The organism is Pseudomonas sp. YuFO20 (genome assembly GCF_035064975.1).
Taxonomy (GTDB): domain Bacteria; phylum Pseudomonadota; class Gammaproteobacteria; order Pseudomonadales; family Pseudomonadaceae; genus Aquipseudomonas; species Aquipseudomonas putida_AE.
The window spans coordinates 57,672-169,287 of record NZ_JAXDEO010000003.1; the positions used below are offsets into that span (position 1 = coordinate 57,672).

The following is a 111,616-nucleotide window of genomic DNA, read 5'->3' on the forward strand; positions in this document are numbered from 1 at the left end:
CGGCGCCCGCCAACAAAACGTAGCCATCAACACTAAATCCGAGACGCCCGACCGGGCGCAAAACTGAAAGAGAGAGGTACTACCATGACTTTCAAGACTACTCCTCGTCGTCTCGCCAAGACCTTTGCACTGGTTGCTGGTATGAGTGTGCTTTCGATGCAGGCCTTCGCCGGTGGCGATGCCGCACTGTACGGCCCGACCGCACCGAAAGGCTCGTCCTTCGTGCGGATCTACAACGCCAGCAACGCCGAAGTCAGCGCCACCGTCGGCAGCACCAACCTGAGCGATGTCGCGCCGCTGTCGAGCAGCGACTTCAGCTTCATGCCGGGCGGTGACTACAGCGCCAAGGTCGGCAGCCAGACCCTGCCGGTGAAACTGGCCGGCGACCACTATTACACCCTGGTCAACAACGCCAGCGGCGCACCGCAACTGATCGAAGAGCCGCCGTTCAAGAACAAGCAGAAATCCCTGGTGCGCGTGCAGAACCTCAGCGACAAGGCGCTGACCCTGAAAACCGCCGACGGCAAGACCGACGTGGTCCCGAACGTGGCCGCCAAGGGCCGTGGCGAGCGTGAAATCAACCCGGTCAAAGTCAGCCTGGCGCTATACGATGGCGCAACGAAAGTCGGCGACGTGAAACCGGTCGCCCTGGAACGCGGTGAAGCCGCCGTGCTGTACGTCACCGGCAGCGGCAGCAGCCTGTCGCCGGTCTGGGTAAAACGCCCGGTATCGACGCGCTAAGCGCGAGCTATTAGCTACAAGTCACAAGCTTCAAGCAAGGCGCTTTAACTTGCCGCTTGAAGCTTGCAGCTTTCAACTGAATTTTTAGGAGTAACAACATGATTCCGGTGATCTTGTCAGGTGGTAGCGGCTCACGTCTTTGGCCGCTTTCCCGTAAGCAGTTCCCTAAACAGTTCCTGGCCCTGACCGGCGAGCACACCCTGTTCCAGCAAACCCTGGAGCGCCTGGTGTTCGACGGCATGGACACGCCGATCGTGGTCTGCAACAAGGACCACCGTTTCATCGTCAACGAGCAGTTGGCCGCGCGCAAACTCGAAACCCAACGCATCCTGATGGAACCGTTCGGCCGCAACACCGCGCCGGCCGTGGCCCTGACCGCGATGATGCTGGTCAACGAAGGTCGTGACGAACTGATGCTGGTACTGCCGGCCGACCACGTGCTGGAAGACCAGAAAGCCCTGCAACGCGCCCTGGCCCTGGCCACCGTCGCCGCCGAAAACGGCGAAATGGTGCTGTTCGGCGTCCCGGCCACCAAACCGGAAACCGGCTACGGCTACATCAAGTCGACCAACGATTCACTGCTGCCCGAAGGCGTCAGCCGCGTTTCGCACTTCGTCGAAAAACCGGACGTGAAACGCGCCACCGAGTACGTCCAGTCCGGCGGTTACTTCTGGAACAGCGGCATGTTCCTGTTCCGCGCCAGCCGCTTCCTCGAAGAGCTGAAAAAGCACGATCCGGACATCTACGACACCTGCCTGCTGACCCTCGAGCGCAGCGCCCAGGACGCCGACACCGTGAGCATCGACGAAGCCACTTTCGCCTGCTGCCCGGACAACTCCATCGACTACTCGGTCATGGAAAAAACCCAGCGCGCCTGCGTCGTACCGCTGACTGCGGGCTGGAGCGATGTCGGCTGCTGGTCGTCGTTGTGGGAAGTGAATGCGAAAGATGCCAATGGCAACGTCACCAAAGGCGACGTGGTGATCCAGGACAGCAAGAACTGCATGATCCACGGCAACGGCAAACTGGTGTCGGTGATCGGCCTGGAAAACATCGTGGTGGTCGAAACCAAGGACGCCATGATGATCGCGCACAAGGACAAGGTCCAAGGCGTGAAGCAGATGGTCAACACCCTCAACGAACAGGGCCGCAGCGAAACCCAGAACCACTGCGAAGTCTATCGTCCGTGGGGCTCCTACGACTCGGTCGACATGGGCGGGCGTTTCCAGGTCAAGCACATCTCGGTGAAACCGGGCGCGTGCCTGTCGCTGCAAATGCACCACCACCGCGCCGAGCACTGGATCGTGGTCAGCGGCACGGCTGAAGTGACCTGCGACGAGAACGTGTTCCTGCTGACTGAAAACCAGTCGACCTACATTCCGATTGCTTCGGTTCACCGCCTGCGCAACCCGGGCAAGATTCCACTGGAAATCATCGAAGTGCAATCGGGCAGCTATCTGGGCGAAGACGATATCGAGCGGTTTGAAGATATCTACGGGCGCTCGACCCCGATTGAGCGTGGCGTGTCGGTGAAGACCATCGCGCAGTAAGCATTGTTTACCTTAAGCCCCCGCTCAACCCGCTGCGTCCCCTATCCGCAGCGGGTTGACCGGGGGCTTTTTTTGTCCGGGTTTTGTGTTGCCCAGGCTGGCCTCTTCGCGAGCAAGCCCGAGTTTTTCCAGGAGAAATGCGATCGAATGTGGGAGCGGGCTTGCTCGCGAATAGGCCAGCACATCCGCCACAAAATCTCGCCCATCGCCACCTCCCCTACGCTTAGGTAGGATGGTCTCTCCATCCCCCAAGGTTTTCACGTCATGTTCATCGGTGTCCTGCTGGTCATCACCTGGCTGATCCTGCTCCTGCGCTATCCGACCAAAGCCTTGCCCGTGTCCATGGCCGCCGCCGTAGGCCTGGGCATCGTCGCCACTTGGGTCATCTGGATGGACCACCGCGAACTCAAACAGCTTGAACGCCTGGAACTGCGCATCAGCTACGCACCGCAACATTGCCCTGCCGACCGGCCGCTGCAATTGACCATGAGCAACGGCAACGACGTGCCGCTGACCGAGTTGCGCTGGCGCGTCGCCGCTTATGCGCCGGGCGACACCGTCAACCTGGCCGACAATCAGTACACCGCCCCTCGCTATCGCGGGCCTGGCGAATTGCAGGCTGGGGGTAGCTGGGAAGATTGCCTGCCCATGCCGCCGTTGCGCCCCGGCTATCGCCCGGAAACCCTGGAGTTTCGCGCCGAGCGTTTGCACGGCACTTTCTCCGACTGACCTCTCCCCCACTTTTTTGCACAAGGACCGCGCCATGCCCGTTGCGTTGATTACCGGATGTTCCAGTGGCATCGGCCGCGCCCTGGCCGATGCCTTCAAATCTGCTGGTTATACCGTCTGGGCCAGTGCCCGCAAGACTGAAGATGTCGCAGCGCTGACCACTGCCGGTTTTATTGCCGTGCAATTGGACGTCAACGATGGCCCGGCACTCGAACAATTGAGCGAACGGATCAACCAGCAACACGGCGGCCTCGATGTGCTGATCAATAACGCCGGCTACGGTGCGATGGGGCCTTTGCTCGATGGCGGCGTGCAGGCGATGCAGCGCCAGTTTGAAACCAACGTGTTCGCAGTCGTGGGCGTGACCCGCGCCATGTTTGGTGTGTTGCGTCGAGCGAAAGGGATTGTGGTCAATATCGGTAGCGTTTCCGGGGTTCTGGTCACGCCGTTCGCAGGGGCTTATTGCGCGTCGAAAGCCGCGGTGCATGCCTTGAGCGATGCCTTGCGCATGGAACTGGCGCCGTTTGGCGTGCGGGTGATGGAGGTGCAGCCGGGGGCGATCGCTTCCAGTTTTGCCAGGAATGCCGGGCATGAGGCGGAGCAATTGATCACCGAACAATCGCCGTGGTTTCCGTTGCGCGAAGGTATTCGGGCACGGGCCAAGGCGTCCCAGGACAATCCGACGCCGGCCAGTGAGTTTGCCGCGGGGTTGCTCAAGGCCGTGCAGCAAAGCAAACCGCCGCGGCTGATTCGTCTTGGCAATGGCAGCCGGGCGTTGCCGTTGATGGCAGGGTTGTTGCCCAAGGGCTTGCTGGAGTCGGCGTTGATGAGGCGATTCGGGTTGCGTGGGCAGCTCTGAGCCCCAGTCGACGCCTTCGCGAGCAAGCCCGCTCCCACAGGGGAACGCATTTCAAATGTGGGAGCGGGCTTGCTCGCGATGGACGTCAACGATGATGCGTACATTCTGAATACACGCGGTGTCCTCTCGTTCATCGCGAGCAAGCTCGCTCCTACAGTGCGTTGACCACCACCGTGCAGGTAATCCCCGCCGCCAGTAGCACCCCCTCCGGCACTTCATCGATGTGAATGCGCACCGGTACCCGTTGCGCCAGGCGCACCCAGTTGAAGGTCGGGTTCACGTCGGCGATCAGCTCGCGGCTTTCCGGGTTGTCGCGGTCGTAGATGCCGCGGGAGATGCTTTCCACGTGGCCCTTGAGCACTTCGCCGCTCATCAGTTGCATGTCGGCCTTATCGCCCACGCGCACGTGGGGCAATTTCGTTTCCTCGAAGAAGCCGTAGACCCAGAACGAGTTCATGTCGACCACGGCCAGTTTCGCTTCGCCAATGCGCGCGTAGTCGCCACGATGGACATTCAGGTTGGTCACGTAGCCGTCCACCGCCGCACGGACTTCGGTGCGCTTGAGGTTCAGTTGCGCCGCTTCGAGTTGCGCCTGGGCCTGTTGGTAATCGGCCAGGGCCGAGTCGGCGAGGTTGCTGGCGTCGTCGCGGTTTTCCCGGGAGATCACCAGGTTGTCCATGTCGGCACGGCGATGGGCGTTGACCTTGCGCATCTCCCAGGTCGCCTTGCGTGACGCCACCAGCGACTGCGCCTGTTTCACCGCGAGGCGGTAGTGCTCGGGGTCGATGCGCATCAGCAGGTCGCCCTTCTTCACCAATTGGTTGTCGCGCACCGGCACGTCCACCACTTCGCCGGTGACGTCCGCAGCAACGTTGATGATGTCGGCGCGCACCCGGCCGTCGCGGGTCCACGGGGTCTCCATGTAATGCACCCAGAGTGTGCGGCCGATCCATATCGCCAGGGCCAGAACCAGCAGGGTGGCGAGCAGGCTGAAGAGCTTTTTCATCAGAGCATTCTCAACGATAAACAGTCAGCGCCATGGCGCCGAACAGACAGGTAAACAGGCTCAGGCGCAGCAGCGCCGGGTGCCAGAAGAAGCGGTAGAGGTCGAACCCGGACAGGAAGCGGTCCAGTGCCCAGGCCAGCGCCGCCGCAATGAAAAACATCAGGGTCATGGTCGGCATGTAAACGCCGTGGAAGGCGATTTCACGGGGCATGGTCAAGTCCTTGGGGCTTGGTGTTCGTGTAGGAAGCGAGCGGCGATTGCGGGTCGAGTAGCGAGGTGCGGATAAAGTGCAGGTAGCTCTTCACCCGGCGCAGCGCCGAGGTGTCGAAGTGCGGGGCGAAGGGTTCGTCGGTGGCTTGCACGCGGCTGATCGCATGATCGACGGCGATCAACGCGCGCTCCAGATTGCTCTGGCCCGGTTGCAGGAACAGCCGCACCAGCGCACGCCCCATCACGCGGATGGACTGGCGCCACGGCTGGGACTCGGCATAGGCCGGATGCACCGGCAGGATCGCCTGCTCCTTGCGCAATTCGATGATCGCGTGCCCGACTTCCAGCACAACGAACATCCAGCGCAACAGCTGCCGCTGCACCTGCGGCTGGCCCGTCGCGAAACCGTAGGCCTGATGCACCAGGTCGCGGGTGCGGCTTTCGAAACTCGACGCCAGGCCCTTGAGTTTGCCGCTGATGGCGTAGACCACCTGGCCGCGCAGGTCCTGCTCCAGGCGCTGCCACAACCAGCGGCTGTTCGGCGGCAGAATGATCGCCCCCGCCGCCGCACACACCAGCATGCCGAGCACCATGGCGATGTAGTCGTTGATGAAGCTGTAGGGGTTGTAGACCGTGAGGTTGTCCGGCACCGAACCGGTGCTGAAGAAGATCAGCAAGCCGAGGCCGACGCCGGCGTACTGCGGGCGCGAGGCCAGGAATGAACCGAGCACGATCACCGGCGCGAGCATCACGCACAGCAAGGGGAAACCGTCGATCCAAGGGAAGATGAAAAACATCTCGACGAAGCCGATCAGCGCGCCGAGAAACGTCCCGCAGGCCATCTGGAATGCCATGCGTTTCGGGTTCGGCGTGGCGGCGGACAGGCCCACGGTGGCCGCCGCGATGAGCGTCATGGTCGCCCCGCTCGGCCACGCCGTCGCCACCCAATAGCTGCCCAGCACCACCAGGATGAACGCAGCGCGAATCCCTGAGGCTGCCGACACCAGCCAGTTGGTCTGCGGGGTGAAGGGCTCGTCCCAGCGTTCGCGCTCGTGGCTGTGATCGGCCAATGAAGCGTGGGTCTGTGCATAACTGTGCAAATCGTCAACGAAGCGATAGAGCAATTCGTAGGCGGTGTGGAAATCCAGCAGCTCGGCATCGCTCGGCTCGCTCTCCTGGAACACCGCCCGCAGGCTGCGCACCCGCGCTGGCAAACTGGCCTTGTAGGCGGTCAGCGCCGAGACCAGACGCGCCGCATCGGCACTGGTCAGCGCGCGGCCGCTGAAGCCGTCGAGCAATTCGGCGAGGTCCTGCAAACCGGGCTTGATGGCTGCCACGGCGTGATCGGTGTCACTGCTGCGCAGGCGTTCGAGCAACTGGTGCAAGGCGTTGAATCGCGTGGTGATGCCCATGAACTCGCTGTTCAGGCGACTGAGCCGACCGTTGCGTCGACGCATGTGCGGGTCTTCGAACACGGTGACGCTGCGCAGCCCCTCCAGGCCCACCGCTTCGGCAATGAAGCGCACGTTGCCGGCCTCGAAAGCCTCACGCTGGCTGCGCCCGCGCAAGCCGTCGGTGACAAACAAGGCGAAGACTCCGAAGCGCTGATACAGGGCATTGCGCATCGCGGCACTGGCGGTTTGCGGCAGGATCGCGGCGCTGACCAGGGTCGCGCAGAGAATCCCCAGGGAGATTTCCAGCACCCGCCAGACCGCCGCCATGAACGCGCCGTCCGGATGGGCCAGCGCGGGCAACCCGACCATCGCGGCGGTGTAGCCGGCCAGGACAAAACCGTAGGCGCGGAAGTTGCGGCAACGCGCCGCGCCGGCCGAGCAGATACCAACCCAGATCGCCAGCGCGCCGAGGAACAGTTCGGTGTTCTGCGCAAACAGGGCGATCAACGCCACCATCACTGCCGAGCCGGTCAGGGTGCCCAGAAAGCGGTAGAAACTCTTGGCGAACACCTGGCCGCTTTGCGGCTGCATGACGATGAACACGGTGATCATCGCCGTGCGCGGCTGCGGCAGTTCCAGGCGCATGGCCAGCCACAGGGTCAGGAACGCGGCGAACAGCACCTTGAAAATGTAGACCCAGGTCACGCCATCGCTGCGTGCCCAGTCGAAGAAGCCCCGGCGCCATTCAAGGGAGTACAGCCAGCGCAAGGGTGCGGGCAAGGGGGTCATAAAGCCTGCTCAGTTAACTAAAATTGTGCGGTGAGAACTCGGTCCTTGTGGGAGCGGGCTTGCTCGCGAAGAGGGCGTGTCAGTCGACGGTGATGTTGCCTGACACACCGCTTTCGCGAGCAAGCCCGCTCCCACAGGTGATGTGTTCAACGCAAAAGGCTCGGGGTTTTCGGTGCCTGGGTCTGGTTGTCTTTCGGTACATCGTTGCCGGCACCCAGCCCACCGCCTAGCGCCGTTACCAGTTCGGCATGCGCACTCAATCGCGCCGCCTGCACCTGCTGCTGCACCTGCTGCTGTTTGAACAACAGCGTCTGCGCGTTAAGCACATTGAGGTAATCGGTCAGCCCGCGCTGGTAGGCGATCATCGCGATGTCATAGGTCTTCTGCGCCGTAGCCACCGACTCGGCGGCGAAGGTTTGCTGCTTGTCCATGGACTCGCGGCGGATCAACTGGTCGGAGATGTTTTTCAGCGCGTTGACCAGCGTCTGGTTGTATTTGGCCACGGCGATGTCATAACCGGCCGAGGCTTCGCCCAGCTCCGAGCGCAAACGCCCGCCGTCGAAGATCGGCAGCGAGATGGCCGGGCCGACGCTGTAGTTGAGTTTCTTGCCGGTCAGGAACTCCAGGGCGCCGCCACCGGTGGCCATGTAGCCCAGGCTGCCGACCAGGTCGACGTTGGGGTAGAAACCGGCATGCGCCACGTCAATGCCCCGCGCCTGCGCCGCCACTTGCCAGCGACTGGCAACCACGTCCGGGCGTTGACCGAGCAATTGCGCCGGCAGCGTCGACGGCAGTTTGAGTGCGGCGCCCAGCGCCAGTGTCGGCCGCTGCAACTGCGCACCCTCCCCCGGCCCCTTGCCTGCCAGCGCAGCCAGTTGATTTCGACTGAGGGCGATTTCTTCGTCCAGGGCGTCGATCTGACGGTGGGTTTCCGGCAGCGGCGTCTGGGCCTGGCTGACTTCGAAATGGGTGCCGATGCCGCCGTTCAAGCGCTTCTGCGCCAGCTCGAGGATCTGCTCTTGCTGCTGCAATGTCGCTTCGACGATGTCCCGTTGCGCGTAGTGCAACGAGAGTTCGATGTAGACGCGCACGATGTTGTTCTGCAATTCGAGCTGCGCCTGACGCGCTTCGGCGACCGTCATGTGGGCCATGTCCACGGCGCGCTCGGTGGCATTGCTTTCGCGGCCCCACAGGTCGAGGGCATAACTGAAGCCCAGTGCGGCGTTGTTGTCCCAGGTGGTGCTGTTGGCCAGCTCACCGGGACCATAGAATTGATCGGTGGGCCAGTTGTGGCGCTTGAGGGTGGACTCGCCGTTGATCTGCAACGACTCCGCCGCTTCGGCAACACCGGCCATGGACCTGGCCTGGCGCACCCGCGCCGCCGCCATGGCCATGGTCGGGCTGCCTTGCACGGCGAGGTCGATCCAGCGATTCAGTTGCGGATCGCCATAGGCCTGCCACCATTGAGCGGTGGGCCAGTGCGCGTCCTGGGCGGCGCTCTGGATCGCTTCGTCCGTGGCCAGTGAATTGGCCTCCAGTGCCTTGCCCTGTGGGGCAATACCTCCGGTTCCGATGCAGCCGCTGATTGCCAGGGTTAAAACCAAAACACTGAGCGGCTGAAGCGCTCTGCTGATGCGACGCGGCACTGCTGCGATTTCCTGAATTTGGGAGGAGGCATACGGGTCCCGTGGGACCGGGGCAATTCTATGGGGCGGTCTGGATGGCGATAAGCTGGGATTCCTGTGAATCTTTGTTACCGTTAACGCGATAATCCCTTGGTCGGGGTCTCAGACCCTGAAACTTCGTGTCACAATTTGCCATCGAACCCGAGAGCACCCCATGGACACATTGCAAAACATGCGCGCCTTCAGCTACGTGGCCGAGGCCGGCAGCTTCACTGCCGCCGCCGTGCAACTGGACACCACCACGGCCAACGTCTCGCGCGCGGTATCCAACCTGGAAGCCCACCTGCAAACCCGTCTGCTCAACCGAACCACGCGCCGCATCGCCCTGACCGAAGCCGGCAAGCGCTATTTACTGCGTTGCGAGCAGATCCTGAACTACGTCGAAGAAGCCGAAGCCGAGGCCAGTGACGCCCACGCGCGCCCGGCCGGGCAGCTCAAGGTGCACACCATGACCGGCATCGGTCAGCACTTCGTGATCGACGCCATCGCCCGCTATCGCAAGACCCACCCGGACGTGACCTTCGACCTGACCCTGGCCAACCGCGTGCCGGACCTGCTGGACGAGGGCTACGACGTGTCCATCGTGCTCGCCAGCGAACTGCCGGACTCGGGTTTCGTCTCCCAGCGCCTGGGGATTACCTACAGCATCGTTTGCGCCTCGCCCGCCTATGTCAAAGCCAACGGCTGCGCGCAAAAACCCGGCGACCTGCTCAACCACGCCTGCCTGCGCCTGGTGAGCCCGGTCATCCCCCTGGATAAATGGGCCTTCGACGGGCCTGACGGCCAGGAAATGGTCACCATCAACAGCTCGCCGTTCCTGGTGAACTCGGCCGATGCGATGAAAACCGCGATCACCAGCGGCATGGGCGTCGGTGTCCTGCCGCTATACGCCGCGATCGACGGGCTGCGCAACGGTACGCTGGTGCGGGTGATGCCCAATTACCGCTCCCAGGAACTGAACCTGTACGCGATCTATCCGTCGCGGCAGTACCTGGATGCGAAGATCAAGACCTGGGTGGAATACCTGCGCGGGTCATTGCCGGAGTTGCTGGCGGCGCATCAGGCGGAACTGGCCGCGTATGAATTGAGCGGCAGTCTGGCCGGGGCGCGAATGGCGACCTGACCGATAGATAAAAAAACCCGGATCATGTCCGGGTTTTTTTCATTGCCTGGTGCCGATCAATGCAGGATCTGACTCAGGAACAGCTTGGTGCGGTCGTTCTGCGGGTTGTCGAAGAAGTCGTTCGGCGCGGCCTGTTCGACGATTTCGCCCTTGTCCATGAAGATCACGCGGTTGGCCACGGTACGGGCGAAGCCCATTTCGTGGGTCACGCAGAGCATGGTCATGCCGTCTTCAGCCAGGCCGATCATGGTGTCCAGTACCTCTTTCACCATCTCGGGGTCGAGTGCCGAAGTCGGTTCGTCGAACAACATGATTTTCGGCTTCATGCACAGCGCCCGGGCAATCGCCACACGCTGTTGCTGGCCACCGGACAGTTGCCCCGGGAATTTATGCGCCTGCTCCGGAATGCGTACGCGTTCCAGGTAGTGCATGGCGATTTCCTCGGCCTTGCGCTTGGGCATCTTGCGCACCCACATCGGCGCCAGCGTGCAGTTCTGCAGGATGGTCAGGTGCGGGAACAGGTTGAAGTGCTGGAACACCATGCCGACTTCGCGGCGGATCGCTTCGATCTGCTTGAGGTCGTTGGTCAGCTCCACGCCGTCGACCACGATGCGGCCCTGCTGGTGTTCTTCCAGGCGATTGAGGCAGCGGATGGTGGTGGACTTGCCGGAACCAGACGGGCCGCACAGGACGATACGCTCGCCCTGCTTGACGTTGAGGTTGATGTCTTTGAGTACGTGGAACTGGCCGTACCACTTGTTGACGCCCTGCATCTGAATAATGCCTTCAGGGCTCACAGGCTGTTTGATTGCTTCGCTCATTTGAAGAGAACTCCTAACGCTTGTGGCCAGTGTCGAGCTTGCGTTCCAGATGCATGGAATAGCGCGACATACCAAAACAGAAAATCCAGAACACCAGGGCGGCGAACACATAGCCTTCGGTGGCCATGCCCAGCCATTTCGGGTCGGCGGCGGCTTGCTTGACGCTGTTGAGCAGGTCGAACAGGCCGATGATGATCACCAGGCTGGTGTCCTTGAACAGCGCGATGAAGGTGTTGACGATGCCAGGGATCACCAGCTTCAGGGCTTGCGGCAGAATCACCAGGCCCATGCTGCGCCAGTAGCCGAGGCCCATCGCTGCGGCGGCTTCGTACTGACCCTTGGGAATCGCCTGCAGACCGCCACGTACCACTTCAGCCACGTAGGCCGACTGGAACAGGATCACGCCGATCAGCGCCCGCAGCAGCTTGTCGAAGTTCATGCCTTCGGGCAGGAACAACGGCAGCATCACCGATGACATGAACAGCACCGTGATCAACGGCACGCCGCGCCAGAATTCGATGAAGGTCACGCAGACCACCCGAATCGCCGGCATGTTCGAACGACGCCCCAACGCCAGGACAATCCCCAGCGGCAAGGCACCGGCAATACCGACGGTGGCGATCACCAGGGTCAGCATCAGGCCGCCCCATTGGCTGGTCGCCACTTGGGTCAGGCCGAAGACGCCGCCGTGCAGCAGGCACCAGGCAATGATCGGGTACAGCACCAGGAAGCTCAGGCCATACACCGCTTTATGGTGAAAGCGCGAGATGAACAAAGGTGCCACGCCGATGACCGCCAGCCACACCGTCAGGTCCACGCGCCAGCGCAGTTCCGGCGGGTAGTAGCCGTACATGAACTGGCCGAAGCGCTGCTGGATGAACACCCAGCAGGCGCCCTCCTTGGTGCAGTCGGCCTGGCTGGTGCCCACCCAGTTGGCATCGAGGATCGCCCACTGCAGGATCGGCGGTACCACCAGGTAAATCAGGTAGAACGCGAACAGGGTCAGCAGGGTGTTGAGCCAGCTGGAGAACATGTTCGCGCGCATCCACGCCACTACGCCGATGCTGCGACTCGGTGGCGGCATGTCAGGTTTGAAAGTATGAGTGCTCATGCGCTTTTCCTTACCGCTCGATCAGCGCAATGCGCTTGTTGTACCAGTTCATCAGCAGGGAAATGCTGATACTGATCGCCAGGTACACGCTCATGGTGATCGCAATCACCTCGATCGCCTGGCCGGTCTGGTTCAGCACCGTGCCTGCGAACAGCGATACCATCTCCGGATAACCGATACCGGCCGCCAGCGAGGAGTTCTTCGCCAGGTTCAGGTATTGGCTGGTCAGCGGTGGAATGATCACGCGCAGGGCTTGCGGGATGATCACCTTGCGCAGGGTCGGCCCGTTGCGCAGGCCCAACGAGTGCGCCGCCTCGGTCTGGCCGTGGCTGACCGACTTGATGCCCGAACGCACGATCTCGGCGATGAACGCCGCGGTGTACACCGTCAGCGCCAGGGTCAAGGCCAGCAGTTCCGGGATCAGCACCCAGCCGCCGACGAAGTTGAAGCCCTTGAGCTGCGGCATTTCCCAATGCACGGGCGCGCCAAAAATCAGTGCGCACAGCGCCGGGATGACCAGTAACAAGGCCAGGCCGACCCAGAACTTGTGGAACGGAACGCCGGTGGCTTCGAAGCGTTTGTTGGCCCAGCGGCACATCAGCACGATGGCGACGATGGCCACCACGACACTGATCACGAACGCCCAGAAACCATCGGCCATCAGCGCCGCCGGCATGTTCAGGCCGCGGCTGCTGACAAAGAAGGTGTCGCCGAAGTTGTGGCTGTTGCGCGGTCCCGGCATGGTCAGGAACACCGCGAAGTACCAGAACAGGATCTGCAGCAGCGGCGGAATGTTACGGAAGACTTCCACGTACACCGTCGCCACTTTGGCGATGATCCAGTTCTTCGACAGCCGTGCCACACCGACGATGAAACCGAGGATAGTCGCCAGGATCACGCCGATGAAAGTCACCAGCAAGGTGTTGAGCAGGCCGATGACAAACACCCGGGCGTAGCTGTCCGCTTCGGTGTAGTCGATCAGGTGTTGGGCGATGCCGAAGCCGGCACTGCGCTCGAGAAAGTCGAAACCGGAGGTGATGCCCCGGTGTTGCAGGTTGGTTTGCGTGTTGTCGAACAGAAACCAGCCTAGCGAGACCACACCGATAATGGTGATGATCTGGAATACCCACGCACGCACTCGTGGATCGCTGAGGCTGAGCCTCTGCTTTGGTGCGCCGATTGAATTTTGCATGAAGTGCCCCGCAAAGAATGGAACAGAACATCACCCGGCGGTTGGCCCGCCGGGTGATAGAACCATCAGCGCACTGGTGGTGCGTATTGAATGCCGCCAGCGTTCCACAGGGCGTTCAGCCCGCGGTCGATTTCCAGTGGAGTGCTCTTGCCGAGGTTTTTCTCGAACACTTCGCCGTAGTTACCCACTTGCTTGACGACCTGCACGACCCAGTCTTTCTTCACTTTCAGGTCTTTGCCGTATTCGCCGTCGGTACCCAGCAGACGGGCAACGTCAGGGTTCTTGGTGCCCTTGGCTTCGGCTTCGACGTTCTTCGAAGTGATGCCGGCTTCTTCAGCGTTAAGCATGGCGTAGCCAACCCAGCGCACGATGGCCAGCCACTCGTCGTCGCCATTACGCACGACCGGGCCCAGAGGTTCCTTGGAAATGGTTTCCGGTAGAACCACGTAGTCCTTCGGCGCAGCCAGCTTGCTGCGCTGGGCGAACAGTTGGGACTTGTCGGAGGTCAGTACGTCGCAACGACCGGATTCCAGCGACTTGGCGCTCTCGTCGGAGGTGTCGAAAGTGATCGGGGTGTATTTCAGGCCGTTGCCGCGGAAGTAGTCGGAAACGTTCAGCTCGGTGGTGGTACCGGCCTGGATGCAGATGGTTGCACCGTCCAGTTCCTTGGCGCTCTTGACGCCGAGCTTATTGTTGACCAGGAAGCCGATGCCGTCGTAGTAGGTAATGAAACCCGGGAATTTCAGGCCCATGCCCGCGTCACGGGAGCTGGTCATGGTGGTGTTGCGCGACAGGATGTCGATTTCGCCGGACTGCAGCGCGGTGAAGCGCTCCTTGGCGTTCAACTGACTGAACTTGACCTTGGTCGCGTCGCCGAATACGGCAGCGGCCACGGCACGGCAGAAGTCAGCGTCGATGCCGACGATCTTGCCGGTAGCATCCGGAACCGAGAAGCCAGGCAGGCCATCGCTGACGCCGCACTGTACGAAACCTTTTTTCTGCACTGCATCCAGGGTCGCGCCCGCCTGAGCGAACCCACTGACACCGAGTACCGCGGCTGCAGTCACGACTGCCAGGGTGGATTTCAACATCTTCATTCAAACCTCCAGTTTTGCTCTTGTTGTGTCGGAGCGTGAGTCCAGTCGCACCCTTTTGAGGCGGTGGTGACCCGTGTTGGCTTTTTTTAGGGTCAACCGACGTAGGACCGTAGCCATGAGTCTAGTAGGAGAAAATCCACATAATGGACAACTCACTTCTCACCAATCGGCCGAACGGGCTGTAGCCCTTTCTCGTTCGCGAAGCCCGTAGCGGCCACTGGCGAACATCCATTACCGGATTTTTGCTATCCCGCGGCCAGTCGTACACTGATAGTGTTACCGCCAGGCGCGAGATGAGTTGCACCGCTTCCCCATAGCAAAGCCCGTACCACACCGGCTGCTAAAGCGGTTAAGCGACAGGTCAATAGCAAAACTTGTAACCTTGCGACATCTTCGTAACTGATCAACCAGAGGCGCCCTCAGACCTCGCACTCAATGAGAGCGCCCGCACAAAATTGGAGCAACCATGACCGAGCCCTTGATTCTTGAACCTATCAAGCCCGCAGATGCCTGCGTCATCTGGCTCCACGGCCTTGGCGCCGACCGCTACGACTTCCTGCCGGTGGCCGAAGCGTTGCAGGAAAACCTGCTGACCACGCGCTTCGTTTTCCCTCAGGCACCGACCTGTGCCGTCACCATCAATGGTGGCTACGAGATGCCGAGCTGGTACGACATATTGGCCATGAGCCCGGCGCGCGCGATCAATCGCGAACAGCTGGAAGAGTCCTCGCAGAGGATCGTTAATTTGATCGACGTGCAGCGAGCCATCGGAATAGACGCCTCGCGAATTTTCCTGGCCGGCTTTTCCCAGGGCGGCGCCGTGGTTCTACACACCGCGTTTCTGAACTGGCAGGGCCCCCTGGGTGGCGTACTTGCCCTCTCCACCTATGCACCGACCTTCAGCGATGAGCTGGAACTGTCCGCCAGCCAGCAGCGCATTCCGGTGCTGTCGTTGCATGGCCAGTACGATGACGTGGTGCAGAACTCGATGGGCCGTAGCGCCTACGAGCATCTGAAGCAGCGTGGTGTCACCGTGACATGGCAGGAATACCCAATGGGGCACGAAGTGTTACCCGAGGAGATTCGCGACATCGGCGTGTGGCTGACCGAGCGTTTGCGCTAAACATCGATGTTTAAAAACGCCCTTTGATCCATCCCTCTACGCCGCGCCCGATTCTTGCATTACACTGGCCGGCGTACATTCCTTAACCAATTGATGAGATGACCGTGCTCAAAGCACTCAAGAAAATGTTCGGTAAAAGCGAGACTGAGCAACTCGCGCCAGTCCCCAGCGCTCCGTCTCACACATCCAGCCACCGCACCGACGGTCATCAGTCTGGTCGGGCCGCCCCGGTAGCGGCGCCGAAACACGAGCCAAAGAGCGCAGCGGTCGCCGAGCCCGTTGTGCAAACCGCCGCCGAGCAACCGCGCAGCGAAGCGCCAAAACCCGCCAAACCACGCCGCGAACCCAAGCCCAAGGCGCCGGTGATTCCCTGGAAACTCGAAGACTTCGTCGTCGAACCCCAGGAAGGCAAGACCCGCTTCCACGACTTCAAACTCGCCCCCGAACTGATGCACGCCATCCAGGACCTGGGCTTCCCGTATTGCACGCCGATCCAGGCCCAGGTGCTGGGCTTCACCCTCGCCGGCAAAGACGCCATCGGCCGGGCGCAGACCGGTACCGGCAAGACCGCGGCGTTCCTGATCTCGATCATCACCCAGCTGCTGCAGACCCCGCCGCCGAAAGAGCGCTACATGGGTGAGCCGCGCGCACTGATCATCGCCCCGACTCGCGAACTGGTGGTGCAGATCGCCAAGGACGCCGCTGACCTGACCAAGTACACCGGCCTCAACGTCATGACGTTCGTGGGCGGCATGGACTTCGACAAGCAACTCAAGCACCTCGAAGCCCGCCACTGCGACATCCTCGTGGCCACGCCGGGCCGCCTGCTGGATTTCAACCAGCGCGGCGACGTGCACCTGGACATGGTCGAAGTCATGGTGCTGGACGAAGCCGACCGCATGCTCGACATGGGCTTCATCCCGCAGGTACGCCAGATCATTCGCCAGACGCCGCCGAAGAACGAGCGTCAAACCCTGCTGTTCTCGGCGACCTTCACCGAAGACGTGATGAACCTGGCCAAGCAATGGACCACCGACCCGGCCATCGTCGAGATCGAGTCGCAGAACGTGGCCAGCGAAAACGTCGAACAGCACATCTACGCCGTAGCCGGTGCCGACAAATACAAACTGCTCTACAACCTGGTCAGTGACAATGGCTGGGAGCGGGTCATCGTCTTCGCCAACCGCAAGGATGAAGTGCGGCGCATCGAAGAACGCCTGGTGCGCGATGGCGTCAACGCCGCGCAGCTGTCCGGCGACGTGCCGCAGCACAAGCGGATCAAGACCCTGGAAGGTTTCCGCGAAGGCAAGATCCGCGTACTGGTGGCCACCGACGTGGCCGGTCGCGGCATCCACATCGACGGCATCAGCCACGTGATCAACTTCACGTTGCCGGAAGTCCCGGACGACTACGTGCACCGCATCGGCCGTACCGGTCGCGCTGGCGCCGATGGAGTGTCCATCAGTTTTGCCGGTGAAGACGACTCCTACCAGCTGCCGGCCATCGAAGAAAAACTCGGTCGCAAGATCAGCTGTGAAACCCCACCGACGCATCTATTGCGGGCGGTTGAGCGCAAGCGGCCGTAACGGGCGACTTGCAGGAAAAGGCGCAGCCGGAAACGGACTGCGCTTTTTTTTCGTCTGGTTTTTTCAACAGGCGCTTGCTCGCGATAACTAAAAGTCCATAATGGACAAATTAGTTTACTCGCCACTCACGGAGCCACCATGACCAGCACCCCCTACGTGATCAACCAATCCCAGGCCCGCGAGTTGCTGGCCCAGGTCGACGTGCCGCAGATCCTGCGAAAACTGTTCCGCGACCTGGCTGCCGGGCAAGCCGTGCAACCGGCACAGCAACTGGTGGAATTTCCCCGGGGTGCCGGCGACTTCATCAACTACCTGGGCGTGCTGGCCGAAGAGGGCGTGTACGGGGTCAAGACCTCGCCCTACATCGTGGGCGAGCAAGGGCCGCTGGTGACCGCGTGGACCTTGCTGATGTCGATGCAGACCGGCCAGCCGCTGTTGTTGTGTGATGCTGGCGAACTGACCACTGCCCGTACGGCCGCGACCACGGCGGTGGCGGTCGATGCCCTCGCGCCGCTCACAGCGAGTCGCCTGGCAATCATCGGCAGCGGCAAAGTGGCCCAGGCGCACCTGCATTACGTTAAAGGTCTGCGCGAATGGCAGAACATCAGCCTGTACTCGCCAAGCCTGAGCGAAGATGCTGAAACGGTGAGCCTGCTGAAAAACATCGAGCCACGCCTGAACATCGTCGACAATCGCGAGACTGCCGTTCAGGACGCCGACGTGATCATGCTGTGCACCTCGTCCGCAGGGCCCGTGATCGATCCGTCGAGCTTGCGCAAACCGGCGCTGATCACCTCGATCAGCACCAACGCCCCGCGCGCCCACGAAGTACCGCCGCTGAGCCTCAACGACATGCAGGTATTCTGCGACTACCGTGTGACCACCCCGGGCTCGGCGGGTGAAATGCTGATTGCCGCCGAACAGCATGGCTGGGATAACAAGGCGATTGTCGGCGACTTGCCCGACCTGCTCAGCGAGAAAGTGCAGCGCCCCGGCTACGACCGTCACGTGTTTTTCCGCTCCATCGGCCTGGGCCTGGAAGACATCGCACTGGCCAATGCCATCTACCGCCTGCACCCCTGACACCACACATCCCTGTAGGAGCCGGCTTGCTGGCGATCGCATCACCTCGGTTTTCCTGACAGACCGCGGCGCCTGCATCGCCAGCAAGCCGGCTCCTACAGGGATCATCGAACCTTCGGCATTTGTGTTTCACAGGAGACATTCATGAGCCAGGCAGACTTCATCATCATCGGCGGCGGGATAGCCGGCGCTTCCACCGGTTTCTGGCTGTCGCAGCACGCACGCGTCATCGTGCTCGAACGCGAATCCCATCCGGCCTATCACTCCACCGGCCGTTCGGCCGCGCTGTACACCGCCGCCTACGGCACCCCGCAAGTGCGGGCGCTGACTCAGGCCAGCCGGGATTTCTTCGACGCCCCTCCGACCGGTTTCTGCGAACACCCGCTGCTGACCCCACGCGGCGAAATGACCGTGGACTTGACCGGTGACCCGGCCGAACTGAATAACCAGTACCTGAGTGCCAAAGCCACAGTGCCGCAAATGCAGTTGCTCAGCGCCGACGAAGCCTGCGCGCTCGTGCCGATCCTGCGCCGGGAAAAAGTCCACGGCGCGATCTACGATCCGACCGCCAGCGACATCGACACCGATGCCCTGCATCAGGGTTACCTGCGGGGAATCCGCCGTAACCAGGGCGAAGTCCATACCGACAGCGAAGTCCTGAGCCTGACCCGTGATGGCGCAGGCCTGTGGCAGGTGCAAACCAAGGACCAGACCTTCAGCGCGCCAGTCATCATCAACGCCGCCGGCGCCTGGGCCGACAAGATCGGTGAAATGGCCGGCGCCCGGCCGCTGGGCCTGCAACCCAAGCGCCGCGCGGCCTTCATCTTTGCCGGCCCCGAAGGCGTGGACATCCACCATTGGCCGATGCTGGTCAGCCTCGACGAATCCTTCTACATGAAACCCGACGCCGGCATGTTCCTCGGCTCGCCGGCCAACGCCGACCCGGTGGAACCCCACGACGTGCAGCCCGAAGAACTGGACATCGCCATGGGCATCTACCAGATCGAAGAAGCCACCACCCTGACCATCCGCCGCCCGACCCGAACCTGGGCCGGCCTGCGCAGTTTCGTCAGCGACGGCGACTTGCTGTCCGGTTTCGATCCGCAGGTGCCGGGGCTGTTCTGGGTGGCGGCACAAGGCGGTTACGGCATCCAGACCTCGCCGGCCATGGGCCAGGCCAGTGCTGCGCTCGTGCGCGGTGAAGCCCTGCCCGAAACCCTCAGCCGTTTCGGTCTGAACGCCGGCATGCTGTCCCCTGCCCGCCTGGGCTGACTATTGTCCTCAGGTGACGCGCCGACTCGATTGCGGCACACTTTCAGCGTCCTGAATCACGGGGCGCTGAAGCTGCCCCGGAGCCCCATTGTATGAACGCACCTGAACAAGATCCTGCCCTGAACGACACGTCCCTGGATAACTTCCGGGCGATTGCCGATGCCATCGCCACGCTGTTTTTTCCCCACGCCGAAGTAGTGCTGCACGACCTGCGCACGCAAAAGGTCGACTACATCGCCAACAACCTGTCGAAACGGGAAATCGGTGACGATTCGGCGCTGGATGACATGCTCGGCGACGATGTCGGCGAACGCAACATCGGGCCGTACGAAAAGCTCAATTGGGATGGTCAGAAGATCCGCAGCCTCAGCACCGTGCTGCGCGACCGTGAGGGACACCCGCTGGCGGTGCTGTGCATCAACCTGAATATTTCGCTGTTCGAGAATGCCAAGGCCGCGCTGGATCTGTTCCTGTCGCCGACCAAGCTGATTCCGCAGCCGGACTCACTGTTCCGCGATGACTGGCAGGAACGGATCAACACCTTTCTCCACGCGTGGCTGCGCGAACGCCAGCTGAGCCTGAACCTGTTGACCCGCGATCACAAACGCGAACTGGTGCTGGCCCTGCACGCCGAAGGCGCCTTCAAAGGCAAAAGCGCCTCCAACTATGTGGCCAATGTGCTGAACATGGGGCGGGCGACGGTGTACAAGCATTTGAAGGAACTCAAAGGCTGAAACCATACCTTGCCGGCGATCGCATCACCCGGGTTTTCCTGATAGACCGCGGCGCCCGCATCGCCTGTAGGAGCCGGCTTGCTGGCGATCGCATCACCACGGTTCCTGACAGTCCGCGGTGCCCGCATCGCCTGTAGGAGCCGGCTTGCTGGCGATCGCATCACCACGGTTCCTGACAGTCCGCAGCGCCCGCATCGCCTGTAGGAGCCGGCTTGCTGGCGATCGCATCACCACGGTTCCTGACAGTCCGCGGTGCCTGCATCGCCAGCAAGCCAGCTCCTACAGAGCGATGTTTACTCCAAGGCGGAAGCCGGGCCGAAGAACTCGTAACGGCTCTGCTTCTCTGGCACACCCAACGCCTTGAGGTGACGCTTGACCGCCGCCATGAAGCCCTTCGGCCCGAGGAAGTAAGCGTCCAGGTCGCGCTCTTCGGGCAACCAGGCGGCCAGTTGTTCCTGGCTCAACATCCCGACCTTGTGCGCCGCCGGGCTGACGCCATCATCCTCGGCATAGCAATAGAACCGCTTGAGTTGCGGATGACGCTCGGCCAGCCCGTCGATCCAGTCGCGGAAGGCGTGGACGCTGCCATTGCGCGCGCAGTGGATAAAGTGCACCGGCCGCTCGGTTTGCAATGCTGCTTCCAGCATCGCCAGGGTCGGGGTGATGCCGACACCGCCGCTGATCAACACCAGCGGCTTGTCGCTGGCGCTCAGGGTGAACTCGCCCGATGGCGGGAACAGCTGGATGCTCGCCCCTACCTGCAGTTGATCGTGCAAATGATTGGAGGCCCGACCACCGGTTTCACGCTTGACGCTGATGCGGTACTGGCCCTTGTTCGCCAAGGCCGACAGCGAATAGTTGCGACGGATCTCTTCGCCATCGAGGATCAGTTTCATGCCGATGTACTGGCCTGGCTCGGCGGCCAGAATCGGCCCCTTGTCGGCCGGCTCGAAATAAAACGAGGTGATTTCCGCACTCTCCTCGACCTTGGCCACCACAATGAATTCCCGCGCCCCGCGCCAGCCGCCCGGTGCCTGCTCTTTCTGGTCGTAGATGCTTTTTTCGGCACCGATCAGAATGTCCGCCAGTTGCCCGTAGGCCGCCGCCCATGCCGCAATCACTTCAGGGGTGGCGATTTCTTCACCCAGCACTTCGGCAATGGCACGCAACAGGCACTTGCCGACAATCGGGTAGTGTTCCGGCAGAATCTGCAGGGCCACGTGCTTGTTGATGATCTTGGCCACCAGGTCGCCCAGTTGGTCGAGCTGATCGATGTGGCGGGCGTACATCAACACACCATTGGCCAGGGCGCGCGGCTGGTCGCCGGAAGCCTGGTGGGCCTGGTTGAACAGCGGGCGCACTTCTGGATACTCGGACAGCATCATGCGATAGAAGTGGGTGATCAACGCTTCACCACCGCTTTCCAGCAGCGGCACAGTGGATTTGACGATGGCACGGTCTTGAACGCTGAGCATAGAGTGACTCCTGGGCAACGAGGGTTTCTTAACAGTTGCCCTATGCTTATCAGTTTCCGTGCCAAGAATTAAAACCATATAAATCAATGAGTTAATAACAAAGTAGTCATATCGACACAGCGTGATCTATAGTCACATCGACTACATGGAGTCACTATGACTGCAAAATCCCTGTTAACCGCCCTGCTGCCCCTGGTCTCCGACCTGTCCCGTGAACTCCCCGAAGGCGAGCGCTATCGGCGCCTGCTGGAAGCCATGCGTGCCCTGCTCCCTTGCGACGCGGCCGCCCTGCTGCGCCTCGATGGCGAATGGCTGGTGCCGCTGGCCGTCGACGGGTTGAGCACCGACACCCTCGGTCGGCGCTTCAAGGTCAGCGAGCACCCGCGTTTCCAGGCCCTGCTCGGCAGCACCGGTCCCACCCGGTTCGCCGCTGACAGCGACCTGCCTGACCCCTATGACGGCTTGGTCGATGGTCTCGATGATCACCTGGAAGTCCACGATTGCATGGGCTGCCCGCTGTTCATCGACGAGCGGCCGTGGGGCCTGCTGACCCTCGACGCGCTCAATCCGGAACAGTTCGAACCGGTCGAGCTGGATGCCCTGGAAGCCTTCGCCAGCCTCGCCGCGGCCACCGTCAACGCCGCCGAACGCATCGAGCGGTTGAATAACCGAGTCGAAGACGAACACCAGCGCGCCGAGGTCTACCGCCAGGCCAGCGGCCAGCAACACCGCGAGATGATCGGCCAAAGCAAGGCGCACAAACGCCTGGTGGAAGAGATCGACCTGGTGGGCGGCAGCGATCTGACGGTGCTGATCACCGGGGAAACCGGGGTCGGCAAGGAGCTGGTGGCCCAGGCCATCCATGCCGCCTCGCCTCGCGCCGACAAACCGATCATCAGCCTCAACTGCGCCGCGCTGCCGGATACGCTGGTGGAAAGCGAACTGTTCGGGCATGTCCGCGGCGCCTTTACCGGGGCGCTGAACGATCGCCGTGGCAAGTTTGAACTGGCCAACGGCGGCACGCTGTTTCTCGATGAAGTCGGCGAACTGTCGCTGACGGTGCAGGCCAAACTGCTGCGGGTGCTGCAAAGCGGCCAGCTGCAGCGACTGGGTTCGGACAAGGAGCATCAGGTCGACGTGCGACTGATCGCGGCGACCAACCGCGACCTGGCCGAGGAAGTGCGCAGTGGCCGTTACCGCGCCGACTTCTATCACCGCCTCAGTGTCTATCCCCTGCTGGTCCCGGCGCTGCGGGATCGCGGGCGGGATGTGTTGCTGCTCAGCGGTTTTTTCCTCGAGCAGAACCGCTCGCGCATGGGCCTCAACAGCCTGCGCCTGAGCACCGACGCCCAAGCGGCGTTGCTGGCCTACGACTGGCCCGGCAATGTGCGCGAGCTGGAACACCTGATCGGCCGCAGTGCATTGAAGGCGTTGGGTAACTGCAAGGATCGGCCGAAGATCCTCAGTTTGAGTGCCGCCGACCTCGACCTGCCCCATGCCCGTGTCGAAGCCGGCGTCGAAGTCAGCGCCGAGCAAGCCGCCGTTGTCGACGTCGAATCGGTGACGGGAGATTTGCGCGAAGCCACCGAGCGTTACCAGCGCCAATTGATCGGCGCCTGCCTGGAGCGCCACCATCACAACTGGGCGAGCGCTGCCCGGGAGCTGGGCCTGGACCGGGCCAATCTCGGACGGATGGCCAAGCGCCTGGGGATGAAATAGCACCGTGGCGCATAACTTGCTTCCACAGCAAGCTTCGCGGCGACATTCCGACGCCGCTGACTGTCCTCGGATGCGACTGACTGCTCAATGAATACGACGTTTTCCTGTGTAGGCTGTGGCAAATGCTGCAATGACCACCACGTACCCCTGACCCTGCCCGAAGCCCGGATGTGGGCAGCTGACGGTGGCCAGGTGATAGTGCTGGTGGAAGCCTTCCTGAGCAATGGCCTGGGCCTGCCAGCGCAGCAACGCGAGCATGCCGAAGCGCGCTCGGCGCTGGTGCGCAGCGGCGCCTGCGAGGTTTACGTGGCCATCACTTTTGCCGCCTATAGCACCGGTGCCTGCCGTCATCTGGACCAGGACAACCTGTGCCGCATCTACGAACGCCGGCCGCTGGTGTGCCGCATCTACCCGATGGAGATCAATCCGCACATTCCCCTGAACATCGCCGCAAAGGAATGCCCGCCGCAATCGTGGGAAACAGGGCCGCAGCTGATTGTCGGTGGCCAACTGGTGGATCCGGAACTGGCACAACTTATCCAGCGCTCCCGCCAGGCGGATCGCGACGACATCCGCATCAAGGATGCGATTTGCGCCTTATTGGGGATTCGTACGACGGCCCTCAAGGGCGACGGGTTTACCGCTTACCTGCCGGACATGACCGAGTTCGCCACGATCATCGACGAATTGGCCGGGCAGACGTTACCGGTATGGGAAAGCGAATGGCAGTTTCATGTCTCGGGGGACGATATCGCGGGGCGCGTAATGGCGGCGGGTGCGCAGGTGGTAACCGAGACACCCGCCGACTACGCGTTTATTTCATTGCGGGCGGCTTGATGCCACGATGGCCCGCTGGATAAACCTGAAACCTAACGCTTGCCCATCGAACGGCGTGTACCCGGAGGCGCCATCCCCGGCGTCTTGGTGTGGCCATTCCTGGCGCCATTCTTGTACCACGGCTGGCTGGCGTCCTTGTTGGCCTGCAGCTCACCCGGCTTGAATGGGAACTTGAACGCCGGGATAGCGGGTTTGGTCTCGCTGTCAGCGCTGGAGTCGACGCTGCCTGGCAGCTCTGCCTGTTCGGCGCCCAAGGCGTCGGCTACCGGCGGTTGTTTCGGGGAAGTCATGAAAAGCTCCGGGTGATGCACACTGTGTCGGGCCCGGTCAGCGAGCCGCGAAAGTCGACAGTATAGCGGAATGGCAGCTGCAAGCTCCAAGCTGCAAGCGTCAAGTTAAAAGCGCTGCGGGTAGCTTTTAACTTGCGGCCTGGCGCTTGAAGCTTGTAGCTTTCCACCCATTCTCCTGCGCCCGAAGAGCCCTTTGCCCATGAAAAAGACCGTCCTCGCCTTCAGCCGCGTCACGCCAGAAATGGTTGAACGCCTGCAACAAGACTTCGACGTCATCGTGCCGAACCCGAAAAAGGGCGACATCAACGCCCAGTTCAACGAAGCCCTGCCCCATGCCCACGGTTTGATCGGGGTCGGTCGCAAGCTGGGTCGCGCACAACTGGAAAACGCCGCCCGGCTGGAAGTCGTGTCCAGCGTCTCGGTGGGCTATGACAATTATGACGTGGCCTATTTCAACGAGCGCGGGATCATGCTCACCAACACGCCGGACGTGCTCACCGAAAGCACCGCCGACCTGGCCTTCGCCTTGCTGATGAGCAGTGCGCGCCGCGTCGCCGAACTCGACGCCTGGACCAAGGCAGGTCAATGGCAAGCCAGCGTCGGTACCCCGCTGTTCGGCTGCGACGTCCACGGCAAGACCCTGGGCATCGTCGGCATGGGCAATATCGGCGCGGCCATCGCGCGCCGTGGTCGCCTGGGCTTCAACATGCCGGTCATCTACAGCGGCAACAGCCGCAAGACTTCGCTGGAACAGGAACTCGGCGCGCAGATGCGCAGCCTGGACGAGCTGTTGGCTGAAGCCGACTTCGTCGTCCTGGTGGTCCCGCTCAGCGAGAAAACCAGGCACCTCATCAGCCATCGCGAACTGGCCCTGATGAAGCCGAGCGCGATCCTGGTGAACATTGCCCGTGGTCCGGTGGTAGATGAGCCGGCACTGATCGAGGCGCTGCAAAGCAACCGCATCCGCGGCGCCGGGCTGGATGTGTATGAAAAAGAACCGCTGGCCGAATCACCACTGTTTCAACTGAAAAACGCCGTGACCTTGCCGCATATCGGTTCGGCCACCCATGAAACCCGCGACGCCATGGCCAACCGCGCCCTGGCGAACCTGCGCAGTGCCTTGCTGGGTGAGCGCCCACAAGATCTGGTCAACCCGCAGGTTTGGAAAGGCTGATTGAACGATGGCACGTCTCTGGCTGGACGTGCCACTTTGCGCAACATTAAAAAAACGCTGAATGGCTATTGAAAGACGACATAACTTGCAATGCAGTCTCCGGCCGAACTTGTCTGAACAGTTATAAACTCCGAGCGATTAAAAGAGCACCAAACGTGCACTCGGAGAATACCCCCATGAATAAACTAACCACCATCTGTGTGATAAGGCGGAGCAAAATACTGATTGTCTTGACAGCGGCACTGTTCGGACTGATGACGCTCATTAACAATGTCACCGACTATGCGGCATACGCCGACTATATCGGGCGCATCATCAGCATGAGCAATACCGAAGGCAATGACTCCCGACGCTACAGGGCAATCAGCTCAAATATGTTTCATCATCGCTTTTACTGGGCAATCATTTCGCTCGAGACCCTTTCTACTTTCAGCTGCCTGGTGGGGACCTATCAGCTTTGCCGAAAAGTCGATGCACCACGCCCAGAGTTTCACGAGGCAAAAAAATACGCGATCGCCGGTCTCGTGATAGGCATCATTGTTTATCAACTTCTATACGTCACCATACTCAATGAATGGTTTGACCTGGAGTACTCTGCTCAACGCTACGCCAATGATTGGGCACAAAGAAACATTGAATACATGTTTCTCGCCCTTATCTATCTCACCGCCGTAAAAGACAACTGAACAGCCTGCTGCTCAAGCCAGCTTTCCCGGCACGGGGTGGGCGCTCGCCCTGGGCTTGCGAAACACCAGCACGTTGCCCAGCATGACCATCACCAGGCCCACGAGTGCCGGGGCGGTCCATTGGTAGCCTTCGGCAAACGCCGAGACATTCAGCGCCACCACCGGAAACAGTACCGTGCAATAGGCTGCGCGCTCGGGCCCCATGCGCCCGACCAGGGTCAGGTAAGCGGTGAACCCAATGACCGAACCGGGGATCACCAGGTACAACAGCGAGCCGATGTAGCGTGCGTTCCATTCCATGTCGAAGGCAATGCCCTTGGCCAGGCACCACGCACACAACATCGCCGCGCCGTAGGCCATGCCCCAGGCATTGGTCGTCAGCGGCTTGAGCCCGGCTTTTTGCTGCAGGCTCGACAGCATGTTCCCCGCCGAGAAACACAAGGTGCCGCACAGGGCCAGGCCCAGGCCGAGCAAGGTTTGCGGGCTGGCGGTGTGCCCGACCAGCTCGGGCCAGAACAACAGGCCCAGGCCGAGCAAGCCCAAGGCGCCGCCCATCAGCACATTGCGGGCGATTTTCTGGCCGAAGAACACCCGTGCATTCAGCGCATTCCACAGCGTAGCCGTGGAAAACACCACGGCGACCAGGCCGCTGGGGATCCACTGGCTGGCGGTGAGGAAACACATGAAGTTGACACAGAACAGGCACAACCCCTGCGCCAGGCAAATAAGGTGCCCGCGGCGGTTCATCACTTGCAGGCGGCGGCTGAGCAACAGGATCACGAACAGCACCAGCGCCGCCAAACCAAAGCGATAGACAATGGACACGGGAATTGCCACCACGCCCAGTTGCCATTTCAGGGCAATCCAGGTGGTGCCCCAGATCAACACAGTCAGCAGGTACAACGAAAGGTTCATGACAAAGGCTCCTCGGCTAGGTGCCCAGTGTCCTGCGCCACGATGCGCCGCACTTGCATAATCTTGCGCTTTTGTCCGGCGACGGGCTGGCAGGCGAACGCCTACGGAGTAGGATGCAAGGCGTTGGAGAGAACGATCATGCCCGCACTGGAAAACCTGCAAGTCTTTCAAGCCCTCAACCGCTCGCCCAATGCTCGCCTGGAGCACAGCGCCGAGCTCGGTGACGGCATGGCTGCGGCCCTGTGGAGCAACCATCACGACGCCCAGGACTACGCAGCGCCGAGTCACCACACCTTGTCCTGCTACATCGCCGGCGGCACCGGCACCTTCCGCCGTGACCAGCCCGGCACCAAGGGCGGCCCGGACAAACTGTGCATCCTGCCGGCCGAGCATCAGTCAGGCTGGGTGATCAACGGCGACATTCGCCTGGCACACCTGTATTTCAGCCCCGAGCAATTTGCCCTGGGCTGCGTCACCCTGCTCGATCGCGAGCCCCGGCAAATGCAGTTGCGCGAGCAAACCTTTCTCGATGACCCGCAGCAGGCGGCGCGCTTTCGACGCTTGATCAGCCTCAACTGGGACGAACCGGGTGAACGCCTGCTCACCAGCAGCCTGGCCCACGAGATGCTCGCCCATGCGCTGCTCAGCCAGGTCGGTGCTCGTCAGGATTTGCGCCTCAAGGGCGGATTGGCTGCACACCAGCGCCGGTTGTTGGTGGAGTTCATCGACAGTCAGTTGGCCGAGGCCATCAGCCTGGGACAGTTGGCTGCGCTGTGTGCGCTGTCGGAGTACCACTTTGCGCGGATGTTTCGTGAGAGCTTTGGGTTGCCGCCGCATCAATATGTGCTGGCACGTCGGCTGAGCCGGGCGCGGGAATTGTTGCGCTCAACTTCGCAGCCGTTGGGGGAGATTGCGTTGGCGTGTGGGTTTGCCAGTGCGAGTCATTTTACCAATCGCTTTCGGCAGGCTTCAGGTGGAACTCCGGGGGAGTATCGGCAGGTCTGGTTGCGGTAGATCGAATTTTCACGACAATAATTGGATCACTTATCGCGAACTATTATTCGTTTTCATTGAAAACCCGTCAGATATGACAGTAGCCATGACAGCACTGAGGACCGATTATTATAACTCCCCAACGGAGTTATATATTATGTCCAAAACTGAACAATTCGAAACAAACCTTACAGTATTAGCCAACCTCCCTCCTGCGTCCGGCTCTTTGGATGCAGTATTTGGCGCCCACCACCCAACGTTCAAAAGCCAAAAAGTTTTCTTTCGAACCACCCAATTCGATCAAGTTGAAATTTCAGCCGTAGACAATGACCGACATTGGGTTTTCAACTTCGATAAAAGCATCACACCCAATACCTATCTTATTGGGGATCAGGCGATTAAACGAATCTGGTACGTCCAAGAAAACCCAAATCAGATTTATACACCCGCCCCCATCATTGGGAAAATTCAGATTATCGAAATTGATCTTGCGAAAGGGATACTCAAAGCTCATTTTGATTTTTCCATTTGGCGTGAATCGCAAGGCCAGGATTCAATTGCTGACGCGAAAGGAACGATTGATGTTTGGGACCTGAATCGAACTCAGCTGTAACCCACTGCAAGTAGCGCTCGACACCCTTGTCGCCACTCGACAAGGGTGCTCAGTGGCAGTACAAAAAGACTCAAGGCCCTCATCAAAACTCCAACGTACTCGACAACGTCACCTGCCGCGAATCCCCCATCGACACGAAGAACCGGCTCGCCGCCGAGGTGTAGTAGGTGCGGTCAAACAGGTTCTTCACGTTGAGCTGAAACTTGACCCGCTGCCCATCGAGCTGGGTGTCGTACGTGGCGAACGCATCGGCGACGGTATAGCTCGGCAGGTCGAAATCATTCACGGCATTGCCCGCTCGCTCCCCGACATAACGCGCGCCTGCGCCCACCCGCAGCTGATCGCCACCGATGAGGCTGCCAAAGTCGTACACCGCCGACAGCGAGCCGCTATTCCTGGCCACGTTCTGCAGCTGCTTGCCTTTGTAGACCGGGTCTTCGGTCACTTCGGCATCGGTGTAGGCATAGCTGCCGATCATGCTCCAACGGTCGCTGAGCTGGCCGCTCAAATCCACTTCCAGGCCGCGGGAACGCACTTCGCCCGCCGCGCTGTAGAGGGTCACCGGGCCTTCGGAATTGGCCACCAGGACGTTGCGTTTGTTGATGTCGAACAGCGCGATGTTGCCCGTTACGCGGCCCGGCATTTCCAGCCTGGCCCCGACTTCCCAGGACTTGGCTTCTTCCGGCGCAATGCTGCCATCGAGCACTGTGCTGCTGCCGCTCAACGGCGCGATGGTCGAGTTGGGCTTGAACGATTCGGTGTAGCTGCCATAGAACGACAGCTCATCGGTGTAGCGGTAGACCAGACCGGCGCGCGGCACCCATTTCTGCCCGTTGCTGTCGGTGTTGGCCTTGAACGGCACGCCTTTGCCGGCGTACTGGTCGTACTCCTGGAAGCGTGCGCCCGCCACCAGGATCCATTGGTCGGTGAGGTGGATCGAGTCCTGCATGAACACCGAATCGCTGCGCAGTTTGTCGGTCTGGGCACTGTCGGCCGGGCTGACCGTGGTGCCTGGCACTTCACGGCCGTACACCGGGTCGAGGTAGCTGAAGGTGGTCAGGCTTTTCTGGCGGATCAGGTCGGCGCGGTAGATCTTGCGGTATTCGTCATCGATCCCGAACACCAGGTCGTGTTGCATGCCCGCGACATCGACCTTGCCTTCGAGGCTGGCGGTGGTGAAACGGTCGGTGCTGATTGCATTCTGCGTGCCGTCCATGCTGCGTGTCAGCGTGCCCTTGTTGGTGTCGATGGCGGTCACGCGCACCTGGCTGGCGTCATAGGTTTCGCGGTTCCAGCTGTAGCCGAAATGGGCTGTCCAGTTGTCGTTGAGTTCGTGATCGGCCTGGAAGTGATACAGGTCAGAGCGCCCTTCCATGTTGTTGAAGGGTTCGTCGAGCCGGCGATCCCGGGGGATGTCCAGCGGATGGTTGTCCCGGGGATCGATCACCGTGCCTCGGTCGAACGGGGTCAGGAACTCCCGGTGTTCATAGGCGAACAACAGCTTGGTGCTTTCCCCGAACCAGGCCAGCGACGGCGCCACCAGGGTCTCGCGGTGCACGCCGTAGTTGCGCCAGTACTCTTCGTCTTCGTGGTCCAGCACCATGCGGTAGGCGAAGCCGGAATCGCCCAGGGCGCCCGTGCTGTCAAAGGTGCCACCACTGCCGTTCTTGCCTTCGCCATAGGTCGAGCCCCGCAAGGTCAGGGCGTTGTACGGATCAAGCTGCGGCTGCTTGCTGACCATATTGACCACCCCGCCGGGATCCTGGATGCCGTAGAGCAACGAGGCCGGGCCCTTGAGCACTTCAACCCGGTCCACCGTGGCGTTCATGCCCCGCCCCTGCACCAGCGGCATGCCGTCGCGCATGATCGAGCCGTTGCGGTTATCGCCGAAACCGCGGGTCATCACCGAATCCTGGGTGCTGCCCAGCGTGTTGCCCTGGGTGATGCCGCTGACGTTCGCCAGCGCGTCATCGAGGTTGCGCGGCGCCTGGTCGCGAATGACCTGGGCCGGGACGACGTTGACCGTCTGGGGAATTTCCTGAAGCGGCGTCGAGGTGCGCATCACCGAACTGGTGGGTGGCGGCTGGTAGCTGGTGGACTGATCCATCACCGAGGTAATGGTGGTGGCACCCAGGTTCAGCGCGCCCTCGATCGGTAGCGGCTCCAGGGCCATGGTGTGGCCATCGATGCGGCGGAAGGTCAGGCCAGAACCGCTGAGCAAGCGTTGCAGGGCCTGTTCGGCACTCAACTGGCCGTTGAGCGCCGGGGCATTGAGGGCGTAAGGCGCTTCATCGGTGTAGACCACGCTGATGCCGGTGACTTGGCTGAAGTCGCTCAAGGCCTGGGGCAGTGGTTTGGCGGCCATCGAAAAGCTGAACAGCGAACTTTGCCGGGCGTTGGCCTGCGCGGCCATCACCCCATTCAACGGCAGCAGCGCCAACGCCGCGAAGCTCAACGCAGACACACCCAACCACTGTTTGACCGAACCCGATATTGCCCTGGACTTCATGACTCATGACCTGTGTAGAACCGCAACGGATGCGAATGACTCGCAGTTTCAGTCACTACACGGATGGCACTCGGTTTTACCTCAGCAGAAAGTTGAAATATTTTTTTTGGACGTTGAGGTGTTTGATCTGACGCCTTCGCTGGCAAGCCAGCTCCTACAGGGGACCGCGTTCAACCTGTAGGAGCTGGCTAGCCAGCGAAAGGGCCAGTGGCCTCACCGCAAAATGATCAGACGCCCCAGAACCTGATGCTGCTCAAACCCCAACACCCCCTGCAAGGAACTCAAAACCGCCTGCGGATCCTTGCTCGGAAAACTGCCACTAACCGTTCGCTTGGCCAGCTCATCATTGAGCAACACGATCCGCCCGGGGTAATACCGCTGCAAATCCTCAACCACATCGGCCAGCGTCGCCTTGTAGTAATTGAGCCAACCTTGGCGCCACGCCAACTGAGCCTCGCTGTCCACCGCGTGGAGCTTCTGCGCCGAACCTTCGCCATAGGCCACCTGCTGGCCAGCCGTCAGGATCTGCTGCTCCGCGTTCCTGTCCGCCGTCACGCCAACCCGACCCGACAACACTGTCACCTGCGCCCTCTTGGGTTGCAGGCGCACCTCGAACTCTGTGCCAAGCACCCGCGCCTGGCCCTTCTCGGCGTCGACCACAAAGGGCTCTCCGGTGTGGACCACGCTGAAAAATCCGGCGCCGCGCCGCACCTGCACATGCCGCTCGCCACCGCTGAAATCCACGGCAATCGCACTGTCGGCATCGAGAGTGACTTGCGAATGGTCGGCCAGGGTGACGGTGCGGATTTGCCCCGGTGCCGAGACATAATCGGCGCCCAGGTCATCGATCCAGCGCAACGGCTGCCAACCGCTGCCAAGGCTGATCATCAGCAGCAGGCAAGCCGCCATGGCCAGCGCACCCGACCAACGCCGGACGCTGCTGCGGCGTGAGCGATTCATCGCGTTGAGGTAACCCTGCAAGGCCAGCGCATCCTCATCGGCAAGCGTGCGCGCCGGCACTTCACTCAACTCCCACAGCACTTGGGCACGGGCATACGCCTCGGCATGGGCCGGGTCGGCCTGCAACCACTGGCTGAAGGTGACCTGATCACCACTGCTGGGCTGGTCATGCAACAGACTCAGCCAGGCCAGCGCTTGCTGTTCCTGAGCGGGCGTCGGCATGACGCGTTCGATGCTATTCACGGTGCTTTCCCTGGCGTGCGCGGGTCGGGCTCCCGCAGGCTGGCCTTGCAGGCCTCGAGCGCGCGCATCATATGTTTTTCCACGGCACTTTGGGACAGGCCCATGGCCTTGGCGATCTCGACGTACTTGCGGCCATGGATGCGGTTGAGCAGGAAGATCTGCCGCGTGCGCTCGGGCAACGCGCGTAATGCCGCTTCGACATGGCGCAGATCGTTGCCCGCCTCCAGCGCCGCTTGCGGTTCGCCACCCACGCTGTCCGACGGTTGCGCCATCAAGCCTTCGTTGGCCCGCACCCGCGTGCCTTCACTGCGCAAATGGTCGATGGCGATGTTGCCGGCGCAGCGCAACAGGTAGGTACTGAGCTCTTCAACCTGCACCAGGGGGCGGCGCCAAAAACGGACGAACAGGTCCTGCACCAGGTCCGCCGCCGTTGCCCGGCAACCGACGCGACGATTCACCAGCGCTTCCATTTGCGAACGCTGGGAGAGAAACACCTGGAGAAAATGCGCACGGGCGCAGCGTGGTTCGGCGTGCTCGATCTCAGGGGATTCGGGAGGCGTCATCGATTCAGTACTGCGCCATGGCGGCCATCGGGCTGGCCAACAGGCTCAGTCCGGCCAGCGCCAACGCCAGGCGCGGGCGATACGGCAGCAGCAACACCAGCAGCAAGGCACTGAGCATCAGCACCGCGAACCACTCCACCAGCCCCAACGCCCAGCCTGGGACCGACACCGCGATCCAGAGCGACAGCACAAGCAACAGCCCGCCAGCCAGCTTCAATCCCAGGCATAAGCGCTGCGACGGTTTGCGCCCCAGCAAGTCGGCATGGTGCCGATCCATGGACAAACACAGTGCCGTGAAACCGGCGTAGCAGAGCAACGAGACCAGCAACATTCAGTTCGCCTCTTGCTCAAGATGGGTCGATCGGGCGCGTTGCTGTCCACGGGCTTTTGCCCGCTCTGCGCGCTGCATTTTCCAGGCGGCCCAACCCAGTAGCAGGCCGCTGGCCAGGCACGCCAGATCGAAACCGGCCATGGCCCAATCACCCTCAACAAGCGAGACGCCCAGGTGCCAGGGTGTGGTCAAGGCGTTGAGCAACGGCACCGCGGCAAACAGCGCCGCCGCCAGCGTCAACTGCTCCACCCACGCGGCGCGACCCCGGCGGACCAGGGCATGCAGCAGGCTCAAGCCCCACACGATAAAGAAGCTGTCGACCTCCCAATCCGCTCGCCCGACCATGCCGACCGGCAGCAGCCGGTTGGCCCAGAAGTATACGGCGACGGCGACCAGCAACCCCGACATGCTGGCGATGTTAAGGACCTCCACCAGCTGCAATTCAAATGGCAGCACGCCGCTTTTGGCATGCTTGAGCTGACGCTTGCCGAGCCAGATCACCAGCCCGGTGCCGATCATTGCCGTGCCCGCCAGTCCGCAGATGAAATACAGCCAGCGCAACATCGGGCCGGCGAAATGCCCCATGTGCAAACCATAGAATCCGCCGGCTATCGCCATGGGCAGGGTTCGTGGTGGTGTCGAGTCGAGCAGTTCACCGGTCACGCCATTGAAGGTCACGGCGCTGCCATAGTCGTAGACCACCCGGTCCGCGCTTTCCCGGGCCAGGATCACCGAGGCATTCGCATCGCCAGGATTGCTCACCGTCACGCGTGCGGCCCGACCACCCGACCACTGCCCGCGAGCCTGCTCCAGCAAGGGCGCCAACGCCACCAAAGGCGCAGGTTTGCCAGCGGCTGGCGACGTATTGGCGGCCGGAAAAACTTCGCTGTAAAACGCCTGGGCATCGCCCTTATAGGCGGCAACGATGCTCGCCGGCATCACCATCGCCATAAAAATCACCAGGCTGCTATAGGTGATCATCAGGTGGAACGGCAACACCAGCACACCCACCGCGTTATGCCCGTCGAGCCAGGAACGCTGGCCCTTGCGCGGACGGAAGGTGAAGAAGTCCTTGAAGATTTTCTTGTGGGTGATGATGCCGCTGATCAGCGCGACAAACATCACCATGGCTGCAAGGGTCGACAACCAGCGGCCCCACGGATAAGGCATTTGCAGTTGAAAGTGGAAGCGGTAGAAGAACTCGCCACCCCGAGTCTCGCGGCCCTGCACTTGGTTGCCGGTTTGCGGGTCGAGGAGTTTCTCCGTGAGCTGGCCGCGCTCGCCGGGCTTGGCCGGCGTCTGCTGCCAGCGCACCGACAGGCGGGGATCGCGGGCACTGGGTAAATCGATGATCCAGCGCGCAGCGCCCGGGGCGTGCTGCCCAAGATAGGCCTGGGCCAGCGCCAGGCTGGCCTCGGTGGACACTGGACGGGCGGGGATTTCCGGCTGCATCCAGTGGTTGGTCTCGTCCTTGAAATAAGCGAGGGTGCCGGTCAGGAAAATCGCAAACAGCAGCCAGCCGAAAATCAGGCCGGCCCAGGTGTGCAGCCAGGCCATGGCCTGGCGAAAGCCCTCTTTCATGACCGCTCCATCCAGTACCCCATCCCCGCTGCCGCTGCCAAAACCAGGCCCGTCACGATCAATCCGAACCAGGCCCGCCACGCTGAGCGACAGGCAAAACACCAGATCACCGCCAGCAGATAAACCACGAACGAGCTCATCATCCCGGTCACTACCGCTTCGGTGCGGGCCATGGGGGCCCAAAGCGTCAGGCACACGCTGGCCAACGTGGTCACCAGATAGCCGCCGAACACGGCAGCCAGCACCCGCGAAGTGACCGCCAGGCGATAGGAAACAGGGAGTGTCTTGGCTTTCATGTCGCGACCTTGAAACCGGGTGAGGCCCCATGAACGTCACGGGGCCAGCAAGGCGCAATATTAATGATAAATATTCTCATACGCAAAACTGTCGGATGAGATCAGGTTCCAGCAGGTACAAAAAACAAAACGGGCCTGCAATGCAGGCCCGTTTTCGGTGGGAAGGTAAAAAGTGAATCAGGCGTCAGGCGTTTTGCGCAGCCTGTTCGTTTTCAAGAAACTCTTCTTCCAGGAGCACATCAGCGCGAGCCCTCGGCTCGAACGGCACTACAGCGGCGCGTGGTTTGCCTCGCAATTTGCCGAACAGGTGTTCCAGCGCATGCTCGAGTTTCTCGGCGGCTCCGTCGATCGCCAGTTCCAGGCTGGCGGCTTTATGGGTGACAGAAATCGGTTGGTGGCCTTTTGGCCGCGCTTCCAGCTGGCAGCGCATATCGTGGGGACCAGGCTTGTCGCCGTTCTCGTCCCGCAGGTGGACCTCGACGCGTGTCAGGTCCTCTTCGTAGCGTTCGAGCGTGCTCTCAATGGTAGTACGTACCCACTCCTCCAGTCGTTTACTGCCTTGAATATGGTTATCGCTATTGACTTGGATTTGCATAGTTCATCCCTTATTTCAGCTAGCTCGCGAGAGGCCGGTCAGCTAAGCCCTTGGGCGTCATCACCGTGACCTCTTGGTTACACAATCGGTCTGTACGATGAACATTTCAACCCCTAGAAAAAGATAAATATCTATTCGCAAAAAAAGCCGGACAACCGGTAAATGCGCTGTTAAGGTCGGGAGTTGGGTCGACCCGCTCCTTCGTCACGAATTCTCACATCTGCCCCTCCGACAGCGGGTGCAGGCCGCGAAAAATCCCCGCTTCCTCCACCAGCCAGTCGTGCACCGCCCGCACCCCCGGATGGCTCAGCGCCCCTGGCGCGTAGAGCACCATGTAGCGCTTGTGATTGGGCACCGCCAGGCCGAACGGAACGATCAATGCGCCCCGCTCCAGCTCGTCATTGAGCAGCGTGCGTCGGGCGATGGCCACGCCCATTCCGGCGATGGCCGCTTCGATGGTCAGGTGGTTGCGATTGAAGGTGTGTCCGCGCCGCACATCCGCGCCTTCAAAGCCGATGGCATCCAGATAAAACTCCCATTCCGCGTATTCGTAACTGCCGCGCCAGGCGGTGATGTCATGCAACAACGGAAAATGCAGCAGGTCCGCCGGGCCATGCAACGGCGGACGCCCGCGCAACAGGCTCGGGGCGCAGACCGGGAAAATCTGCTCGTCGAGCAAGGCTGTGGATAACAGGCCCGGATAGCTGCCGTCGTTGAGGTCGATGGCCAAGTCGAAATCGCCTTCGTGCAACGGCACGCTGCTGTCTTCGGCCACCAGGCGCAACTGAATGTCCGGAAAGCGCTGCTGCAAGCGCGGCAGGCGCGGCGTCAGCCATTTGCTCAGGAAGGAAGGGATCGAACGCACCCGCAGCGTGCCGCTGATCATGCCCGCGTCCAGCCGGCGCAATTCCGCATCGATGCTGCCGTAGGCCTCGTTGACGGTTATGGCCAATCGCTGGCCTTCGGCGCTCAGTTCCACGCCCCGGGCACGCCGGTGAAACAGGCGAAAACCCAGGCGCTCCTCCAGTTGCCTGATCTGCTGACTGACCGCCCCCGGCGTTATGTGCAGTTCTTCGGCGCAACGGGTGAACGACAAGTGCCGTGCGGCACAGGAAAACACCTGCAGCCAGACATAAGTCTGGGCGTGTAATTGACGGCTCATCGTTTAGTCCTGCTAAAGGCTCTCTTAGGAAGTTTCGTTGGTCACGTAGGACCTAGGGAGGCAGTATCGCTGAAATTGCGCTTGTCCTACAAAAATGGCAGCGATTCATCTCCCATTGCAGGAATAGGCTTTAGCATGGCTATCAGTGTTTTCGATCTCTTCAAAGTCGGCATCGGCCCGTCCAGTTCCCATACCGTCGGTCCGATGCGCGCCGCGGCGACCTTCGCCCAGGCGCTGGTCGACCAGGCGCTGCTGAACGATGTGCGGCGAGTGGAGATTCGCCTCTACGGCTCCTTGTCGGCCACCGGCGTCGGTCACGCCACCGACCGTGCCTGCGTAATGGGCCTGATGGGCGAATGGCCAGACCGTATCGATCCCACCACCATCGACAGCCGCATCCATACCCTGCGGGAAACCGGCGAGTTGTCCCTGGCCGGCCAGCCGAGCATCGCGTTCGACTGGTCCCGCGATCTGCTGCTGCTCGACGAGAGCCTGCCCTACCATCCCAACGCCATGTCCCTGACCGCGTCTGGCGAGACTGGCGAACTGTTCGAGCAAACGTACTACTCGATCGGCGGCGGTTTCATCATCGAGGCGGCGGAAGCCGAATCCGGTGTGGCGCCTGCCAACGATGTGGTGTTGCCGTACGATTTCTCCAGCGCTGCCGAACTGCTAAAGCTTTGCAACCAGCACGGTCTGCGGGTTGGTGAGCTGATGATGGCCAACGAACGGGCCTGGCGCAGTGACGAAGAAATACGCCAGGGCTTGCTGCACATCTGGTCGGTGATGCGCGAATGTGTCGAGCAGGGGCTGGAGCACGAAGGCATCCTCCCTGGAGGCCTGAATGTGCCGCGACGCGCGGCGAAGTTGCACCGCAGCCTGTTGGAAATCGGCAAGCCGAACGTCATTACTTCGACCCTGTCGGCCATGGAATGGGTGAACCTGTTCGCCCTCGCCGTCAACGAAGAAAACGCCGCCGGCGGGCGCATGGTGACCGCGCCGACCAACGGCGCAGCGGGGATCATTCCGGCGGTGCTGCACTACTACATGAAGTTCAACCCTGATGCGTCGGACGATGACGTCGTGGCGTTCTTCCTGGGCGCGGCCGCCGTCGGCATTCTCTGCAAGAAAAACGCCTCGATCTCCGGCGCCGAAGTCGGCTGCCAGGGCGAGGTCGGCTCAGCCTGCGCCATGGCCGCCGCCGGTCTCGCAGAAGTGCTCGGCGCCACGCCGGAGCAATTGGAAAACGCCGCCGAGATCGGCCTGGAACACAACCTCGGCCTGACCTGCGACCCGGTCGGCGGGCTGGTGCAAGTGCCGTGCATCGAGCGCAACGCGATTGCTGCGGTCAAGGCCATCAACGCCACGCAGATGGCCCTGCGCGGCGATGGCAAACACTTCATTTCCCTGGATCGGGTGATCCGCACCATGCGCGACACCGGTGCCGACATGCACGACAAGTATAAAGAGACATCCCGTGGCGGCCTGGCAGTGAACTGGGTGGAGTGCTGACCGGTTTGGTGGCATGCGGGCAGTCAGTGCCCTGAAACGGGTAGGCAAAAACAAGGCGGACCACAGTGCCCGCCGTGTTTTTGCCCCCGTTTGTTGTCCGACAATCTTTCCGGCATGCCCCTTGCTACATCCCGCTTGGAACAATGATGGCGATTTGACGAGAAATGGCCGATGGTCCGGGTTTGCGAACCAACCCGATCATGGCCGGTCAACAACTGCACGTTCAATCAAGCGGTGACGCATCATGGACAACCCTTTTCAGCTCATTACCGATGCTTTTGCAGCGGATTATCAGATCAACCTGAGCATTCAGGGTCTGGACGGCAGCATCATGCTGACCCTCTCCAACAGTGGCCGCGTAGTAGCCAAACGCATGATCAGTGCCGAGCAACGCAACGATCCCCAACGCCTCAAACGCCTGGTACAAAGCATTCAGTTCGGCATTGCGATCGAACAAGGCCACAGCGCGGTGGCCATCCTCGAAGCCATGACCGATGACGGCACGCGCAGCCTGCCGCCACCCTCTGTAAAAAACCGGCCGCGCCCGTCCATCAGGCTCTAAAGTTCACCCTTCTCCACTTCCGGATGTTCACCCGAGCCCGCACCCGTTTTACGGTGCGGGTGCTCGATCTTCACCGACGGAAATTGCGAGGAGGCATAGCGCACCACCAGGATCGCAAACGCCAGCAGCAGAATCCCGCCGCACAGGTAAATGATCCCCAAGTCCGGTGGACTGTGATGGGACACGTTGGAAATCAGCAGTCGCGTAAGCGCCGTGATCGCCACGTAGATCAGGAAACGCACCGGCATGTGGTTGGTCTTGAAGTAAATCCCGACCATCGCCCCCAGTTCCAGGTAGATGAAGAGGAGCAGGATGTCATCGATCTTGATATCCCCCTTCTCGAGCATCCCGAGAAACTCCATCACCGCGGCCCACGCGGTCACCGCACCAATGGCGAACAGCGCCAGGTAGTGGAAGGTTTCGACGAACAGGTTGCCCAGCGACTCGGCCAGTTCATGCACGTTCTGCCGCAGCTTTTCGGCCCAGTTGATTTTCACGATGATGCTTCCTTAGGTCGACTCGACCGGATAATGCAGGTTGGACGTGACGGTTGTTCTGCATGCAGAAACAAGGCCACGACCATGATGGCGAGTCGCTGTTAACTGCGCTCCGTGGCGTTTGGTCGCAGCTACCCATACCTGAGGCCTGACAAATCCCGAAACCGGCCTACATTGAAAAGCCACTACCCAAACCCAAAGGATTCGCTTATCCTTAGCTGTATATAGATACAGTAGTCGAATCAGACTGACAAATGTGAAGGCATGTGAGGTGGTGAATGGCCGTCGAAGTGGTATACCGCAGCAGCCGAGATCTGGAGCGCTTGTTCATGGATAAAGCCGAAGCTGACCGTCATGACAAAATGCTCGAGCTGGCCGAATTGCTGGCTGAAGTGTTGCAAAAAGCCGTACCGTCCCTGACCGAACAGCAAGTGGAAGAAGCCGGGATCTACATGGCGAAGAACCGCGATGTGTTCGCCAAGGCATTCAAGAGCCAGCCGGACGCCTTGTCCGAACTGCTCACGGCGCCAGCGGAAGCTGCGCCGCAGGTTGAAGTGCCTGAAGTACCTGAAGTGGTTGAAGCTGCCGAACAAATGGCACCGGCCAAGCCTGCCAAGGCTGCAAAAGCAGCGAAGTCAACGTCGTAAAAATCAAAAGATCGCAGCCTTTGTAGGAGCTGCCGCAGGCTGCGATCTTTTGATCTTCTTATCGATACAATACTTTCTCCGCCAGCTCATCCGCCACTCGAGCCGGCGAACGTTTTTCCGCCTGGGCATGAGCGAAGACTTCAGTGAGTCGCGAGCTTATTTTCGACAAATGCGCGGTGATGGTCCCCAACTCTTCACCACGATGCTTGAGCGAAACATAGATCAATCCACCGGCGTTGATCACGTAATCCGGCGCATACAGGATGCCCCGCCGTTCCAGCTGATCGGCGACGTCCAGATGGGTCAGTTGGTTGTTCGCCGAACCGGCCACCGCCGAGCAGCGTAGTTGCGTCACGCTGTGGCTGTTAAGCACCCCACCCAGGCCGCACGGCGCCAGAATGTCGCAAGGCGTGCTAAGCAATGCGTCGTTGGCGATCGGGTGCGCGCCAAGCTGCTCCATCGCCAGTTGGACCTTGCCGTGGTCGATGTCGCTGACCAGCAGCTCGGCACCGGCGGCGTGCAACTGTTCGGCCAGGGCAAAACCGACGTTGCCCAGGCCCTGGATGGCGACGCGCAGGCCTTCGAGATTATCGCTGCCCAGCCGGGCCATCGCCGTCGCGCGAATGCCGGTAAACACGCCCATCGCCGCGTGAGGGGCGGGGTCGCCGGCAGACGTGGTGCTGGTGACGTGTTGGGTCTGTTGGGCGATGCAATCCATGTCCGCCACCGAGGTGCCACTGTCGATGGCGGTGATGTAGCGCCCGTCGAGCTGATTGATACAACGTCCGAAGGCTTCAAAGAGCGCAGCGCGATTGGCCACATGGACGGGGCGAATAATCACCGCCACGCCGCCGCCCTGGGCCAGCCCGGCCAGCGCCGCCTTATAGCTCATGCCTTGGGCAAGGCGCACCGCATCCTCGACCGCAGATTCGTCGCTGGGATAGGCAAGGTATCGACAGCCACCCAGGGCAGGCCCCAGACGGCTGTTATGAATGGCAATGACCGCCTTCAACCCGGTGGCCGGGTCGACGCTCAGATGCAGCGATTCAAGGCGAGTGCTTTGCATGAGAGCGAACATCGTAGGGCTCCCGAATCACTTCTTGTAGACGCCAGTATAGGCTTGCGCCCAAAAATTGCAGAAGCGCACCGGAATAAGCGAGGGCGCCAGACAAGCTTTAGGAAATAACCGCAATTGCGCCTGTGCGGTACTGGACGAAAGGCATAGACCGGTCTAAAACGAGGCATAGCCCGGAGATTGTGATGACGCCGCGCCAATCGTTTTTCGCCTGCTTGCAACGATCACCGCCTGCGCTGTTCGAGGCGGCGCTGTGGATTGCCGTCGAACATGACAACCAGGTGAAACCCGAGTCGGTATTGGCGCACTTCAAGGAGCTGCAACAGCGAATCAGTGGCGGCTTGCCAATGCTACCAGTGAGCGAGTTGGCGCAACCCCTGCTCAGGCGCATGGTCGAGCTGGGGTTCGCCCAGGATGACTTCGCGCCCTTGCGACCGCAAGTGGCTTTACTCGACAAGGTCCTGGAGCGTCGCCGCGGGCAACCGCTGGCCCTGGGGCTGATCGCCCTGGAACTGGCCCGAGGCCTGGAGATTCCCCTGGTCGGCGTCAACTTCCCCGGGCATTTCCTGCTGCGGGTGCCAGGCGCCGATCATCTGCTCGACCCCTGCGGCGGCCGGCGCCTGTACCCCAACGATTGCCGGGAACTGCTGCACCGCCAGTACGGCCCGAACCTGAAACTCAACGCTGAGCACCTGCTCACCGCCGACCCCGCGCAAATGCTCCAGCGCCTGTCACGTAATTTGCGCCAGCTGCACCTTTCCCACGACGATTACATTGGCGCGCTGGTCGACGCCGAACGCGTGCTGGAACTGGGCAACGCCAGCGCCTCCGACTACCTGGCCCGGGCCAGCCTCTACCAACGGCTGGACTGCCCGAATGCCGAGCGCTTCGACCTGGAACATGCGCTGTTGCTCAGCGACGACCCGATCCAGCGGATTCGCCTGACTGAGCGGCTGGGGCACCTGCCGCCCAATTCCATCGTTCATTGAACATGCGGGTGTACCCGGCGCTGCGGTGTACCTGTTATACCGCGTCATCGTTCTTCGCCGGCAAGCCGGGTTCCTACAGGTACATGCGAGGCTTTATGGGGTGTCTGGCTGGTTAGCCGGATGCGCCTTGATGAACGCCGGATGCGCTGCCGCCAACCCCGCCACTCGACGAATCCGTGGATACGCCTCAAGGGCGATGTTGAAGCGCTCAGCCGCGTACAGCTGCGGGATCAGGTAGACATCCGCCAGACCTGGCTCAGGCCCGAAGCAGTAACCCTCCTCCCCAATCAATTGTTCCACGGTCGCGAGGCCTTGAGTGATCCAGTGCCCGATCCACTCCACCACCTGCGGTTCATCGTGACCCAACTGGCGCAGCCGGTTGAGCACGCTGACGTTGTGCAGCGGATGCACATCGCAGCCAATCAACGCCGCCACGCCACGCTCACGGGCGCGGGCCGCGAGGTCCGTGGACAGCAGCGGCACCTGTGGATAACGTTCCTCCAGGTACTCGATGATCGCCGGTGACTGGATCAGCAGGTCGCCTTCATCGGTGCGCAAGGCCGGCACTCGGCCTTGGGGATTGACGGCCAGGTACGGTGGCTGCCGATGCTCGCCACCTGGCGGCGCGATCAGGTTGACCGGAAGGGCCTGGTAATCCAGGCCCTTCAACGCCAACGCAATCCGCACCCGATAGGACGAAGTCGAGCGGTAGTAGGTAAAGAGCTCCATGACCCGTCCTCTTAACGCGCCGACACGACTGTGCCACGACATTCGCCGAAACCGATGGAGGCAAAACCTTCGCGGCTGCAACGGCCACGCAAGATGATTTCGTCGCCGTCTTCAAGGAATTTGCGCACCTCGCCCGAGGCCAGTTCGATCGGTTTTTTACCGCCCTCGGTGATCTCCAGCAGGCTGCCGAACTGACCGTTTTCCGGCCCGGACAAGGTGCCCGAACCGAACAGGTCACCGGCCTGCAACTGGCAGCCGTTGACGCTGTGGTGCGCGACCATTTGCGCCACGGTCCAGTACATGTGTTTCGAGTTGCTCAGGGTCAGGCGATGGGCAGGCAGGTTCTGTTCGCGCATGGCTTCGGTCAGCAACAGCACTTCCAGCTCGATGTCAAAAGCGCCGGCGGCTTGATCGCGCTGGTCGAACAAGTACGGCAGCGGCTGCGGATCGCCTTCCGGGCGTGCAGGCTGGGCGCGGCGGAACGGCTCCAGCGCTTCGGCGGTGACGACCCAGGGTGAAATGCTGGTGATGAAGCTCTTCGACAGGAACGGCCCCAGCGGCTGGTATTCCCAAGCCTGGATGTCGCGTGCCGACCAGTCGTTGAGCAGGCAGAAACCGGCGATGTGATCGGCGGCATCACCAATGGCGATGGAATCGCCCATGTCATTGCCCTGGCCGATCCAGATGCCCAGCTCCAGTTCATAGTCCAGGCGCGCGCACGGGCCGAAGGTCGGCTCGGTCTGGCCGGCCGGCAGCGTCTGGCCTTTCGGACGGCGAACGTCGGTGCCCGACGGGCGAATGGTCGAGGCGCGGCCGTGGTAGCCGATGGGCACGTACTTGTAGTTCGGCAGCAACGGGTTGTCCGGGCGGAACAGTTTGCCGACGTTCTGCGCGTGCTCGATGCCGACGTAGAAGTCGGTGTAGTCGTTGATTTTCGCCGGCAGGTGCATGTCGCAATCCGCGGCCAGAGGCAGCAGTTTTGCGCCCTGGGCTTCGATCTTGCCGTGCAGGGTGCTGCCGTCCCTGAGCAGTTCGATCAAGCGTTCACGCAAGGCCACGCGAGCCTCGCGGCCCAGCTCGAAGAACGCATTCAACTGGCCGCCACGGGTGGCTTCGACCGCAACTTTTGCAGCGCCTTCGAACAGGCCGGCCTCGAGTGCCGCTTGCAGATCGAAGATATGGTCGCCGATGGCCACGCCACTGCGCGGCGCCGAACCTTTCACGCTGAACACGCCCAGCGGCAGGTTCTGCAGCGGGAAATCCGCATGATCGTTGGCCGAAGCAACCCAGCTGCGAGTGATGGAAGTTTGCGTCATGGGTTATCTCCGGGTCGGGTCGAAAGTGGCGGGCAGCGTGGCCCAGCAAGCATCGTAGTTGGTTTGCAGTTGCGGGCAATCGAGGGCATGGCGGCTCGGGCGCAACACCTGGCTGGTCTCGAACATGAAGGCCATGGTGTTGTCGATTTTCGCCGGTTTGAGGTCGGCGTTGACCGCCTTGGTGCAGGTCTCGCCGTCAGGCCCGTGGGCGCTCATGCAGCTGTGCAGCGACGCGCCGCCGGGCACGAAACCTTCGGCCTTGGCATCGTACTCGCCCTGGATCAGCCCCATGAACTCGTTCATCAGGTTGCGGTGGAACCACGGTGGACGGAAGGTGTTCTCGGCCACCATCCAGCGCGGCGGAAAGATCACGAAGTCGAGGTTGGCCAGGCCGTGGACGCTGGTCGGCGAGGTCAGCACCGTGAAGATCGACGGGTCCGGGTGATCGAAGCTGACCGTGCCGATGGTGTTGAAACGGCGCAGGTCATATTTGTACGGCACGTTGTTACCGTGCCAGGCAACCACGTTCAACGGCGAGTGATTGAGCTCACAAGCCCACAACTGACCGAGGAATTTCTGCACCAGGGTCGTGGGTTGTTGCAGGTTTTCGTAGGCCGCCACCGGGGTCAGGAAGTCCCGCGAATTGGCCAGGCCGTTGCTGCCGATCGGCCCCAGGTCCGGCAGGCGCAATGGCGCGCCGTGGTTCTCGGCGATGTAGCCGCGCGCTTGCGGGTCGAGCAGTTCGACACGGAATTTCAACCCGCGAGGCAATACGGCAATTTCCAGCGGCGCCACTTCCAGCACACCCAGTTCGGTGGCGATGCGCAGACGGCCCTGTTGCGGCACCAGCAGCAGCTCGCCGTCGGCGTTGAAGAAGACGCGCTCCATGGAGCGGTTGGCGCAGTACTGGTAGATGCTGATCCCCGCCGGTTTATCCGCGCCAGAGTTGGCCGCCATGCTCACCAGGCCGTCGATGAAATCGGTCGGCTCGTCGGGCATATCCAGCGCGTTCCAGCGCAGGCGATTGGGCGTCACTTCGCCCAACGGACCGCCGGCCAGTTGCCGATCGAGCTTGGCGAACGCCGGGTGATTGGCCGAAGGCTGAATGCGGTACATCCAGGTCCGCCGCGCTTCGCTGCGGGCCATGGTGAAGGCGGTGCCGGAGAACAGTTCGGTGTAGAGACCGTACGGCGCTTTTTGCGGGGAGTTCTGGCCGACGGGCAGTGCGCCGGGCAATGCCTCACTGCTGAATTCGTTGCCAAAGCCTGACTGATAGGCCAGCGCCTGGACGTTTGAATCGGAGTTCATGGAGCCTCCTGAACAGGGAGTCGGCAATGGCCCTTCACGCTATGACAGCGATCATGGCACGCCGGGGTTGTTTTTATCGTAATCTGATTACGCATAACGTAATTTGATTGGTATTGACCGTCAAGCTATAAAGACGCCCATTCGTCCCGGGATCCCTCCATGGAAAAGCCTGAAAGCAACGGTAAACAGAAAGTCCGCTCCGCCGAGGTGGGTACCGACATCCTCAAGGCGCTCGCCGAGCTGTCGCCCTCGACTTCGCTGTCGCGCCTGGCCGAGCACGTGCAAATGCCGGCGAGCAAGGTTCATCGCTATCTGCAGGCGCTGATCGCCAGTGGTTTTGCCGAACAGAATGCCGCGACCAACCATTACGGGCTCGGCCGCGAAGCGTTGCGCGTCGGTTTGGCGGCACTCAACAGTATGGACGTGCTGAAAGTTGCTGCCCTGCCATTGGCCGAACTGCGCGACGACTTGAACGAAACCTGTTTTGTCGCGGTGTGGGGCAACCAGGGCGCGACCGTGGTGCATATCGAACCGGCGGTGCGCGCGGTGACGGTGGTGACCCAATTGGGCTCGGTATTGCCGTTGCTCAGTTCATCGACCGGCCTGGTCTTCGGCGCCTACCTGCCCAAGCGCGAAACCGTCGAGTTGCGCGAGCAGGAACTGCAATCCGTCAGCGCCCATCCCCTCGGCGATGATCAGGCCTATGAAACGCTCTGCGGGCAGATCCGCGACCGCGGCTTGCATCATGTGCACGGCTTGTTGATGCCCGGCGTCGATGCCCTGTCCGCGCCAGTGTTCAACGCCGTCGGGCAGGTGGCTGCCGTGATGACCATTGTCGGCCCGGCCTCGTTGTTCCATGCCGACGAAAACGGCCCGGCGGCCCAGCGCTTGCTGGCGGCGACCCGGGCCGTCAGTTGGCGGATGGGGTATGAACCGTCCACCGTCATCGGCTAGCCGGATTACATCAAGATCGTTCGCTCGCTGGAATCAGGCTCGGCGAGCGACTGCTTCATCAGTTCGCTGACAACGGCCAGATCCACCGTTGTGCCGGTGCACGCAGAGATTGCCCCCATGCAGGTATTAACATTCCCGAGCTGTTTGGCAATGGCCTTCTGCGCCACCGAGAACCCCAATTTGCCGATGCGCATGGTGGCCAGTTCCATCATGCAATCGAGGTAACTTGAGAACAACTTCTCGTAGTCCCCTTCCTGATACGCCTTAGCCCCCTCAAACACCGCTTTCGTCATCACGACTGCACTCAATGCGAGTCCGATGGGTGCAAAAGGAATGCTGGCAATGGCGACCGCCGCGACGGCGGTATCGTAGATCAGCTTGCCGACGATCTCCCCAAGGCTGGTAGTCTTGGCATCAACGTCGTCAATGATTTGAGCGATTGCATCGGTGTAGCAACGGGAGAAATCGCGGACTCGACTATCGAACTGCAAATGAGGGATGTCCTCGATGCTGCTGCGCTTCACTTTCTCGAGGTATGCACCGACGACTTTCTGCTGCGTGTACTTGACTCGCTTGCTGTAATAACTGCCAAGGCCCGCCGTTTTTACCGATTTGGCAAACTCGGCCAAGGGTCTGAACGATCTGCAATCCGGTGCATAGGGGGTATACAGCAGATCCTCGGCGACGCCATTGCGCATGAGGCGGAAAATATAAACGCCGTCGACCTGGCGATCTTGCAGATAAAACGTGTAGACACCCTCGCGTTGAGGGGAATCAGGATCTTCAGAATCCGGGCTTGCGCCAGGTTCCGCTTCGCGCAGCTGATCAATGAGCCGTTCGAGCTGCTCAAATTGTTGGCGTTCAAGATGACCACTGAACAATTCTTCCAATGCTGATCGATGCATTTCATGTCGCCGCAGATCCAGGAAGACGTCGCGCTTCAAGGCATAACCCGGAGCGCCCTGATCCAGATAGTCGCGCCTCAACATGGCGATGTACTGCTCACCTGGGCGCAACGTTCTTGACCAGCCCGGCAAATACTCGATCAGCAGGTCGGAAACAGGCGGATGACCGGGAGATAGACGAATGGACGGGTAGATTCCGGGGTTGTGGGCCGGACCACTGGCTTCGGTAATGTGATGTTCCTCGATGATCATCCGGGACAAGGTCATCTCTTTCGAGGCATCAAGCCTTACCACAATCAGGTCAGGATCGATGTCGACTGTTTCGCCGTTTTGCGCCAGGACCTCCTCTGCACACTTCTTGATCAGCCCATGGGCGAATTCCTCGTAACTGATCAGCGCTGCCTCGCGGCTTGCAAGTCGGGTTAAACCTTTGAGCTCGGTGTTCAGCCGGGCATAACATTGGCGCCGGGCTGCGGTAGCCGAGCGATAGCCTGCGGGCACTACCGCGTCCATTTCTCCCCGCAGCCAATCGACATGCTGCATAACTGCCTTGTGCAATGCACCCTCTGCACTATTCGACCATGGGCCGCGCTGGATGCCACGCCACTGAGTCGGCAAGTCTTGTACGAGTCTCATGTACGCGTCGATGCTGGCGCGTTCACTGGCGAGGGTCTGGCGGCTCAGGTAACTGCGCCCTTCGGCTTGAGCGATCCAGTCAGCCAGATGGAAAGTCAACTGCCTGAAGCTCGGGAACTCATACCAGCTCCGGCCACCCGGACCCTGCGGAGCATAAAGTACACAAGGGCCTTCTTCACCCTGTGGCCCGCAATAGACAATCATCCCCTCGAAACCGCTTTTCGAATCAACGATCGAGAGTGCTCCCATTGAATATTGCTCGTCACCCTGCGTGGCAATAGCGACGATCTTCAGGCTCTCGTCATTAATTTGTCTCTGCAGTTTCGCACTGAACGAACTCAGGGCTATACGACACCCCAAAAGAAGCTGTAGGGCCTGAAGCACGGCTTCGTCCGCGTATTTCTTTTCGAATTTTTCCGCATAGAGCTTGCGCATGCTTGCGTCGAGCATCAGCTCCAAAAGATCTTCCTCATCCATGCCGGACGGCAGCGCCTCCCCTTCCAGTTTGATCTCCAGCGGGATTGCGGTGGATCCGTACAATCCGTTGAGCATGAATTCGGGAAGCGTTACGCGATTGCCCTGCACAACCTTTTGCTTGCCGACAAAGAATGTGTGGCGAGCGTTGACGAAAACATGTTCCGGCTCGAGAACTTCACCGGTGAGAATCCGTACAACTTCCTGCGCATAAAATCGGGCGAACGCTTTGAAGGATTTTGTTTCCCCCAGCAGTTTGTCCAGCGCCTGTTCACTTTCTGTCAGGGACTGCTCGGCATCAAAGTAGTATTGGCGATCCTCCTCACTTGCACGCCGCAGCCAATCCGGCAGCTGTTGTGTTTGCCTGGTCGGGCGTAACAATTCTTCTTGAAGCCTGTACTTGGCCTCATTGGTTAATCCATTAATATTCATGCACTGTCCTTTTTGCATCCATCATTATGCAGTTTGTTACTGCGAACGCCCCAACCTGTTCCAAAACTCAAACTGAATGACTGTCACTACCGGGGCGATTCAAATTTTATAAACACTCCAGCCAGCGAAGTACACCCCGAAACTTGTGTGCATTCATGAACAGACAAAGTACCTGCCAATTCAAACATCAAGTAACAATACCCAATACTTTCGCCCTGGCCACGGCTTGCGTCCGGCGCTCCACACCCAACTTGCCGTTGATGCGTCGCGCGTGGGTCTTGACCGTATGCAAGGAAATGAACAACAGATCGGCAATCTGTTGATTGGAGTTGCCCTGCGCCACTAGCCGCAGAACCTGTATTTCACGTTGGCTCAAGCGGTTCTGGTCCGCACCCGGCGCCTGGGGATCATCGCGCGACTCGGTCAGGCCAATGGCTTGCGGCAGCTGCGCCTGGCGCAACTGCAAATCGCGCAGGGCCTGTTGCAGGTTGCACCGCTCGACCAGTGTCAGTCCTTGCGCCAGTGCTTGCCGGGCAGCGTCCGCATCGCCTGCAAGCCAGGCGACTTCAGCCAGCGCCAGATGCAATTGCCCTTGCAGCGCCGTCATCCCCCGCTGCCTGGCCCGTTGCAGTTGCCCTTCAAGCCGCTCCAGAGGCGTTTGCGCCTGCCCCAGGTAAACCTCGGTCAGGACCAGCAGGAATTCCAGGCCGTCAATCAGCTCCAGCGTGGCCGGAGGGGCCTGGCGTGCACAGGGGCCATGATAGTGACGCAACACCCGGGTCAGGGCCTGGTACGCCAGTTGCGGTCGCCCTTGTTGCAACCAGAAATGGATACTGGTGTGCAGCAAGACTCCGCGATACACGGTCTCGGGAATCCGCCGTTGCTGCATCAGCCGTTCGGCGTCGCGCAGCTGGTCGAATGCCTGGGCGTAATCCAGGCGATTCGCCGCCAGCTGGGCCAGCCCGAGGAAGCCATACAGCGCGCGTTTGTCCTGGCTGCGCAAGCAGATCTGCAGACCGGTCTCGAAGTACATGGCCGCCTGTTGCTCGCGGCCCAGGCTCAGGTTCAAGCGGCCGCGACGCAGGGCGATCCGCCCCAACAAGGGTCCGGCATTGCCATGCTGGCTGCAGAGCAGGCCGTGCATGTGGGCGAGCAGGTCATCGGCCCTGCCGGACGCTCCGCGCTGCTCGAGCAATTGCGCGTGATCGAGCTCCAGCAAGCCTTCGAATACCAGTGAGCCGTGCGCCCGGGCGAGACACAACGCCTCCCGGCTGAGCGCCTGTGCGACGTCGAGTTCGCCCCGCAGCAAGGCCTGTTGGGTCAACCCGGACAGGCACATCAGCCGGGCAGGCCAACATTCGAGGTCGAGCTCGTCGAGCGCCTCGAGCAAGTGCGCCCGGGACGCATCCATGCGCCCCAACAAATGCAGGAGCCAACCCTGTTGAGCCTGCCAGCGTGCGATCAATTGCCGTTGCAGAAATGCCGACGGCTGGGGGCTGAATCGCGACAATTGTTCGATGCACTCGGCTGCCTGTTCGAAGCGCCCGGCGAACAACAAGGCCGCGGTGATCAAGCCGACCAGTTGCGGCGAGCCAAACAGCAACTCCTCGCCGCGTTGCTCGTGCAAACGCAGGAGCAAAACGACGGTCTGCTCTTCGAACAACTGCTCGAAACCGAAATGCTGCAACAGGCTGACGGCGACCTCGAACTCCTGCGCCAGCAAGGCCTGTTCAAACGCGGCCTTCCAGTCCTGCTCGGCGACGAACCACTGGCAGGCACGACGATGCCAGAAGCGTGCGGCCGGCCATTGTTCATCGCGCATCAAACGGCTCAGGGGAGCGAAGACCTGCAACCAGTCTGTGGAGTCTTGCCAGGGCTCGATGAAACAGCCCCGCTCCTGCAACGCACTCAGGTATTGCGCGCCCTCGCCAGCGCCGAACAGGTGATCGCTGAGCCGAGCGTTGAACCGTGGCAACTGCGCCAGCACGCGCCAGGCCTCGGCAAGCTCCGGCGCCAGATGAGCGAAGAGCTCATGCTCCAGGTAGTCGTGCAGGGTATCCGGTCGACCGTTTGGGGTGTCGTGGCGGGTCCAGTCGCATTTTTGCAGCAGCGCTATCCGCACCCCGGCGCACCAGCCACCACTGTTCCGGAAAATTCTCTCGGCACCTTTCGCGGCCAGGGCCGGCTCCAGGTGATGCAAGAGTTTTTCGATTTCATCCTGATTGAACGCCAGTGCGGCAGGCTCGGCATCGTACAGCTCGTCACCGAGCAGCAGCCGTGGCCAGTTGCATTGCGCACGTCGCCGCCCACTCAACCACCAGGTGATCATCGGGCTGCTGCCGGCCAGCAAGCGATCGAGCAACAGGTCCAGCGCCGGGTGAGGAACACGACAGTAGTCATCGATAAACAGCCAGGTTGCGGTCGGTAATCGAGCCAGGTACTCCAACAATACCGACTCATCCGCCGCTGCCAGTCCCAGCGCCTGCGCCAGGCGCTGGCAAAAGCCATCGACACTGAGCGCTTCCCCCGCCATTGGCAGCCAGCGGACCTGGCAGGTTGCAGGCGCATTGAGCATGCACTCGACCAGCAGCGCACTCTTGCCACTGCCGGCCGGCGCGCAGAGCAATTTCACCCGCGCCGTCGAGGCCAGCAACGGCTCGACCAGGCGCGCGCGATACAAGTGATGTGGAGACAATCGGGGCAGGTGTCCAGGACGGTCCAGACACGTCGTCATGGCAGTCATAGTGGTGCGCCTTTTTATTTTTGTGGCGCCACCCTAGCCCCCTGTCGAGCGCTTATTGAAGAAGTATTCAACACACTTATCGAGCCCTATAAAAAAGGTGACCACGAGGTCACCTTTTTGAGCAAACGCTGTAGGAAATCTACCTCACACCTGTACTCCGCAATGCTGCAGGCGTGTAGTCCCCGGCTTTGGCGGCGATGTTGAATTCGAAGCTGCGCTTCTCCTCGTTCTTCATCCCCAGGGCGATGTAACGACCGGCAATCAGGTCGTACAGCGCTTCAACGGTGTAGGCCGGGACCTGATGATCGTAGTAGAACTGCGCGTGCCCTTCAGCCACCCGCCAGAGCTGGCCACGACCGTCGTAATGATCGGCCAGGGCCACCTGCCAGGTGTCTTCGTCGATGTACATGTGACGCTTGGCATACACATGCCGCTCATTGGGCTTGACCGTGGCAACCACCTCCCAGACCCGATGCAGCTCATAGCGGGTCAAGTCCTGGTTGATGTGCCCGGCCTTGATCACATCGGTGTACTTTAGGTTAGGCGAGTCGAGCTTGTAGCTGTTGTAGGGGATGTACATTTCCTTCTTGCCGATCAGCTTCCAGTCATAGCGATCCGGCGCGCCGGAAAACATGTCGAAGTTGTCCGTGGTGCGCAACCCGTCGGACGAGGTGCCCACGCCGTCATAGGCCACTTGCGGTGCCCGGCGCACACGGCGCTGACCGGCGTTGTAGATCCAGGCCTTGCGGGGTTCCTGGACCTGGTCGAGGGTTTCGTGGACCAGCAGCACGTTGCCCGCCAGGCGCGCCGGCGCGGTGACTTCCTGCTTGAAATAGTTGAGGACGTTTTCATCGCTGCCTGGCTTCAGGTCTCCCAGCAGTGACGGCACCGCCACTTCGTCCTTGAAGCGGATGACCGTGAAATCACCATTGGACTGGGGCGTGGCCTGGGTGATGGTGCGACGCAGGTTGCCACCGTGATAACGGGTGATGTGGTTCCAGATCACCTCGACCCCGTTCTTCGGAATCGGAAAGGCGTAGTAGCGATTGCCGGTGAAATTGGCCAGGCCGTTGCCGTCGTTGGTCGGCGTCACATTCAGTGCGCTGCGCTTGGCCGCCTCGTAAACCTCCGGCGGCAGTGCCGCCGTGCGATGGCTCGGATAGACCGGTATTTTGTAGGTCTCGGGGTAGCGCTTGAACATTGCGACCTGGCCATCGGACAGCTTGTCCTTGTACTGGTCGACGTTCGCGGCGGTGATGATGAACAAGGGTTTTTCATTGGCGAACGGATCGGCCAAAAAGCCCTTGCTGTCCACCGCACCCGCATTCTTGGGAATACCACCGGTCCACGCTGGAATCGTTCCGGCGGCATTGCCGGCCTTCTCGGCGCCCAGGGGCGTGAGGCTGGTGCCGAGCTTGTTGGCTTCTTCGGCCGATACCGCCGCCATCACGTTGACGGCCAGCAGGCTCAGGGCCAGGGCGGTGCCCAATTGCAGAATCATCTTGCGCATTGAATTCATCCTTTTTCAGCCAGGTCAGAAGTTCACGCCAAAGCTCAACGCGACGAAATCGCGGTCTTCGAGCACGTTGTAGTCACCTCCGAAGAAGTCGGTGTAACTGAGGCTTGCGGTGTAGGTGTTGCGGTAGTCCGCATCGACGCCGAGGCTGACCGCCTTGGCCCCTTCATTGAACAGCCCGTTGGGGCCGTAGCCGGCGACGTCGTGGGACCACGACAGGTTGGGACGGAAATTGATCCCGGCGATGACGTTGTTGTAATCGAGGATGGCGCGGGCGCGATAACCCCAGGAGGTCGACGTGACGAAACCATCGGTATCACCACCGAAGCCGTATTGGCCGTACACCGAGTCGCGGCCGTAGCGCAACTTGCTGCGCGCCTCCAGGCCACCGACCCGGACCACGGCCGCTTCACCCACCAGGGTCAGGCGATCCGCACCCGCGACCTGGTCGACGAAGTGCGTCAGGGTGCTCTGGACCTGGGTCACTTCCTTGCGCCGGTAGCCTTTGTTGTCGGCACCCGGTGAAGTCTGGATCGGCGACGCGGCGCCACCGGCAATCGGGTTGAGCATCGCCAGGGTCAGGTCGGTGCTGTTGATCTGCACCGGCAGGTTGGGGCGATAGCTGATCTCGCCGGTCCACGCCGTGCCGGTGGGCAAGGTGGTGGAGAAGCTCGCGCCATACAGGCGAATGTCTTCCGGGTATTCAAGGTAATACTGGCCGCGACCGAGCATTACGCTTTGCGCCAGGCCTGAGCCGCTACCGGGAGCGATACGGTTGGCGGCCGCGACAATTCCGGGAATGCTCGCCAGTGTGGACAGGCCGGCCGTCGTGGTACCGACGTTGGGCGTACGACTGTGGTAGTTCATGAAATACAGACCGTACTCGGTGTCATCCCCCAGCCAGCGCAGTGCAGTACCCCACTGCCCGGAATCCCGGGCATCGCGGTCTTGACCACGAGGAACGACCACGCCTTCGCGGGTGACCTCGAAACCCTGGCCAAACGCAGCGGCAATCGGCTGCAGTGGCGCAATGGCCGGGCTGGCCACGGTGTAGCCCTTGTCACACCCATCGGCCACCACGTCGGTGCCGAAGAAGGTGCCGCAGTTATCGACGACGGTCTGGTCCCACTCCAGCTGATAGAAGCCTTCCACCGTCAACTTGTCCGTCAGGCCCTGGGAGGCGAACAGCATGTTGACCGGAATCAGGCCCTCCTTGATCTCGGCACCGGGACGGCGGAAAGCCGAGACGTCGACCGGATTGATGCTGTTGATCGAGTTGCCGATGAAGGTGCTTTCGCCCCAACTGACCACCTGCTTGCCGGCGCGCACCGTGCCTGGCAGATCGGCGATGGAATAGTTGTGATAGACGAAGGCGTCGAGGATCTGCCCGCCGGACGACTTGGAGCCCTCTTTGCGATTGTGATCGCTGATCGGCTTGAACGGCCGGTCTTCGTCCTTCAATTCGAAGTCGTACCAGTACTTTCCACGGACGAACACACCAGTGTCGCCGTACTTGAGTTCAAGGTCGTGAATACCCTTGAAGATCTTCGAGAAAGTTTCACCCTTGCTGAAATTCTGCCGCCCGTCATCACCCGTCGACGCCTGCCCGCTGCCACCGTTGACGATGCCGACCAGAGCATCATCGGCATCGCGCATGCCCCAGCTCGCACCGACCGACAGCGAAGAGTCGAACGTGCCCTCGATTTCGCCAATGTTGAATGAAAGCGCCTGCGCCTGGGCACAGCACCCCAAGGCCACCGCAACGGCCAGCGCCTGCGGTGTGAAGATGGCGCGCATTGTTGTTTTTGTCATGCGTCTTCCCCGGTGAGTGACAGAAGGCCACACCCTACTGCCGAGCGCCGGGAGCGATAAGCGCACCAAGGAGGTATTCGTGGTGTCGCTCGAAAGGATGAATGACTGCGTGGCACGGGGGATAACGCGGGGGCATAGACACACTGGATGTGAAGGCATCATTCAGAAACATGGTCTACGCTGCTGGCAGGCAGGACTGTTGCACCAACCGTAACGGTGCATCTCCGCGATCGCTATTTTTCCTTGGCCGGCAAAGACTTATTCTTGCCCTGCGCTTTCGGAAAAGCAGCCGCAAAGCGCCCTCGCGGTTCGCGACAGATTTCAGATGATTTGATCGTATCGAGTCATCACCCCGTGTACATCGACGTTGATTTGTAGCTCCTGGATCCAACGTCTTCTTTGGCCGCTGCGTTTGCAGCGGCCTTTTTTATGGGGCAAGGTTTTTAAGCGAAGAGGGCAAATCGAAGAAAGGCAGAGCCCGTGCGGACTCTGCCCGATGAAGCCTGATCAGATCGAATACTTCTGCAAATTCCCCATCATCTCCTTCAGCGCTTCAATATTGTCCTTCGGATGCGCCGCGCCCTCGAAATCACAAATCTGCTGCCAGTGCGCCGCGACGTCTTCCGGGGAGAAACCGACCCGCGGATCGAACCCGGCGCCGAGGCTGCGTTCCCAGCGCACCTTGCCCATCCAGCCGCCGCCGACTTCGAACAGCCCGGAAGTTTCCTGGCAGTTTTCGCTGGCCAGGTACACCACCAGCGGGCTGACCAGTTCCGGCTTGAGTTGCTCGAACACTTGCGGCGGAATCAAGCCTTCCGTCATGCGGGTGCCGCCGGTGGGGGCGATGGCGTTGACCAGGATGTTGTTCTTGCGGCCTTCGATGGCCAGGGTGCGGGTCAGGCCGTAGAGGCCGAGCTTGGCCATGCCGTAGTTGGACTGGCCGAAATTGCCGTAGATGCCTGAGGTGGACGCGGTGAAGATGACCCGGCCATAGTTTTGCTCGCGCAGGTGCGGCCAGGCGGCGCGGGTGACTTTGTAGGCGCCTTCGACGTGGACGCGATACACCAGGTCCCAGTCGCCATCCTCCATTTTGTGGAAGGTCTTGTCGCGCAGGATGCCGGCGTTATTGACCACCACGTCGACGCGACCGAAGACGTCAAGGGCGTGCTGGACGAGTTTGTCGCCGTCGGTGACCGAGTCGTGGTTGGCCACGGCGGTGCCGCCCGCCTCACGAATTTCGCTGACCACGCGGTCTGCCGCCGAGGCATTGGCGCCTTCGCCCTGGGTCGAGCCGCCGAGGTCGTTGACCAGCACCTTGGCGCCCTGTTTGGCGAACAGCAGTGCGTGCGCCCGTCCCAGGCCGCCACCCGCGCCGGTGATGATCACGACTTTATCTTCGAAACGCACAGACTCATTCATGGGGAACTCCAGCAGGCCAGGGACAATGGATTGGAGTGTCAGGCACGGGGCTGCGGGTCACAATGAATACGGGGGAGGCTGAATGGTGTGCGATAAGGCAGGGGGATGATGAGCATGAACCCTGTAGGAGCGAGCTTGCTCGCGAAAAACCTGAGAGCACCGCGGGGTGTCAGGCTCCCCGCGTCATCGTTGACCTCCATCGCTGGCAAGCCAGCTCCTACAGGGGATCGGGTGTGGTCGCGAGGGCCGGTTTCCACAGGGCTACTAGGAGCAAGCCACCTTGAGCGGCATTGCGATCAAACGGTCGCGAAACGCCAGGTAGTGCTTGAGCACCTGGCATGGCGCTTCGATCTGTGGGTAATGACCAATGTCGCTGAGCAGGACCGCGTCCGCGTTGGGGATCAGCTCACGGTAGCGCGCCACCATGTGCGCACCGGAAATCGGATCGACCTCGCCATCAATCACCCGCAGCGGCACGTCGCCGCGCTGCATCGCCCCGACCCAACGCTCGCGTTGGACTCGCCGCTCGGGGATGTAGGCAATCAATTTGTGCATGACCCGTGGGCCATGGTTGCTTTCGACCAGGCTCCAGAAATCATCCATCTGGCTCTCGCTGGGACGGGTCTGCGGGCCGAAGATCTGGCGGAAACTCTTCACCAGGCCATCGCGACTGAACGCACGGCCGATCATCCACCCCAACGGGCTGAGCAGGAGTTTTTGCACCAGCACCGGGCGATGGGTTTCGGGGAATAGCCCGCCATTGAGGAAGACGCAACTGGCGAGGTCGATGCCCGCTTCGTAGTGCCGGGCCAGCAGTTCCTGGGCCACGCTGTCACCGTAGTCATGGGCCAGCAGGTGCAGCGGTTGCTCGACGCCCAGGTGGGCCAGCAGCGCCTGTTGCAGGTCGGCCTGCTCCAGCAGGCTGTACTCGTGATTCAGCGGTTTGGCCGAGTCGCCGAAACCGAGCATGTCACAGGCAATCACCCGATAACGCTGGGCCAAGGGTTGCCAAAGGTAATGCCAGTCCCAGCTGGCGCTCGGGAAACCATGGATGAGCAACAGCGGCTCACCCTGCCCCGCCGTCCAGTAACGGATGGCGTGACCACGAAACACGAAAGTCTGGCCGCGCTTGCGCCAGACACTCAGGGGGATCTCGGCAAGTTGCATTAGAGTTTATATCCCGGGTCGAGTTTATCGAGCTTGCGCAGCAGCGCCGGCCAGGCCAGCGCTCCGCCCATTCCTTGAGCACTTTTGGTGACACCGGCAATCATCGCCTTGGCCCCCGCGAGAATCTGCGGTTCGATGGCAATCAGTTCGGCGCCACCGTTCTGCGCCATGACCTGGATATCGCAGGCGCGCTGAAAGATAAACATCGCCAGGAAGGTGTCGGCGATGGTGCTGCCGCAGGTCAGCAGACCGTGGTTGTGCAGCATCAGGAAATTGTTTTCACCGAGGTCGGCTTGCAATCGCGCCTTTTCCTCGTGGTTGAGGGCAACGCCTTCGTAGCCGTGATACGCCAGGCTGGACAGGACAAACAGCGACTGCTGGCTGATCGGCAGAATGCCCTGGCGCTGCGCCGACACCGCCACGCCCGAGGCCGTATGGGTGTGCAGCACGCACACGACATCGTGGCGAACCTCATGCACCGCGCTATGGATGGTGTACCCCGCCGGGTTGATCTCGTAGGGGCTGTCCATCAACTTGTTGCCGGCCTGATCGACCTTGACCAGGCTGGATGCGGTTATTTCGTGAAACATCAGCCCGTAAGGGTTGATCAGGAAATCTTCGGTGCCGGGCACCTTGGCGGAGATGTGGGTGAAAATCAGATCATCCCAGCCATGCTGGGCGACCAGGCGGTAGCAGGCAGCGAGGTCGACGCGGGCCTGCCACTCGGCAGCGCTGACCTGGTCTTTGACGCTCGAAGCGGATTGGACGGGGGCTACGCTCACGACAAGGAACCTCGGTTTTTATTATGGAGTGTTTCCAATGACTACCGAGTCTAGTCACCCTCCGAGGTTCGCGTAGTTGCATTGGCAGCCAGCTTGATGGCCGAGCGAGTCAGCGGTGTCGATCAGCCCCGCAGGGCGTCGACAAGTTCCGCCAGCCAAGGCTCGGCGTCCGTTTCCGGGGTCACGCTTTCACTGGCGTCCAGGCGCAGCATCGGCAGGACTTCGACAATGCCCAACTCACCGAACAGCTCGCGCATCAGCTCACCACCGCCGCAAAAGGTATCGCCATAGCTCGCATCGCCCAGGCCGATCACGGCCCCCGGCAAGCCTCGCCAGGCACTGGGCAGCAGGTCGCGAATCATCGAGTACAGGGGCTGCAGGTTGTCCGGCAGCTCGCCCATGCCGGTGGTCGACGTCACCGCCAGCAAGGCTTCGGGCGCGAAGGCCTGAAGATCGGCGAGGCTGGCACGGGGGTTGTGGAAGGTTTCGAAACCGGCGTCTTTCAAAATATTGGCGGCATGGCGGGCAACTTCTTCGGCCGTGCCGTACACCGAGCCGGAAATGATGGCGACTTTCATCAATCTGATCCTGAAGCTGAATAAAAGACCGGGATATTAACAGCACGGTCTGGATTGTTCTTTTAGAATCCCACAGACGACCAACAAGGAAGGGTTTTACCGATGATCAACGCGAAGCTGCTGCAGCTGGCGATCAATGCCTCCAACGACGGTATCGTGATTGCCGAAAAGGAAGGCGATCAGGACAAGATCCTGATCTACGTCAACCCGGCTTTCGAACGCCTCACCGGCTATACCAGCGAAGAAATCCTCTACCAGGATTGCCGCTTCCTGCAGTCGGGAGACCGCGACCAGGATGCCTTGTCGAAGATTCGTGACGCGCTGGCCAGTGAAGGCTCCTGCCGGGAAATCCTGCGCAATTACCGCAAGGATGGCACGCCGTTCTGGAACGAACTGTCGCTTTCGACGGTGAAAAGTCCGAGTGACGGGCAGGTTTATTTTATTGGCGTACAGAAGGACGTGACCATCCAGGTCAAGGCGCAGCAGCGAGTGGTGCAGCTTGAAGCTCAATTGGCCGAGGTCCAGGCCGAGCTTGATGCGCTCAAAGCGACGAACGGCAAAAACAAAACCGCGAATTAATTGTCATTAACTACAATCACCAGTGCCTCTGTAACTAAATTTTTCGAGCCCACCATGCAACGCGACGCGCTCCTCACCCAGGACGAGCTGGATTTTATCCAGACCATGCAACACAACCCGCAGCTGAATGTGCGGGATGCGACGTCGAGCCTGCTCGTCAATGGTGGGTCGCAGATCCGTGACCTGCTCACGCGCCTGGCCGCGCATGAGCAGGTCACCCTGCAAGCAAATTTCGAAAACCAGCAAATGACCTTCCCCCTGCACCTGGTGGAAGACGAGTTTCATGCCATGCATCTGCGCCTGGGCGTGCCGAGCATTTACGAAGGCGGGCCATCGGTCCGGCCTTGGCGGCTGGTGCTCGACGAACCGGTGGCGCTGGAAAACGCCAAGGGCCAACCCGGCACCCTGTGGGTGCACGAAGTATCGTTCAAAGGGGTGTTGCTGGAGATTCGCAACAAGACCAAGGCACCCAAGCATTTCGCCTTGTGGTTCAGCCCGTCAGGCTATGAGCGGATCGCCTTGCGTGGCACGCTGGAAAAAGAAACCGAGCAGGGTTTCTTTGCCTACCAACTGAGCCAGAACGACCTGGATGAAACCGAGCGCCTGCGCCAGTTCATTCTGCAACAACATCGCTTGACCCATCCTACCCTGCACCTCTGAATCCTGCCCTTCTGAACCCTGCCCCTCTGAACATCAGGTATCCAGGTTGCCCGCCAGAAACTGGTTGAGGCGCTGACGCATCACCGTTCCCTCATTTCCCAGGCATCCGATCGATGACCCGGCGAGGTTTTCCTGCGCCAGGTCGCACGCATCACCGGCCAGCAGCAAAGGGCAATCCAGGCTCATCGCCAGACGATTCAGGCGCCGGGGCAAGTCGGGGCTGGGGACGTGGTTGGAAAACAGCACCAGCGCCCGGGGCTTGATCCTTTCGCAGACCAGGGTCAGTTCGTCGAACGGTTGGCCGGTGGTCAGCACCCGCACCCCCATTTGATCGTTTGCGAGGAACAACGCGGCGATCAGCAATTCAAGCTCGCGACACTGGCCTGCCAAGGCGCTGACGATGACGCGCCTGGGGTGCCTGTCACGGATCAACAGCAGGCGCTGCACCACCCGTGAGCGCAGGAAACCATCGAGGAACAACCACTCGCTGGCCCGGCCAAACGTGTCCTGGCGCTGCAGCAATTGCCGCCACAGCGGAAGAAGGATGTCCTGGAAAACAACCGGCTGGGAGTAGCTGGAAAAAATCTGCCCATAGACCTGCTCCAGCCGGGCGTCGTCAAAAGCGCTGACGGCGGCCGCGAGCTGTTGCTGCCATTGTGCGTAATCGGCCTGCACCAGATTGTTGGGAATGATGTGGGCCAGTGCCTGCAACGGCGCTGCCTTGGCCAGGATCTTGCTGATCTTGCTGACCGCTACCCCGCGCTCGATCCAGTTGAGGATGCTGCGCACCCGCTCGATATCGGTCATCGAATACAGGCGGTGCCCGCTTTCGGTGCGAGTGGGCACGATCAGGCCATGGCGTCGCTCCCATGCGCGAAGCGTGACCGGGTTAACACCGGTAAGGCGCGCCACCTCGCGAATCGGAAAAAGCTCTTCCCGTTCCAGGGAGAGCGCCGGTGACACATCCAGGTCATCGTCGGTCAAGACAGGCATTTATCGGCCTACATCCATGTGTGGTTCAAATCCCATTGTACCTCCCCTGCACCTCTATGATTCAAGGCATAGATTGTTACCGAGCCACTGACGTCGCGGGTAGAATCAGGAATAATTTTTGCTTGTCCCAAGATGCAGCCCACCACCCCGGCGCTGCGCCTGGCGAAACTCCTACCCGGAGCGACGCATTTGTTTACGGAGATACATGATGTCTACCTCCCCCGTCACGCTGATGGTGGCGCGCCGCGTCGCCGATGGGCGTTATCAGGACCTGATGGTCTGGTTGCGCGAAGGCGAACAACTGGCCACCGACTTCCCCGGTTACCTGGGCTCCGGCGTGCTCGCTCCGCCGCCTGACGATAACGAATTCCAGATCATCTTCCGCTTCGCCGACGAGCCGACGCTGCACGCCTGGGAGCACTCGGCTTCGCGTACCGCCTGGCTGGCCCGTGGCAGCGATCTGTTCGCTCACCCGAAGGAACATCGGGTCAGTGGCATCGAAGGCTGGTTCGGCGCGGCAGGACAACGCCCGCCGCGCTGGAAACAGGCAGTTGCGATCTGGCTGGCGTTTTTTCCGGTGTCGCTGTTGTTCAATTTTGTGCTTGGGCCGTTGCTGAGTGAGACGACGCTGCTGCCTCGCGTACTGATCAGCACCCTGTGCCTGACGCCGTTGATGGTCTATTTCTTCATTCCGTTGTCGACCCGTTTGTTGGCCAATTGGTTGAATGGCACATCTGCACGACCGTTGCCTGTTCGACCGTCCACCCAAAACCGCTGAAATAGGTAGACCGCCCGCGTCGCTGGTATAGTTTTGCTCTTACCGCGATGCGAGCCGTTCATGACCTCTACCGCAGCCCCCATTCTCATCACCGGTGCCGGCCAGCGTGTCGGCCTGCATTGCGCGCAGCGCTTGCTCGAAGACGGTCATCGGGTGATTTTCAGTTACCGCAGTGAACGTCCCGGCGTGCAAACCCTGCGTGACCTGGGGGCGATCGGGCTGTTCGCGGACTTCTCCAGCGAAGCCGGGATCGTCACCTTCATCAGTGAACTGAAAACCCATACCGACAGCCTGCGAGCGATAATCCACAACGCCTCCGAATGGCTGGCCGAAACACCGGAGACCGATGCCACGGCCTTCACCCGCATGTTCAGCGTGCACATGCTGGCGCCTTACCTGATCAACTTGCATTGCGCCGACCTGCTCGAACGCTCGAGCCCCGCCGACATCGTGCACATCAGCGATGACGTGACCCGCAAGGGCAGCAGCAAGCACATCGGCTACTGCGCCAGCAAAGCCGGGCTCGACAGCCTGACCCTGTCCTTCGCCGCCAAATATGCGCCCGGTATCAAGGTCAACGGAATCGCCCCCGCCCTGCTACTGTTCAATCCCGACGATGATGCGGCCTATCGCGCCAAGGCACTGGCCAAATCCGCGCTGGGCATCGAACCTGGCAGCGAAGTGATCTATCAGAGCCTGCGTTATCTGCTCGACAACCCTTATGTCACCGGCACCACCCTGACCGTCAACGGCGGAAGGCACATCAAATAAGTGTCCCTGAGGAACTTCCATGACGCTTTCCCTACCCCAGAACGGCCTGTCACAGAGCTATCGCGAGATCCTCATCGGGCTCGGAGAGAACCCAGATCGCGAAGGCCTGCGTGATACGCCGTTGCGCGCGGCCAAGGCCATGCAGTACCTGTGTCATGGTTACGAGCAAAGTGTCGAGGAAATCATCAACGGCGCCTTGTTCGCGTCCGACAACGATGAAATGGTGATCGTCGACAACATCGAGCTGTATTCGCTGTGCGAACATCACATGCTGCCCTTCATCGGCAAGGCGCATGTGGCTTATATTCCAACGGGCAAGGTGCTGGGGCTGTCGAAGCTTGCGCGGCTGGTGGACATGTTCGCCCGTCGCCTGCAGATCCAGGAAAACCTCACCCGGCAAATCGCCGACGCCGTGCAACAGGTGACCGGCGCGGCCGGCGTCGCCGTGGTCATCGAAGCGCAGCACATGTGCATGATGATGCGCGGCGTCGAAAAACAGAATTCGACCATGAACACCTCGGTGATGCTCGGCGCCTTCCGCGAATCGAGCAACACACGCCAGGAGTTCCTGCAATTGATTGGACGGAGCAAGTAGCAATGCCACAACTTCAACCAGGCATGGCGCGCATCCGGGTCAAGGACCTGTGCCTGCGCACCTACATCGGCATCAACGAGGATGAAATCCTCAACAAGCAGGATGTGCTGATCAACCTCACCATTCTGTACGCAGCCCAGGAAGCGGTGCGCGACAACGATATCGATCACGCGCTGAACTACCGCACCATCACCAAGGCGATCATCGCCCACGTGGAAGGCAATCGCTTCGCCCTGCTCGAACGCCTGACCCAGGAGTTGCTGGACCTGGTCATGGCCAACGAGTCGGTGCTGTACGCCGAAGTCGAAGTCGACAAGCCCCACGCCCTGCGATTCGCCGAGTCGGTGTCGATAACGCTTGCAGCGAGCCGCTAGCTTCAAGCTTCAAGCCGCAAGCTGTAAACTGCACCTCACCGCCAACCATCTTGCAGCTTGAAGCTTGCCGCTTGAAGCTGTCTCACAGAGCCCCCCATGACCGATCAAGAACGCCTTGAGCTCGAAGCCGCCGCCTTCCGCCGGCTGGTGGCCCACCTGGACAGCCGCAAGGATGTGCAGAACATCGACCTGATGAACCTTTCCGGTTTCTGCCGCAACTGCCTGTCCAAGTGGTACAAGGCCGCGGCCGACGAGCGCCAGATCGAGGTCAGCCTCGATGACGCCCGCGAAGTGGTCTACGGCATGCCGTACGCCGAGTGGAAAGCCCAATTTCAGCAAGAAGCCAGCGCCGAACAACAAGCGGCGTTCGCCAAAGGAAAACCCAATGAGTGATTTGAACACCCTGCGCGCCAGCCTTAAGAGCGGCGAACACGTCTTCGCCGACACCCTGGCATTCATTGCCGCCGGTTACGACTACCAGCCCCAGGCCTTCAACAATGGCGGCGTGGAAAACGCCGCCGGGCAGAACGAAGGCTCGTGCAAGACCCTGGGCCTGGCATTGCTGGAAGGCCTGAGCGATGACGAAGCACTGCTGGCGTTCGGCGAGCATTACCGTTCGGTGCTGGCGACGCCCGAGGGCAGCGATCATGGCAATATCCGGGCGTTGATGGTGCATGGCCTGGCGGGTGTGGAATTCACCCAGCAGCCCCTGACCCGCCGCTGATCCTTGTAGGAGCCGGCTTGCCGGCGAAGGCGTCCTGAGGGGTGATGCCAAATTCAAGGGCCCCTTCGCTGGCAAGCCAGCTCCTACAGGTTCTGCGTCTGTTTTTGGAATGTTCAACACATCCCGACTTTTAAGATTAACCCGCTCACTTTATTTCGTTTGCCCGCCACCGCTGCTCACGGCTTAGATAAAAAGAAGTCCTCCTTCTTCCGAGCCGGTCCCCCATGCGCAGTGAAACCATCAGCCAGTCGATCAACATCGTTCACCCTGTCACCCTCAGCCACGGCAAAAACGCCGAGGTCTGGGACACCGATGGCAAGCGCTACATCGACTTCGTCGGCGGCATTGGCGTGCTGAACCTCGGCCATTGCCATCCGCGCATCGTCGATGCCATCCGCGAACAGGCCACCCGGCTGACCCACTACGCCTTCAACGCCGCGCCCCATACGCCCTACATCGACCTGATGGACCGCCTCAGCGCCTTTATCCCGGTCGATTACCCGGTCAGCGGCATGCTCACCAACAGTGGCGCCGAAGCGGCGGAGAATGCGCTGAAGATCGTCCGTGGCGCGACCGGGCGTACGGCCGTGATTGCCTTTGATGGGGCATTCCACGGCAGAACGCTGGCCACCCTCAACCTCAACGGCAAGGTGGCGCCCTACAAACAGAAAGTCGGGGTGTTGCCCGGGCCGGTGTATCACCTGCCGTTCCCCAGCCGGGACAACGGCGTGACCTGTGCCGAGGCCCTGAAAGCCATGGAGCGCCTGTTCAGCGTCGAGATCGATGTTGCGGACGTGGCCTGCTTCATCGTCGAACCGGTGCAGGGCGAAGCGGGCTTCCTGGCCATGGATGTCGAGTTCGCCCAGGCATTGCGCAAGTTCTGCGACGAAAAAGGCATTGTGCTGATTGCCGATGAAATCCAGTCCGGCTTCGGCCGCACTGGCCAGCGCTTTGCATTCTCGCGACTGGGCATCGAACCGGACCTGATCCTGCTGGGCAAGAGCATCGCCGGCGGTGTGCCGCTGGGTGCGGTGGTCGGGCGCAAGGCGCTGCTGGATAACTTGCCCAAGGGCGGGCTCGGCGGCACCTATTCCGGCAACCCTATCGCTTGCGCTGCTGCGCTGGCGACCCTGGACGAAATGACTGACGCCAATCTGCAGGCCTGGGGTTCGCAACAGGAAGAAGCGATTGTCAGTCGCTACGAAAGCTGGCGCGATCGTAATCTGTCACCGTTCCTTGGCCGCCTGACCGGCGTTGGCGCGATGCGCGGCATTGAACTGGCCAACGCTGACGGCACACCGGCTTCAGCTCAGTTGACGCAACTGCTGGCCCTGGCCCGGGACGCCGGTTTGTTGCTGATGCCCAGCGGCAAGTCGCGCCACATCATTCGCTTGCTGGCGCCATTGACCACCGAATCTTCGGTGCTGGAGGAAGGCCTGGACATCCTTGAGGCGTGCCTCACCAAACTGACCTGAACACAAAACCCCTGTGGGAGCGGGCTTGCTCGCGAAGGCGTCGTGTCAGGCAACCTGTTTATCAACTGTCACACCGGCTTCGCGAGCAAGCCCGCTCCCACAGGGGATAGCATTCAGGCATGAATTGCAGACAGAAAAAAACCGGCCGAAGCCGGTTTTTTTTACCAACGCAGAATCAAGCGTTCTGCAGATTGTCCAGGTAACGCTCGGCATCCAGTGCCGCCATGCAACCGGCGCCAGCGGAGGTGATCGCCTGGCGGTAGACGTGGTCGGCCACGTCGCCGGCGGCGAAGATGCCTTCGAGGTTGGTCGCAGTGGCGTTGCCGTCACGGCCGCCATGCACCACCAGGTAACCGTCTTTCAGGGTCAACTGGCCTTCGAACAACGAAGTGTTCGGGGTGTGGCCGATGGCGATGAACACGCCGTCGACTTTGATCTCGTCGAAGCTGCCGTCGTTGTTCTTCAGGCGGGCACCGGTCACGCCCATGTTGTCGCCCAGGACTTCGTCCAGGTTCGCGTTCAACTTCAGGATGATCTTGCCTTCAGCCACGCGGGCATTGAGCTTGTCGATCAGGATCTTCTCGGCGCGGAAGGTTTCGCGACGGTGGATCAGGGTCACGGTGCTGGCGATGTTGGCCAGGTACAGTGCCTCTTCGACAGCGGTGTTGCCGCCACCGACCACGGCCACTGGCTTGTTGCGGTAGAAGAAACCGTCGCAGGTCGCGCAGGCCGAAACGCCTTTGCCCATGAATGCTTCTTCCGATGGCAGGCCCAGGTAACGAGCGCTGGCGCCGGTGGCGATGATCAGGGCGTCGCAGGTGTAGGTCGCGCTGTCGCCGGTCAGGGTGTACGGCTTGGCAGCGAAATCCACGGCATTGATGTGATCGAACACGATCTCGGTTTCAAAGCGCTCGGCGTGCTCGCGCATCCGCTCCATCAGCGCCGGGCCGGTCAGGCCATGGACGTCGCCCGGCCAGTTGTCGACTTCGGTGGTGGTGGTCAATTGACCGCCGGCCTGCATGCCGGTGATCAAGAGTGGCTTGAGGTTGGCACGGGCGGCATAGACGGCGGCGCTGTAACCGGCAGGGCCGGAACCGAGAATAATCACTCGCGAATGACGGACTTCAGACATGACCTGCTCCTGTTGACCGGCCCGGAATACCTGGCGCGGAACGCCGGATGACCGGCGGGAATAAAAAAGGACCATTGAAAGCACTTGGGGAAGGCTTGAACTCGACAGTCCTGTAAAAAGTTGGGTGCAGCGTATCGAGGGGGCGAAGATTAAGGAAATACCGTTTAACAATCCAGCTCATAGGTGGTCTCTATACCTACTGAGTGATGATCGGGACGCCTTTGTTACAGTTAATGTCGATGTCGCTGTCGCGCTTTCGCCGGTCAGGCAAAGCCGGTAAGGTCGGCGCGTTTTCCTTTGTTCGGAGCACCCTATGCCCGCCCCTGTACTGTCCGGCCCGCAATACCTGCGTGAAGGCCTGAAACTGGTGCTCAGCCCCAGCCTGCGCCTTTTTGTATTACTGCCACTGGTGATCAACCTGGTGCTGTTCGTCGGATTGATCTATCTGGCCGGCCATCAGTTCAGCCTGTGGGTCGATACGCTGATGCCATCCCTGCCCGACTGGCTAAGCTTCCTCAACTATGTGCTGTGGCCGTTGTTCGTGGTGCTGGTGGTGTTGATGGTGTTCTTCACCTTCACCATGCTCGCCAACGTCATCGCCGCGCCGTTCAACGGCTTCCTGGCGGAAAAGGTCGAAGTGGTGGTGCGTGGCACGGACGACTTCCCGGCCTTCAGCTGGGGCGAGCTGATCGCCATGATCCCGCGCACCCTGGCCCGGGAAATGCGCAAGCTCGGTTACTTCCTGCCCCGGGCGCTCGGGCTGTTCATCCTGTCGTTCATCCCGGTGGTGAACATCATTGCGGCGCCGCTGTGGCTGCTGTTCGGGGTGTGGATGATGGCGATCCAGTACATCGACTACCCGGCGGACAACCACAAGCTCGGCTGGAACGAGATGCTTGCTTGGCTACGCCAGAAGCGCTGGCAAAGCATGAGCTTTGGCGGGATCGTCTACCTGGTGCTGCTGATTCCGGTGGTGAATATCCTGATGATGCCGGCGGCTGTGGCCGGGGCGACCTTGTTCTGGGTGCGTGAGCGTGGGGCGGAGAATCTGGTGACCCAGCGCTGAGTCGGTCACAAATCCATCATCCTGTCGTCACAACGCCGACATGGCCTCAGGCCACACTGAGGTCATGACGACAGCTCTGCATATCACCCTGATCACCGAAACCTTCCCTCCGGAAATCAATGGCGTGGCCAACACCCTTGGGCGCCTGTGCGACGGTTTGCGCGCGCGCGGGCATCAGGTGGAACTGGTGCGACCTCGCCAGGGTTGCGATCAATCGGCGAGCAGCGACGATGAGTTGCTGCTGTGCCGAGGCTGGCCACTGCCGGGCTATCCCGGGCTGCAATGGGGGCAGTCGTCGATGCACAAGCTGCTGCGGCGCTGGAAGCGCCATCGCCCGGATGTGCTGTATATCGCCACCGAAGGACCGCTCGGCCTGTCGGCCTTGCGCGCCGCACGACGCCTGGGCATCTCGGTGGTCAGCGGCTTTCACACCAACTTCCAGCAGTACTCCAGCCAGTACGGCTTCAGCTTGCTGTCTCGCCTGCTGACCCACTACCTGCGCTGGTTCCACAATCGCTCGAACCTGACGCTGGTGCCCAGTGTCAGCCAGCGCATGGAGCTGGAACGTCGGCATTTCGAGCGCCTGGCGTTGCTGTCCCGCGGGGTCGACAGCCAGTTGTTTCACCCGGCCAAACGCTTGAATGCGCTGCGTGATCAATGGGGGCTGGGGGAAAAAGACATCGCCGTCATCCATGTAGGACGGTTGGCTGCGGAGAAAAACCTCGGGTTGCTCAAACGCTGTTTCGACACGCTCAAGGCTACTTATCCACAGCGCACCTTGAAGCTGATTGTGGTGGGCGATGGCCCGCAGCGTCTGCAGATGGAAAGCGAATTACCGGAAGCGATTTTCTGTGGGGCACAACGAGGCGAAGCCCTGGCCAGTCATTATGCGTCGGGGGATGTGTTTGTGTTTCCGAGCCTGACCGAAACCTTCGGCAATGTAGTGTTAGAGGCGCTTGCTTCGGGACTGGGGGTTGTGGCTTACGACCAGGCAGCAGCGGCGCAGCATATTCGCCATGGCTACAACGGTGTGCTGGCGATGCCGGGGGATGAGGAGGCGTTTTGCGATGCCGCGGTGTGGTTGCTGGAGAAGCGCGAAAACTTGCGTTGTCTGCGGCTCAATGCGCGCCAGCATGCGAGTCGCCAGGGTTGGGCGGCGATCATTGAACAGTTCGAGGGGCAGTTGCGAGGGGCTTGTGTTGGGGAGGTGGTGGTGCCGAATGCACCGACCTTGCCCTGAGCCTAGGGTGACATTGGGTCAGTCATCGCCAGCAGGCTGGCTCCCACAGGTTCTGTGTACACCACAGAAACCATGTGGGAGCCAGCCTGCTGGCGATGGGGCCCTTACGGACTCGACTTAAACCAGCGTCATCAACGCTTCACGGCTGAACGGCAGGATGTCTTCCTCGCGACCGTCACGCACTTTCTGTGCCCAGTCCGGGTCCACCAACAGCGCACGCCCCACCGCCACCAGATCGAACTCGTCGTTATTCAGACGCTCCAGCAGTTTTTCCAGGCTGGCCGGCTGCGCCACCTTGTCGGTGTTGACCATGAACTGCAGGAACTCGCCGTCCAGGCCAACGCTGCCCACGGTGATGGTCGGCTTGCCGGTGAGTTTGCGCGTCCAGCCTGCCAGGTTCAGTTCGGAACCGTCGAACTCCGGCTCCCAGAAACGGCGTGTCGAGCAGTGGAAAATATCCACGCCAGCGTCGGCCAAGGGCTTGAGGAAATCGCCCAAGGCCTCTGGCGTCTGCACCAGGCGCGCGGTGTAGTCCTGCTGCTTCCACTGGGAGAAGCGGAAGATGATCGGGAAGCCTTCGCCCACCGCGGCACGTACCGCCTGGATCAATTCGATGGCGAAACGCGAGCGGTTGGCCAGGCTGCCGCCGTATTCGTCGGAGCGCTGGTTGCTGCCTTCCCAGAAGAACTGGTCGACCAGGTAACCGTGGGCACCGTGGATTTCCACGCCGTCCATGCCAATGCTCTGGGCATCCTTCGCCGCTTGGGCGAACGCGGCAATCACGTCCTGAATGTCCTGTTTGGTCATGCCGTGAACCACGACCTGGCCGTCCTTCACTTTTTCCGATGGACCGTAACCTGGCACGCTGGCGTCCGGCTCGGTGCCGATGCGACGCACGCTGCCGACATGCCACAGTTGCGGAACGATCTTGCCGCCCTCGGCGTGAACCGCATCGACGACTTTCTTCCAGCCGGCCAGGGCCGCTTCACCGTAGAAATGCGGAACGTTCGGGTAGCCGTTCGAAGCCTTATGCCCGACTGTGGTGCCTTCGGTGATGATCAAGCCCACGCCGGCGGCGGCGCGACGACGGTAGTACTCGATCACTTTGGAATTGGGTACGCCGCCCGGCGAAAACGAACGGGTCATCGGCGCCATGACCACACGGGTCGGCAGTTCGAGGGTGCCGAGGTGGAACGGTTTGAACAGGGCTTTAACGGGCATTTGGACGCTCCACGGAAGAATGACTTTATGACGGCGATAATATGGAGAGTCCGACGCCTTGAACAGCATTATTGATCAGCGTGATTAAGGGTCAGAAGGAGGGAACACTGTAGGAGCGAGCTTGCTCGCGATGAACCTGAGAACGCTGCTGGGTGTCAGGCTGGCAGCGTTATCGTTAACGACCATCGCGAGCAAGCTCGCTCCTACAGGGGGGGTATCAGGCCAGGGCTTTTTCGATCGCCTGAACCACACTCGGATCATCCGGCGCCGTACGTGGCGAGAACCGCGCCAGCACACGACCGTCTTTACCCAGCAGGAATTTCTCGAAGTTCCAGGTAATGTCGCCGGGGAACTCCGCGCCCTCGCCCGCCAGCAGCTTGTACAACTGATGACGCTCGTGACCGTTGACTTCCAGCTTGCTGGACAACGGAAAGGTCACGCCATAGTTGAGGTTGCAGAAGTCCTTTATTTCCTGCTCGGTACCTGGTTCCTGCCCGGCAAACTGGTTGCACGGCAGGCCCAGCACGCTGAAACCCTTGCCTTTGTATTGCTGGTAGAGGTTTTCCAGCGCCGCGTACTGCGGGGTCAAGCCGCATTTGGAGGCCACGTTGACCACCAGCACGACGTGCCCCTTGAAAGGGGCCAGAGGGAGCGCCTGACCATCCAGGGCTGTCAAATTAAGTTCGTGAAAAGCACTCATGACGTACTCCAGATTCCCGTGTTCTTCTCGAAACAGCCACTTGGTGGTGTCGCCTGGAACAGCCGCAGACTAAAAAGGCGCCCTCGGGGCGCCTCTCCAGCTATCTGAGCTTAGCGCAGAAATCAGTGGTGATGGCCACCTTCGCCATGGACGTGACCATGGGCGATTTCTTCCTGGCTGGCATCACGGATGTTGATGATCTTGACCTGGAAGTTCAGGCGCTGACCCGCCAACGGGTGGTTGCCGTCTACGGTGACGTCGTCGCCGTCCAGATCGCGGATGGTCACGATCTGCATCTGGCCGTCCGGAGCGGAAGCGTGGAACTGCATGCCCACTTCCAGCTCATCAACGCCTTCGAACATGCTGCGGCTCAGGGTGCTGACCAGTTCGGCAGCGTACTCGCCGTAGGCATCCTCCGGTTCAACGGCCACGGTCAGCTCGTCGCCGACTGCTTTGCCTTCCAGGGCTTTTTCCAGGCCCGGGATGATGTTGCCTGCGCCTTGCAGGTAGACCAGCGGCGCGCCGCCGGCTGAGCTGTCGATGACCTCACCAGCGTCGTTGGTCAGGGTATAGTCGATGGAGACAGCCTTATTGGCGGCGATCAGCATGGGGCGAGACCTTTTGCATAAGAATATTGAAAGACCCAGTTTAGCGAAGCAATCGCCCGAAAGCGAACACAACCCGGACAGACGGGATTCAACGATCACGGGCTTTCATCAGGATGAAGACGGCCACTGGGTGGTCGAGCTTTCCTGCGGCCACACCCAGCACCTGCGGCACCAGCCACCTTGGCAATCCCGGGCCTGGGTCCTGGACCCTGCGCAACGCCTTGAAAAAATAGGCCAGCGCTTTGACTGCGGTTGGTGCGCACAGGGCTCGGTTAGCGATAACCTTGGCGACTGAATTTCGGTAGATCGTCAGATATAGATGATCACCACTGCCATGCACCTCTAGAGAATCCGCATGCAAACTTTTTTTATCGCACCCACCGATTTTGGCGTGGGCCTGACCTCCATCAGCCTCGGGCTGGTACGCACCCTCGAGCGGGCCGGCCTCAAGGTCGGCTTTTTCAAGCCGATTGCCCAGCCCCATCCGGGCGACACCGGACCCGAGCGCTCCACCGAACTGGTGGCGCGCACCCACGGCCTGAAGCCGCCACAACCCTTGGGCCTGGCCCATGTCGAGCGCATGCTTGGCGATGGCCAGCTCGATGAGCTGCTCGAAGAAATCATCACCCTTTATCAGCAGGCCGCCATCGGAAAGGACGTGTTGATCGTCGAGGGCATGGTCCCGACCCGCAGCGCCAGCTATGCCGCACGGGTCAACCTGCACCTGGCCAAGAGCCTCGATGCCGAAGTGATCCTGGTTTCGGCACCGGAAAACGAAGTACTGACCGAACTGTCCGGTCGCGTCGAACTGCAGGCGCAATTGTTCGGCGGCCCCAAGGACCCGAAAGTCCTCGGCGTGATCCTCAACAAGGTCAAGACCGACGAAAGCATGGAAGCCTTCGCCGCACGCCTGAACGAACACTCGCCGCTGTTGCGCAGTGGCGACTTCCGTCTGCTTGGTTGCATCCCGTACCAGCCGGAGCTGAATGCGCCGCGCACGCGAGACGTGGCGGACCTGATGGGCGCCCAGGTGCTCAACGCCGGCGATTACGAAACCCGGCGCATGACCAAGATCATCATTTGCGCGCGCACCATGCGCAACACCGTGGAGCTGCTCAAGCCCGGCGTACTGGTGGTGACCCCCGGCGATCGTGACGACATCATCCTCGCCGTGAGCCTTGCGGCCATGAATGGCGTGCCCCTGGCCGGCCTGTTGCTGACCAGTGACACCCTGCCCGACCCTCGCATCATGGACTTGTGCCGTGGCGCCCTGCAGGCGGGCTTGCCAGTGTTGTCGGTGAGCACCGGCTCCTACGACACCGCCAACCAGCTCAATGGCCTGAACAAGGAAATCCCGATCGACGACCGCGAGCGCGCGGAGATCATCACCGATTTCGTCGCCAGCCACCTCGACGCCAACTGGCTGCACCAGCGTTGTGGTACCCCGCGGGAAATGCGCCTGTCGCCAGCGGTGTTCCGTTACCAATTGATCCAGCGCGCACAGTCCGCCAACAAGCGCATCGTCCTGCCGGAAGGCAGCGAACCGCTGACCGTCCAGGCCGCCGCCATCTGCCAGGCCCGTGGCATTGCCCGTTGCGTGCTGCTGGCCAAACCGGCAGACGTCGAAGCCGTGGCCCGCGCCCAAGGCATCGAGCTGCCGCCAGGCCTGGAAATCCTCGACCCGGACCTGATCCGCGAGCGCTACATCGAGCCGATGGTGGCCCTGCGCAAAACCAAAAGCCTCAACGCACCGATGGCCGAGCAGCAGCTGGAAGACACCGTGGTGATCGGCACCATGATGCTGGCGCTGGATGAAGTGGACGGCCTGGTGTCCGGGGTCATTCACTCCACCGCCAATACCATTCGCCCGGCCCTGCAGCTGATCAAGACCGCGCCGGGCTGCACCCTGGTGTCGTCGGTGTTCTTCATGCTGTTTCCCGAAGAAGTGCTGGTCTACGGCGACTGCGTGATGAACCCGCACCCGAGCGCCAGCGAACTGGCCGAGATTGCCCTGCAAAGCGCCGACTCGGCGGCCGCGTTCGGCATCACCCCGCGGGTGGCGATGATCAGCTATTCCAGCGGTGAGTCGGCCAGCGGCGAGGAAGTCGAGAAGGTCCGCGAAGCGACATTGCTCGCCCATGAGCAGCAACACTCGCTGCTGATCGACGGTCCATTGCAGTATGACGCCGCCGCCAACGAAACCGTGGCCCGGCAACTGGCGCCGAACAGCCAGGTGGCCGGTCGCGCCACGGTGTTCGTGTTCCCCGACCTGAACACCGGCAACACCACGCACAAAGCCGTGCAGCGCAGCGCCGACTGCGTCAGCCTCGGGCCGATGCTGCAAGGCCTGCGCAAACCGGTGAACGATTTGCCGCGCGGCGCGCAGGTCGACGACATCGTCTACACCATCGCCCTGACGGCGATTCAAGCTGCCAACCGACCTATGGATGTGTAAATGCTGGATTTCCTGCCCGCGTTCTTACGCGGAGTAATCGCCGCGCTGCTGTTGGCGTTGAACACGATTTTGCTGTGCTCGTTCCTGTTCTGTGTGGCGCTGTTCAAGGTGTTGCCGTTCGCGCTCACCCAACGCATTGCCCAATGGCTGATGAGCCATACCCATGAGGCCTGGATCAGCGTCAACAAGGGCTGGATGAACCTGGTCCGGCGCACCCGCTGGCACGTCAGCGGCCTGCAGGGCCTCGACTATCAACACTCGTACCTGGTCACCAGCAACCACCAAAGCTGGGTCGACATCCTGGTGCTGCAATACGTGCTCAATCGGCGTATCCAGCCGCTGAAGTTCTTTCTCAAGCAAGAGCTGATCTGGGTACCGGTGATTGGCCTGGCGTGGTGGGCGCTGGGCTTTCCGTTCATGAAGCGCTACTCCAAGGCCTATCTGGAAAAGCACCCTGAGAAGAAAGGCAAGGACCTGGAAACCACGCGCAAGACCTGCGCGAAATTTCGCGATAACCCGGTGGGCATCTTCAATTTCGTCGAGGGCACGCGCTTCACCGAAGGCAAGCATGCCCAGCAGAAATCGCCGTTCCGTTATTTGCTCAAACCCAAGGCTGGTGGCATTGCGTTCGTGCTGGACGCGATGGGTGAGCAACTGGAATCCATCGTCAACGTGACCATCCACTACCCGGCCGGGCGTCCCGGTTTTTGGGATTTGTTGTGCGGGAATGTGACGGATGTGGTGGTGCACTTTGAGGAGCTGAAGATTCCGCCGCAGTTCATTGGCAAGAACTATGACCAGGATGGTGAGTATCGATTGCAGTTCCAAGGCTGGATCAACCAGTTGTGGGAAGACAAGGATGTGCTCCTGGGGCAGATGCACCACGAATATCCGAACCGACACTGATCTCCTGTGGGAGCTAGCCTGCTGGCGATAGCGGTTTCACATTCAGCAGATCTGTTGACTGATTCACCGTAATCGCCAGCAGGCTAGCTCCCACAGTTGACCGAGTAGGTCTCAATAAAAAACCCGCCGATGATCACTCATCGGCGGGTTTTTCATTTCTGGCTAAGGCTTAGATCGCGCCGCGTTTACGCAGCAGATCCAGCACTTGCTTCACGCCCTCTTCCAGCGACACGGACTGGGTGTCGATCACCAGGTCGGCATCCAGCGGCACGTCGTACGGGAAGGATTCGCCCGGGATGTTATCCCCGGCCGCCGCGTACAGGCCTTGCGGGTCACGCTCGGCACAGACTGTTGGCGAAGCCTGGACGTAGACCGTCAGCAGACGTTCCTTGCCGATCAGTTCCCGCGCCTGTTCACGACCTTCGGCACTCGGTGCAACGAACGCCGCCAGGGTCAGCAGGCCGGCTTCGTTGAACTGACGCGCCACGTGTGCGGCACGACGCCAGTTCTCGGTGCGCCCGGCGCGATCCTGTGGCAGACCTTTGTTCAGGTCGTGACGCAGGTTCTGGCCATCGAGCACGAACACCGCACGACCCAGGTCGAACAGCTTGCGCTCAACCGCATAGGCCAGGGTGCTCTTGCCAGCGCCCGACAAGCCGCTGAACAACACGGTGGCCGGTTGCTGGCCGAAGCGCTGGGCGCGTTCTTCGGTGGCAACGTGGGCCAGTTTGCCGTGGTGGGTGCTGGTGCCATGGGCCAACGGCTGGGCGACGATCATGCCGGCGCCGACGGTGCCGTTGGTCAGGCGGTCGATGATGATGAACGCGCCGGTGGTGCGGTTGCTGTCGTAACCGTCGAGAGCAATCGGCGCGTCGAGCGCGATCTTGACCTTGCCGATTTCGTTCAGCTGCAACGCGCTGGCCGGGCCTTCTTCCAGGGTGTTGACGTCGACCTTGTTGACGATGCTGGCGATGGAGCCCGGCACGTAGCTGGTGGCGCGCTTGATGTCGTATTTCTTGCCCGGCAGCATCGGCTCTTCGGCCATCCATACGAGCATGGCTTCGAAGCTGTCGGTCACCGGCGGCACGTTGTCGGCGTGAACCAACAGGTCGCCACGGGAGATGTCGATTTCGTCTTCCATGGTCAGGGTGACTGCCTGACCTGGACCTGCGTGTTCCAGCTCACCTTCGAAGGTGACGATGGATTTCACGCGGCTGCTCTTGCCCGACGGCAGCACCACGACTTCGTCGCCTTTCTTGACGATGCCGCTGGCCAGGGTGCCGGCGAAACCGCGGAAGTTCAGGTTCGGACGGTTGACGTACTGCACCGGGAAACGCAGGTCGGTGAAGTTGCGGTCGCCCGCCACTTCCACGGTCTCGAGGATTTCCATCAGCGACTGGCCGGTGTACCACGGCGAGCGCTCGGACTTGTTCACCACGTTGTCGCCCTTCAAGGCGGACATCGGCACGAAGTGCATGCTGGTCGGCTTGAGCTTCAGGCCTTCGGCGAACTGCAGGTAGTCGGCCTTGATCGACTCGAACACGCCCTGGTCGAAGTCCTTGAGGTCCATCTTGTTGATGGCGACGACGATGTGCTTGATGCCCAGCAACGAGGCGATGAAGCTGTGGCGGCGGGTCTGGGTCTGCACGCCGTAGCGGGCATCGACCAGGATGATCGCCAGGTCACAGGTGGAGGCACCGGTGGCCATGTTGCGGGTGTACTGCTCATGGCCGGGGGTGTCGGCGATGATGAATTTGCGCTTGGCGGTGGAGAAGTAGCGGTATGCGACATCGATGGTGATGCCTTGCTCGCGCTCGGCCTGCAGGCCATCGACCAGCAGCGCCAGGTCGATGTCTTCACCGGTGGTGCCGACTTTTTTCGAGTCGCGGGTAATGGCTTCCAGGTGATCTTCGTAGATCATCTTGGAGTCGTGCAGCAGGCGCCCGATCAGGGTGCTCTTGCCGTCGTCGACGTTACCGCAGGTCAAAAAGCGCAGCAGCTCTTTACGTTCGTGCTGGCCCAGGTAAGCGAGGATGTCCTCGCTGATCAAATCAGATGCGTGCGACATGACAACCCCTTAGAAATAACCCTGACGTTTTTTGTCTTCCATGGAGCCTGCGCCATCGTGGTCGATGACACGGCCCTGGCGCTCGGAAGTTCGCGTCAGGAGCATTTCCTGAATGATGTCCGTGAGGCTTTCGGCCTCGGACTCCACCGCGCCCGTCAACGGGTAGCAACCTAGGGTACGGAAACGCACTTTCTTTTTGACGATGCGGGCTTTGTCTTCATCGCTCAGGTGTTCGAGGATGCGCTCGTCGTCGATCATGATCAGGGTGCCGTTCTTCTCGATGACTTCACGCTCGGCGGCGAAGTACAGCGGGACGATCGGGATGCCTTCCAGGTAGATGTACTGCCAGATGTCCAGCTCGGTCCAGTTCGACAACGGGAATACGCGGATGGATTCACCCTTGTTAACCTTGCCGTTGTAGACGTTCCAAAGCTCCGGACGCTGGTTCTTCGGGTCCCAGCGGTGCTTGCTGTCGCGGAACGAGTACACGCGCTCCTTGGCACGGGATTTCTCTTCATCGCGACGGGCACCACCGAAGGCGGCGTCGAAACCATGCTTGTCCAGTGCCTGCTTCAGGCCCTCGGTCTTCATGATGTCGGTGTGCTTGGCGCTGCCGTGGGTGAACGGGTTGATGTTCTGCGCCACGCCATCCGGGTTGACGTGGGTGATCAGGTCCAGGCCCAGCTCGGCAACCATCTTGTCGCGGAAGGCGTACATCTCCTGGAATTTCCAGCGAGTGTCGACGTGCATCACCGGGAACGGCAGCTTGCCGGGGAAGAAGGCCTTGCGTGCCAAATGCAGCATCACGGCGGAGTCTTTACCGATGGAGTACAGCATCACCGGGTTATCGAACTCGGCGGCCACCTCGCGGATGATGTGGATGCTTTCCGCCTCCAGCTGTTTCAGATGCGTCAGTTTGTCGACCATGGCTACTCACGAAATCTTTCTTATGAACGGCCAGCGGGCCGTGTTCGAGCGGGGAATCCTAGCACAGCGCCCCCTTCTAATGAGGACGCTAACTAGATCGAAAGAGCATATGAATATGCCCGCCCGTTTGGGCGCCGCGGACCTTTGTGGGAGCGGGCTTGCTCGCGAAGGCGGCGAATCAGTCAGCATAAATGTTGAATGACACACCGCCTTCGCGAGCAAGCCCGCTCCCACATTTAGATCGGGTTGGGGCAATCGATGAAGATGTGTTCGAGGGCGAACCGTCGGGCCAGGTAGTCACCCAGCGCCTGCACGCCATACCGCTCGGTGGCATGGTGACCGGCGGCGATGAAGCTGATGTCGTTCTCCCGGGCACTGTGGAAGGTCTGCTCGGACGCTTCCCCGCTCAGGTACAGATCGACACCCGCCAGCACCGCCTGATCGATGTAGCCCTGACCGCCGCCGGTGCACCAGCCGACCCGGCGTATCATGTTGCCGCCTTCGATCAGCAAAGGTTCGCGGCCCATCACCTCGCGCACGCGGCGGGCGAAGTCCCGGGGCGTCACGGGTTCGTTCAACGAACCGACCAGGCCGACGATCTTCAGGTTGTCCGGGTCCAGCGGACCCTCGACGGTGATGTCCAGCTGCCGCGCCAACTGCACGTTGTTGCCAACGTCAGGGTGCAGGTCCAGCGGCAGGTGATAGGACAGCAGGCTGATATCGTGCTTGAGCAGCGTCTTCAGGCGGCGCTGCTTCATGCCGGTGATGCACGGGTTTTCGCCTTTCCAGAAGTAGCCGTGATGCACCAGCACCAGGTCGGCGTTGGCCTCCACCGCGGCATCGAGCAAGGCCTGGCTGGCGGTGACGCCGCTGACGATGCGCATCACCTGCGGCCGGCCCTCGACCTGCAGGCCGTTGGGGCAGTAATCGGCAATTTTCGAACTGCCGAGGTAACGGTCGGCTTCTTCGACCAGGGTGCTCAGGGCGACGGCCATAAAAGACTCCTAAATATCCCGTTCAGAGGCACGCGCGGCCTCGTATAATGCGCGTCATTATGAGCGGTCTCATACCGCCTGCAACTCTCTCAGGACGTGCTTAATGCTCAAGGCGCTGCGTTTTTCCGGCTGGCCGCTGTTGGCCGGCGTGCTTGTCGCTCTGTTAATCATCCAGCGTTACCCGCAGTGGGTCGGGCTTCCAAGCCTCGACGTCAACCTGCAACAAGCCCCGCAAACCACCAGTATGCAGCAAGGCCCAGTGTCCTATGCCGACGCGGTGACCACCGCCGCGCCGTCGGTGGTGAACCTGTACACCACCAAAGTCATCAACAAACCCAATCACCCGCTGTTCGAGGATCCGCAGTTTCGCCGTTTCTTCGGCGACAACTCGCCCAAGCAGAAACGCATGGAGTCGAGCCTCGGTTCCGGCGTGATCATGAGCCCGCAAGGCTACATCCTCACCAACAACCACGTGACCAGCGGTGCCGATCAGATCGTGGTGGCGCTCAAGGACGGCCGTGAAACCCTGGCAAGGGTGATCGGCAGCGATCCGGAAACCGACCTGGCGGTCCTCAAGATCGACCTGAAGAACCTGCCGTCGATCACCGTGGGCCGCTCCGACAACATCCGCATCGGCGACGTGACCCTGGCCATCGGTAACCCGTTCGGCGTCGGCCAGACCGTGACCATGGGCATCATCAGCGCCACCGGGCGCAATCAGCTGGGCCTGAACAACTACGAAGACTTCATCCAGACCGACGCCGCGATCAACCCCGGCAACTCAGGCGGTGCGCTGGTGGACGCCAACGGCAACCTGACCGGCATCAACACGGCGATTTTTTCCAAATCCGGCGGTTCCCAGGGCATCGGCTTCGCGATTCCGGTAAAGCTGGCCATGGAAGTGATGAAGTCGATCATCGAACACGGCCAGGTGATTCGCGGCTGGCTCGGTATCGAAGTGCAACCGTTGTCCCAGGAACTGGCGGAGTCGTTTGGCCTGTCGGGGCGCCCGGGCATCGTGGTCGCGGGGATTTTCCGTGACGGTCCGGCGCAAAAGGCCGGCCTGCAATTGGGCGATGTGATCCTCAGCATCGACGGCGAGCCGGCTGGCGATGGCCGTCGCTCGATGAATCAGGTGGCGCGGATCAAGCCGACCGACAAGGTCGCGATCCAGGTGATGCGCAATGGCAAGGAACTGAAGCTAACGGCTGAGATTGGCTTGCGTCCGCCGCCTGCGCCGGTCAAAGAGAAAGAAGAAAACTAAGCCGTATACAAAAACCAATGTGGGAGCGGGCTTGCTCGCGAAGGTGTGTCAGTCGACACCCATGTCGCTGACACACCTTCGCGAGCAAGCCCGCTCCCACAGGGTTTATAGGTCGCCGAGGCCGTCGATCAGCGCCTGATTCTGCTCAGGTGTACCGATCGAGATCCGCAGGAACTGGGCAATCCGCTCCTGCTTGAAGTGCCGGACAATCACGCCTTGCTCGCGCAGTTTGGCCGCCAGGCCTGCTGCATCGTGCTGGGGGTGACGGGCGAAAATGAAGTTCGCCGCCGATGGCAGTACTTCAAAGCCCTTCGCTTTCAACTGTGCAACAACCTTCTCGCGACTCTCGATCACCAGGCGGCAAGTCTTGTCAAAGTATTCACGATCCTCGAACGCCGCCGCGGCCCCGACATTCGCCATCCGATCCAGCGGATAGGAGTTGAAGCTGTTCTTGATCCGCTCCAGCGCCTCGATCAGGTCCGGATGCCCCACCGCCAAGCCGACCCGCAGACCGGCCAGCGAGCGCGACTTGGACAGGGTCTGGGTCACCAGCAGGTTCGGATAACGATCCACCAGGCTGATCGCCGTCTCGCCGCCGAAATCGATGTAGGCCTCATCGACCACTACCACCGAATCCGGGCTGGCCTTGAGGATCTGCTCGATGGCATCGAGTGCCAACAGGCAACCGGTCGGTGCGTTCGGGTTGGGGAAAATAATCCCGCCGTTCGGTTTGGCGTAGTCCGCCGGGTTGATCTGGAACTGCTCGTCCAGCGGCACCGCATCGAACTGGATGCCATACAAGCCGCAGTAAACCGGGTAGAAGCTGTAGCTGATGTCCGGGAACAGCAACGGCTGATCGTGCTGCAGCAAGCCGTGGAAGATGTGCGCCAAGACTTCGTCGGAACCGTTGCCGAGAAACACCTGGTTGCTCTGCACGCCGTAGTACTGGGCCACGGCATTTTTCAGCCGATCGCTGTTCGGGTCCGGGTACAGGCGCAGGTTGTCGTTCAGTTCAGTCTGCATCGCAGCCAGGGCTTTGGGCGATGGACCGTACGGGTTTTCATTGGTGTTGAGCTTCACCAGTTTCGCCAGTTTTGGCTGTTCGCCCGGTACGTACGGCACCAGGTTCTTGACGAACGGGCTCCAGAATTTACTCATCTCAGTTCCCCTGCTTGTCGTCGATGATGCGATATTCGGCACTGCGGGCGTGGGCGGTCAGCGACTCGCCACGGGCCAGCACGGAAGCGGTTTTGCCCAGGTCGGACGCGCCCTGCTCCGAGCAAAAAATGATCGACGAACGCTTCTGGAAGTCGTACACACCCAGCGGCGACGAAAATCGCGCCGTGCCGGAAGTCGGCAACACATGGTTCGGGCCTGCACAGTAGTCGCCCAGCGCTTCGCTGGTGTGACGGCCCATGAAGATGGCACCGGCATGGCGAATCTGCGGCAGCCAGGCTTGTGGATCGGCGACCGACAGCTCCAGGTGCTCCGGCGCGATGCGATTGGCCACTTCGATGGCTTGCTCCATGTCGCGCACCTTGATCAGCGCACCACGGCCGTTGATCGAGGTTTCGATGATCTGGGCGCGTTCCATGGTCGGCATCAGCTTGGCGATGCTCGCGGCAACCTGGTCGAGGAACTCGGCATCCGGGCTGACCAGGATCGCCTGGGCGTCTTCGTCGTGCTCGGCCTGGGAGAACAGGTCCATGGCGATCCAGTCCGGATCGGTCTTGCCGTCACACACCACGAGGATCTCCGACGGACCGGCGATCATGTCGATACCGACCTGGCCGAATACGTGGCGCTTGGCAGTGGCAACGTAGATGTTGCCCGGGCCGACCACTTTATCGACCATCGGCACGCTTTCGGTACCGTAGGCCAACGCGGCCACCGCCTGGGCACCCCCGATGGTGAATACACGGTCGACACCGGCGATGCAGGCGGCAGCCAGCACAAGCTCGTTGATCTCACCGCGAGGGGTCGGCACCACCATGACCACTTCGGTCACGCCGGCAACCTTGGCCGGAATCGCGTTCATCAGCACCGATGACGGGTAGGACGCCTTGCCACCCGGCACATACAGGCCGGCGCGATCCAGCGGCGTGACCTTCTGGCCCAGCACGGTGCCATCGGCCTCGGTGTAGCTCCAGGAGTCCTGCTTCTGCTTTTCGTGATAGCTGCGTACTCGGGCCGCGGCTTTTTCCAGGGCTTCGCGCTGGGGCACGGTAATGCGCGTCAGTGCCAGTTCCAGACGCTCTCGCGGCAGGATCAGGTCCGCCATGGACTTCACGTCCAGGCCGTCGAACTGACGGGTGAAGTCCACCAGCGCCGCGTCACCGCGCTCGCGCACGGCCTTGATGATGTCCAGCACTCGCTGATTGACCGAGTCGTCAGACACACTTTCCCAGCTCAGCAGATGATCCAGATGATGCGCGAAATCCGGGTCAGCAGCGTTGAGTCGGCGAATTGCAGTCGGTGCGGTCATAGCGAGAGCCTCATAGGATTGGCAAAAAACTCAGGCGCCCTAACTTAGCAGTCGTTTCCGCTTGGGCACCTGAGAATTCTGGCTATGAGGCGGATAGACGGGCGCGACTCAAGGCCGCGCAGGTGAATCAGCCGCGGTGTCGAGACTCCACTGCCTTGCGCAGGGTGTCGATCAACGCCTGGATACGGGCGTGCTGCATTTTCATCGAAGCCTTGTTGACGATCAGTCGGGAGCTGATGGCCGCGATGAAATCCTGTGGCTCCAGGCCGTTGGCCCGCAGCGTGTTACCGGTGTCGACCACGTCGATGATCTTGTCGGCCAGGCCGATCAGCGGCGCCAGCTCCATCGAGCCGTAGAGCTTGATGATGTCGACCTGACGGCCCTGCTCGGCGTAGTAGCGCTTGGCAACGTTGACGAACTTGGTGGCGATACGCAGGCGGCCCTTGGGCTCGACTGCGCCGACCTTGCCGGCGGTCATCAACTTGCACTGGGCAATCTGCAGGTCCAGCGGCTCGTACAGGCCCTGGCCGCCGTATTCCATCAGCACGTCTTTACCGGCGACACCGAGGTCGGCGGCACCATGCTCGACATAAGTCGGCACGTCGGTGGCACGCACGATCAACAGGCGTACATCTTCCTGGGTCGTGGGAATGATCAGCTTGCGGCTCTTGTCCGGATTCTCGGTCGGCACGATGCCCGCTTCAGCCAGAAGCGGCAGGGTGTCGTCAAGGATGCGGCCCTTGGACAGTGCGATGGTCAACATGGGAAACGTCAGTCCTTATCAAGGTACTCATGCCCGGTCGCAAATGGCGCCGGACATACATCGAGGGTGTAGACCACCCTCGACTTTGAACAATTCAACGGGCACTTCCCTGTGCCCATGCAGCAGGTACTAGCCCGGAACGCGGCGGATCTTGGCGCCCAGCATCTGCAGTTTCTCTTCGATGCACTCGTAACCACGGTCTATGTGGTAGATGCGGTCGATCAGGGTGTCGCCGTCGGCGATCAGCGCCGAGATCACCAGGCTGGCCGAGGCACGCAGGTCGGTGGCCATCACTGGCGCGCCCTTGAGCTTCTCGGTACCGGTAACGATGGCGGTGTTGCCTTCGACCTGGATCTTGGCGCCCATGCGGTGCAGTTCGTACACGTGCATGAAGCGGTTTTCGAAGATCGTCTCGATCACGGCGCCCGTGCCTTCGGCAATGGCGTTGAGGGAGATGAACTGCGCCTGCATGTCGGTCGGGAACGCCGGGTACGGAGCGGTGCGCACGTTGACGGCTTTAGGCCGCTTGCCGTGCATGTTCAGCTCGATCCAGTCTTCGCCGCAGGTGATTTCGGCACCGGCTTCGCGGAGTTTTTCCAGCACGGCTTCGAGGATGGTCGGATCGGTGTCCTTGACCTTCACACGCCCGCCGGTCACGGCCGCGGCCACCAGGTAGGTGCCGGTTTCGATACGGTCCGGCATCACCTTGTAGGTGGTGGTGTGCAGACGCTCGACGCCATCGATGGTGATGGTGTCGGTGCCAGCACCGGAAACCTTGGCACCCATGGCGTTCAGGAAGTTCGCCAGGTCGACCACTTCCGGCTCGCGCGCGGCGTTAGCCAGAACGCTGCGACCCTTGGCCAAAGCGGCCGCCATCATGATGTTTTCGGTACCGGTCACACTGACGGTGTCGAAGAAGAAGTGCGCGCCACGCAGGCCGCCTTCAGGGGCCTTGGCCTTGATGTAGCCGCCTTCGACGTCGATGATCGCGCCCATGGCTTCCAGGCCACGGATGTGCAGGTCAACCGGACGCGAGCCGATGGCGCAACCGCCAGGCAGCGCGACTTCGGCTTCACCGAAGCGGGCAACCATCGGGCCCAGCACCAGGATCGACGCACGCATGGTTTTAACCAGTTCGTACGGAGCGATCAGGGTCTTGATGGTGCGCGGGTCGATTTCAACGGCCAGCTTCTCGTCGATCACCGGCTCGATGCCCATGCGACCGAACAACTCGATCATGGTGGTGATGTCGTGCAGGTGCGGCAGGTTGGCCACGGTCACGGGACCGTCGCACAGCAGGGTGGCAGCGAGAATCGGCAGTGCCGAGTTCTTTGCCCCGGAGATACGGATTTCGCCATCGAGACGAGCACCGCCAGTAATAATCAATTTATCCATAAGAATCTCGACGCCCTTGGGCTCAGGTGCGCTCGGCCCAGGCCGCGCTGCTGAAAAATTTCATAGTGACCGCATGGATGCTGCCATCGGTGATCCATGGGTTCAAATGGGCATAGATCTGCTGCTGACGCTTCACCGGGCTCAACGCCGCCAGTTCATCGCTAATCACGTTCAGCTGGAAATTGCAGCCTTCGCCCTCGACTTCTACATTCGTTCCGGGCAGCTTTCCTTCAAGAAAGCTCTTAACTTCGTTGGCCTGCATGCTCAACCTCAATCGGCGCCCTGTGCGCGCGGGTCGGACATCATACAAAAAAGCCCCGCGCCTGCGAACCCCGGGAAGCAGGACTCTGACGGGGGGCTTCCTTATAGATGCGGGTTAGGGATGCGCCAACAGCTCGGTCAGCTCACTGACCTGGGCTATTTCGCGCATATCTTCTGGCATCCCGCGGATGCTCAGCGCCTTGCCGGCCGCCTGGGCATCACGCATGAAACACAACAGCAACGACAGACCGACGCTGCTGGACTTCTCCACCGCTGAACAATCGACCACCACGGCCGCGGCCTTGCTGGAGTTAATCAGCGACTGCCCCTGCCGGCGCAGTTCCGGACCGGTTCGATAATCCAGCACACCGCTGAGCCGCAGCTCGCCGGCCTCGTCCATGCGGACCGCCGACTCACTCATTGGGTCTGTTTCTCGGTGGATTCCTTGGCCTTGGCGACTTCCCCTGCCCAACCATTGATGGTTTTGTCCAGGTCGTTGCCATTGCGCTGCATCGCATCAGCGAACTGATCACGGAACAGCTTGCCAATGTTGATGCCGTTGATGATGACGTTACGCAGCTTCCACTCGCCGCCGACCTTCTCCAGCGTGTAGGACACAGGATAGATCGCGCCGTTGCTGCCCTTGACCGTCATGCCGACGCTGGTACGTTCGCCCGACTCGTCCTTGGCAGGATCAACGGTGATGCCCTGGTTGTTGTACTCGAGCAGGGCATTCCCATAGAACTGGAACAGACCTTTCTTGAAGTTTTCTTCAAAGGTCTTCATTTGCGCAGGTGTGGCTTTGCGCGAGTACTTGACCGTCATGATGCTCTTGGAAATGCCCTCGGCATCCACCACCGGGCCGACAATGCTGTTGAGCGCTGCATAGAAGTCCTGCGGATCCTGCTTGTACTTCTCTTTGTTGGCGGCCAGGTCGGCCAGCAACCGGTTGGTGGTGTCCTGGACCAGTTCGTGCGCGGAAGGCGCCGCCACGGCGTTAGCCACCAACGGCAAGGCCGCGAGCAAAACCAACAGGCCACGTCGCAAGGTAGAGATCATTCAAAAGCTCCTCATTTGGCGTCTTTGCTAACGGTATTGAGCAGGAATTTACCGATCAGGTCCTCGAGCACCAGCGACGACTGGGTGTCATGGATGGTCCCGCCATCCTTGAGCAGGGCTTCTTCCCCACCCACGCTGATACCGATGTACTTCTCGCCCAACAGGCCAGCGGTCAGGATAGATGCAGTGGAGTCTGCCGGTAGATTATCTACACGCTTCTCCAGCTGCATGGTCACCCGACCAGTGAAACTGTCGCGGTCCAGATCGATTGCCGTGACCTTGCCGATGGTCACACCGGCCATGGTCACCTTGGCTCTGACAGTCAATCCGGCGATATTGTCGAAATACGCATAAAGTTTATAGGTTTCGGTGTTCGGGCTCGGGGACAGGCCACTGACCCGCAACGCCAGCAACAGCAAAGCCAGGATGCCAGCCAGCAAGAAAAGGCCGACACCGATTTCCAGGGTGCGGTTTTGCATCAGAAATCTCCAAACATCAAGGCGGTCAGAATAAAGTCCAGGCCGAGCACAGCCAAAGAGGCATACACCACGGTCTTGGTAGTGGCACGACTGATCCCTTCTGAAGTGGGCTCACAGTCATAGCCTTGGAATACGGCGATCCAGGTCACGACAAAGGCAAAGACCATGCTTTTGATGATGCCGTTGAGCACATCGTCGGCAAACGTCACGCTGTTCTGCATGTTCGCCCAGTAGGAGCCGTCATAGACACCCAGCCAGTCGACGGCCACCCAGGAACCGCCCCAGATACCCACCACGCTGAAAATCATCGCCAGCACCGGCAAGGAAATGAAGCCGGCCCACAGGCGCGGGGCAATGATGTACTTGAGCGGGTCCACCCCGATCATTTCCAGGCTGGAGAGCTGTTCGGTGGACTTCATGTTGCCGATTTCCGCCGTCAGTGCCGAACCGGCACGCCCGGCGAACAGCAATGCGGTGACCACCGGCCCCAGTTCACGCAGCAGCGTCAGCGCCACCATCTGCCCCACCGCCTGCTCCGAACCGTAGCTGGACAGGATGTTGAAGCCCTGGAGCGCCAGCACCATGCCGATGAATATCCCGGAGACCACGATGATCACCAGGGACATTACCCCCACCGAATGCAGTTGCTTGACCAGCAGGCCAAACCCGCCACCGATACCGCCGCGTCCCAGCAGTGCATGAAACAGGAAAATCGAGGAGCGCCCGAACACCGCCAGCACATCGATGCCCGCGTGGCCGAACCGGCGCACCCTTTCCAACAGTGAAATCTTGCGCATCAACGCTTCCCCAGAAGATCTGCGCGGTAATCCGTCGCTGGAAAGTGATAGGCGACCGGACCGTCGGGCTCGCCTGTCATGAATTGACGGATACGCGGCTCGTCCGAGTTCATCAGTTCGTCGGGCGTGCCCTGCCCCAATACCTGGCCATCGCCCACCACATAGATGTAGTCGGCAATGCTGGCGGTTTCGGCCAGGTCATGGGACACCACGATACTGGTAATGCCCAGCGCATCGTTGAGCAAGCGGATCAGGCGCACCAGCACACCCATGGCAATGGGGTCCTGGCCGACAAAAGGCTCGTCATACATGAGAATCTGTGGATCGAGCGCAATCGCCCGCGCCAGTGCGACGCGACGTTTCATGCCGCCGGACAGCTCGTCGGGCATCAGGTCGATGGCGCCACGCAACCCCACGGCCTGCAATTTGAGCAGGACGATGTCGCGGATCATTTCTTCGGGCAGCCCGGTATGAACGCGCAACGGGAAGGCGACGTTCTCGAAGACATCGAGGTCGGTAAACAGTGCGCCACTCTGAAACAGCACACCCATGTGCTTGCGTGCATCGAACAGATCACTGCGCGACAACGCCGGCAGGTTCTGGCCATTGACCCAGACTTCGCCACTGGCAGGCCGCAACTGCGCGCCCATCAGGCGCAACAGCGTGGTCTTGCCACATCCGGAAGGCCCCATGATGCCGGTGACCTTGCCGCGCGGGATGCGGATATCAATGTTATTGAAAATGCTGCGCGTACCGCGCTTGAAGGTCAGTCCCTTCAGCTCGACCGCGTAGGCGTTATCGGCGCTCATCTAAACTCCTTGCGATGCAGCCTCACACTCGGACGCCTGGCTTCCTGACAAAAGCACACTACCTCCTGGGCGGGCCGAACTGGCGGCGAACTATATCACTGCAAGCGGCACGCGCCCAAGGCCAATGCCGGGCCATGTTCAGCAACATGACAGCCAGGAAGGCTCAATCCAGAGGGGATTAGGTAACAATGAATGACAATGGGCAACGAACTTGCGTGAGGGTTTGAACCATACCGGCTATAATCGCCGCCTTTTCATCAGGCTAAACATTTTCGAAATGAGCCAATCCAGCGACCTGATCAAGTCAGCACAACGCACCATCCGCCTCGAAGTGGAAGCCGTAAAAGGCTTGCTGCCCCGTATCGACGCGGATTTCGTGCGCGCCTGCGAAATGATTCTGGCCAGCAAAGGCCGTGTCGTCGTGGTCGGCATGGGCAAATCGGGGCATATCGGCAACAAGATCGCCGCGACCCTGGCCAGTACTGGCACCACGGCCTTTTTCGTGCACCCTGCCGAGGCCAGCCATGGCGACATGGGCATGATCACCCGCGACGACATCATCCTGGCGCTGTCGAATTCCGGCTCAACCAATGAAATCGTCACCCTGTTGCCACTGATCAAGCGCCTGGGCATCCAGTTGATCAGCATGACCGGCAAGCCCGACTCACCGCTGGCCAAGGCCGCCGAGGTCAACTTGAATGTGCATGTCGAGCATGAAGCCTGCCCGCTGAACCTCGCGCCCACCTCGTCGACGACCGCCGCGCTGGTCATGGGCGATGCCCTGGCCGTTGCACTGCTGGAAGCCCGAGGTTTTACCGCCGAGGATTTCGCCTTTTCCCACCCGGGCGGTGCATTGGGCCGACGCCTGCTGCTGAAAGTCGAAAACGTCATGCACGCCGGGCAGGAGCTGCCGCAAGTACAACGCGGCACCCTGCTCAAGGATGCGCTGATGGAAATGACCCGCAAAGGCCTGGGCATGACCGTGGTGCTCGAGGCCGATGGCAAGCTGGCCGGGATCTTCACCGACGGCGATTTGCGACGCACGCTGGACCGCAGTATCGACATCCACAGCGCCACCATCGATCAGGTCATGACAGCCCACGGCAAGACCGCCCGTGCCGAAATGCTCGCCGCCGAGGCCCTGAAAATAATGGAAGATCACAAAATCAACGCGCTGGTCGTGGTCGACAGCGAAGATCGCCCGGTCGGCGCCTTGAACATGCACGACTTGCTGCGTGCGGGAGTAATGTAATGAGCGCTGACCTGCTGCAACGCGGCAAACAGATCAAGCTGGCGGTGTTCGATGTCGACGGCGTCCTGACCGACGGGCGCCTGTACTTCCTCGAAGACGGCAGCGAATTCAAGACCTTCAACACGCTCGACGGCCAGGGCATCAAGATGCTGATGGCGGCCGGCGTGCAAACCGCCATCATCAGCGGGCGAAAGACCCCGGTGGTCGAGCGACGGGCGAAGAACCTCGGCATCCCCCACCTGTATCAGGGCCGCGAGGACAAACTGGTGGTGCTCGACGAGCTTCTTGGCCAACTCGGCCTAAGCTATGAGCAGGTCGCCTACCTCGGTGACGATTTGCCGGACCTGCCAGTGATCCGCCGCGTCGGCCTGGGCATGGCCGTGGCCAATGCCGCCAGCTTCGTGCGCGAGCACGCTCACGGCATCACCCAGGCCCGAGGTGGCGAAGGTGCCGCCCGTGAATTCTGCGAATTGATCCTGCGCGCCCAAGGCCGTCTCGATGAGGCTAACGCCGCGTACCTGTGAGCCAGATAATGCTAAGTAAAAAGTTTCGCAACATACTGGTGTTCGGTAGCATCACGGCGATTTTCGCTGCGGTCGGCTACTGGAACATCAGCCCGGAACGCTTCCTCGACAAGCCGGTCGTGCAAGTCGATGAGAGTGCGATCGACTATTACGCCACCAACGCCCACAGCGTACAGTTCCTGCCGGACGGCAGGCTGCAGTACGAGATGACGTCGGACAAGGTCGAGCACCTCAAGGCCACCGAGGTGACGCTGCTGACAAACCCCGACCTGAACATGTTCCGCGGCACCGAGTTTCCGTGGCACGTGCAGAGCGAAAAAGGCGAGGTCAACCCCGACGGCACTGAGGTCGAGTTGATCGATTCGGTACGCATTACACGTTTTGACGAGAAAAATCGCAGGACGCTGATCACCACCACTCGCATGACCGTGTTCCCGCAGCAGCAATATGCGCAGACCGAGCGAGACGTTAGAATCGACGGCGCTGGCGGTGTATCGACTGGCAAGGGAATGAAGGCGTATTTGAAAGAAAGCAGGATACACCTGCTATCGAACGTAAGAGGACAGTATGAGGCTCGTTAAAACCCTCCCTATTTTGCTCAGTCTGGGCGCTGCACTGGGAAGCGTGAGCGCCTGGGCTCTGCCGGACGATCAACAGCAGCCTATTCGCATTCAGGCCGACGATGCCCAGCTGGACGACAAGCAAGGCATCGCCACGTACAGCGGCGACGTCATCATCACCCAGGGCTCGATGAAGGTCACCGGCAACAAGGTGACCATGACCCGCGCGCCGAACGGCGACATCGACGTGGTGACCTCGGTGGGCAACCTGGCCTACTTCGAGCAAATGCAGACGGCTGGCGACTCCAAGCCGGTGCAGGGCTGGGGCGTGACCATCCAGTACCTCGCTCCGCAAAACCGCGTCGTGCTGATCGACAAGGCCAAAGTCATCGACAAGGACAACAACGTCACCCAGGGCGAGAAAATCGTCTATGACACCGAGAAGAAACTGGCCAGCGCCGGTCGCGCCACAGGCAGCAAGGTGACCGAGTCGCGTCCGCGCATCGACATGGTGATCCAGCCGAAAAAGAAAACCGACGAGCAAAAGGCCCCGTAATGGCAACTCTGAAAGCCCAGCACCTGGCCAAGAGCTACAAGAGCCGCCAGGTCGTGCGTGACGTCAGCCTGTCCATCGACAGCGGCCAGATCGTCGGCCTGCTCGGCCCCAACGGCGCCGGCAAGACCACCTGCTTCTACATGATCGTCGGCCTGGTACAGGCCGATCAGGGCCGCGTGCTGATCGATGACCTCGACGTCAGCCACCAGCCGATGCACGGTCGCGCCAAGGCGGGCATCGGCTATCTGCCACAGGAAGCGTCGATCTTCCGCAAACTGTCGGTGGCCGACAACATCATGGCCATCCTCGAGACCCGCAAGGAACTCGACAAGGCCGGCCGCCGCAAGGAACTGGAAAGCCTGCTGCAGGAATTCCACATCAGCCACATCCGCGACAACCTCGGCATGAGCCTGTCCGGCGGCGAGCGCCGCCGCGTGGAAATCGCCCGGGCACTGGCCACCAACCCGAAATTCATCCTGCTCGACGAACCGTTCGCCGGCGTCGACCCGATTTCGGTGGGCGACATCAAGCAGATCATCCATCACCTCAAGGCCAAGGGCATCGGCGTGCTGATCACCGACCACAACGTCCGTGAAACCCTGGATATCTGCGAAACCGCCTACATCGTCAACGATGGCCAACTGATCGCCGAAGGTGACGCTGAAACCATCCTGGCCAATGACCTGGTCAAGGAAGTGTACCTGGGGCACGAATTCCGTCTGTAAGCGTCGAGGTGTCCGGCGGGTCGACCGAGCGCTCGGCGCAATAAAAAATCAACCTTTTTTTATTGTTACAGCGCTCTAGGCAAACGCCGCGGTTTCGGGCATATAATTTGCTTATGTTTGGCGCTCCGGCGCCCTGTAGTGGATGGCGCATGTGCGCCGGCGAATAAGGTGTTAAGCCCCTGCCATGAAACCATCGCTAGTCTTGAGAATGGGCCAGCAGCTGACGATGACACCGCAGCTGCAACAGGCCATCCGCCTGCTCCAATTGTCGACCCTGGACCTGCAACAGGAAATCCAGGAGGCCCTGGAGTCCAACCCGATGCTCGAGCGCCAGGAAGAAGGCGACGACTTCGACAATTCCGACCCGCTGGCCGACAACGCCGAACACAAGCCCAGTACCGACATCCAGGAACCCTCTTACCAGGAAACCGCCCCGACGGTCGATAACCTCGAGGAAGGCGACTGGAACGAGCGCATTCCTAACGAACTGCCGGTCGACACCGCCTGGGAAGACGTGTACCAGACCAGTGCCAGCAGCCTGCCGAGCAACGATGACGACGAGTGGGATTTCACCACCCGCACATCGGCGGGCGAGAGCCTGCAAAGCCACCTGCTGTGGCAATTGAACCTGGCACCGATGTCCGACACCGATCGCCTGATCGCCGTGACCCTGATCGACTGCATCAACAACCAGGGTTATCTGGACGAGACGCTGGAGGAGATCCTCGAAGCCTTCGATCCGGAACTGGACATCGAACTGGACGAAATCGAAGCCGTCCTGCACCGCATCCAGCAATTCGAACCCGCCGGCATCGCTGCCCGCAACCTGGGCGAATGCCTGCTGCTGCAATTGCGCCAGCTACCCGCCAAGACGCCTTGGCTGGCCGAGGCCAAGCGCCTGGTCACCGACTACATCGACTTGCTCGGCAGCCGCGACTACAGCCAGCTGATGCGCCGCATGAAACTCAAGGAAGATGAACTGCGCCAGGTGATCGAACTGGTGCAGAGCCTCAACCCGCGCCCTGGCTCGCAAATCGAGTCGACCGAAGCCGAATACGTGGTACCCGACGTGATCGTGCGCAAGGACAACGAACGCTGGTTGGTGGAGTTGAACCAGGAGTCGGTGCCGCGCCTGCGGGTCAACGCCCAGTACGCAGGCTTCGTGCGCCGTGCCGACACCAGCGCCGACAACACCTTCATGCGCAATCAGCTGCAGGAAGCCCGCTGGTTCATCAAGAGCCTGCAGAGCCGCAACGAAACCCTGATGAAAGTGGCCACGCAGATTGTCGAACATCAGCGCGGCTTCCTGGAGTACGGCGACGAGGCCATGAAACCGCTGGTGCTGCATGACATCGCCGAAGCGGTCGGCATGCACGAGTCGACGATTTCGCGGGTGACCACGCAGAAATTCATGCATACCCCTCGGGGCATCTATGAACTGAAATACTTTTTCTCCAGCCACGTCAGCACCTCCGAGGGCGGAGAATGCTCGTCCACGGCGATTCGCGCGATCATCAAAAAACTGGTGGCGGCGGAAAATCAGAAAAAGCCGTTGAGTGACAGCAAGATCGCTGGTTTACTGGAGGCACAAGGCATTCAGGTGGCTCGCCGCACCGTCGCCAAGTACCGCGAATCCCTCGGGATCGCGCCTTCGAGCGAACGCAAGCGGTTGATGTAGGGCCACGCCACAGCGTTCCAGTGGCAGATCATCTGGATCTGCCGCTTTATGCACTGGCAACGAAGGAGAAGCTGTATGCAAGTCAACATCAGTGGACACCAACTGGAAGTGACCGAACCTCTTCGCACCTACATCGGCGAAAAACTCGAACGATTGGAGCGACATTTCGACAAGATCACCAACGTGCAAGTCACGATGTGCGTCGAAAAGCTGAAGCAAAAAATCGAAGCCACGCTGCATATTCCCGGCAATGAGGTCGTCGCAAACGCGGAACATACTGATATGTACGCAGCTATCGACTTACTGACCGACAAGCTGGATAAACAACTCAAAAAGCATAAGGAAAAGACCCAGAGCCTCCTCCAGGGCGCTACGGGTCGTTAACACTCCCAACCCATGATCCGACTTGAAAGCATCCTGACCCCCGGCCGTTCCCTGGTGAACGTGCCGGGCGGCAGTAAAAAGAAAGCCCTCGAGCAAATTGCCAACCTGATCGCCCGGGAAGTGCCGGATCTGGAGATGCAAGATGTCTTCGAGGCTTTGATCGCCCGTGAAAAACTCGGTTCGACCGGTTTTGGCAACGGCATCGCCATTCCCCACTGTCGCCTGAAGGGCTGCACATCGCCCATCAGCGCCTTGATGCACCTCGACGCCCCCATCGATTTCGACGCCATCGACGGCGCTCCGGTTGACCTGCTGTTCGTGCTACTGGTCCCGGAAGCCGCTACCGATGCGCACCTGGAGCTTTTGCGCCAGATCGCCAGCATGCTCGACCGCAAGGAAGTGCGCGAAAAACTGCGCAGTGCCGCGAGCAATGAAGCCTTGTATCAGGTTGTCCTGGACGAGCAAAACGGTCACTAATCATGCGCTTGATCATCGTCAGCGGTCGTTCCGGCTCAGGTAAAAGTACCGCCCTCGACGTCCTCGAGGACAACGGCTACTACTGCATCGACAACCTGCCTGCCGGTTTGCTGCCCGAACTGGCCGAGCGCGCGCTGATTCACACCGAGCTGGCGCAACCGCTGGTTGCCGTATCCATCGATGCGCGCAACCTGCCAAGTCACCTGTCGCGTTTCCCCGAACTGCTGGCCGAAGTGCGCAGCCGCCACATCCAGTGCGATGTCCTGTACCTGGATGCCGACGAAGAAACCCTGCTCAAGCGTTTCTCGGAAACCCGCCGCCGTCACCCGCTGAGCAATGCCAACCGCTCACTGGCCGAGGCGATCAACGACGAGACCACCCTGCTCGGGCCGATTGCCGACCTGGCCGACCTCAAGCTCAACACCACCAGCCTGAACCTGTATCAACTGCGCGATACCATCAAGCTGCGCCTGCTGAACCAGCCGGAACCCGGTACGGCATTCCTCGTGGAGTCGTTCGGATTCAAGCGTGGCATGCCGGTCGACGCCGACCTGGTATTCGATGTGCGCTGCCTGCCCAATCCTTACTGGAAGCCGGAACTGCGCGAGCAGTCCGGGCTCGACCAACCGGTGGCCGATTACCTGGCGGCGCAACCCGATGTCGAGGAGATGTTCCAGGACATTTCTACGTACCTGCTCAAATGGCTGCCACGCTTTGCCGCCAGCAACCGCGCCTATGTCACTATTGCCATTGGCTGCACCGGCGGCCATCACCGCTCCGTCTACCTGACTGAACGTCTTGGCCAGGTCCTGCAGCAATCCCTGAAGAACGTCCAGGTTCGCCACCGCGACCTCAGCTAAAGGATTCACACCGCGATGCCTGCTCTGGAAATCGAAATCATCAACAAGCTGGGCCTGCATGCCCGCGCTTCGGCAAAATTCGTTGGAATCGCCGGTCAATTCAAGGATTGCACGATCAGGGTAGGACGCACGCCAGAGACCACCGTCGACGGTAAAAGCATCATGGCGATGATGATGCTGGCCGCCGGCAAGGGCACCAGGATTTACCTGAGCACGGAAGGCGAGCAGGAACAGGAAGCGCTGGATGCGCTGGTGAAGTTGATCAACAACTACTTCGACGAAGGCGAATAAAGGTCAAGATCAAAAGATCGCAGCCTGCGGCAGCTCCTACATGGGATCGTGTTTACCTGTAGGAGATGCCGCAGGCTGCGATCTTTTTAGGCCAACGCCGTATCCATCACCATCATCAGGCAAAACCCGATCAGCAGCCCAAGGCTTGCCAATTTGTCGTGACCATTGCGGCGCGACTCGGGAATCACTTCGTGGGTGACCACCAACAGCATCGCCCCCGCCGCCAGCGCCAACCCCAAAGGCAACAACAGTTCGGCCAGGCTCACCAGCCATGCGCACAACAGCGCGAACACTGGCTCCACCAACCCTGACGCAGCACCGATCAGGAAAGCCTTGAACCGCGACATCCCGGCTCCCGCCAGCACCAGCGCGATCACCAACCCCTCCGGCACATCCTGCAGGGCAATGCCCATCGCCAGGCTGTCGGCGTCAGGCATGCCGCCACCGGCCGACACGCCGACCGCCATGCCTTCGGGGATGTTATGGGCAATGATGGCAAACACGAACAGCCAGATCCGTGGCGCAATGACCGGATGCTCCACGGTGCCGACGAGCATTTGCGGTGAAGCACCCGAGACCTGGCAATCCACCAGGAACAGACCGAAGGCGCCGAGCAGGATGCCAAGACACATCAGGCCGCTGGCAGCCCACGGACTCATGCCCAGGTTTTCTGCCGCGGCAATGCCCGGCATGATCAGCGAAAACGCTGTCGCCGCGAGCATGACGCCAGCACCAAAGCCCAGCAGCGAATCGCTGAGTGCCTGGGGCATGCGCCGGATCACCAGCACCGGCACAGCCCCGAGCGCCGTGCCCAGGGCGCAGATCGCACCGCCCTGCAACGCCCGCGACAGCCGCGGTTCAAGGTCCAGCCAGGCCAGCCCATGTGCAACCAGCAAGCTCATGCCCGCCAGCAGTAACAGCGATCCGAATGCGTAACGAAACATTCGTCCACTTCCGATCGCCAGCGTTTCAGTGCCCATAATCAGCCTTGGGTTGTTTTTATAAAGGACTCAGGCCAGTGCCGCTTGATAGCGCGCCGCAACTTCCGGCCAATTGATCACGTTGTAGAACGCGCTGATGTATTCCGGACGGCGGTTCTGATACCGCAGGTAGTAGGCGTGTTCCCACACATCCAGGCCGAGGATCGGCGTATTGCCGTTCATCAACGGGCTGTCCTGGTTGCCGCTGCTTTCCACGACCAGGGTCTTTTGTGGGGTTACGCTCAGCCACGCCCAGCCACTGCCGAAACGGGTCAACGCCGCCTTGGTGAAAGCGTCCTTGAAACTGTCGAGGCCACCCAGCTGCTCATCGATCGCCTTGGCCAGCGCGCCTTCAGGCTTGCCGCCGCCGTGCGGCGCCATGACTTCCCAGAACAATGAATGGTTGGCGTGGCCGCCGCCCTGGTTGATCACCGCCGCACGGAGCCTCTCCGGCAGTTGCTGCACGGCGGCCACCAGCTTTTCCACTGGCCACTCGGCGAACTCGGTGCCCTCGACCGCAGCGTTGAGGTTGTTGATATAGGTCTGGTGGTGTTTGGTGTAGTGGATTTCCATGGTCTGCGCATCGATGTGCGGTTCCAGGGCGTCGTAGGCATACGGCAAGGCAGGCAGGGTAAAAGCCATGTTCAGTGGACTCCATGATGGTGAGGCGCAGGGCGTTGCGACTTTGATGCAGCCTCGATGTGCAGCAACCGATGGGTGCGTGGATATTCACCGTGCTCGCTGATGAAATTCAGCAGTTCGACGTAGGTCTTGTTGCTCTGGCGCAGCGCCGCTTCACGCAGCGCTGGCGTCAGTCGCGGGTCCTGCACGGTCTGTAGCAGGCGCTGGTGGATGGCGCACAGGTACTCGGCGCTCTCCTCCGGCTGGTTCAGGCGCAAATGCAGGTCCGCCAGGTTGTGATGGGAGATCACGCAGGCCGCCACCGCTTCATCGGCATTTGCCCAGCGCTCGAACAGCACCTGGGCCAGGGCCAATGCCTGCAAGTAAGCCTCGCGGGCATCGACCAGCTCGCCCAACATGAAACAGCGATTTGCCCTTTCGATGGTGCGTTTCCAGTGTTCCATGGTGAGCCTCCAAAGCGGTGGTGGTGGTTACACGCCGCCAGCGGTGAGTTTTTCCGGGTTGAGCAACGCTTCCAGCTGGCTACGCGCAAGTTCGGTGTGCTCCAGTGCGACATCGATCACCGGGCGGCCCTGCTGATAGGCCTTCTTGGCGATTTCAGCGGCTTTCTGGTAGCCAATGATCGGGTTGAGTGCCGTCACCAGGATCGGGTTGCGCGAAAGCGCTTGCTTGATCCGGTCTTCGTTGACCTTGAAGCTGGCGATGGCCTTTTCTCCGAGCAGACGGCTGGAGTTGGCCAGCAATTCGATGCTGCCCAGCAGGTTCTGGGCGACGATGGGCAGCATCACGTTGAGCTCGAAATTGCCCGACTGACCGGCGATGGTGATCACCGTGTCGTTGCCGATTACCTGGGCGGCGACCATGGCGGTGGCCTCCGGGATCACCGGGTTGACCTTGCCGGGCATGATCGAAGACCCCGGCTGCAAGGCTTCGAGCTCTATCTCACCCAGGCCAGCCAGAGGACCGGAGTTCATCCAGCGCAGGTCGTTGGCGATTTTCATCAGCGACACCGCGGTCGCCTTGAGCTGGCCGGAAACGGCAACGGCGGTGTCCTGGGAGCCGATCAAGGCAAACAGATCCACGCCCGGCGTAAATTGCACCTGGGTCAGCTTGCTCAGTTGTTGGCTGAAGCGCGCCGCGAATTCGGGATGCGCATTGACCCCGGTGCCCACTGCCGTACCGCCCTGGGCCAGGGATTGCAGGCTTGGCTGCAGGCCTTGCAAATGGCCGATGTTGGCCTTGAGCTGTTGCGCCCAACCATTGAGCACCTGGCTCATGCGCACCGGCATGGCATCCATCAGGTGGGTGCGCCCGGTCTTGACGTGGTGATGCACCTCTTGCGCCTTGCGCTCGATCACCTGCACCAGCCCGTTCAGGGCCGGCAACAACTGCTCGTGCAAGGCCAGCGCGGCACTGACGTGGATAGTGGTCGGGATGATGTCGTTGCTGCTCTGCCCGCAATTGACGTGATCGTTGGGGTTCACCGGCTCGCCGAGCAGGCGGCTGGCCAGGGTGGCGATCACTTCGTTGGCGTTCATGTTGGAGCTGGTGCCGGAACCGGTCTGGAACACATCCACCGGGAAGTGCTGCATGAAATCGCCTTCCAGCAAGCCTTGCGCAGCCTCGACGATGGCGATGCCCTGGGACTCGCTGATCTGCTTGAGCTCGATGTTGGCGCGCGCTGCCGCAGCCTTGGCCAGGATCAACGCGCGAATGAACTGCACCGGCATTGGCTTGCCGCTGATCGGGAAGTTATCCACTGCACGCTGAGTCTGTGCGCCATAGAGGGCGTCATGCGGGACCTGAAGCTCGCCCATGCTGTCGCGCTCAATACGTGTCTTGGTCATCTGAAAATCCTTGCACCAGTTCAGTTAAGGGAATCGAGGGTTGCAGCTCGCAGGTCGCCAGTTGCCAGGTGTAGCTCTGCCAGCGCTTGAGGCGGCATTTGCACAAGGCGAGGCGTTCGAGTTCGCGCAAAGGGCGCCAGGCCTGGTCGAGGCAGTAAGTGCGCCAGTGCCATGGCAGCGCGACATCCGCAGCGGTGTCGAGCAGCAAACGGAAGGAGGTTTGGGCAATGGTCCAGGGCGAGGTTGCCGTGCAACAGGCCAGATACCGGCCTTCGGCCAGGTAATGATCGATCAGGCGCGGCTCGTCGGGATCCATCGCGCAACGGATCTGGCGACTCATCCAGCGCCAGCTTTCGAGGTAAGGCTGCTCGTGCAAGGCAGAACTCATGATCCGGGGCTCATTCGGTAATGAGATTTATTATTAGATGATAATGAGAACCAACACAAGCTCGATAGCGCACGTAGAACTCACTGTGGGGCGGGCTTGCTCGCGAAGAGGCCTGCACATTCAACATCTTCGTTGACTCGCGTGCCGCCTTCGCGAGCAAGCCCGCTCCCACATGGGATCTGTGTAAGGCATATAAAAAAAGGCGCGCCACCTGAGGGGTGGCGCGCCTTTTTGTGTAACGGCGAGGCTTAGCTGCCCGCCACCGTCATCCGCTCGATCAACACCGAACCGGTGCGAATGTTACTGCGCAGCTCCAGGTCATTACCCACGGCAACGATCTGCTTGAACATGTCGCGCATGTTGCCGGCGATGGTTACTTCCTGGACCGCGAACTGGATTTCGCCGTTCTCGACCCAGTAACCCGCCGCGCCACGGGAGTAATCGCCGGTCACCATGTTCAGGCCCTGGCCCATCAGTTCGGTCACCAGCAGGCCGCGGCCCATGCGACGCAGCAACGCAGCCTGGTCCTCATCACCGTGGGTGACGAACAGGTTGTGCACGCCGCCCGCGTTGGCGGTGCTCGGCATGCCAAGCTTGCGGCCGGAATAGGTACCGAGGATGTAGGACACCAGCTCGCCTTTTTCGACGAACGGTTTGGCGTAGGTCGCCAGGCCATCGCCGTCAAATGCCGCACTGCCCATGGCCCGCATCAGGTGCGGACGCTCGTCGATGGTCAGCCATTCCGGGAACAGCTTCTGCCCCAGGGTACCTTCGAGGAACGACGATTTGCGATACAGGCTGCCGCCGGAAATCGCCGACAGGAAACTGCCGAACAAACCACCGGCCAGCTCCGCGGAAAACAGCACCGGCACTTCGCAGGTCGGCACCGGACGCGCGCCCAGACGGCTCGCCGCGCGCTGGGCAGCACGTTGACCGATGCTCACCGGATCGGCCAGCAGGTTGCCCTGGCGGTTCACGTCGTACCAGTAATCGCGCTGCATCTGGCCATCGGCCTCGGCGATCATGACGCAGCTCAAGCTATGCCGGGTCGACGCATAACCGCCAACAAACCCGTGGCTATTGCCATAGACACGGCAGCCCTGATGGGTACTCAGGGTCGTACCATCGGCGTTCTTGATCCGGCTGTCAGCAGCAAAGGCTGCAGCTTCACAGGCCAGAGCCTGCTCGATCGCCTGTTCCGGAGTGATATCCCATTGGTGGAACAGGTCGAAGTCCTGCACGTCCTTGGCCATCAGCGCGGCATCCGCCAGGCCCGAGGCTTCGTCTTCCGAGGTGTGTTTGGCAATCGCCAGGGCAGCGGCAACGGTTTCGCGAATCGCCTCAGGGCCACTGGCCGAGGTGCTGGCCGAGCCCTTGCGCTGACCGACGTACAGCGTGATGCCAAAACCCTGGTCGCGATTGAATTCGACGGTTTCGACTTCACGCTGACGAACCGTGGTCGACAGGCCTTGTTCCAGCGACACCGCCACTTCACAGGCACTGGCGCCCTGGCGCTTGGCTTCAGCGATGATCTGCTCGACCTGTTCTTGCAGTGCCGGCAACGCTTGTGGGCCGACGCTCTCAACTGCACTCATGCTGTTCTCCACTCAAATTCTGCTTTCGGTAACGGTCATCGAGCGACCGGGCCGGACAAGCGGCCCCCGACTGGTTATCATGGCGGCGTTTCTTTGCGGACGGCCACCATGGTTGATTCTTACGACGACTCCCTCGATACGGGAGAAAAAAGCAAATCCCAGGTTAAACGCGAGCTGCATGCTCTGGTTGACCTCGGCGAGCGCCTTACAACGCTCAAGCCTGACTTGCTGGCAAAACTGCCATTGACCGACGCCATGCGTCGGGCCCTGGCCGATGCGCCCAAGCACACCGCGAACATCGCGCGTAAACGGCACCTTCAGTTCATCGGCAAGCTGATGCGCGATCAGGACACTGACGCGATTCTGGTCTTGCTCGATCAACTCGATGCCTCCACCCGCCAGTACAACGAACGCTTCCATAACCTGGAACGTTGGCGCGATCGCCTGATCGCCGGCGACGATGCCGTACTGGAAAAATTCGTCGTCGACTACCCGGACGCGGACCGCCAGCAATTGCGTTCCCTGATCCGTCAGGCCCAGCACGAGGTTGCGCAAAACAAGCCTCCTGCTTCCAGCCGTAAAATCTTCAAGTACATCCGTGAGCTGGACGAGACTCAACGCGGTCTGCGTTAAGCCATCGCAACTCCTGTAGGAGCTGCCGCAGGCTGCGATCTTTTGATCATCTAAAAAGCAAAAGATCGCAGCCTTCGGCAGCTCCTACAGGGGATGTATCAATCCCTATGCGCCCGTGCCACCCACGGTGATCGCATCAATTTTCAGCGTTGGCTGGCCGACACCCACCGGCACCGATTGCCCATCCTTGCCACACGTCCCCACGCCGCTGTCCAGTGCCAGGTCGTTACCGACCATCGACACCTTGCTCATGGCTTCAGGGCCGTTGCCGATCAACGTCGCGCCTTTGACCGGGGCGGTGATCTTGCCGTCCTCGATCAGGTACGCTTCGCTGGTGGAGAACACGAACTTGCCGCTGGTGATGTCCACCTGGCCACCGCCGAGGTTGGCGCAGTAGATGCCGCGTTTCACCGAGGCGATGATTTCTTCCGGATCGCTTTCGCCGGCCAGCATGTAGGTGTTGGTCATGCGCGGCATCGGCAGGTGCGCGTAGGATTCGCGACGACCGTTACCGGTGCGGGCCACGCCCATCAGGCGGGCGTTGAGCTTGTCCTGCATGTAGCCCTTGAGTACGCCGTTTTCGATCAGCGTGGTGCACTCGGTCGGCGTCCCTTCGTCGTCGACGCTCAAGGAACCGCGACGCCCGGCCAGGGTACCGTCATCGACGATGGTGCACAGCTTGGACGCAACCATCTCGCCCATGCGCCCGCTGTAGGCCGAGCTGCCTTTGCGATTGAAGTCACCTTCCAGGCCGTGACCGACCGCCTCGTGCAGCAACACACCCGACCAGCCCGAACCCAGCACCACCGGCAAGGTACCGGCCGGCGCCGGGATGGCTTCCAGGTTGACCAAGGCCTGGCGCAGCGCCTCACGGGCATAGCTCATGGCCCGGTCTTCAGCGAGGAAATAACGGTAGTCGGTACGCCCGCCACCGCCGTGGCCACCGCGCTCGCGGCGGCCGTTCTGCTCGACGATCACGCTGACGTTGAAGCGCACCAGCGGCCGTACATCCGCCGCCAGGCCGCCGTCGGTGGACGCCACCAGGATCCGCTCCCAGACACCGGCCATGCTCACGGTGACCTGCTGGATGCGCGGATCGAGGGCTCGGGTGGCCGCATCGATGCGCTTGAGCAGATCGACTTTCTCGGCACGGGTCAGCACTTCCAGAGGATTGTCCGGCCCGTACAACTGCGCCACGTCCTGGCTGGTGAACGCTTGCACGGTGCCATTCTGCCCGGCCCGGGAGATCGAACGGGCGGCACGGGCCGCCGCGCCCAGGGCTTCCAGGGTGATGGCGTTGCTGTAGGCAAAACCGGTCTTCTCACCGGATTGCGCGCGCACGCCAACCCCTTGGTCGAGGTTGAAGCTGCCTTCCTTGACGATGCCGTCTTCCAGCGCCCAGGACTCGGAAATCTGCCCCTGGAAATACAGGTCGGCGGCATCGATGCCCGGGCCGGCCAGGTCGCCGAGCACACCTTGCAGGCTTTCGATCGTTACGCCACCCGGTGCCAGGAGGTGTTCACTGACTGAGGACAACAACTCGCTCATATGCTTTACGCCTTAAATTCATCGTTCTGAGGCAGGTCGCTGGGCGCCCTGCGAGAAAAAGCGCCGGTGACTGGACACCGGCATCCGCGCCCGGATGGACGCCTGTTCGCTGCTATCGCGTTCGGCCAGCAGCACGGCCTCGCCTTGATCCTGTTGTGCCAGTACCCGCCCCCAGGGGTCGACAATGGCCGCGTGCCCCCAGGTTTCCCTCGGCCCCGGATGCGTTCCACCCTGGGCGGCCGCGAGCACATAACACTGGGTTTCGATGGCTCGCGCACGAATCAGCACCTCCCAATGCGCCGCGCCGGTCACCGCGGTAAACGCCGATGGCACGGTAATCAACTCCGCCCCGGCAGCGCGTAACTCGCTATACAGCTCCGGGAAGCGCAGGTCATAACAGACCGTCAGGCCGACTCGCCCCACCGGTGTGTCCGCAACCACCACGCCACTGCCATAAGCATAGTCATCGGATTCGCGATAACGGCCGCGATTGTCCGCCACGTCCACGTCAAACAGGTGCAGCTTGTCGTAGCGCGCCACCGTCTCGCCGTGATCATTCACCAACAACGAGCAGGCATGCACCTTGGCCGTCGGTTGATCCACCGGCGGCAGCGGCAAGGTACCGGCCACTATCCATAACTTGAGGTCGCGGGCCGTCTGTTTCAACCACGGCAGGATCGGGCCTTCGCCCAGCGCCTCGGCGCGACCGATGTCGGCGACGTCGCGCCGGCCCATGGCGGCGAAGTTTTCCGGCAACACGGCCAGTTTCGCACCGCCGGCGGCCGCCTGTTCCAGCAATTGGCGCGCCCGGGCCAGATTGGCCGGCACTTCGCTTTGGCTGACCATTTGAATTACCGCTACAGACATGGCCTTTTCCTGTTCGGGTATCAACGCAGGGGGGGGGTACGGCCATGCTACTCCATAGGCCAGGGCAGTGGTTTCTCAAAAAGCCTTGTCGAAGGTGATTTTCGGTTCTTTCCACGGCCCCTTGACCGTGTATTTCACGCTGGCAAAACGCGACACACGGTCACCGATCAACTTGTCGATCAGGAACAGCGCCCCGCCGATGGCCGGCGCGCCGACGATCAGTGCGGCAATGGGCAGGTTGTTGGTCACCGGCAAGGTCACCATCAATTTGGCATCGATCTGATCGGCCACCATGTTCAGGGTACCGTTGAGCTCGATGGTGCTCGACGGGCCCGTCAGGCGGATAGGTTCGCGGGTCACGTACACACCGTTGGTCGCCACCAGCAGGCCCTTGACCCGGTCATAGCTCAGGCCTTTGCCGAACAGGTCGGAAAAGTCCAGGCGCAAGCGGCGGCCAATCGAGTTGAAGTTGAGCAGGCCAAACACCCGCAACGCCTGGGCACTGCCTTCAACCTCGACAAACTGGCCTTCATTGAGCGATGCATCGAGGGTGCCGGAGAAGCGCTTGGTGGCCAGCCATGCCGGCGAGCCGGGCCAGCGGCCGTCGACATCCATGTGGAATTCCTGGCTGGTGACGCTCGGCGCAAAGCCCCAGCCCTTGAGCACATCCGCAAGATTCTTGCCGCTGATCCGCCCCTTGTACCAGCTGGTGCTGGCGCCCGGCGCACCTTCCCAGCCGCCGCTGCCTTGCAGGAGGATGCCCTTGAGGCCCATGTCCAGCGAGTTGAGCGCTATACCCTTGGCCGTCGGACGCACTTTCAGCGACCAGGCACCGACCAGGTCGTTACCCTGGTACAGCTGGTTGATGGTGATATCCAGCGCCGGGATCTTTTTCGGGTCTACCGAGGCCAGGGGGTCCGGCGAGTTTTCATCGGCCAGCACCGTCGGGTCAGGTGCCGGCAGCCGCACGGTCTGCAGGTTGATCACCATCGGCGCGGCCTTGGCATCGGGGAGGCTGGCGTTGCCCTTGACCTGCTGGCTGTCGAGCTGCAAGGCCCAGGCGGACGGTTTGCGTGTCAGCTGCACCGCTGCCTGGTCCAACGTTGTGCCGAAAGCGCGGAGCTTGCCGACCTTGACGTCCAATCCACTGAGCAACTGCTTGGCATTACCGCCTGGGTCTTGCCCGGCATACTTGTTCATCAGGTCCTGCCACGGGCCGATATCCAGCTCCGACAGCGTGCCACGAATGCGCAGGCCCTTTGTGTCGGGCAACACGGCATTGCCATTGCCGAGGAACAACTCGCCACGGCCGTTGGCAAAGTTGCTGGCCGGTGCAGCAAACGTGAAGTTCGCCAGTTCACCGTAGTTCACCCAGTAGCGCCGCTCCTCGCCTTGCAGGGTCATGCGGAATGAGGTGTCGCGCCCGGCATCCGGCGCCAGGCCAAAGGGCGCCGGCAGATCGACGGCCACACCCCTGAGATTGGAATTGACCAGCAACTGGCTATCGGCGCCATTGAGGGTCAGTTGCAATTGATAGGGGATCACGCCGCTCACCGGCAACGGCTGGGTCACGCTCAGCCAGTCCGTGAGTTTCTTCACTTCGACCTGCCCGGAAGCGGTGACCCGGGTGTTGAGCTTGCCCTCGCGACCCTCGGCGAAAATTTGCGCAGTCACCGGCTTGTCGAAGGCGCGCGCGCTGATGTTCTGCCCACTCAAGCCTTTGCTGCTGTCAAAGCGGAAATCACCTTTGAGCTGAGTCAGCTCAAGGGGCGGCTCGGGCAGTTTCAGGCGGGCCTTGGCCGTCTTGAAGTCGACCAGGATCTTCGGCTGCTCGCCTTTGGCCAGCGGAATATCCAGCTTGAGCTTGCCTTGCAGGTCGCCTTCGCCTTCCCAGCCAGCGAACGTTTCGGCCGTGCCAATCGGCGCTTCCTTGAGAATTTTCAAGCCATCGCCCAGGCCGCCAGCGAACGCGCCATCGAGAAACAGATGACTGTTCTGCCCGTCAGGCACGTGGGGAATATTGACGTAGATGTCGCGGACCTTGGTGTCGAGCAACTGCCCCTGGCTGGCCAGAACCCGCACGCCGCTGTCTTCTACGAACACATCACCGGTGACCTTGCTGACATGCGGCCAGCCAGGCTGAAACGCCAGTTCGGCATCGTGGACCTTGAAAAACAGGCTGATGCTGCGGGCCGTTTCCGCCGCGCCATGGTTCAACGAGCCCTGGTACTGGAAGAAACCCTCGTCCACCGCACCTTTGAGAATCGCCGTACGCAGCCATTCGTCCAGCGCCGGGCTGAGAACGGTCGGCAGGTATTTCGCGGTGTAGCGACCGTCGCCCTCCACCATGCCGACCCGCAGGTCCATGTAGTCTTCCTTCGTGTCATCGAAGAACAGGCGGATCAGGAAATCGCCGGCAATCTTGCCCTCTTCGCCCAACACCTTCAGGTACGGCGCGATCAGGGTGAAACTTTCCTTGTCGAGCTTCCAGGTCAAGGTGGCGTTGGCCTGGATGTATTGCCATGGCTTGGCGAAAATCGGGTCCAGGTGCAGCATGAAATCCTTGCTGTCCATGCGCAACTCGCCATGGCCAAGGTCCCCGCTGATGCTGCCCGAGACATTACGCGCCGCCGGCGCGCCGTGATACGCGTCAAAGCCGACCCGATCAAGGTTGGCCGCGAAGCTGAACCGACTGTCGTCGGTGGCATTGGGTTTCACGTCGATCAGCACATTGCGCAGTCCACCGGTGACCTTGAGCCGTTCGACCACCTTGGCAACACCTTCCGGCAAGGGCGCCAGGGCATTGAGCAGCGGTGTGAGCGGCGTCAGGTCGAGACGGTCGGCTTGCAGGTGCCAGAGATTCTGGGTGCTGTCCGCGGCCGTGGTCTGCTTCAATTGCAGGCGCGACTCCCAACGCGTTTCTGCAAGGTTCATGGCCAGGGAATCTACCGTGACCAGCATGCCCTCGGCGCTGCGCTGGAAATAACCGTTAAGCGCCAGGTTGTTGATCTGGATCGGCTTGCGCTCGGCATAGGCACCCTTGAGTTGCGGGGCATTCAAACGGATGGCGGCACTTTGCAGGGCGCCCTTACCCCAGGTAACCCACAGCTCGCCACCGGCCTTGATCTCGGAGAAATTCCAATTCTGGGTCAGGGTTTCGGGCAACCATTTCGCCCAGTCGCTTTGCGGCAGGCTCGCATAGGCTTCCACCTCGCCGTCCTTCCACTCACTGGCGCGAATGCGGCTGCGCAAACTCATGGCCATTGGCTGGCCATCGGGCAGGGTCAGGCGGGCATCGAGGCGCTGGCGGTAGGCGCCGGTTTTGAGACTCAAGCCGACGTACGTCAGGGTCAGCGGCGATTCCCTCCACGGCTGCAAAGTGACCTGGCTGTCGAGCACCGACAGCTGCTGGATCATCTGCATGCGATTGAGCAACTGCTCCGGGTCGAGGGGCTGATCTTCCTTTACCGGCAAACCTTCCAGCGCCCACTTGCCATCATCGCCTTGCTTGAGGCTGATCTTCAGGCCATTGAGTTCCAGGTTGGCGATGCGCACATCGCGAGCCAGCAGACTGGCCCACAGGTCCGGGATCGCCCGCACCTGCTCCAGGTGCAAGGCGTTGGCACCCTCGCCCACCGTCACGTCGTGAGCGGACAAAACAGGCGCGAAGCCGCTCCAACTGCCTTTCAACTCACCGATTTGCAGGGGCATGCCCAAGGCTTCGCTGGCCTTGGTTTCGACTTCGGCACGGTACTCGGCTACCAACGGCGCCAGTTCCCGGCCAAGGCTGACGTACAACGCCATCAACACCAAAACCAACGCGCACAGGCCCAGACCCCAGCGGGTCAGTGCGGCCAATATGCGTGTCAGACGCTCCATGTCAGTTGGCTCCCATGGCAAAAGTCTTGCAGAAAGCTGAGGCCAGCCGTTCAGGAAAATTCAAGACGCAGCAGTTCAGAGCAGCACGACGTCGTATTGTTCCTGGGAATACATGGTTTCGACCTGGAACCTGATGGTGCGCCCGATGAACACTTCAAGTTCGGCGACGTTGCCCGACTCTTCATCGAGCAGGCGGTCGACGACTCTCTGGTTCGCTAATACACGATAGCCTTCCGCCTGATAGGCGCGAGCCTCACGGAGGATTTCGCGGAAGATTTCATAGCAAATGGTTTCCGGCGTTTTCAGCTTGCCGCGCCCCTGGCAACTCGTGCACGGCTCGCACAGGACCTGCTCGAGGCTTTCGCGGGTGCGCTTGCGGGTCATCTGCACCAGGCCCAACTCGGTGATGCCGATGATGTTGGTCTTGGCGTGGTCACGCTCCAGTTGCTTCTCCAGCGTGCGCAGCACCTGGCGCTGGTGCTCTTCGTCTTCCATGTCGATGAAGTCGATGATGATGATGCCACCCAGGTTACGCAGCCTCAGCTGGCGTGCAATGGCGGTCGCCGCTTCGAGGTTGGTCTTGAAGATGGTTTCTTCAAGGTTGCGATGCCCGACGAACGCCCCGGTGTTGACGTCGATGGTGCTCATGGCTTCCGCCGGGTCGACCACCAGGTATCCGCCGGACTTCAGCGGGACTTTGCGCTCAAGGGCCTTCTGGATTTCGTCTTCGACGCCGTACAGGTCGAAAATCGGTCGCTCGCCCGGGTAATGTTCCAGGCGATCGGCGATCTCCGGCATCAGTTCGGCGACGAACTGCGTGGTTTTCTGGAAGGTTTCCCGGGAATCGATGCGAATTTTCTCGATCTTAGGGCTCACCAGGTCCCGCAGCGTGCGCAGTGCCAGGCCAAGGTCTTCGTAAATAACGCTGGGGGCACTGATAGTCTTGATCTGCTCGCTGATCTGGTCCCACAACCGGCGCAGATAGCGGATGTCCATGAGGATCTCTTCGGCGCCGGCGCCCTCGGCCGCCGTGCGCAGGATGAAACCGCCGGCTTCCTTGATGCCTTCCTTGGCCACGCAATCGGTCACCACTTGCTTGAGGCGATCACGTTCGGCTTCGTCTTCGATCTTCAGCGAAATACCGACGTGGGCGGTGCGCGGCATGTACACCAGGTAACGCGAAGGGATCGACAGCTGCGTCGTCAGGCGCGCGCCCTTGGAGCCGATCGGGTCCTTGGTGACTTGCACCACCAGGCTCTGGCCTTCGTGCACCAGCGCACTGATGCTCTCGACCGCCGGCCCTTCACGCAGGGAGATTTCCGACGCATGAATGAACGCGGCGCGGTCCAGGCCGATATCGACGAACGCCGCCTGCATGCCCGGCAATACCCGCACCACCTTGCCCTTGTAGATGTTGCCGACGATCCCGCGCTTTTGCGTGCGCTCGACATGAACTTCTTGCAGGACACCGTTTTCGACCACCGCCACGCGCGATTCCATCGGCGTGATGTTGATCAGGATCTCTTCACTCATGGCAGGGTCTCGTTCAGGCATGTTCACGATAATGGCCGGATACAACGCTTAGCGCGCGTTATGGGGTTGCCAACAGGGTATGCCGAAATGGCCGAGCAGTTCCGCGGTTTCGCACAACGGCAGTCCAACCACCGCCGAGTAACTTCCAGTGAGCCCGGCGACAAACACCGCGCCCAGTCCTTGAATGCCGTATCCACCGGCCTTGTCCCGGGGTTCGCCACTGGCCCAGTAGGCGGTTGCTTCATCAGGGCTGATAGCCCGAAAGCGGACCTGGCTGATGACCACCCGAGACTCACAGCGCTCGCCGTCGAGCAGCGCAATCGCGGTCAGGACCTGATGCTCGCGCCCGGACAACATCTTCAGCATGGCGCACGCGTCGGCTTCATCAACTGGTTTGCCAAGAATTTTTCCGTCGAGCACCACGGCGGTGTCGGCACCGAGCACGCAGCACGAGGCTGCAGGCGAGATCGCGCCGCGTCCGGCCTCGGCCTTGCCGCGCGCCAGGCGCTCGACATAGGCCGACGGGCTTTCATGGGTCAAAGGGGTTTCATCGATGTCCGCACTGACGGCGGTGAATGGCACGCCGATCTGCGTGAGCAGCTCACGCCGACGCGGTGAGCCAGAGGCGAGGTACAGCTGTTTCATCAAGACCTCTCCCTGTCTGAATGCCGAGGCGAATTAATTGATTTTGTAGCGTCGACGCAATCCGCGCAAACCGAAGCTGATCCAGGGCCAGAGCAACGCGCTGACCAGTGCCGGCAATACCAGCGCCAGGGTCGGTTGACGGTTGCCGGTCAGGGCGCTGAGCCAGAGTTGTACCAGCTGGGCCAGGCCGAAGATCACCAGGATCACCAGGCTCTGTTGCCACATCGGGAACATGCGCAGGCGTTGTTGCAGCGCCAGCACCAGGTAGGTGATGAGCGTCAGGATCAACGCATTCTGGCCCAGCAGCGTGCCGTACAGCACATCCTCCGCCAGGCCCAGGCACCACGCGGTGACCATCCCGACTTTCTGCGGCAGCGCCAGCGCCCAGAACGCCAGCAGCAAGGCCAGCCACAGGGGGCGCAGGATCTCCATGAATTGCGGCAGCGGCGATACGCTGAGCAACATGCCGATGGCGAATGTCAGCCAGACGATCCAGCCGTTTCGGGAAGCAGTAACACCAACCATTATTCTCGTCCCCTGGTGGTAGCCGGCGCGGAGACAGGCGGTTTGGCCGCAGGCTTGGCGGCGGCGGGTTGCGCCGCCGGTGGCTTGGCGGGTGCAGTCGCGGCGGCAGGCTTGGCCGGGGTGGTGGCAGCAGTCGGGGCGGCTGGAGCAGCGGGAGCGGCAACAGCCGCCGGAACAATCGCCGGCCTCGGCACAGTCGCCGGAATGATCGGCCCACCACCCTGCGCATCCAGGCTTTCCTGGGCCTGGGCAGCGTCGTTGGCGCGCTCTTCGGCGGTGCGGGTGTCGCTGAACACCAGCAGCAGGTAACGGCTGCGGTTCAAGGCGGCAGTCGGTACGGCGCGAACGATGGCGAACGGCTGGCCGGAATCGTGGATCACTTCCTTGACCGTCGCCACCGGGTAACCGGCCGGGAAACGCTGGCCGAGGCCGGAGCTGACCAGCAGGTCGCCTTCCTTGATATCGGCGGTATCGGCCACATGACGCAGTTCCAGGCGCTCCGGGTTGCCAGTGCCGCTGGCAATGGCGCGCAGGCCGTTGCGGTTGAC

Annotated in this window: 110 protein-coding genes and 3 pseudogenes (2 of these 113 only partly in view); 48 read left to right on the forward strand and 65 right to left on the reverse strand. The window is 61.1% G+C overall.

Annotated features, from left to right (window positions below):
- The 5 genes from SOP85_RS02515 to SOP85_RS02535 all read left to right on the forward strand — a co-directional run.
- Positions 1 to 67: the 3' portion of an alginate O-acetyltransferase gene (locus SOP85_RS02515; RefSeq protein WP_274073930.1), read on the forward strand. 1,109 nt of this gene lie to the left of the window's left edge; the window shows 67 of its 1,176 coding nt (coding positions 1,110–1,176); its start codon lies beyond the left edge, outside the window; the stop codon is at positions 65 to 67.
- A 17-nt stretch (positions 68 to 84) separates the two neighbouring features.
- Positions 85 to 741 carry an alginate O-acetyltransferase AlgF gene (locus SOP85_RS02520; RefSeq protein WP_274073931.1) on the forward strand — a complete coding sequence of 219 codons (657 nt, stop codon included), beginning with the start codon at positions 85 to 87 and terminating at the stop codon, positions 739 to 741.
- Between the two features lie 98 nt (positions 742 to 839).
- Positions 840 to 2,291, forward strand: coding sequence for a mannose-1-phosphate guanylyltransferase/mannose-6-phosphate isomerase (locus SOP85_RS02525; protein WP_274073932.1), 1,452 nt, complete (start codon positions 840 to 842; stop codon positions 2,289 to 2,291).
- 264 nt (positions 2,292 to 2,555) lie between these two features.
- Positions 2,556 to 3,020, forward strand: a complete 465-nt coding sequence (locus SOP85_RS02530; protein ID WP_274073933.1) for a multidrug transporter — start codon at positions 2,556 to 2,558, stop codon at positions 3,018 to 3,020.
- Positions 3,021 to 3,054: 34 nt separating this feature from the next.
- Positions 3,055 to 3,879, forward strand: coding sequence for an SDR family oxidoreductase (locus SOP85_RS02535; protein ID WP_323625984.1), 825 nt, complete (start codon positions 3,055 to 3,057; stop codon positions 3,877 to 3,879).
- Between the two features lie 151 nt (positions 3,880 to 4,030).
- Here the strand turns inward: SOP85_RS02535 and SOP85_RS02540 are convergent, their stop codons facing one another.
- The 4 genes from SOP85_RS02540 to SOP85_RS02560 all read right to left on the reverse strand — a co-directional run bounded on the left by SOP85_RS02540 (position 4,031) and on the right by SOP85_RS02560 (position 8,924).
- Positions 4,031 to 4,885 (reverse strand): HlyD family secretion protein, encoded by an 855-nt coding sequence (locus SOP85_RS02540; protein WP_323625985.1) that lies wholly within the window; start codon positions 4,883 to 4,885, stop codon positions 4,031 to 4,033.
- 10 nt (positions 4,886 to 4,895) lie between these two features.
- The gene (locus tag SOP85_RS02545) at positions 4,896 to 5,096 is read right to left on the reverse strand and encodes a DUF1656 domain-containing protein (protein ID WP_015096751.1); all 201 of its coding nucleotides are present in this window, start codon (positions 5,094 to 5,096) and stop codon (positions 4,896 to 4,898) included.
- On the reverse strand, positions 5,086 to 7,278 hold the full coding sequence (locus SOP85_RS02550; RefSeq protein ID WP_274073936.1) for an FUSC family protein: 2,193 nt from the start codon (positions 7,276 to 7,278) through the stop codon (positions 5,086 to 5,088). Before SOP85_RS02550 ends, SOP85_RS02545 begins: the two co-directional genes overlap by 11 nt.
- A 146-nt stretch (positions 7,279 to 7,424) precedes the next feature.
- Positions 7,425 to 8,924, reverse strand: coding sequence for an efflux transporter outer membrane subunit (locus SOP85_RS02560; protein ID WP_323625986.1), 1,500 nt, complete (start codon positions 8,922 to 8,924; stop codon positions 7,425 to 7,427).
- A gap of 193 nt (positions 8,925 to 9,117) precedes the next feature.
- On the opposite strand from SOP85_RS02560, the gene SOP85_RS02565 reads away from it, so the two are divergent.
- A complete protein-coding gene (locus SOP85_RS02565; protein ID WP_274073938.1) occupies positions 9,118 to 10,086 on the forward strand; it encodes a LysR family transcriptional regulator in 969 nt (322 codons plus the stop codon).
- Between the two features lie 56 nt (positions 10,087 to 10,142).
- Here SOP85_RS02565 and SOP85_RS02570 read toward each other — a convergent pair whose 3' ends face one another.
- The 4 genes from SOP85_RS02570 to SOP85_RS02585 form a co-directional block, all read right to left on the reverse strand.
- Positions 10,143 to 10,907, reverse strand: coding sequence for an amino acid ABC transporter ATP-binding protein (locus SOP85_RS02570; protein ID WP_003171943.1), 765 nt, complete (start codon positions 10,905 to 10,907; stop codon positions 10,143 to 10,145).
- 13 nt (positions 10,908 to 10,920) lie between these two features.
- On the reverse strand, positions 10,921 to 12,018 hold the full coding sequence (locus SOP85_RS02575) for an amino acid ABC transporter permease (RefSeq protein WP_274073939.1): 1,098 nt from the start codon (positions 12,016 to 12,018) through the stop codon (positions 10,921 to 10,923).
- Positions 12,019 to 12,028: 10 nt separating this feature from the next.
- Entirely contained in the window at positions 12,029 to 13,210 is a 1,182-nt protein-coding gene (locus tag SOP85_RS02580) for an amino acid ABC transporter permease (protein WP_274073940.1), read from the reverse strand.
- A 65-nt stretch (positions 13,211 to 13,275) separates the two neighbouring features.
- The gene (locus tag SOP85_RS02585) at positions 13,276 to 14,307 is read right to left on the reverse strand and encodes an amino acid ABC transporter substrate-binding protein (RefSeq protein ID WP_323625987.1); all 1,032 of its coding nucleotides are present in this window, start codon (positions 14,305 to 14,307) and stop codon (positions 13,276 to 13,278) included.
- A 466-nt stretch (positions 14,308 to 14,773) separates the two neighbouring features.
- Between SOP85_RS02585 and SOP85_RS02590 the strand changes: the two genes are divergently transcribed.
- The 5 genes from SOP85_RS02590 to SOP85_RS02610 all read left to right on the forward strand — a co-directional run bounded on the left by SOP85_RS02590 (position 14,774) and on the right by SOP85_RS02610 (position 20,105).
- Complete coding sequence (locus SOP85_RS02590) at positions 14,774 to 15,430, forward strand: alpha/beta hydrolase (RefSeq protein ID WP_274073942.1); 657 nt, start codon at positions 14,774 to 14,776, stop codon at positions 15,428 to 15,430.
- A gap of 98 nt (positions 15,431 to 15,528) precedes the next feature.
- Positions 15,529 to 17,016 (forward strand): ATP-dependent RNA helicase RhlB, encoded by a 1,488-nt coding sequence (rhlB, locus tag SOP85_RS02595; protein WP_274073943.1) that lies wholly within the window; start codon positions 15,529 to 15,531, stop codon positions 17,014 to 17,016.
- Positions 17,017 to 17,154: 138 nt separating this feature from the next.
- Positions 17,155 to 18,099, forward strand: a complete 945-nt coding sequence (locus tag SOP85_RS02600) for an ornithine cyclodeaminase family protein (RefSeq protein ID WP_323625988.1) — start codon at positions 17,155 to 17,157, stop codon at positions 18,097 to 18,099.
- A 144-nt stretch (positions 18,100 to 18,243) separates the two neighbouring features.
- On the forward strand, positions 18,244 to 19,371 hold the full coding sequence (locus SOP85_RS02605) for an NAD(P)/FAD-dependent oxidoreductase (protein WP_274073945.1): 1,128 nt from the start codon (positions 18,244 to 18,246) through the stop codon (positions 19,369 to 19,371).
- Between the two features lie 92 nt (positions 19,372 to 19,463).
- The gene (locus SOP85_RS02610; protein ID WP_323625989.1) at positions 19,464 to 20,105 is read left to right on the forward strand and encodes a helix-turn-helix transcriptional regulator; all 642 of its coding nucleotides are present in this window, start codon (positions 19,464 to 19,466) and stop codon (positions 20,103 to 20,105) included.
- A gap of 293 nt (positions 20,106 to 20,398) precedes the next feature.
- On the opposite strand, the gene hmpA is transcribed toward SOP85_RS02610, so the two are convergent.
- Complete coding sequence (gene hmpA / locus SOP85_RS02615; RefSeq protein ID WP_274073947.1) at positions 20,399 to 21,580, reverse strand: NO-inducible flavohemoprotein; 1,182 nt, start codon at positions 21,578 to 21,580, stop codon at positions 20,399 to 20,401.
- 156 nt (positions 21,581 to 21,736) lie between these two features.
- Here hmpA and norR point away from each other — a divergent pair, with 156 nt between their 5' ends.
- Complete coding sequence (gene norR, locus SOP85_RS02620) at positions 21,737 to 23,299, forward strand: nitric oxide reductase transcriptional regulator NorR (protein WP_323625990.1); 1,563 nt, start codon at positions 21,737 to 21,739, stop codon at positions 23,297 to 23,299.
- A gap of 87 nt (positions 23,300 to 23,386) precedes the next feature.
- Positions 23,387 to 24,136 (forward strand): YkgJ family cysteine cluster protein, encoded by a 750-nt coding sequence (locus SOP85_RS02625; protein WP_323625991.1) that lies wholly within the window; start codon positions 23,387 to 23,389, stop codon positions 24,134 to 24,136.
- 32 nt (positions 24,137 to 24,168) lie between these two features.
- On the opposite strand, the gene SOP85_RS02630 is transcribed toward SOP85_RS02625, so the two are convergent.
- The gene (locus tag SOP85_RS02630; protein ID WP_323625992.1) at positions 24,169 to 24,426 is read right to left on the reverse strand and encodes a hypothetical protein; all 258 of its coding nucleotides are present in this window, start codon (positions 24,424 to 24,426) and stop codon (positions 24,169 to 24,171) included.
- Between the two features lie 199 nt (positions 24,427 to 24,625).
- On the opposite strand from SOP85_RS02630, the gene SOP85_RS02635 reads away from it, so the two are divergent.
- Both SOP85_RS02635 and SOP85_RS02640 read left to right on the forward strand, forming a co-directional pair.
- Complete coding sequence (locus tag SOP85_RS02635; protein WP_323625993.1) at positions 24,626 to 25,600, forward strand: 2-hydroxyacid dehydrogenase; 975 nt, start codon at positions 24,626 to 24,628, stop codon at positions 25,598 to 25,600.
- A 176-nt stretch (positions 25,601 to 25,776) separates the two neighbouring features.
- Positions 25,777 to 26,286 carry a DUF2165 domain-containing protein gene (locus tag SOP85_RS02640; RefSeq protein ID WP_323625994.1) on the forward strand — a complete coding sequence of 170 codons (510 nt, stop codon included), beginning with the start codon at positions 25,777 to 25,779 and terminating at the stop codon, positions 26,284 to 26,286.
- 12 nt (positions 26,287 to 26,298) lie between these two features.
- On the opposite strand, the gene SOP85_RS02645 is transcribed toward SOP85_RS02640, so the two are convergent.
- Positions 26,299 to 27,201: a DMT family transporter gene (locus tag SOP85_RS02645; protein WP_323625995.1), complete on the reverse strand. Its 903-nt coding sequence runs from the start codon at positions 27,199 to 27,201 to the stop codon at positions 26,299 to 26,301.
- A 138-nt stretch (positions 27,202 to 27,339) separates the two neighbouring features.
- Here SOP85_RS02645 and SOP85_RS02650 point away from each other — a divergent pair, with 138 nt between their 5' ends.
- Entirely contained in the window at positions 27,340 to 28,215 is an 876-nt protein-coding gene (locus SOP85_RS02650) for a helix-turn-helix transcriptional regulator (protein WP_323625996.1), read from the forward strand.
- Between the two features lie 136 nt (positions 28,216 to 28,351).
- Positions 28,352 to 28,807: a hypothetical protein gene (locus SOP85_RS02655; protein WP_323625997.1), complete on the forward strand. Its 456-nt coding sequence runs from the start codon at positions 28,352 to 28,354 to the stop codon at positions 28,805 to 28,807.
- An 82-nt stretch (positions 28,808 to 28,889) separates the two neighbouring features.
- Here SOP85_RS02655 and SOP85_RS02660 read toward each other — a convergent pair whose 3' ends face one another.
- From SOP85_RS02660 to SOP85_RS02695, 8 genes are all read right to left on the reverse strand, one after another.
- Positions 28,890 to 31,316: a TonB-dependent siderophore receptor gene (locus SOP85_RS02660; RefSeq protein WP_323625998.1), complete on the reverse strand. Its 2,427-nt coding sequence runs from the start codon at positions 31,314 to 31,316 to the stop codon at positions 28,890 to 28,892.
- A gap of 213 nt (positions 31,317 to 31,529) precedes the next feature.
- The gene (locus tag SOP85_RS02665) at positions 31,530 to 32,519 is read right to left on the reverse strand and encodes a FecR family protein (protein WP_323625999.1); all 990 of its coding nucleotides are present in this window, start codon (positions 32,517 to 32,519) and stop codon (positions 31,530 to 31,532) included.
- Entirely contained in the window at positions 32,516 to 33,082 is a 567-nt protein-coding gene (locus SOP85_RS02670) for an RNA polymerase sigma factor (RefSeq protein ID WP_323626000.1), read from the reverse strand. The genes SOP85_RS02665 and SOP85_RS02670 overlap by 4 nt, the downstream gene beginning before the upstream one ends.
- Positions 33,083 to 33,086: 4 nt before the next feature.
- Positions 33,087 to 33,413, reverse strand: a complete 327-nt coding sequence (locus SOP85_RS02675) for a DUF3325 domain-containing protein (RefSeq protein WP_323605597.1) — start codon at positions 33,411 to 33,413, stop codon at positions 33,087 to 33,089.
- Positions 33,414 to 34,994, reverse strand: coding sequence for a PepSY-associated TM helix domain-containing protein (locus tag SOP85_RS02680; protein ID WP_323626001.1), 1,581 nt, complete (start codon positions 34,992 to 34,994; stop codon positions 33,414 to 33,416).
- Positions 34,991 to 35,290, reverse strand: coding sequence for a DUF3649 domain-containing protein (locus SOP85_RS02685; RefSeq protein ID WP_274073961.1), 300 nt, complete (start codon positions 35,288 to 35,290; stop codon positions 34,991 to 34,993). Before SOP85_RS02685 ends, SOP85_RS02680 begins: the two co-directional genes overlap by 4 nt.
- 184 nt (positions 35,291 to 35,474) lie before the next feature.
- Positions 35,475 to 35,885 carry an HPF/RaiA family ribosome-associated protein gene (locus tag SOP85_RS02690; protein WP_274073962.1) on the reverse strand — a complete coding sequence of 137 codons (411 nt, stop codon included), beginning with the start codon at positions 35,883 to 35,885 and terminating at the stop codon, positions 35,475 to 35,477.
- A gap of 214 nt (positions 35,886 to 36,099) precedes the next feature.
- Positions 36,100 to 37,047 (reverse strand): LysR substrate-binding domain-containing protein, encoded by a 948-nt coding sequence (locus tag SOP85_RS02695; protein WP_274073963.1) that lies wholly within the window; start codon positions 37,045 to 37,047, stop codon positions 36,100 to 36,102.
- Positions 37,048 to 37,182: 135 nt separating this feature from the next.
- Between SOP85_RS02695 and SOP85_RS02700 the strand changes: the two genes are divergently transcribed.
- Together SOP85_RS02700 and SOP85_RS02705 are read left to right on the forward strand one after the other, a co-directional pair.
- Positions 37,183 to 38,559: an L-serine ammonia-lyase gene (locus SOP85_RS02700; RefSeq protein ID WP_323626003.1), complete on the forward strand. Its 1,377-nt coding sequence runs from the start codon at positions 37,183 to 37,185 to the stop codon at positions 38,557 to 38,559.
- Between the two features lie 244 nt (positions 38,560 to 38,803).
- On the forward strand, positions 38,804 to 39,121 hold the full coding sequence (locus SOP85_RS02705) for a DUF3509 domain-containing protein (protein WP_274073965.1): 318 nt from the start codon (positions 38,804 to 38,806) through the stop codon (positions 39,119 to 39,121).
- Here the strand turns inward: SOP85_RS02705 and SOP85_RS02710 are convergent.
- A complete protein-coding gene (locus SOP85_RS02710) occupies positions 39,118 to 39,618 on the reverse strand; it encodes a phosphate-starvation-inducible protein PsiE (protein ID WP_274073966.1) in 501 nt (166 codons plus the stop codon). The genes SOP85_RS02705 and SOP85_RS02710 overlap by 4 nt on opposite strands.
- A gap of 278 nt (positions 39,619 to 39,896) precedes the next feature.
- On the opposite strand from SOP85_RS02710, the pseudogene SOP85_RS02715 reads away from it, so the two are divergent.
- Positions 39,897 to 40,136 (forward strand): annotated as a pseudogene (locus SOP85_RS02715) (YebG family protein); the annotation flags it as partial.
- A gap of 187 nt (positions 40,137 to 40,323) precedes the next feature.
- Here the strand turns inward: SOP85_RS02715 and SOP85_RS02720 are convergent.
- On the reverse strand, positions 40,324 to 41,343 hold the full coding sequence (locus tag SOP85_RS02720) for a Glu/Leu/Phe/Val dehydrogenase family protein (protein WP_008054432.1): 1,020 nt from the start codon (positions 41,341 to 41,343) through the stop codon (positions 40,324 to 40,326).
- Between the two features lie 182 nt (positions 41,344 to 41,525).
- Between SOP85_RS02720 and SOP85_RS02725 the strand changes: the two genes are divergently transcribed.
- A complete protein-coding gene (locus tag SOP85_RS02725; RefSeq protein WP_323626004.1) occupies positions 41,526 to 42,329 on the forward strand; it encodes a SirB1 family protein in 804 nt (267 codons plus the stop codon).
- Positions 42,330 to 42,422: 93 nt separating this feature from the next.
- Here SOP85_RS02725 and maiA read toward each other — a convergent pair whose 3' ends face one another.
- From maiA to hmgA, 3 genes are read right to left on the reverse strand one after another with little or no spacing between them, the layout of a single operon-like run.
- Complete coding sequence (gene maiA, locus SOP85_RS02730) at positions 42,423 to 43,058, reverse strand: maleylacetoacetate isomerase (protein WP_323626005.1); 636 nt, start codon at positions 43,056 to 43,058, stop codon at positions 42,423 to 42,425.
- A gap of 11 nt (positions 43,059 to 43,069) precedes the next feature.
- Positions 43,070 to 44,374: a fumarylacetoacetase gene (fahA, locus tag SOP85_RS02735; RefSeq protein WP_323626006.1), complete on the reverse strand. Its 1,305-nt coding sequence runs from the start codon at positions 44,372 to 44,374 to the stop codon at positions 43,070 to 43,072.
- 3 nt (positions 44,375 to 44,377) lie between these two features.
- Positions 44,378 to 45,682 (reverse strand): homogentisate 1,2-dioxygenase, encoded by a 1,305-nt coding sequence (gene hmgA / locus SOP85_RS02740; protein WP_274073970.1) that lies wholly within the window; start codon positions 45,680 to 45,682, stop codon positions 44,378 to 44,380.
- Positions 45,683 to 45,841: 159 nt separating this feature from the next.
- Between hmgA and SOP85_RS02745 the strand changes: the two genes are divergently transcribed.
- Positions 45,842 to 46,636, forward strand: coding sequence for an IclR family transcriptional regulator (locus tag SOP85_RS02745; protein ID WP_274073971.1), 795 nt, complete (start codon positions 45,842 to 45,844; stop codon positions 46,634 to 46,636).
- Positions 46,637 to 46,641: 5 nt separating this feature from the next.
- On the opposite strand, the gene SOP85_RS02750 is transcribed toward SOP85_RS02745, so the two are convergent.
- From SOP85_RS02750 to SOP85_RS02790, 9 genes and pseudogenes are all read right to left on the reverse strand, one after another.
- Entirely contained in the window at positions 46,642 to 49,083 is a 2,442-nt protein-coding gene (locus tag SOP85_RS02750) for a dermonecrotic toxin domain-containing protein (protein ID WP_323626007.1), read from the reverse strand.
- Positions 49,084 to 49,270: 187 nt separating this feature from the next.
- Positions 49,271 to 51,826 carry a helix-turn-helix transcriptional regulator gene (locus tag SOP85_RS02755; RefSeq protein WP_323626008.1) on the reverse strand — a complete coding sequence of 852 codons (2,556 nt, stop codon included), beginning with the start codon at positions 51,824 to 51,826 and terminating at the stop codon, positions 49,271 to 49,273.
- A 139-nt stretch (positions 51,827 to 51,965) separates the two neighbouring features.
- A complete protein-coding gene (locus tag SOP85_RS02760) occupies positions 51,966 to 53,336 on the reverse strand; it encodes a DUF1329 domain-containing protein (protein ID WP_274073974.1) in 1,371 nt (456 codons plus the stop codon).
- Between the two features lie 24 nt (positions 53,337 to 53,360).
- Entirely contained in the window at positions 53,361 to 55,154 is a 1,794-nt protein-coding gene (locus tag SOP85_RS02765; RefSeq protein ID WP_274073975.1) for a DUF1302 domain-containing protein, read from the reverse strand.
- Between the two features lie 507 nt (positions 55,155 to 55,661).
- The gene (locus tag SOP85_RS02770; RefSeq protein ID WP_323605588.1) at positions 55,662 to 56,573 is read right to left on the reverse strand and encodes an SDR family oxidoreductase; all 912 of its coding nucleotides are present in this window, start codon (positions 56,571 to 56,573) and stop codon (positions 55,662 to 55,664) included.
- A gap of 95 nt (positions 56,574 to 56,668) precedes the next feature.
- Positions 56,669 to 56,773: pseudogene (locus SOP85_RS02775) on the reverse strand (outer membrane lipoprotein carrier protein LolA); the annotation flags it as partial.
- 64 nt (positions 56,774 to 56,837) lie between these two features.
- On the reverse strand, positions 56,838 to 57,740 hold the full coding sequence (locus tag SOP85_RS02780) for an alpha/beta fold hydrolase (RefSeq protein WP_323626009.1): 903 nt from the start codon (positions 57,738 to 57,740) through the stop codon (positions 56,838 to 56,840).
- Complete coding sequence (locus SOP85_RS02785; RefSeq protein WP_323626010.1) at positions 57,740 to 58,522, reverse strand: class II aldolase/adducin family protein; 783 nt, start codon at positions 58,520 to 58,522, stop codon at positions 57,740 to 57,742. The genes SOP85_RS02780 and SOP85_RS02785 overlap by 1 nt, the downstream gene beginning before the upstream one ends.
- Positions 58,523 to 58,644: 122 nt before the next feature.
- Complete coding sequence (locus tag SOP85_RS02790) at positions 58,645 to 59,100, reverse strand: flavodoxin (RefSeq protein ID WP_323605585.1); 456 nt, start codon at positions 59,098 to 59,100, stop codon at positions 58,645 to 58,647.
- A gap of 102 nt (positions 59,101 to 59,202) precedes the next feature.
- Between SOP85_RS02790 and SOP85_RS02795 the strand changes: the two genes are divergently transcribed.
- Positions 59,203 to 59,679 (forward strand): PAS domain-containing protein, encoded by a 477-nt coding sequence (locus tag SOP85_RS02795; RefSeq protein WP_323626011.1) that lies wholly within the window; start codon positions 59,203 to 59,205, stop codon positions 59,677 to 59,679.
- A gap of 54 nt (positions 59,680 to 59,733) precedes the next feature.
- Positions 59,734 to 60,339, forward strand: a complete 606-nt coding sequence (locus SOP85_RS02800; protein ID WP_323626012.1) for a hypothetical protein — start codon at positions 59,734 to 59,736, stop codon at positions 60,337 to 60,339.
- Positions 60,340 to 60,372: 33 nt separating this feature from the next.
- On the opposite strand, the gene SOP85_RS02805 is transcribed toward SOP85_RS02800, so the two are convergent.
- Positions 60,373 to 61,332: a MerR family transcriptional regulator gene (locus SOP85_RS02805; protein ID WP_323626013.1), complete on the reverse strand. Its 960-nt coding sequence runs from the start codon at positions 61,330 to 61,332 to the stop codon at positions 60,373 to 60,375.
- 208 nt (positions 61,333 to 61,540) lie between these two features.
- On the opposite strand from SOP85_RS02805, the gene SOP85_RS02810 reads away from it, so the two are divergent.
- From SOP85_RS02810 to SOP85_RS02840, 7 genes are all read left to right on the forward strand, one after another.
- Positions 61,541 to 62,110 carry an antibiotic biosynthesis monooxygenase gene (locus tag SOP85_RS02810; RefSeq protein ID WP_323626014.1) on the forward strand — a complete coding sequence of 190 codons (570 nt, stop codon included), beginning with the start codon at positions 61,541 to 61,543 and terminating at the stop codon, positions 62,108 to 62,110.
- Between the two features lie 60 nt (positions 62,111 to 62,170).
- The gene (folM, locus tag SOP85_RS02815) at positions 62,171 to 62,881 is read left to right on the forward strand and encodes a dihydromonapterin reductase (protein ID WP_323626015.1); all 711 of its coding nucleotides are present in this window, start codon (positions 62,171 to 62,173) and stop codon (positions 62,879 to 62,881) included.
- A gap of 19 nt (positions 62,882 to 62,900) precedes the next feature.
- Positions 62,901 to 63,476: a GTP cyclohydrolase I FolE gene (gene folE, locus SOP85_RS02820; protein WP_323626016.1), complete on the forward strand. Its 576-nt coding sequence runs from the start codon at positions 62,901 to 62,903 to the stop codon at positions 63,474 to 63,476.
- Between the two features lie 2 nt (positions 63,477 to 63,478).
- Positions 63,479 to 63,850, forward strand: coding sequence for a dihydroneopterin triphosphate 2'-epimerase (gene folX, locus SOP85_RS02825; RefSeq protein WP_008054404.1), 372 nt, complete (start codon positions 63,479 to 63,481; stop codon positions 63,848 to 63,850).
- Positions 63,851 to 63,946: 96 nt separating this feature from the next.
- Positions 63,947 to 64,243, forward strand: coding sequence for a DUF1244 domain-containing protein (locus tag SOP85_RS02830; protein WP_272604657.1), 297 nt, complete (start codon positions 63,947 to 63,949; stop codon positions 64,241 to 64,243).
- Positions 64,236 to 64,574, forward strand: coding sequence for a HopJ type III effector protein (locus tag SOP85_RS02835; protein ID WP_323626017.1), 339 nt, complete (start codon positions 64,236 to 64,238; stop codon positions 64,572 to 64,574). The genes SOP85_RS02830 and SOP85_RS02835 overlap by 8 nt, the downstream gene beginning before the upstream one ends.
- A gap of 224 nt (positions 64,575 to 64,798) precedes the next feature.
- Positions 64,799 to 66,049 carry a 2-aminoadipate transaminase gene (locus SOP85_RS02840; protein ID WP_323626019.1) on the forward strand — a complete coding sequence of 417 codons (1,251 nt, stop codon included), beginning with the start codon at positions 64,799 to 64,801 and terminating at the stop codon, positions 66,047 to 66,049.
- Positions 66,050 to 66,224: 175 nt separating this feature from the next.
- Here the strand turns inward: SOP85_RS02840 and trxB are convergent, their stop codons facing one another.
- Positions 66,225 to 67,181, reverse strand: a complete 957-nt coding sequence (trxB, locus tag SOP85_RS02845) for a thioredoxin-disulfide reductase (RefSeq protein WP_274073990.1) — start codon at positions 67,179 to 67,181, stop codon at positions 66,225 to 66,227.
- Between the two features lie 313 nt (positions 67,182 to 67,494).
- On the opposite strand from trxB, the gene cysZ reads away from it, so the two are divergent.
- Both cysZ and SOP85_RS02855 read left to right on the forward strand, forming a co-directional pair.
- Positions 67,495 to 68,247, forward strand: coding sequence for a sulfate transporter CysZ (gene cysZ / locus SOP85_RS02850; protein ID WP_323605572.1), 753 nt, complete (start codon positions 67,495 to 67,497; stop codon positions 68,245 to 68,247).
- A gap of 40 nt (positions 68,248 to 68,287) precedes the next feature.
- A complete protein-coding gene (locus SOP85_RS02855) occupies positions 68,288 to 69,487 on the forward strand; it encodes a glycosyltransferase family 4 protein (RefSeq protein ID WP_274073992.1) in 1,200 nt (399 codons plus the stop codon).
- Between the two features lie 117 nt (positions 69,488 to 69,604).
- On the opposite strand, the gene SOP85_RS02860 is transcribed toward SOP85_RS02855, so the two are convergent.
- From SOP85_RS02860 to SOP85_RS02875, 4 genes and pseudogenes are all read right to left on the reverse strand, one after another.
- A complete protein-coding gene (locus SOP85_RS02860) occupies positions 69,605 to 70,708 on the reverse strand; it encodes an NADH:flavin oxidoreductase (protein WP_274073993.1) in 1,104 nt (367 codons plus the stop codon).
- 102 nt (positions 70,709 to 70,810) lie between these two features.
- Positions 70,811 to 70,894, reverse strand: a pseudogene (locus tag SOP85_RS02865) (YqgE/AlgH family protein); the annotation flags it as partial.
- Between the two features lie 31 nt (positions 70,895 to 70,925).
- Positions 70,926 to 71,408 carry a glutathione peroxidase gene (locus SOP85_RS02870; protein WP_274073994.1) on the reverse strand — a complete coding sequence of 161 codons (483 nt, stop codon included), beginning with the start codon at positions 71,406 to 71,408 and terminating at the stop codon, positions 70,926 to 70,928.
- A gap of 122 nt (positions 71,409 to 71,530) precedes the next feature.
- A complete protein-coding gene (locus tag SOP85_RS02875) occupies positions 71,531 to 72,016 on the reverse strand; it encodes an FKBP-type peptidyl-prolyl cis-trans isomerase (RefSeq protein ID WP_008054392.1) in 486 nt (161 codons plus the stop codon).
- On the opposite strand from SOP85_RS02875, the gene SOP85_RS02880 reads away from it, so the two are divergent.
- From SOP85_RS02880 to SOP85_RS02890, 3 genes are read left to right on the forward strand one after another with little or no spacing between them, the layout of a single operon-like run.
- On the forward strand, positions 71,985 to 72,311 hold the full coding sequence (locus SOP85_RS02880) for a DUF3565 domain-containing protein (protein ID WP_274073995.1): 327 nt from the start codon (positions 71,985 to 71,987) through the stop codon (positions 72,309 to 72,311). The two genes, SOP85_RS02875 and SOP85_RS02880, sit on opposite strands and share 32 nt — an antisense overlap.
- Before the next feature lie 60 nt (positions 72,312 to 72,371).
- A complete protein-coding gene (gene pta / locus SOP85_RS02885; protein ID WP_323605568.1) occupies positions 72,372 to 74,471 on the forward strand; it encodes a phosphate acetyltransferase in 2,100 nt (699 codons plus the stop codon).
- Positions 74,472 to 75,377 carry an acyltransferase gene (locus tag SOP85_RS02890; RefSeq protein WP_323626020.1) on the forward strand — a complete coding sequence of 302 codons (906 nt, stop codon included), beginning with the start codon at positions 74,472 to 74,474 and terminating at the stop codon, positions 75,375 to 75,377.
- Positions 75,378 to 75,546: 169 nt separating this feature from the next.
- On the opposite strand, the gene cysN is transcribed toward SOP85_RS02890, so the two are convergent.
- The 3 genes from cysN to SOP85_RS02905 form a co-directional block, all read right to left on the reverse strand.
- On the reverse strand, positions 75,547 to 77,445 hold the full coding sequence (gene cysN / locus SOP85_RS02895) for a sulfate adenylyltransferase subunit CysN (protein WP_274073997.1): 1,899 nt from the start codon (positions 77,443 to 77,445) through the stop codon (positions 75,547 to 75,549).
- Positions 77,446 to 77,454: 9 nt separating this feature from the next.
- Positions 77,455 to 78,372: a sulfate adenylyltransferase subunit CysD gene (cysD, locus tag SOP85_RS02900; RefSeq protein ID WP_007970286.1), complete on the reverse strand. Its 918-nt coding sequence runs from the start codon at positions 78,370 to 78,372 to the stop codon at positions 77,455 to 77,457.
- Positions 78,373 to 78,608: 236 nt separating this feature from the next.
- Positions 78,609 to 79,367, reverse strand: a complete 759-nt coding sequence (locus tag SOP85_RS02905; RefSeq protein ID WP_274073998.1) for a Nif3-like dinuclear metal center hexameric protein — start codon at positions 79,365 to 79,367, stop codon at positions 78,609 to 78,611.
- Between the two features lie 103 nt (positions 79,368 to 79,470).
- On the opposite strand from SOP85_RS02905, the gene algW reads away from it, so the two are divergent.
- On the forward strand, positions 79,471 to 80,631 hold the full coding sequence (gene algW, locus SOP85_RS02910; protein ID WP_274073999.1) for a Do family serine endopeptidase AlgW: 1,161 nt from the start codon (positions 79,471 to 79,473) through the stop codon (positions 80,629 to 80,631).
- A 105-nt stretch (positions 80,632 to 80,736) separates the two neighbouring features.
- Here algW and hisC read toward each other — a convergent pair whose 3' ends face one another.
- From hisC to SOP85_RS02960, 10 genes are all read right to left on the reverse strand, one after another.
- On the reverse strand, positions 80,737 to 81,789 hold the full coding sequence (hisC, locus tag SOP85_RS02915) for a histidinol-phosphate transaminase (protein WP_323605559.1): 1,053 nt from the start codon (positions 81,787 to 81,789) through the stop codon (positions 80,737 to 80,739).
- A 1-nt stretch (position 81,790) separates the two neighbouring features.
- Positions 81,791 to 83,116 carry a histidinol dehydrogenase gene (gene hisD, locus SOP85_RS02920; RefSeq protein WP_274074001.1) on the reverse strand — a complete coding sequence of 442 codons (1,326 nt, stop codon included), beginning with the start codon at positions 83,114 to 83,116 and terminating at the stop codon, positions 81,791 to 81,793.
- A gap of 127 nt (positions 83,117 to 83,243) precedes the next feature.
- Positions 83,244 to 83,879: an ATP phosphoribosyltransferase gene (gene hisG, locus SOP85_RS02925; RefSeq protein ID WP_008018703.1), complete on the reverse strand. Its 636-nt coding sequence runs from the start codon at positions 83,877 to 83,879 to the stop codon at positions 83,244 to 83,246.
- 129 nt (positions 83,880 to 84,008) lie between these two features.
- The gene (gene murA, locus SOP85_RS02930; protein WP_046820542.1) at positions 84,009 to 85,274 is read right to left on the reverse strand and encodes a UDP-N-acetylglucosamine 1-carboxyvinyltransferase; all 1,266 of its coding nucleotides are present in this window, start codon (positions 85,272 to 85,274) and stop codon (positions 84,009 to 84,011) included.
- A gap of 22 nt (positions 85,275 to 85,296) precedes the next feature.
- Complete coding sequence (locus SOP85_RS02935; RefSeq protein ID WP_274074003.1) at positions 85,297 to 85,536, reverse strand: BolA family protein; 240 nt, start codon at positions 85,534 to 85,536, stop codon at positions 85,297 to 85,299.
- 114 nt (positions 85,537 to 85,650) lie between these two features.
- The gene (locus SOP85_RS02940; protein ID WP_274074004.1) at positions 85,651 to 85,956 is read right to left on the reverse strand and encodes an STAS domain-containing protein; all 306 of its coding nucleotides are present in this window, start codon (positions 85,954 to 85,956) and stop codon (positions 85,651 to 85,653) included.
- On the reverse strand, positions 85,953 to 86,594 hold the full coding sequence (locus SOP85_RS02945) for an MlaC/ttg2D family ABC transporter substrate-binding protein (protein ID WP_274074005.1): 642 nt from the start codon (positions 86,592 to 86,594) through the stop codon (positions 85,953 to 85,955). Before SOP85_RS02945 ends, SOP85_RS02940 begins: the two co-directional genes overlap by 4 nt.
- 11 nt (positions 86,595 to 86,605) lie before the next feature.
- A complete protein-coding gene (mlaD, locus tag SOP85_RS02950) occupies positions 86,606 to 87,073 on the reverse strand; it encodes an outer membrane lipid asymmetry maintenance protein MlaD (protein ID WP_034147091.1) in 468 nt (155 codons plus the stop codon).
- Positions 87,073 to 87,870, reverse strand: coding sequence for a lipid asymmetry maintenance ABC transporter permease subunit MlaE (gene mlaE / locus SOP85_RS02955; RefSeq protein ID WP_274074006.1), 798 nt, complete (start codon positions 87,868 to 87,870; stop codon positions 87,073 to 87,075). Before mlaE ends, mlaD begins: the two co-directional genes overlap by 1 nt.
- Positions 87,870 to 88,679 carry an ATP-binding cassette domain-containing protein gene (locus tag SOP85_RS02960; RefSeq protein WP_274074007.1) on the reverse strand — a complete coding sequence of 270 codons (810 nt, stop codon included), beginning with the start codon at positions 88,677 to 88,679 and terminating at the stop codon, positions 87,870 to 87,872. The genes mlaE and SOP85_RS02960 overlap by 1 nt, the downstream gene beginning before the upstream one ends.
- Positions 88,680 to 88,956: 277 nt before the next feature.
- Here SOP85_RS02960 and SOP85_RS02965 point away from each other — a divergent pair, with 277 nt between their 5' ends.
- The 10 genes from SOP85_RS02965 to SOP85_RS03010 all read left to right on the forward strand — a co-directional run bounded on the left by SOP85_RS02965 (position 88,957) and on the right by SOP85_RS03010 (position 95,986).
- On the forward strand, positions 88,957 to 89,931 hold the full coding sequence (locus SOP85_RS02965) for a KpsF/GutQ family sugar-phosphate isomerase (protein ID WP_323605554.1): 975 nt from the start codon (positions 88,957 to 88,959) through the stop codon (positions 89,929 to 89,931).
- Positions 89,931 to 90,455: a KdsC family phosphatase gene (locus tag SOP85_RS02970; RefSeq protein WP_274074009.1), complete on the forward strand. Its 525-nt coding sequence runs from the start codon at positions 89,931 to 89,933 to the stop codon at positions 90,453 to 90,455. Before SOP85_RS02965 ends, SOP85_RS02970 begins: the two co-directional genes overlap by 1 nt.
- 8 nt (positions 90,456 to 90,463) lie before the next feature.
- A complete protein-coding gene (gene lptC, locus SOP85_RS02975; RefSeq protein ID WP_274074010.1) occupies positions 90,464 to 91,036 on the forward strand; it encodes an LPS export ABC transporter periplasmic protein LptC in 573 nt (190 codons plus the stop codon).
- Positions 91,023 to 91,571 (forward strand): lipopolysaccharide transport periplasmic protein LptA, encoded by a 549-nt coding sequence (lptA, locus tag SOP85_RS02980; RefSeq protein WP_274074011.1) that lies wholly within the window; start codon positions 91,023 to 91,025, stop codon positions 91,569 to 91,571. Before lptC ends, lptA begins: the two co-directional genes overlap by 14 nt.
- The gene (gene lptB / locus SOP85_RS02985) at positions 91,571 to 92,296 is read left to right on the forward strand and encodes an LPS export ABC transporter ATP-binding protein (RefSeq protein WP_008054366.1); all 726 of its coding nucleotides are present in this window, start codon (positions 91,571 to 91,573) and stop codon (positions 92,294 to 92,296) included. Before lptA ends, lptB begins: the two co-directional genes overlap by 1 nt.
- A gap of 184 nt (positions 92,297 to 92,480) precedes the next feature.
- Positions 92,481 to 93,974 carry an RNA polymerase factor sigma-54 gene (locus SOP85_RS02990; protein WP_274074012.1) on the forward strand — a complete coding sequence of 498 codons (1,494 nt, stop codon included), beginning with the start codon at positions 92,481 to 92,483 and terminating at the stop codon, positions 93,972 to 93,974.
- Between the two features lie 75 nt (positions 93,975 to 94,049).
- On the forward strand, positions 94,050 to 94,358 hold the full coding sequence (gene hpf, locus SOP85_RS02995) for a ribosome hibernation-promoting factor, HPF/YfiA family (RefSeq protein WP_274074013.1): 309 nt from the start codon (positions 94,050 to 94,052) through the stop codon (positions 94,356 to 94,358).
- Positions 94,359 to 94,370: 12 nt separating this feature from the next.
- The gene (gene ptsN / locus SOP85_RS03000) at positions 94,371 to 94,835 is read left to right on the forward strand and encodes a PTS IIA-like nitrogen regulatory protein PtsN (RefSeq protein ID WP_274074014.1); all 465 of its coding nucleotides are present in this window, start codon (positions 94,371 to 94,373) and stop codon (positions 94,833 to 94,835) included.
- Between the two features lie 2 nt (positions 94,836 to 94,837).
- The gene (gene rapZ / locus SOP85_RS03005) at positions 94,838 to 95,695 is read left to right on the forward strand and encodes an RNase adapter RapZ (RefSeq protein WP_083348227.1); all 858 of its coding nucleotides are present in this window, start codon (positions 94,838 to 94,840) and stop codon (positions 95,693 to 95,695) included.
- Positions 95,696 to 95,710: 15 nt separating this feature from the next.
- On the forward strand, positions 95,711 to 95,986 hold the full coding sequence (locus SOP85_RS03010) for an HPr family phosphocarrier protein (RefSeq protein WP_046820553.1): 276 nt from the start codon (positions 95,711 to 95,713) through the stop codon (positions 95,984 to 95,986).
- 86 nt (positions 95,987 to 96,072) lie between these two features.
- Here the strand turns inward: SOP85_RS03010 and SOP85_RS03015 are convergent, their stop codons facing one another.
- From SOP85_RS03015 to pmbA, 6 genes are all read right to left on the reverse strand, one after another.
- Positions 96,073 to 96,966, reverse strand: coding sequence for a ZIP family metal transporter (locus tag SOP85_RS03015; protein WP_274074015.1), 894 nt, complete (start codon positions 96,964 to 96,966; stop codon positions 96,073 to 96,075).
- 30 nt (positions 96,967 to 96,996) lie between these two features.
- Positions 96,997 to 97,608, reverse strand: a complete 612-nt coding sequence (locus tag SOP85_RS03020) for a superoxide dismutase (RefSeq protein ID WP_323626021.1) — start codon at positions 97,606 to 97,608, stop codon at positions 96,997 to 96,999.
- Between the two features lie 2 nt (positions 97,609 to 97,610).
- A complete protein-coding gene (locus SOP85_RS03025) occupies positions 97,611 to 98,051 on the reverse strand; it encodes a hypothetical protein (protein WP_323626022.1) in 441 nt (146 codons plus the stop codon).
- Between the two features lie 27 nt (positions 98,052 to 98,078).
- On the reverse strand, positions 98,079 to 99,455 hold the full coding sequence (locus SOP85_RS03030; protein WP_323626023.1) for a class II fumarate hydratase: 1,377 nt from the start codon (positions 99,453 to 99,455) through the stop codon (positions 98,079 to 98,081).
- Complete coding sequence (locus SOP85_RS03035) at positions 99,436 to 99,843, reverse strand: hypothetical protein (protein ID WP_046820558.1); 408 nt, start codon at positions 99,841 to 99,843, stop codon at positions 99,436 to 99,438. The genes SOP85_RS03030 and SOP85_RS03035 overlap by 20 nt, the downstream gene beginning before the upstream one ends.
- Before the next feature lie 248 nt (positions 99,844 to 100,091).
- Positions 100,092 to 101,438, reverse strand: coding sequence for a metalloprotease PmbA (pmbA, locus tag SOP85_RS03040; protein ID WP_046820559.1), 1,347 nt, complete (start codon positions 101,436 to 101,438; stop codon positions 100,092 to 100,094).
- Between the two features lie 108 nt (positions 101,439 to 101,546).
- Here pmbA and yjgA point away from each other — a divergent pair, with 108 nt between their 5' ends.
- Positions 101,547 to 102,071: a ribosome biogenesis factor YjgA gene (gene yjgA, locus SOP85_RS03045; protein WP_034148278.1), complete on the forward strand. Its 525-nt coding sequence runs from the start codon at positions 101,547 to 101,549 to the stop codon at positions 102,069 to 102,071.
- A gap of 105 nt (positions 102,072 to 102,176) precedes the next feature.
- Here yjgA and tldD read toward each other — a convergent pair whose 3' ends face one another.
- The 7 genes from tldD to mreC all read right to left on the reverse strand — a co-directional run.
- On the reverse strand, positions 102,177 to 103,619 hold the full coding sequence (tldD, locus tag SOP85_RS03050) for a metalloprotease TldD (protein ID WP_274074018.1): 1,443 nt from the start codon (positions 103,617 to 103,619) through the stop codon (positions 102,177 to 102,179).
- Between the two features lie 18 nt (positions 103,620 to 103,637).
- Positions 103,638 to 104,486, reverse strand: a complete 849-nt coding sequence (locus SOP85_RS03055; protein WP_323605543.1) for a carbon-nitrogen hydrolase family protein — start codon at positions 104,484 to 104,486, stop codon at positions 103,638 to 103,640.
- Between the two features lie 75 nt (positions 104,487 to 104,561).
- Positions 104,562 to 108,365, reverse strand: coding sequence for a YhdP family protein (locus SOP85_RS03060; RefSeq protein WP_323626024.1), 3,804 nt, complete (start codon positions 108,363 to 108,365; stop codon positions 104,562 to 104,564).
- Between the two features lie 75 nt (positions 108,366 to 108,440).
- On the reverse strand, positions 108,441 to 109,898 hold the full coding sequence (rng, locus tag SOP85_RS03065; RefSeq protein ID WP_323626025.1) for a ribonuclease G: 1,458 nt from the start codon (positions 109,896 to 109,898) through the stop codon (positions 108,441 to 108,443).
- 48 nt (positions 109,899 to 109,946) lie between these two features.
- Positions 109,947 to 110,543: a Maf family protein gene (locus tag SOP85_RS03070; protein ID WP_274074020.1), complete on the reverse strand. Its 597-nt coding sequence runs from the start codon at positions 110,541 to 110,543 to the stop codon at positions 109,947 to 109,949.
- 33 nt (positions 110,544 to 110,576) lie between these two features.
- Positions 110,577 to 111,068 (reverse strand): rod shape-determining protein MreD, encoded by a 492-nt coding sequence (gene mreD / locus SOP85_RS03075; RefSeq protein WP_274074021.1) that lies wholly within the window; start codon positions 111,066 to 111,068, stop codon positions 110,577 to 110,579.
- A protein-coding gene (gene mreC / locus SOP85_RS03080) for a rod shape-determining protein MreC (RefSeq protein WP_323605737.1) crosses the window boundary here: on the reverse strand, positions 111,068 to 111,616 show its end. Its footprint extends 552 nt past the window's final position; 549 of the gene's 1,101 nt are visible here — the last part of the coding sequence; its start codon lies beyond the right edge, outside the window; its stop codon occupies positions 111,068 to 111,070. The genes mreD and mreC overlap by 1 nt, the downstream gene beginning before the upstream one ends.

Bases quoted from the DNA above. Each gene is read 5' to 3' on its own strand.
- SOP85_RS03060 (WP_323626024.1), bottom strand. From the start codon at position 108,365: ATGGAGCGTCTGACACGCATATTGGCCGCACTGACCCGCTGGGGTCTG.
- SOP85_RS02770 (WP_323605588.1), bottom strand. From the start codon at position 56,573: ATGAATGAGTCTGTGCGTTTCGAAGATAAAGTCGTGATCATCACCGGC.
- tldD (WP_274074018.1), bottom strand. From the start codon at position 103,619: ATGAGCGAGTTGTTGTCCTCAGTCAGTGAACACCTCCTGGCACCGGGT.
- SOP85_RS02655 (WP_323625997.1), top strand. From the start codon at position 28,352: ATGTCCAAAACTGAACAATTCGAAACAAACCTTACAGTATTAGCCAAC.
- SOP85_RS02990 (WP_274074012.1), top strand. From the start codon at position 92,481: ATGAAACCATCGCTAGTCTTGAGAATGGGCCAGCAGCTGACGATGACA.
- SOP85_RS02805 (WP_323626013.1), bottom strand. From the start codon at position 61,332: ATGCCTGTCTTGACCGACGATGACCTGGATGTGTCACCGGCGCTCTCC.
- SOP85_RS02565 (WP_274073938.1), top strand. From the start codon at position 9,118: ATGGACACATTGCAAAACATGCGCGCCTTCAGCTACGTGGCCGAGGCC.
- SOP85_RS03020 (WP_323626021.1), bottom strand. From the start codon at position 97,608: ATGGCTTTTACCCTGCCTGCCTTGCCGTATGCCTACGACGCCCTGGAA.
- SOP85_RS02860 (WP_274073993.1), bottom strand. From the start codon at position 70,708: ATGCCCGTTAAAGCCCTGTTCAAACCGTTCCACCTCGGCACCCTCGAA.
- cysZ (WP_323605572.1), top strand. From the start codon at position 67,495: ATGCCCGCCCCTGTACTGTCCGGCCCGCAATACCTGCGTGAAGGCCTG.
- SOP85_RS02525 (WP_274073932.1), top strand. From the start codon at position 840: ATGATTCCGGTGATCTTGTCAGGTGGTAGCGGCTCACGTCTTTGGCCG.
- trxB (WP_274073990.1), bottom strand. From the start codon at position 67,181: ATGTCTGAAGTCCGTCATTCGCGAGTGATTATTCTCGGTTCCGGCCCT.
- SOP85_RS02660 (WP_323625998.1), bottom strand. From the start codon at position 31,316: ATGAAGTCCAGGGCAATATCGGGTTCGGTCAAACAGTGGTTGGGTGTG.
- SOP85_RS02840 (WP_323626019.1), top strand. From the start codon at position 64,799: ATGCGCAGTGAAACCATCAGCCAGTCGATCAACATCGTTCACCCTGTC.
- ptsN (WP_274074014.1), top strand. From the start codon at position 94,371: ATGATCCGACTTGAAAGCATCCTGACCCCCGGCCGTTCCCTGGTGAAC.
- SOP85_RS03015 (WP_274074015.1), bottom strand. From the start codon at position 96,966: ATGGGCACTGAAACGCTGGCGATCGGAAGTGGACGAATGTTTCGTTAC.
- SOP85_RS02630 (WP_323625992.1), bottom strand. From the start codon at position 24,426: ATGACTTCCCCGAAACAACCGCCGGTAGCCGACGCCTTGGGCGCCGAA.
- SOP85_RS02685 (WP_274073961.1), bottom strand. From the start codon at position 35,290: ATGAAAGCCAAGACACTCCCTGTTTCCTATCGCCTGGCGGTCACTTCG.
- SOP85_RS02880 (WP_274073995.1), top strand. From the start codon at position 71,985: ATGGAGACAGCCTTATTGGCGGCGATCAGCATGGGGCGAGACCTTTTG.
- SOP85_RS02520 (WP_274073931.1), top strand. From the start codon at position 85: ATGACTTTCAAGACTACTCCTCGTCGTCTCGCCAAGACCTTTGCACTG.
- SOP85_RS02890 (WP_323626020.1), top strand. From the start codon at position 74,472: ATGCTGGATTTCCTGCCCGCGTTCTTACGCGGAGTAATCGCCGCGCTG.
- SOP85_RS02970 (WP_274074009.1), top strand. From the start codon at position 89,931: ATGAGCGCTGACCTGCTGCAACGCGGCAAACAGATCAAGCTGGCGGTG.
- pta (WP_323605568.1), top strand. From the start codon at position 72,372: ATGCAAACTTTTTTTATCGCACCCACCGATTTTGGCGTGGGCCTGACC.
- SOP85_RS02790 (WP_323605585.1), bottom strand. From the start codon at position 59,100: ATGAAAGTCGCCATCATTTCCGGCTCGGTGTACGGCACGGCCGAAGAA.
- SOP85_RS02745 (WP_274073971.1), top strand. From the start codon at position 45,842: ATGGAAAAGCCTGAAAGCAACGGTAAACAGAAAGTCCGCTCCGCCGAG.
- SOP85_RS02645 (WP_323625995.1), bottom strand. From the start codon at position 27,201: ATGAACCTTTCGTTGTACCTGCTGACTGTGTTGATCTGGGGCACCACC.
- SOP85_RS02530 (WP_274073933.1), top strand. From the start codon at position 2,556: ATGTTCATCGGTGTCCTGCTGGTCATCACCTGGCTGATCCTGCTCCTG.
- SOP85_RS02810 (WP_323626014.1), top strand. From the start codon at position 61,541: ATGTCTACCTCCCCCGTCACGCTGATGGTGGCGCGCCGCGTCGCCGAT.
- SOP85_RS03030 (WP_323626023.1), bottom strand. From the start codon at position 99,455: ATGACCAAGACACGTATTGAGCGCGACAGCATGGGCGAGCTTCAGGTC.
- SOP85_RS03070 (WP_274074020.1), bottom strand. From the start codon at position 110,543: ATGAAACAGCTGTACCTCGCCTCTGGCTCACCGCGTCGGCGTGAGCTG.
- hisD (WP_274074001.1), bottom strand. From the start codon at position 83,116: ATGACCGCACCGACTGCAATTCGCCGACTCAACGCTGCTGACCCGGAT.
- SOP85_RS02545 (WP_015096751.1), bottom strand. From the start codon at position 5,096: ATGCCCCGTGAAATCGCCTTCCACGGCGTTTACATGCCGACCATGACC.
- SOP85_RS02755 (WP_323626008.1), bottom strand. From the start codon at position 51,826: ATGACTGCCATGACGACGTGTCTGGACCGTCCTGGACACCTGCCCCGA.
- SOP85_RS03025 (WP_323626022.1), bottom strand. From the start codon at position 98,051: ATGGAACACTGGAAACGCACCATCGAAAGGGCAAATCGCTGTTTCATG.
- SOP85_RS02695 (WP_274073963.1), bottom strand. From the start codon at position 37,047: ATGAGCCGTCAATTACACGCCCAGACTTATGTCTGGCTGCAGGTGTTT.
- folE (WP_323626016.1), top strand. From the start codon at position 62,901: ATGACGCTTTCCCTACCCCAGAACGGCCTGTCACAGAGCTATCGCGAG.
- SOP85_RS02550 (WP_274073936.1), bottom strand. From the start codon at position 7,278: ATGACCCCCTTGCCCGCACCCTTGCGCTGGCTGTACTCCCTTGAATGG.
- rhlB (WP_274073943.1), top strand. From the start codon at position 15,529: ATGACCGTGCTCAAAGCACTCAAGAAAATGTTCGGTAAAAGCGAGACT.
- SOP85_RS02765 (WP_274073975.1), bottom strand. From the start codon at position 55,154: ATGACAAAAACAACAATGCGCGCCATCTTCACACCGCAGGCGCTGGCC.
- SOP85_RS02725 (WP_323626004.1), top strand. From the start codon at position 41,526: ATGACGCCGCGCCAATCGTTTTTCGCCTGCTTGCAACGATCACCGCCT.
- lptA (WP_274074011.1), top strand. From the start codon at position 91,023: ATGAGGCTCGTTAAAACCCTCCCTATTTTGCTCAGTCTGGGCGCTGCA.
- murA (WP_046820542.1), bottom strand. From the start codon at position 85,274: ATGGATAAATTGATTATTACTGGCGGTGCTCGTCTCGATGGCGAAATC.
- SOP85_RS03010 (WP_046820553.1), top strand. From the start codon at position 95,711: ATGCCTGCTCTGGAAATCGAAATCATCAACAAGCTGGGCCTGCATGCC.
- mlaE (WP_274074006.1), bottom strand. From the start codon at position 87,870: ATGCGCAAGATTTCACTGTTGGAAAGGGTGCGCCGGTTCGGCCACGCG.
- fahA (WP_323626006.1), bottom strand. From the start codon at position 44,374: ATGACGCAAACTTCCATCACTCGCAGCTGGGTTGCTTCGGCCAACGAT.
- SOP85_RS02835 (WP_323626017.1), top strand. From the start codon at position 64,236: ATGAGTGATTTGAACACCCTGCGCGCCAGCCTTAAGAGCGGCGAACAC.
- SOP85_RS02800 (WP_323626012.1), top strand. From the start codon at position 59,734: ATGCAACGCGACGCGCTCCTCACCCAGGACGAGCTGGATTTTATCCAG.
- algW (WP_274073999.1), top strand. From the start codon at position 79,471: ATGCTCAAGGCGCTGCGTTTTTCCGGCTGGCCGCTGTTGGCCGGCGTG.
- pmbA (WP_046820559.1), bottom strand. From the start codon at position 101,438: ATGAGTGCAGTTGAGAGCGTCGGCCCACAAGCGTTGCCGGCACTGCAA.
- rapZ (WP_083348227.1), top strand. From the start codon at position 94,838: ATGCGCTTGATCATCGTCAGCGGTCGTTCCGGCTCAGGTAAAAGTACC.
- SOP85_RS02625 (WP_323625991.1), top strand. From the start codon at position 23,387: ATGAATACGACGTTTTCCTGTGTAGGCTGTGGCAAATGCTGCAATGAC.
- SOP85_RS02940 (WP_274074004.1), bottom strand. From the start codon at position 85,956: ATGAGTGAGTCGGCGGTCCGCATGGACGAGGCCGGCGAGCTGCGGCTC.
- SOP85_RS02905 (WP_274073998.1), bottom strand. From the start codon at position 79,367: ATGGCCGTCGCCCTGAGCACCCTGGTCGAAGAAGCCGACCGTTACCTC.
- SOP85_RS03055 (WP_323605543.1), bottom strand. From the start codon at position 104,486: ATGTCTGTAGCGGTAATTCAAATGGTCAGCCAAAGCGAAGTGCCGGCC.
- SOP85_RS02680 (WP_323626001.1), bottom strand. From the start codon at position 34,994: ATGAAAGAGGGCTTTCGCCAGGCCATGGCCTGGCTGCACACCTGGGCC.
- SOP85_RS03035 (WP_046820558.1), bottom strand. From the start codon at position 99,843: ATGAGTTCTGCCTTGCACGAGCAGCCTTACCTCGAAAGCTGGCGCTGG.
- hmpA (WP_274073947.1), bottom strand. From the start codon at position 21,580: ATGCTCAGCGTTCAAGACCGTGCCATCGTCAAATCCACTGTGCCGCTG.
- SOP85_RS02580 (WP_274073940.1), bottom strand. From the start codon at position 13,210: ATGCAAAATTCAATCGGCGCACCAAAGCAGAGGCTCAGCCTCAGCGAT.
- SOP85_RS02610 (WP_323625989.1), top strand. From the start codon at position 19,464: ATGAACGCACCTGAACAAGATCCTGCCCTGAACGACACGTCCCTGGAT.
- SOP85_RS02690 (WP_274073962.1), bottom strand. From the start codon at position 35,885: ATGCAAATCCAAGTCAATAGCGATAACCATATTCAAGGCAGTAAACGA.
- SOP85_RS02600 (WP_323625988.1), top strand. From the start codon at position 17,155: ATGACCAGCACCCCCTACGTGATCAACCAATCCCAGGCCCGCGAGTTG.
- hisG (WP_008018703.1), bottom strand. From the start codon at position 83,879: ATGTTGACCATCGCACTGTCCAAGGGCCGCATCCTTGACGACACCCTG.
- folX (WP_008054404.1), top strand. From the start codon at position 63,479: ATGCCACAACTTCAACCAGGCATGGCGCGCATCCGGGTCAAGGACCTG.
- SOP85_RS02605 (WP_274073945.1), top strand. From the start codon at position 18,244: ATGAGCCAGGCAGACTTCATCATCATCGGCGGCGGGATAGCCGGCGCT.
- mlaD (WP_034147091.1), bottom strand. From the start codon at position 87,073: ATGCAAAACCGCACCCTGGAAATCGGTGTCGGCCTTTTCTTGCTGGCT.
- lptC (WP_274074010.1), top strand. From the start codon at position 90,464: ATGCTAAGTAAAAAGTTTCGCAACATACTGGTGTTCGGTAGCATCACG.
- SOP85_RS02535 (WP_323625984.1), top strand. From the start codon at position 3,055: ATGCCCGTTGCGTTGATTACCGGATGTTCCAGTGGCATCGGCCGCGCC.
- SOP85_RS02640 (WP_323625994.1), top strand. From the start codon at position 25,777: ATGAATAAACTAACCACCATCTGTGTGATAAGGCGGAGCAAAATACTG.
- SOP85_RS02585 (WP_323625987.1), bottom strand. From the start codon at position 14,307: ATGAAGATGTTGAAATCCACCCTGGCAGTCGTGACTGCAGCCGCGGTA.
- SOP85_RS02945 (WP_274074005.1), bottom strand. From the start codon at position 86,594: ATGATCTCTACCTTGCGACGTGGCCTGTTGGTTTTGCTCGCGGCCTTG.
- SOP85_RS02935 (WP_274074003.1), bottom strand. From the start codon at position 85,536: ATGCAGGCCAACGAAGTTAAGAGCTTTCTTGAAGGAAAGCTGCCCGGA.
- lptB (WP_008054366.1), top strand. From the start codon at position 91,571: ATGGCAACTCTGAAAGCCCAGCACCTGGCCAAGAGCTACAAGAGCCGC.
- norR (WP_323625990.1), top strand. From the start codon at position 21,737: ATGACTGCAAAATCCCTGTTAACCGCCCTGCTGCCCCTGGTCTCCGAC.
- SOP85_RS02870 (WP_274073994.1), bottom strand. From the start codon at position 71,408: ATGAGTGCTTTTCACGAACTTAATTTGACAGCCCTGGATGGTCAGGCG.
- hisC (WP_323605559.1), bottom strand. From the start codon at position 81,789: ATGAGTAAATTCTGGAGCCCGTTCGTCAAGAACCTGGTGCCGTACGTA.
- SOP85_RS02960 (WP_274074007.1), bottom strand. From the start codon at position 88,679: ATGAGCGCCGATAACGCCTACGCGGTCGAGCTGAAGGGACTGACCTTC.
- mreD (WP_274074021.1), bottom strand. From the start codon at position 111,068: ATGGTTGGTGTTACTGCTTCCCGAAACGGCTGGATCGTCTGGCTGACA.
- SOP85_RS02965 (WP_323605554.1), top strand. From the start codon at position 88,957: ATGAGCCAATCCAGCGACCTGATCAAGTCAGCACAACGCACCATCCGC.
- cysD (WP_007970286.1), bottom strand. From the start codon at position 78,372: ATGGTCGACAAACTGACGCATCTGAAACAGCTGGAGGCGGAAAGCATC.
- SOP85_RS02750 (WP_323626007.1), bottom strand. From the start codon at position 49,083: ATGAATATTAATGGATTAACCAATGAGGCCAAGTACAGGCTTCAAGAA.
- SOP85_RS02570 (WP_003171943.1), bottom strand. From the start codon at position 10,907: ATGAGCGAAGCAATCAAACAGCCTGTGAGCCCTGAAGGCATTATTCAG.
- SOP85_RS02795 (WP_323626011.1), top strand. From the start codon at position 59,203: ATGATCAACGCGAAGCTGCTGCAGCTGGCGATCAATGCCTCCAACGAC.
- SOP85_RS02720 (WP_008054432.1), bottom strand. From the start codon at position 41,343: ATGTTCGCTCTCATGCAAAGCACTCGCCTTGAATCGCTGCATCTGAGC.
- SOP85_RS02675 (WP_323605597.1), bottom strand. From the start codon at position 33,413: ATGTTGCTGGTCTCGTTGCTCTGCTACGCCGGTTTCACGGCACTGTGT.
- SOP85_RS02635 (WP_323625993.1), top strand. From the start codon at position 24,626: ATGAAAAAGACCGTCCTCGCCTTCAGCCGCGTCACGCCAGAAATGGTT.
- folM (WP_323626015.1), top strand. From the start codon at position 62,171: ATGACCTCTACCGCAGCCCCCATTCTCATCACCGGTGCCGGCCAGCGT.
- SOP85_RS02700 (WP_323626003.1), top strand. From the start codon at position 37,183: ATGGCTATCAGTGTTTTCGATCTCTTCAAAGTCGGCATCGGCCCGTCC.
- yjgA (WP_034148278.1), top strand. From the start codon at position 101,547: ATGGTTGATTCTTACGACGACTCCCTCGATACGGGAGAAAAAAGCAAA.
- SOP85_RS02780 (WP_323626009.1), bottom strand. From the start codon at position 57,740: ATGCAACTTGCCGAGATCCCCCTGAGTGTCTGGCGCAAGCGCGGCCAG.
- SOP85_RS02590 (WP_274073942.1), top strand. From the start codon at position 14,774: ATGACCGAGCCCTTGATTCTTGAACCTATCAAGCCCGCAGATGCCTGC.
- SOP85_RS02650 (WP_323625996.1), top strand. From the start codon at position 27,340: ATGCCCGCACTGGAAAACCTGCAAGTCTTTCAAGCCCTCAACCGCTCG.
- SOP85_RS02540 (WP_323625985.1), bottom strand. From the start codon at position 4,885: ATGAAAAAGCTCTTCAGCCTGCTCGCCACCCTGCTGGTTCTGGCCCTG.
- SOP85_RS02705 (WP_274073965.1), top strand. From the start codon at position 38,804: ATGGACAACCCTTTTCAGCTCATTACCGATGCTTTTGCAGCGGATTAT.
- hpf (WP_274074013.1), top strand. From the start codon at position 94,050: ATGCAAGTCAACATCAGTGGACACCAACTGGAAGTGACCGAACCTCTT.
- SOP85_RS02670 (WP_323626000.1), bottom strand. From the start codon at position 33,082: ATGACGCCTCCCGAATCCCCTGAGATCGAGCACGCCGAACCACGCTGC.
- SOP85_RS02830 (WP_272604657.1), top strand. From the start codon at position 63,947: ATGACCGATCAAGAACGCCTTGAGCTCGAAGCCGCCGCCTTCCGCCGG.
- hmgA (WP_274073970.1), bottom strand. From the start codon at position 45,682: ATGAACTCCGATTCAAACGTCCAGGCGCTGGCCTATCAGTCAGGCTTT.
- SOP85_RS02575 (WP_274073939.1), bottom strand. From the start codon at position 12,018: ATGAGCACTCATACTTTCAAACCTGACATGCCGCCACCGAGTCGCAGC.
- SOP85_RS02760 (WP_274073974.1), bottom strand. From the start codon at position 53,336: ATGCGCAAGATGATTCTGCAATTGGGCACCGCCCTGGCCCTGAGCCTG.
- SOP85_RS02875 (WP_008054392.1), bottom strand. From the start codon at position 72,016: ATGCTGATCGCCGCCAATAAGGCTGTCTCCATCGACTATACCCTGACC.
- SOP85_RS02855 (WP_274073992.1), top strand. From the start codon at position 68,288: ATGGCCTCAGGCCACACTGAGGTCATGACGACAGCTCTGCATATCACC.
- rng (WP_323626025.1), bottom strand. From the start codon at position 109,898: ATGAGTGAAGAGATCCTGATCAACATCACGCCGATGGAATCGCGCGTG.
- maiA (WP_323626005.1), bottom strand. From the start codon at position 43,058: ATGGAGCTCTTTACCTACTACCGCTCGACTTCGTCCTATCGGGTGCGG.
- cysN (WP_274073997.1), bottom strand. From the start codon at position 77,445: ATGTCGCACGCATCTGATTTGATCAGCGAGGACATCCTCGCTTACCTG.